The sequence below is a fragment of the Metabacillus arenae genome (genome assembly GCF_014773385.1).
Lineage (GTDB): Bacteria > Bacillota > Bacilli > Bacillales > Bacillaceae > Metabacillus_D > Metabacillus_D arenae.
Genome location: NZ_JACXAI010000023.1, coordinates 1 through 104,783 on the forward strand (window position 1 = coordinate 1; position 104,783 = coordinate 104,783).

94 protein-coding genes, 1 pseudogene and 1 riboswitch are annotated in these 104,783 nt (G+C 35.7%); of the genes and pseudogenes, 75 read left to right on the plus strand and 20 right to left on the minus strand.

The window, feature by feature from the left end:
• Positions 1-526 precede the first annotated feature (526 nt).
• The 16 genes from IC621_RS16710 (at position 527) to IC621_RS16780 (ending at position 27,728) form a co-directional block, all read left to right on the plus strand.
• The gene (locus tag IC621_RS16710; RefSeq protein ID WP_191159510.1) at positions 527-1,525 is read left to right on the plus strand and encodes an ABC transporter permease; all 999 of its coding nucleotides are present in this window, start codon (positions 527-529) and stop codon (positions 1,523-1,525) included.
• Positions 1,526-1,542: 17 nt separating this feature from the next.
• On the plus strand, positions 1,543-2,448 hold the full coding sequence (locus IC621_RS16715; protein ID WP_191159512.1) for a carbohydrate ABC transporter permease: 906 nt from the start codon (positions 1,543-1,545) through the stop codon (positions 2,446-2,448).
• Between the two features lie 97 nt (positions 2,449-2,545).
• Positions 2,546-4,129, plus strand: coding sequence for an extracellular solute-binding protein (locus IC621_RS16720; RefSeq protein ID WP_224752603.1), 1,584 nt, complete (start codon positions 2,546-2,548; stop codon positions 4,127-4,129).
• A 191-nt stretch (positions 4,130-4,320) separates the two neighbouring features.
• On the plus strand, positions 4,321-6,627 hold the full coding sequence (locus IC621_RS16725) for a glycoside hydrolase family 3 N-terminal domain-containing protein (protein WP_191159516.1): 2,307 nt from the start codon (positions 4,321-4,323) through the stop codon (positions 6,625-6,627).
• 38 nt (positions 6,628-6,665) lie between these two features.
• Positions 6,666-9,803: an alpha-mannosidase gene (locus IC621_RS16730; protein ID WP_191159518.1), complete on the plus strand. Its 3,138-nt coding sequence runs from the start codon at positions 6,666-6,668 to the stop codon at positions 9,801-9,803.
• A gap of 669 nt (positions 9,804-10,472) precedes the next feature.
• Positions 10,473-11,606, plus strand: a complete 1,134-nt coding sequence (locus IC621_RS16735; RefSeq protein ID WP_318153069.1) for an alpha-L-fucosidase — start codon at positions 10,473-10,475, stop codon at positions 11,604-11,606.
• A 304-nt stretch (positions 11,607-11,910) separates the two neighbouring features.
• Positions 11,911-13,500, plus strand: coding sequence for an extracellular solute-binding protein (locus IC621_RS16740; RefSeq protein ID WP_191159520.1), 1,590 nt, complete (start codon positions 11,911-11,913; stop codon positions 13,498-13,500).
• 294 nt (positions 13,501-13,794) lie between these two features.
• Positions 13,795-16,929, plus strand: a complete 3,135-nt coding sequence (locus IC621_RS16745; protein WP_191159522.1) for an alpha-mannosidase — start codon at positions 13,795-13,797, stop codon at positions 16,927-16,929.
• A gap of 71 nt (positions 16,930-17,000) precedes the next feature.
• Entirely contained in the window at positions 17,001-19,772 is a 2,772-nt protein-coding gene (locus IC621_RS16750) for an alpha-mannosidase (RefSeq protein WP_191159524.1), read from the plus strand.
• Positions 19,773-19,817: 45 nt separating this feature from the next.
• Positions 19,818-21,119: a glycoside hydrolase family 125 protein gene (locus IC621_RS16755; protein ID WP_191159526.1), complete on the plus strand. Its 1,302-nt coding sequence runs from the start codon at positions 19,818-19,820 to the stop codon at positions 21,117-21,119.
• Positions 21,120-21,241: 122 nt separating this feature from the next.
• The gene (locus IC621_RS16760; protein ID WP_191159528.1) at positions 21,242-22,279 is read left to right on the plus strand and encodes a family 20 glycosylhydrolase; all 1,038 of its coding nucleotides are present in this window, start codon (positions 21,242-21,244) and stop codon (positions 22,277-22,279) included.
• Positions 22,280-22,305: 26 nt separating this feature from the next.
• Positions 22,306-23,178, plus strand: a complete 873-nt coding sequence (locus tag IC621_RS16765; protein WP_191159530.1) for a sugar phosphate isomerase/epimerase family protein — start codon at positions 22,306-22,308, stop codon at positions 23,176-23,178.
• Between the two features lie 68 nt (positions 23,179-23,246).
• Positions 23,247-24,623 (plus strand): alpha-L-fucosidase, encoded by a 1,377-nt coding sequence (locus IC621_RS16770; protein WP_191159532.1) that lies wholly within the window; start codon positions 23,247-23,249, stop codon positions 24,621-24,623.
• A gap of 60 nt (positions 24,624-24,683) precedes the next feature.
• Complete coding sequence (locus IC621_RS26875; RefSeq protein WP_263575993.1) at positions 24,684-24,806, plus strand: hypothetical protein; 123 nt, start codon at positions 24,684-24,686, stop codon at positions 24,804-24,806.
• A 21-nt stretch (positions 24,807-24,827) separates the two neighbouring features.
• A complete protein-coding gene (locus IC621_RS16775; RefSeq protein WP_191159534.1) occupies positions 24,828-25,892 on the plus strand; it encodes a Gfo/Idh/MocA family protein in 1,065 nt (354 codons plus the stop codon).
• 501 nt (positions 25,893-26,393) lie between these two features.
• Positions 26,394-27,728, plus strand: coding sequence for an FAD-dependent oxidoreductase (locus IC621_RS16780; protein WP_191159536.1), 1,335 nt, complete (start codon positions 26,394-26,396; stop codon positions 27,726-27,728).
• Positions 27,729-28,050: 322 nt separating this feature from the next.
• Here IC621_RS16780 and prpE read toward each other — a convergent pair whose 3' ends face one another.
• A complete protein-coding gene (gene prpE / locus IC621_RS16785) occupies positions 28,051-28,782 on the minus strand; it encodes a bis(5'-nucleosyl)-tetraphosphatase PrpE (protein WP_191159538.1) in 732 nt (243 codons plus the stop codon).
• Positions 28,783-29,036: 254 nt separating this feature from the next.
• On the opposite strand from prpE, the gene IC621_RS16790 reads away from it, so the two are divergent.
• The 8 genes from IC621_RS16790 (at position 29,037) to thiD (ending at position 36,602) form a co-directional block, all read left to right on the plus strand.
• Complete coding sequence (locus IC621_RS16790; RefSeq protein ID WP_191159540.1) at positions 29,037-30,884, plus strand: monovalent cation:proton antiporter family protein; 1,848 nt, start codon at positions 29,037-29,039, stop codon at positions 30,882-30,884.
• A 241-nt stretch (positions 30,885-31,125) separates the two neighbouring features.
• Positions 31,126-31,234, plus strand: a riboswitch (TPP riboswitch).
• A gap of 131 nt (positions 31,235-31,365) precedes the next feature.
• Positions 31,366-32,055, plus strand: a complete 690-nt coding sequence (tenA, locus tag IC621_RS16795; RefSeq protein WP_191159542.1) for a thiaminase II — start codon at positions 31,366-31,368, stop codon at positions 32,053-32,055.
• Positions 32,056-32,072: 17 nt separating this feature from the next.
• Positions 32,073-32,684 (plus strand): thiamine phosphate synthase, encoded by a 612-nt coding sequence (locus IC621_RS16800; protein WP_191159544.1) that lies wholly within the window; start codon positions 32,073-32,075, stop codon positions 32,682-32,684.
• The gene (gene thiO / locus IC621_RS16805) at positions 32,668-33,783 is read left to right on the plus strand and encodes a glycine oxidase ThiO (protein WP_191159546.1); all 1,116 of its coding nucleotides are present in this window, start codon (positions 32,668-32,670) and stop codon (positions 33,781-33,783) included. The genes IC621_RS16800 and thiO overlap by 17 nt, the downstream gene beginning before the upstream one ends.
• Positions 33,783-33,986, plus strand: coding sequence for a sulfur carrier protein ThiS (gene thiS, locus IC621_RS16810; RefSeq protein ID WP_191159548.1), 204 nt, complete (start codon positions 33,783-33,785; stop codon positions 33,984-33,986). Before thiO ends, thiS begins: the two co-directional genes overlap by 1 nt.
• Positions 33,986-34,759: a thiazole synthase gene (locus IC621_RS16815; RefSeq protein ID WP_191159682.1), complete on the plus strand. Its 774-nt coding sequence runs from the start codon at positions 33,986-33,988 to the stop codon at positions 34,757-34,759. The genes thiS and IC621_RS16815 overlap by 1 nt, the downstream gene beginning before the upstream one ends.
• The gene (locus IC621_RS16820) at positions 34,759-35,784 is read left to right on the plus strand and encodes a thiazole biosynthesis adenylyltransferase ThiF (RefSeq protein ID WP_191159550.1); all 1,026 of its coding nucleotides are present in this window, start codon (positions 34,759-34,761) and stop codon (positions 35,782-35,784) included. The genes IC621_RS16815 and IC621_RS16820 overlap by 1 nt, the downstream gene beginning before the upstream one ends.
• Before the next feature lie 20 nt (positions 35,785-35,804).
• On the plus strand, positions 35,805-36,602 hold the full coding sequence (gene thiD / locus IC621_RS16825; protein ID WP_191159552.1) for a bifunctional hydroxymethylpyrimidine kinase/phosphomethylpyrimidine kinase: 798 nt from the start codon (positions 35,805-35,807) through the stop codon (positions 36,600-36,602).
• 74 nt (positions 36,603-36,676) lie between these two features.
• On the opposite strand, the gene IC621_RS16830 is transcribed toward thiD, so the two are convergent.
• Positions 36,677-37,195 (minus strand): YfiT family bacillithiol transferase, encoded by a 519-nt coding sequence (locus IC621_RS16830; protein WP_191159554.1) that lies wholly within the window; start codon positions 37,193-37,195, stop codon positions 36,677-36,679.
• A gap of 142 nt (positions 37,196-37,337) precedes the next feature.
• On the opposite strand from IC621_RS16830, the gene IC621_RS16835 reads away from it, so the two are divergent.
• The 9 genes from IC621_RS16835 to IC621_RS16875 all read left to right on the plus strand — a co-directional run bounded on the left by IC621_RS16835 (position 37,338) and on the right by IC621_RS16875 (position 45,882).
• Positions 37,338-38,258 (plus strand): ArsR/SmtB family transcription factor, encoded by a 921-nt coding sequence (locus tag IC621_RS16835; RefSeq protein WP_191159556.1) that lies wholly within the window; start codon positions 37,338-37,340, stop codon positions 38,256-38,258.
• Positions 38,259-38,626: 368 nt separating this feature from the next.
• A complete protein-coding gene (locus IC621_RS16840) occupies positions 38,627-39,880 on the plus strand; it encodes an ABC transporter substrate-binding protein (protein WP_191159558.1) in 1,254 nt (417 codons plus the stop codon).
• A gap of 26 nt (positions 39,881-39,906) precedes the next feature.
• Complete coding sequence (locus IC621_RS16845) at positions 39,907-40,782, plus strand: carbohydrate ABC transporter permease (protein WP_191159560.1); 876 nt, start codon at positions 39,907-39,909, stop codon at positions 40,780-40,782.
• 3 nt (positions 40,783-40,785) lie between these two features.
• Positions 40,786-41,595: a carbohydrate ABC transporter permease gene (locus tag IC621_RS16850; RefSeq protein WP_191159562.1), complete on the plus strand. Its 810-nt coding sequence runs from the start codon at positions 40,786-40,788 to the stop codon at positions 41,593-41,595.
• A gap of 8 nt (positions 41,596-41,603) precedes the next feature.
• Positions 41,604-43,364: a glycoside hydrolase family 2 protein gene (locus IC621_RS16855; RefSeq protein ID WP_224752605.1), complete on the plus strand. Its 1,761-nt coding sequence runs from the start codon at positions 41,604-41,606 to the stop codon at positions 43,362-43,364.
• A gap of 139 nt (positions 43,365-43,503) precedes the next feature.
• Positions 43,504-44,280, plus strand: coding sequence for an enoyl-ACP reductase FabI (gene fabI / locus IC621_RS16860; protein WP_191159565.1), 777 nt, complete (start codon positions 43,504-43,506; stop codon positions 44,278-44,280).
• Positions 44,281-44,588: 308 nt separating this feature from the next.
• A complete protein-coding gene (locus IC621_RS16865; protein WP_191159567.1) occupies positions 44,589-44,801 on the plus strand; it encodes a hypothetical protein in 213 nt (70 codons plus the stop codon).
• 179 nt (positions 44,802-44,980) lie between these two features.
• Positions 44,981-45,079: a YjcZ family sporulation protein gene (locus tag IC621_RS16870; RefSeq protein WP_191159569.1), complete on the plus strand. Its 99-nt coding sequence runs from the start codon at positions 44,981-44,983 to the stop codon at positions 45,077-45,079.
• A gap of 341 nt (positions 45,080-45,420) precedes the next feature.
• Entirely contained in the window at positions 45,421-45,882 is a 462-nt protein-coding gene (locus IC621_RS16875) for a CotO family spore coat protein (protein WP_191159571.1), read from the plus strand.
• A gap of 290 nt (positions 45,883-46,172) precedes the next feature.
• Here IC621_RS16875 and IC621_RS16880 read toward each other — a convergent pair whose 3' ends face one another.
• On the minus strand, positions 46,173-46,523 hold the full coding sequence (locus tag IC621_RS16880; RefSeq protein ID WP_191159573.1) for a DUF1360 domain-containing protein: 351 nt from the start codon (positions 46,521-46,523) through the stop codon (positions 46,173-46,175).
• Between the two features lie 443 nt (positions 46,524-46,966).
• On the opposite strand from IC621_RS16880, the gene IC621_RS16885 reads away from it, so the two are divergent.
• Positions 46,967-47,467 (plus strand): CotO family spore coat protein, encoded by a 501-nt coding sequence (locus IC621_RS16885; protein ID WP_191159574.1) that lies wholly within the window; start codon positions 46,967-46,969, stop codon positions 47,465-47,467.
• Between the two features lie 472 nt (positions 47,468-47,939).
• Here the strand turns inward: IC621_RS16885 and IC621_RS16890 are convergent, their stop codons facing one another.
• The 3 genes from IC621_RS16890 to IC621_RS26570 form a co-directional block, all read right to left on the minus strand.
• Positions 47,940-48,413, minus strand: coding sequence for a CotY/CotZ family spore coat protein (locus tag IC621_RS16890; protein ID WP_191159576.1), 474 nt, complete (start codon positions 48,411-48,413; stop codon positions 47,940-47,942).
• A 571-nt stretch (positions 48,414-48,984) separates the two neighbouring features.
• Positions 48,985-49,959, minus strand: coding sequence for a CgeB family protein (locus IC621_RS16895; RefSeq protein WP_191159578.1), 975 nt, complete (start codon positions 49,957-49,959; stop codon positions 48,985-48,987).
• Entirely contained in the window at positions 49,960-50,301 is a 342-nt protein-coding gene (locus IC621_RS26570) for a hypothetical protein (RefSeq protein ID WP_224752606.1), read from the minus strand. It lies immediately after the preceding gene.
• Positions 50,302-50,549: 248 nt separating this feature from the next.
• On the opposite strand from IC621_RS26570, the gene IC621_RS16905 reads away from it, so the two are divergent.
• The 9 genes from IC621_RS16905 to IC621_RS16945 all read left to right on the plus strand — a co-directional run bounded on the left by IC621_RS16905 (position 50,550) and on the right by IC621_RS16945 (position 59,392).
• Positions 50,550-51,662: a glycosyltransferase family 4 protein gene (locus IC621_RS16905; protein ID WP_191159580.1), complete on the plus strand. Its 1,113-nt coding sequence runs from the start codon at positions 50,550-50,552 to the stop codon at positions 51,660-51,662.
• 171 nt (positions 51,663-51,833) lie between these two features.
• Entirely contained in the window at positions 51,834-52,475 is a 642-nt protein-coding gene (locus IC621_RS16910) for a sulfotransferase family 2 domain-containing protein (RefSeq protein WP_224752607.1), read from the plus strand.
• A 245-nt stretch (positions 52,476-52,720) separates the two neighbouring features.
• Positions 52,721-52,915: a hypothetical protein gene (locus IC621_RS16915; protein WP_191159582.1), complete on the plus strand. Its 195-nt coding sequence runs from the start codon at positions 52,721-52,723 to the stop codon at positions 52,913-52,915.
• Positions 52,916-53,128: 213 nt separating this feature from the next.
• The gene (locus IC621_RS16920) at positions 53,129-53,809 is read left to right on the plus strand and encodes a YheC/YheD family protein (RefSeq protein WP_191159584.1); all 681 of its coding nucleotides are present in this window, start codon (positions 53,129-53,131) and stop codon (positions 53,807-53,809) included.
• A 525-nt stretch (positions 53,810-54,334) separates the two neighbouring features.
• Positions 54,335-55,651 (plus strand): sugar phosphate nucleotidyltransferase, encoded by a 1,317-nt coding sequence (locus tag IC621_RS16925; RefSeq protein WP_224752608.1) that lies wholly within the window; start codon positions 54,335-54,337, stop codon positions 55,649-55,651.
• An 85-nt stretch (positions 55,652-55,736) separates the two neighbouring features.
• A complete protein-coding gene (locus tag IC621_RS16930; RefSeq protein WP_191159587.1) occupies positions 55,737-56,876 on the plus strand; it encodes a glycosyltransferase family 4 protein in 1,140 nt (379 codons plus the stop codon).
• 4 nt (positions 56,877-56,880) lie between these two features.
• Positions 56,881-57,642 (plus strand): sulfotransferase family 2 domain-containing protein, encoded by a 762-nt coding sequence (locus IC621_RS16935; protein WP_191159589.1) that lies wholly within the window; start codon positions 56,881-56,883, stop codon positions 57,640-57,642.
• A 129-nt stretch (positions 57,643-57,771) separates the two neighbouring features.
• Positions 57,772-58,488, plus strand: a complete 717-nt coding sequence (locus IC621_RS16940) for a sulfotransferase family 2 domain-containing protein (RefSeq protein ID WP_191159591.1) — start codon at positions 57,772-57,774, stop codon at positions 58,486-58,488.
• A gap of 196 nt (positions 58,489-58,684) precedes the next feature.
• Positions 58,685-59,392, plus strand: coding sequence for a glycosyltransferase family 2 protein (locus IC621_RS16945; RefSeq protein WP_191159593.1), 708 nt, complete (start codon positions 58,685-58,687; stop codon positions 59,390-59,392).
• 150 nt (positions 59,393-59,542) lie between these two features.
• On the opposite strand, the gene IC621_RS16950 is transcribed toward IC621_RS16945, so the two are convergent.
• Positions 59,543-60,253, minus strand: a complete 711-nt coding sequence (locus IC621_RS16950; protein WP_191159595.1) for a sulfotransferase family 2 domain-containing protein — start codon at positions 60,251-60,253, stop codon at positions 59,543-59,545.
• 328 nt (positions 60,254-60,581) lie between these two features.
• Between IC621_RS16950 and IC621_RS16955 the strand changes: the two genes are divergently transcribed.
• The 21 genes from IC621_RS16955 (at position 60,582) to IC621_RS17055 (ending at position 81,753) form a co-directional block, all read left to right on the plus strand.
• Positions 60,582-61,253: a GNAT family N-acetyltransferase gene (locus IC621_RS16955; protein ID WP_191159597.1), complete on the plus strand. Its 672-nt coding sequence runs from the start codon at positions 60,582-60,584 to the stop codon at positions 61,251-61,253.
• A gap of 425 nt (positions 61,254-61,678) precedes the next feature.
• The gene (locus IC621_RS16960) at positions 61,679-62,920 is read left to right on the plus strand and encodes a surface carbohydrate biosynthesis protein (RefSeq protein ID WP_224752610.1); all 1,242 of its coding nucleotides are present in this window, start codon (positions 61,679-61,681) and stop codon (positions 62,918-62,920) included.
• Positions 62,921-63,067: 147 nt separating this feature from the next.
• Positions 63,068-64,072 (plus strand): SDR family NAD(P)-dependent oxidoreductase, encoded by a 1,005-nt coding sequence (locus tag IC621_RS16965; protein WP_191159599.1) that lies wholly within the window; start codon positions 63,068-63,070, stop codon positions 64,070-64,072.
• A gap of 16 nt (positions 64,073-64,088) precedes the next feature.
• On the plus strand, positions 64,089-65,036 hold the full coding sequence (locus IC621_RS16970; RefSeq protein WP_191159602.1) for a dTDP-glucose 4,6-dehydratase: 948 nt from the start codon (positions 64,089-64,091) through the stop codon (positions 65,034-65,036).
• A gap of 15 nt (positions 65,037-65,051) precedes the next feature.
• A complete protein-coding gene (pseC, locus tag IC621_RS16975; protein WP_191159604.1) occupies positions 65,052-66,260 on the plus strand; it encodes a UDP-4-amino-4,6-dideoxy-N-acetyl-beta-L-altrosamine transaminase in 1,209 nt (402 codons plus the stop codon).
• Positions 66,261-66,319: 59 nt separating this feature from the next.
• Positions 66,320-67,246, plus strand: a complete 927-nt coding sequence (locus IC621_RS16980) for an aldo/keto reductase (RefSeq protein WP_191159606.1) — start codon at positions 66,320-66,322, stop codon at positions 67,244-67,246.
• A 60-nt stretch (positions 67,247-67,306) separates the two neighbouring features.
• Positions 67,307-68,086, plus strand: a complete 780-nt coding sequence (locus IC621_RS16985; RefSeq protein ID WP_191159608.1) for a cytidylyltransferase domain-containing protein — start codon at positions 67,307-67,309, stop codon at positions 68,084-68,086.
• Between the two features lie 2 nt (positions 68,087-68,088).
• Entirely contained in the window at positions 68,089-69,378 is a 1,290-nt protein-coding gene (locus IC621_RS16990) for an aminotransferase class III-fold pyridoxal phosphate-dependent enzyme (protein ID WP_191159610.1), read from the plus strand.
• 32 nt (positions 69,379-69,410) lie between these two features.
• On the plus strand, positions 69,411-70,487 hold the full coding sequence (gene pseG / locus IC621_RS16995; RefSeq protein ID WP_191159612.1) for a UDP-2,4-diacetamido-2,4,6-trideoxy-beta-L-altropyranose hydrolase: 1,077 nt from the start codon (positions 69,411-69,413) through the stop codon (positions 70,485-70,487).
• Complete coding sequence (locus tag IC621_RS17000) at positions 70,487-71,437, plus strand: ATP-grasp domain-containing protein (RefSeq protein ID WP_191159615.1); 951 nt, start codon at positions 70,487-70,489, stop codon at positions 71,435-71,437. The genes pseG and IC621_RS17000 overlap by 1 nt, the downstream gene beginning before the upstream one ends.
• Positions 71,434-72,111, plus strand: coding sequence for an HAD family hydrolase (locus IC621_RS17005; protein ID WP_191159617.1), 678 nt, complete (start codon positions 71,434-71,436; stop codon positions 72,109-72,111). The genes IC621_RS17000 and IC621_RS17005 overlap by 4 nt, the downstream gene beginning before the upstream one ends.
• A gap of 19 nt (positions 72,112-72,130) precedes the next feature.
• Positions 72,131-73,180 (plus strand): pseudaminic acid synthase, encoded by a 1,050-nt coding sequence (gene pseI, locus IC621_RS17010; protein ID WP_191159619.1) that lies wholly within the window; start codon positions 72,131-72,133, stop codon positions 73,178-73,180.
• A gap of 36 nt (positions 73,181-73,216) precedes the next feature.
• Positions 73,217-73,999, plus strand: coding sequence for an AAC(3) family N-acetyltransferase (locus IC621_RS17015; protein WP_191159621.1), 783 nt, complete (start codon positions 73,217-73,219; stop codon positions 73,997-73,999).
• 131 nt (positions 74,000-74,130) lie between these two features.
• Positions 74,131-75,390 (plus strand): DUF4910 domain-containing protein, encoded by a 1,260-nt coding sequence (locus tag IC621_RS17020; RefSeq protein ID WP_224752611.1) that lies wholly within the window; start codon positions 74,131-74,133, stop codon positions 75,388-75,390.
• Positions 75,391-75,419: 29 nt separating this feature from the next.
• The gene (locus IC621_RS17025; protein WP_191159625.1) at positions 75,420-75,665 is read left to right on the plus strand and encodes an acyl carrier protein; all 246 of its coding nucleotides are present in this window, start codon (positions 75,420-75,422) and stop codon (positions 75,663-75,665) included.
• A gap of 27 nt (positions 75,666-75,692) precedes the next feature.
• Positions 75,693-77,129 carry an AMP-binding protein gene (locus IC621_RS17030; protein WP_191159627.1) on the plus strand — a complete coding sequence of 479 codons (1,437 nt, stop codon included), beginning with the start codon at positions 75,693-75,695 and terminating at the stop codon, positions 77,127-77,129.
• Positions 77,130-77,132: 3 nt separating this feature from the next.
• Complete coding sequence (locus tag IC621_RS17035; RefSeq protein WP_191159629.1) at positions 77,133-78,917, plus strand: HAD-IIIC family phosphatase; 1,785 nt, start codon at positions 77,133-77,135, stop codon at positions 78,915-78,917.
• Positions 78,914-79,144 (plus strand): acyl carrier protein, encoded by a 231-nt coding sequence (locus IC621_RS17040; protein WP_191159631.1) that lies wholly within the window; start codon positions 78,914-78,916, stop codon positions 79,142-79,144. The genes IC621_RS17035 and IC621_RS17040 overlap by 4 nt, the downstream gene beginning before the upstream one ends.
• Before the next feature lie 227 nt (positions 79,145-79,371).
• Positions 79,372-80,655 (plus strand): glycosyltransferase family 2 protein, encoded by a 1,284-nt coding sequence (locus IC621_RS17045; protein ID WP_191159633.1) that lies wholly within the window; start codon positions 79,372-79,374, stop codon positions 80,653-80,655.
• Between the two features lie 173 nt (positions 80,656-80,828).
• Positions 80,829-80,981 carry a hypothetical protein gene (locus IC621_RS17050; protein ID WP_191159635.1) on the plus strand — a complete coding sequence of 51 codons (153 nt, stop codon included), beginning with the start codon at positions 80,829-80,831 and terminating at the stop codon, positions 80,979-80,981.
• Positions 80,959-81,753, plus strand: coding sequence for a PHP domain-containing protein (locus tag IC621_RS17055; protein ID WP_191159637.1), 795 nt, complete (start codon positions 80,959-80,961; stop codon positions 81,751-81,753). The genes IC621_RS17050 and IC621_RS17055 overlap by 23 nt, the downstream gene beginning before the upstream one ends.
• A 238-nt stretch (positions 81,754-81,991) precedes the next feature.
• Here IC621_RS17055 and sat read toward each other — a convergent pair whose 3' ends face one another.
• From sat to galU, 3 genes are all read right to left on the minus strand, one after another.
• On the minus strand, positions 81,992-83,131 hold the full coding sequence (gene sat, locus IC621_RS17060; protein WP_191159639.1) for a sulfate adenylyltransferase: 1,140 nt from the start codon (positions 83,129-83,131) through the stop codon (positions 81,992-81,994).
• A 6-nt stretch (positions 83,132-83,137) separates the two neighbouring features.
• Positions 83,138-83,767 (minus strand): adenylyl-sulfate kinase, encoded by a 630-nt coding sequence (gene cysC / locus IC621_RS17065; protein ID WP_191159641.1) that lies wholly within the window; start codon positions 83,765-83,767, stop codon positions 83,138-83,140.
• Positions 83,768-84,111: 344 nt separating this feature from the next.
• Positions 84,112-84,999: a UTP--glucose-1-phosphate uridylyltransferase GalU gene (gene galU, locus IC621_RS17070; RefSeq protein ID WP_191159643.1), complete on the minus strand. Its 888-nt coding sequence runs from the start codon at positions 84,997-84,999 to the stop codon at positions 84,112-84,114.
• 666 nt (positions 85,000-85,665) lie between these two features.
• Here galU and IC621_RS17075 point away from each other — a divergent pair.
• A complete protein-coding gene (locus IC621_RS17075) occupies positions 85,666-86,430 on the plus strand; it encodes a sulfite exporter TauE/SafE family protein (RefSeq protein WP_191159645.1) in 765 nt (254 codons plus the stop codon).
• Positions 86,431-86,713: 283 nt separating this feature from the next.
• Entirely contained in the window at positions 86,714-86,851 is a 138-nt protein-coding gene (locus tag IC621_RS17080) for a hypothetical protein (protein WP_191159647.1), read from the plus strand.
• A 200-nt stretch (positions 86,852-87,051) separates the two neighbouring features.
• Here the strand turns inward: IC621_RS17080 and IC621_RS17085 are convergent, their stop codons facing one another.
• Positions 87,052-87,204, minus strand: coding sequence for a hypothetical protein (locus IC621_RS17085; RefSeq protein WP_191159649.1), 153 nt, complete (start codon positions 87,202-87,204; stop codon positions 87,052-87,054).
• A 1,570-nt stretch (positions 87,205-88,774) separates the two neighbouring features.
• Between IC621_RS17085 and IC621_RS17090 the strand changes: the two genes are divergently transcribed.
• Complete coding sequence (locus IC621_RS17090) at positions 88,775-89,584, plus strand: CsxC family protein (RefSeq protein ID WP_191159651.1); 810 nt, start codon at positions 88,775-88,777, stop codon at positions 89,582-89,584.
• A 79-nt stretch (positions 89,585-89,663) separates the two neighbouring features.
• Here the strand turns inward: IC621_RS17090 and IC621_RS17095 are convergent, their stop codons facing one another.
• From IC621_RS17095 to IC621_RS17105, 3 genes are all read right to left on the minus strand, one after another.
• Positions 89,664-90,710: a hypothetical protein gene (locus tag IC621_RS17095; protein ID WP_191159653.1), complete on the minus strand. Its 1,047-nt coding sequence runs from the start codon at positions 90,708-90,710 to the stop codon at positions 89,664-89,666.
• A 131-nt stretch (positions 90,711-90,841) separates the two neighbouring features.
• Positions 90,842-91,636, minus strand: coding sequence for a CsxC family protein (locus IC621_RS17100; protein ID WP_191159655.1), 795 nt, complete (start codon positions 91,634-91,636; stop codon positions 90,842-90,844).
• Positions 91,637-91,960: 324 nt separating this feature from the next.
• Positions 91,961-92,704 carry a CsxC family protein gene (locus IC621_RS17105; RefSeq protein WP_318153070.1) on the minus strand — a complete coding sequence of 248 codons (744 nt, stop codon included), beginning with the start codon at positions 92,702-92,704 and terminating at the stop codon, positions 91,961-91,963.
• Between the two features lie 229 nt (positions 92,705-92,933).
• Between IC621_RS17105 and IC621_RS17110 the strand changes: the two genes are divergently transcribed.
• The 4 genes from IC621_RS17110 to IC621_RS17120 all read left to right on the plus strand — a co-directional run bounded on the left by IC621_RS17110 (position 92,934) and on the right by IC621_RS17120 (position 96,435).
• Positions 92,934-94,124: a ParM/StbA family protein gene (locus IC621_RS17110; protein WP_191159657.1), complete on the plus strand. Its 1,191-nt coding sequence runs from the start codon at positions 92,934-92,936 to the stop codon at positions 94,122-94,124.
• A 5-nt stretch (positions 94,125-94,129) separates the two neighbouring features.
• Entirely contained in the window at positions 94,130-94,504 is a 375-nt protein-coding gene (locus IC621_RS17115) for a hypothetical protein (protein WP_191159659.1), read from the plus strand.
• A 452-nt stretch (positions 94,505-94,956) separates the two neighbouring features.
• Positions 94,957-95,085: a hypothetical protein gene (locus IC621_RS26880; RefSeq protein ID WP_263575994.1), complete on the plus strand. Its 129-nt coding sequence runs from the start codon at positions 94,957-94,959 to the stop codon at positions 95,083-95,085.
• A gap of 636 nt (positions 95,086-95,721) precedes the next feature.
• Positions 95,722-96,435 (plus strand): DUF421 domain-containing protein, encoded by a 714-nt coding sequence (locus IC621_RS17120; RefSeq protein ID WP_191159661.1) that lies wholly within the window; start codon positions 95,722-95,724, stop codon positions 96,433-96,435.
• Between the two features lie 21 nt (positions 96,436-96,456).
• Here the strand turns inward: IC621_RS17120 and IC621_RS17125 are convergent.
• A pseudogene (locus tag IC621_RS17125) lies at positions 96,457-96,831 on the minus strand (YmaF family protein).
• Between the two features lie 409 nt (positions 96,832-97,240).
• Between IC621_RS17125 and IC621_RS17130 the strand changes: the two are divergent.
• Both IC621_RS17130 and IC621_RS17135 read left to right on the plus strand, forming a co-directional pair.
• Positions 97,241-97,369 carry a YjcZ family sporulation protein gene (locus IC621_RS17130; RefSeq protein WP_191159664.1) on the plus strand — a complete coding sequence of 43 codons (129 nt, stop codon included), beginning with the start codon at positions 97,241-97,243 and terminating at the stop codon, positions 97,367-97,369.
• Between the two features lie 146 nt (positions 97,370-97,515).
• Complete coding sequence (locus IC621_RS17135) at positions 97,516-97,776, plus strand: stage VI sporulation protein F (protein ID WP_191159667.1); 261 nt, start codon at positions 97,516-97,518, stop codon at positions 97,774-97,776.
• Positions 97,777-97,847: 71 nt separating this feature from the next.
• On the opposite strand, the gene IC621_RS17140 is transcribed toward IC621_RS17135, so the two are convergent.
• Positions 97,848-100,121: an ATP-dependent helicase gene (locus IC621_RS17140; protein WP_396653055.1), complete on the minus strand. Its 2,274-nt coding sequence runs from the start codon at positions 100,119-100,121 to the stop codon at positions 97,848-97,850.
• 356 nt (positions 100,122-100,477) lie between these two features.
• Between IC621_RS17140 and IC621_RS17145 the strand changes: the two genes are divergently transcribed.
• Together IC621_RS17145 and IC621_RS17150 are read left to right on the plus strand one after the other, a co-directional pair.
• A complete protein-coding gene (locus tag IC621_RS17145) occupies positions 100,478-100,720 on the plus strand; it encodes a hypothetical protein (RefSeq protein WP_191159670.1) in 243 nt (80 codons plus the stop codon).
• Positions 100,721-100,929: 209 nt separating this feature from the next.
• Complete coding sequence (locus tag IC621_RS17150; protein ID WP_191159672.1) at positions 100,930-101,829, plus strand: MBL fold metallo-hydrolase; 900 nt, start codon at positions 100,930-100,932, stop codon at positions 101,827-101,829.
• A gap of 133 nt (positions 101,830-101,962) precedes the next feature.
• Here the strand turns inward: IC621_RS17150 and IC621_RS17155 are convergent, their stop codons facing one another.
• The 4 genes from IC621_RS17155 to IC621_RS17170 form a co-directional block, all read right to left on the minus strand.
• Positions 101,963-102,637 (minus strand): DUF421 domain-containing protein, encoded by a 675-nt coding sequence (locus tag IC621_RS17155; protein ID WP_191159674.1) that lies wholly within the window; start codon positions 102,635-102,637, stop codon positions 101,963-101,965.
• A 136-nt stretch (positions 102,638-102,773) separates the two neighbouring features.
• Positions 102,774-103,199, minus strand: coding sequence for a GNAT family N-acetyltransferase (locus IC621_RS17160; protein WP_191159676.1), 426 nt, complete (start codon positions 103,197-103,199; stop codon positions 102,774-102,776).
• 2 nt (positions 103,200-103,201) lie between these two features.
• Positions 103,202-103,720, minus strand: a complete 519-nt coding sequence (locus tag IC621_RS17165) for a YjcG family protein (RefSeq protein ID WP_191159678.1) — start codon at positions 103,718-103,720, stop codon at positions 103,202-103,204.
• A gap of 75 nt (positions 103,721-103,795) precedes the next feature.
• Complete coding sequence (locus IC621_RS17170) at positions 103,796-104,518, minus strand: alpha/beta hydrolase (protein ID WP_318153071.1); 723 nt, start codon at positions 104,516-104,518, stop codon at positions 103,796-103,798.
• Between the last annotated feature and the right edge of the window lie 265 nt (positions 104,519-104,783).

The window sequence follows — 104,783 nt, forward strand, 5'->3', positions numbered from 1 at the left end:
CTGTCGATCCACAATATGCTCATCTTATAAAAATTGAAATACTGAGAAAAACCGAGAAAACAAAAGAGAAACCTTACTTTAATGAGGGAGTTTAAGATGTTTAAAATGTTAATGTATTAAAGTTAGCTATCGATGTCCACCGCACACGGCCAGGACGTCCTAGTGCCGGCAGGCATAAGGCCGTGACGTCCTTGCCGGCCAGGCGCCATCGGCCCTTAGGTCTCAGGGCCAATACGCCCGAATGCTTGTTGCCGAAGGACTAGCGCCCCAGAGCTTTTCGTTCTTGAAAATAAGTGGTTTTTTCACCCAAAATGCTGTTGTAAAGGCATTATTGTAACTATGTAAAGTCATACATATTAAAACAAAATTGACATATTACTAGATTTGCAAAGCCTTATTATGTAAGCGGAATCATAGACGGAATTGACGTTCTGACAATGCTAAATAAAATAACATATTGTTCAAATTTTCTGAAAAATATACTATGAAAGCAGTTTCATATCAAAACAGAAGGAGGGGTTATTGAATGAGTTCAAGTGCGGCAACTTCCCCATTACAGGAAGAAAAAATTAATAATAGTTCTGCGAAACCACATAAATTAAAACGAAATAAACCTAAAAAAGTAAAAAAGAACAGAAAAATCCTGCAAAACTGGCAGCTTTACATATTCGTATTGCCAGCATTTTTATACTTTCTTATCTTTCATTATATTCCTATGTATGGGGTGCAAATTGCATTTAAAAATTTCGTTCCAAGTCTAGGAATATGGGGAAGTGAATGGGTTGGATTTGATCATTTTATTAGATTCTTTGAATCGTATTATTTTTGGGATTTAATCAAAAATACGTTAGGCATAAGTGTTTACGAATTAATTATTGGTTTTCCATTACCGATTATTTTAGCGTTAGCATTAAATGAGGCAAAAGATGGTTTATATAAACGAACTGTACAGACGGTAACCTATGCACCTCACTTTATTTCAGTTGTTGTTATGGCAGGGATGATCATAGCTTTCCTATCTCCGGCAACAGGTATCATAAACCATGGAATTCAATTACTAGGATTTGAACCAATCGCTTTTTTGAGTGAGCCTGGTTGGTTTAAAACAGTCTATGTATTCTCAGGTGTATGGCAAAGTACAGGGTGGGGAACAATTATATACCTTGCCGCACTTTCTGGGGTAGACCCACAGCATCATGAAGCTGCAATTGTCGATGGTGCCACGCGTTTTCAGCGTATCTGGCATATAAACATTCCGGCAATTGTTCCAACAATGATTATTTTACTAATTATGAACGTTGGTAACATCATGGCGATGGGATTTGAAAAAATATTACTATTACAAAATCCGCTAAACCTTGAGACTTCGAATGTTATTGCGACATTTGTTTACCAAGCTGGTTTATTAGACGCCCAGTATAGTTTTGCAGCGGCAGTTGGGCTGTTCAACGCCTTTATTAATGCTATTTTACTAATAACTGTAAACATGATCGCAAAGAAAACTAGTGAGACAAGCCTATGGTAAGAGGAGGTATTTAGAACATGGGTACAGCAATACATGAAACGAAAACTGACAAAACATTTAAGGCGATTGTTTTTATTTTTCTTACCGCTGCATTAATGATCGTACTATATCCATTGATTTATATTATAAGTGCTTCCATAAGTAATCCAGCAGCTGTTAACTCAGGCGAAATGTGGCTTCTTCCGAAAGATATTACATTCGAAGGCTATAAGCTAATCTTTGAAAATGGCGATATTTGGAGGGGGTATCTCAATACGATTTTGTATACTGCACTGGGCACTTTTATAAACTTAGCAGTTACGATCCCGGCAGCTTATGCGCTATCACGCAAAGATTTTTTTGGAAGAAATCTCCTAATGGGTATGTTTGTCCTAACAATGTTCTTTAGTGGCGGATTAATTCCAACTTACTTAGTCGTGAAAAGCTTGGGGCTTATTGACACCATTTGGGCAATGGTTTTACCAAACGCAGCAGCAGTTTGGAATATCGTTATTGCACGTGTGTTTTTCCAAACGTCCATCCCAAAAGGATTGGAAGAAGCCGCAATCATTGATGGCGCGTCGAATTTTAAAATGTTTACCAAAATCATTTTGCCACTATCAGCACCAATTATCGCTGTTATGGCGTTATTCTATGGTGTTGGTCACTGGAACGGGTATTTTAATGCATTAATCTACTTATCAGACAAAGAAATGTTTCCACTTCAATTAGTATTAAGAGAAATACTTGTATTACAGGAAATGTCATCACAAAACACAAATCTATCAGGAAGTATGGCTGAGGCGCTGCACAGTAAGCAACAACTTGCCGCGATTGTTAAGTATGGTGTGATGATTGTCTCAACACTACCAATTATTGTTGTCTATCCATTTTTACAACGATATTTTGTTAAGGGGGTTTTGATTGGCTCACTAAAAGGTTAATATTCTGAGTTTTCAAGGGGGTGATCGTGTATTCAAAAATGCAACACTTAAAAAGAAACAAGGGGTATCATTTGAAAAGATGAAAGGGGATGCATGGATGAAAAAATTACTTTTTCTACTTTTCACAGCTGTTTTAGTACTTGCGGCTTGCAGCTCTAAAGATGTAAGTGAAGAAAAACCTACTGCAGATGTTGAAGTAAATAAAGAAGGATTTCCAATTGTGGACGAAGAAATAAAATTAACCTTAATGGCACCTGGTGCTGGCATGGCAGAATGGAAAGACATGCCTACTTTGCAAGATTATGCAGAGAAGACAAATATAAATTTTAAATATATTACTCCACCAATGAGTGATTTCCAGACGAAATTAAATTTAGCGTTTGCCAGTGGTGATATTCCAGATATTATTTATGCAGCTGGGACAAGTAATTTGACTGCTGGTATGGAAGTAGATTATGGAAAACAGGGAGAATTGGTGCCTTTAGAAGATCTAATAGCAGAATATGCCCCAAATATTCAAAAAATATTGGATGAAAACCCTGAAATTAAAAAATCCATTACAACAGTTGATGGACACATCTATTCATTACCTGCAATAAATATACATCCAACATCTGGTTGGTATTTAGGACCAATGTGGTACAACGGTAAATGGCTAGATGCTTTAGGTGTGGAGGAACTACCTAAGACTACGGATGAACTATATGATTTATTAGTACGGTTTAAAACAGAAGATCCTAACGGGAATGGCAAAGCAGATGAAATTCCTCTAGTTGATGTCAAAGAATCATATATCCGTCCGTGGATGTTGGGTGCCTTTGGTTTGAAAGAATGGGGTATTGATGAAGTTGATGGAAAAGTAAGATATACACCAATAACGGATAATTATAAGGAATATCTTACGTTTATGAATAAACTTTATGAGGAAGAGCTGCTGGATCCGGAGAGTTTTTCTCAGTCGGGTGAGCAGGTAGCAGCAAAGGGACAGGCAAACAGACTTGGTTTATTCCAAAGTTACTTCTCATATTTTACAACAGGAGGAACTGAAGAAGAGGCAATGAATAACCCAATGTATTATCCTTTGACTAGCTCTGTTTCTGATAAAACCGTAATACCACGAAGCCCAGGAATTCAAAGGGGTACTTTCTCTATCACAAGTAACAATAAAAATCCAGAAGCTTCGATTCGATGGGTTGATTATTTCTATTCTAAAGAAGGTCGTGAATACTTAAATGATGGTCCTGAAGGATATCTTTGGGAGGAAGGTGAGAAAGGAAAAAGGAAATATCTCGAAGTACCTGAAGGTTTTGATAATAGAGAAGATTATCGAGGAACATTAACACCAGCATATGCAATTGCTGCACCAACTGTAACGGATCGAATTGAAGGTGTGGAACTAACAGAATTTGATAAATTTATTGAGGCTGAAACGAAAGCAAAAATTGATCCTTATGCAGAAGTTCCAATTCCACTTTTGTATTTAACAAGTGAAGAACAAGCTACAGTAAATACCATTGAAGTGGATCTAAAATCCTATGTAGAACAAATGGAAGCAAAATTCATCACTGGAGTTGAACCGTTATCTAACTGGGATAAATACGTAAAAACGATTGAAGATATGAATATTGAACAATATGTTCAAGTTTATCAAGATGCATATGATCGTTGGAAAGACAGTTAATTAGTAAATAGAATATTCTCAACTTCCAGATAGACTGAATAAGTTCATATGATAATAAAATATGAATCGTATACCTAAATAAGATAGGTATACGATTCATTGTTATATAGTGTATTTGAAAAGAGTTAATGTACTGTGAAAGGTATTACTCGGATGTTTTATCTGGAATCTATTATTTTGGGGGAATATATATGGAAATACACAAAGATCATAATTATCCTATACACGAAAGAATTAAAAGTTTAATAAACCAAATGACTTTGAAAGAAAAAGTAGGTCAATTAAATCAAAAAATGTATGGATGGGATGCCTATAGAAAAACAGAATACGGCTATGAATTAACAAGAGCTTTCAAAGAACAAGTGGCCAATTTTGATAGTATGGGTGCTTTATATGGTTTGTTTCGAGCAGATCCTTGGTCAAATGTTAATTTTTCAAATGGTATAAATGTAGAAGATAGTGCAATTGTGACTAATATGATCCAAACGTATTTGAAAGAAAATACAAGATTAGGTATACCTGTGCTATTTTCTGAAGAATGTCCACATGGGCATCAAGCATTGGATAGCACTATATTTCCGACACATATTGGATCTGGAGCCTCTTGGAATCCAGAGCTACAGCAAAAGGTTTCACAACAAGTGGCGGATGAGTTACAAGCTAGGGGTGGGCACTTAGGTTTAGTCTCCACACTAGACATTGTTCGTGATCCTAGGTGGGGAAGAACTGAAGAATGTTTTAGTGAAGATCCCTATTTATCTTCGAAAATGACGGAGGCTGTAGTTCGTGGAATGCAAGGAGAGAAAGAAGATACCCCAAAAGTTCTCGCAGTATTAAAACACTTTGCTGCTCAAGGGGCAGGAGTTGGGGGGCACAATTCAGGACCAGCATTAATTGGTAAAAGAGAATTACGTGAGATTTTTTTACCACCAATGAAAGCGGGGGTACAGTCTGGAGTTCTAGCTTGTATGGCTGCTTATAATGAGATTGATGGCGTTCCTTGTCACGCAAACCATCATCTATTATCTAAGATTCTCCGTCAAGAGTGGAATTATAAAGGAATTGTAATGGCAGATGGTACTGCACTTGATAGGTTGCTATCGCTAACTGGAGATAAGGAATTAGCAGCTGCATATGGCTTAAAAGCGGGAGTTGATTTAAGTCTATGGGATGATGTTTATTTGGGGATCGAAGCTGGTGTGGAAAGTGGGAAAATCGAAGAACAACTTGTTGATCAAGCAGTTTCAAGAGTATTGTATTTAAAATTTAAGTTAAGACTTTTTGATGACATACCAACTAAAAATGAAGAAAAGGCTTTAACTGTTATAAGAAATAATAACGCTATCGAAACGAATTTAGAGATGGCCCGACAGTCTATTGTATTAGTTGAAAACAAGAATAAACTATTACCAATTCGTAATGAGATAAAGAAAATAGCTGTTATTGGCCCTAATGCTGACAATATATACAATTTACTCGGAGATTATACACCACCACAGCGCAGAGAAAATGTTGTAACCATCCTTGATGGTATAAAATCGATCGTTGGCAAGAATACAGATGTATTGTATGCAAAAGGATGTGGAATTAGGGGTAATGATAAATCCGAGTTTGCCGCTGCAAAGAAGATCGCTAAGGAAGCTGATATTGTAGTATTGGCTTTAGGTGGATCGAGTGCTAGAGAGTTTGGAATGGAATTTGAAAATAATGGTGCTGTTAAGGATTTTAATGAAACAGAAATGGATTGTGGAGAAAATGTTGATGTAGCTAATTTAGAACTTGGTGGAGTTCAACAGGAGTTAATGAAAGAAATTAGTTCAACTGGTACGCCGATCATTTCTGTTCTTATTCAAGGACGTCCTTATTCAATTCCAATGATTACCCAATATTGTGATGCTATTTTAATTGGATGGTATCCAGGTCAACAGGGTGGGAGAGCTATAGCTGAAGTTCTATTTGGTGATGTTAATCCGAATGGCAAGCTTCCTGTTTCTGTTCCTCGTTCGTCAATGCAATTACCGGTTTATTATAACTACAAGGATAGTGGTGCTAAAGAAGATTACTTTGATATGAGTGGAAAGGCATTATACCCTTTTGGTCATGGTTTAAGTTATACATCTTTTACATATCGTTTTCTTTCTGAAGAAAATGAAACGATCACCTTTAAGGAACTGCAGAATTCCAAGCAAGTTAAGATATCAGTAGAAGTCGCAAATATTGGCGATAAAGATGGTTATGAAGTAGTCCAACTTTATATAAAAGATGTGGAAGCTACAGTGACACAAAGGAATAAAGAACTGAAAGGATTTCAAAAAGTATGGCTAAATGCAAATGAAACTAAGACTGTCACTTTTACTCTTGGTTTTGAGGAGCTAGCTATATGGGATATTAAGATGAATTTTGAAGTTGAACCTGGATTAGTAAAGCTGATGGTAGGAGGGTCTTCTAATACCGTGATCGAAAAAGACTTAATCATAAAAGATCGTTTACATCATTAGAATGAAATGAAAAAAGCAGGATTAGGAGGGAAAATAAAATGCACCGTATTCAACGTTTAATACGGATATTACATGCAAATCAATATAAGGATTTACTTGAAATCCAAGGTTGGAAATCAAAAAAAGCCCAATATGTAAACCCTGGAGAGTATTCCTACTATAACGAAAATATAGAAGGTTTAATAATAAATATAGGCGATTTGGTTGCGGATTCTGGTACTACAGTTTTTCTTGAAAAAGAGGTAGAGATTCCCAAAAGTTGGCAAAATAATACCGTAGGGATTTTATTTAAAGTAAATGGTAATGGAAAGCAATCTTATTGTGAAAGCCTTATCTCAATACAAGGAATACCAACACAAGGTCTTGATCGAAATCGTAATCTACTCATAATTCCTCCTGATAAACTAGGAAACAAAGTGTTGCATATTCAAATTGAAGTATTCAACCCAGTTGGGATTCCTAAGGATCATCTGCGCGGATTTAACCTAGTTGCAAGTCCAGAAACAGATCCACCACCAGGATATTTAGAACAGAGTAGTTTGGTTCTGATAAATAAAGAAGTTCAAAGTCTTTTATACACATTGGAAGTTTGTTATAAGACCGCTACATCATTAGATAAAAGTGATACTCGCTACCATTTACTTCACAAAGCTATGGAACTGGTAGTTGATCAGCTTGGTATGCCAAGTAAAAAAACACTCCTTGACCAGAATTTACTTAGAAAGTTGGAGGCAGGATTAAAACAAACCGTTAATGATTTATCAGGTTTTAGAGAAGGGACAATTCGAGCGATTGGTCAATCACATATTGATATAGCATGGTTGTGGCCAATGAAAGAAACAATAAGAAAAGGCTCCCGTACATTTTCTAGTATTTGTACTTTATTAGAAGAATATAATGATTTTGAATTTGCTCAAAGTCAACCTCAGCTATTTTCTTTCTTAAAAGAATATCAACCAAAAGTTTATAAAAGAGTGAAGGAAAAAGTTGCAGAAGGTCGGTTTGAAATTATTGGTGGTATGTGGGTAGAACCTGACTTGAATATTCCTTCGGGAGAATCCCTTGTCCGTCAACTGCTTTATGGTAAAAAATTTTTTAAAGATGAATTTGGTTTAGAGCCCAGAGTAGAGTGGTTACCAGACACATTTGGCTATTGTGCATCTTTACCACAAATACTAAAAAAAGCTGGAACAGACTATTTTATGACAACAAAACTAAATTGGAATGATACCAATCGATTCCCGTATGATCTATTTTATTGGGAAGGAATTGATGGTACTAAGATACTATCTTACTTACATAATATTCTTGGCCAGCAAACAGAACCAGCAGATATTAAGAGTACATGGGAGGATTATAACCAAAAGAACGAATACCCTGAGAGGATGTTGGTATATGGTTATGGTGATGGAGGCGGTGGTGTTACAAGGGAAATGATTGAGTATTTAGAACGGTCTAGCAATCTTCCGGGCCTTCCAGATGTAAAATTTGATAAGGTCCATGACTTTTTTGACAGAATAGATTCTGAAAAGCCCCAATTACCTAACTGGTATGGGGATTTATATTTAGAACTCCACCGCGGTACTTATACTTCTCATGCAAAAACAAAAAAGAATAATAGAGAAGCAGAGTCTCTTTATAGAGAACTAGAGATTTGGAATAGCTTAGCTCACATCACTTTAGGTATAACATATCCTATGGAGGAAATTAACAAAGGTTGGCAACTAATTCTGCTTAATCAGTTCCATGATATTGTGCCAGGTACATCGATTTCTCCTGTATATGATTTATCAGAAAAACAATATAATGAGTTATTTGAAAAAGGAACAAGATTAAAAGAGGAAGCAATTAAGTATATTACTCAATCGATTAACACTGAAGGAACTGGCCAACCAATTATTCTACTAAACAGCCTTAGCTGGACTCGTGATGAAATGATAACTATTACTGGAGGAAAAGAGCTATTAACTAAAAAAATGATTGATAAACAAGGGAATAGCTATAAAACAGATTATATCGTAAGTGATGATGAAAATGTAACACTCAATGTTTACATCGATCGTATTCCTGAAATAGGTTATAAAACAGTGTGGTTAGAGGATACTGCTCAACAAGAAGTAGCACTTTCTAAAGAATTCAGTGGTCATTGGGAGACACCTGTTTATAAAGTAGAATTTACTAATAATGGTTGGATTAGTCGATTATATGATAAGAAAGCAGATAAAGAGATTATTAAAGATGGAGAATATGCGAATGAGCTGCAATTATTCGATGACTTACCAACTGATTGGGATGCTTGGGACATAGATCCGAACTTTGAAAAGCAGCTTACAATAAATCCGCATTTAATTGACTCTAAAGTAATTTATAAAGGATCTGTTTCCGATAAATTAGAATTCATTTGGAAAGTGAATCATTCATTGGTGAATCAAGAAATTACCTTTTACCATGATAGTAAAAAAATAGATTTTAAAACAACAGTAGATTGGTTGGAAAAACATAAACTTTTAAAGGTTGCATTCCCTGTAAATATTTATAGCTCTAAAGCGACTTATGAGATTCCGTTTGGTTCGATTGAACGTGCTACTCATAATAATACAAGTTGGGAACAAGCTCAGTATGAAGTATGTGGTCAACGATGGGCTGACCTTTCAGAGGGGAATTATGGTGTAAGTTTATTAAATGATTGTAAATATGGTTATGACATAAAAGGAAATAAAATAAGACTATCACTTTTACGTGCTCCAAAATGGCCAGATACCCAAGCAGATATAATGAAGCATAAATTTACTTATTCCTTATTCCCTCATGAAGGGGACTGGAGAAACGGAAATACAGTTAAAAAAGGCCAAGAGTTAAATTCTCCAATAACTGTTGTTATGACATCTGCACATTCGGGTAAGTTACCAGATTCAATGGCATTTATAAACACAAACAGTGAGAGTGTAATCATTGATTCAATCAAACAAGCTGAAAATAAAAACGGGATTATTTTGAGAATGTATGAATCTAAAGGAAGTGAAACTTCTGCTATATTGCAATTTAGACAGATGATCACTACTATAAATGAAACGAATTTACTTGAGCAGCCAGTTACTAAATTGTTAATGAAAGACGGACAAATCAGTCGGAAATTTCATCCATATGAGATTAGTACATATCACGTAATAAAGTAGTTTTGGAGGTTAAAATTAGAAGATAAAAAGGTTATCCACATTATTTCACATACCCATTGAGATAAGGGAATGGTACATGCTATATGAGAAACGCCATGTCCTTTAACTAAGCTGATGGATAAGCTGGTTGAAACATTAGAAAATAAGCCTGATAATAAAAGCTTTCTCCTTGATAGAAAAACAATTATTTTAGAATTATTTACATACCCTGAAATGAAGGAAAAACTTCAAAATTTTTAAGACTACCTCACATATAGAAAATAATGGAATTACAACAGTTTCTATTTTTAATTTTTTTGACTATTGGAATGAATACGCGCTTGCTCTAGCCCTTGTAACAAGTGACGAGAAGAAAACGATTCCGATTGGACTTGCTAACTTAATAGAGGTTCATCGGTATGCAACAGATTGGCGTGCCCTGTTTGCTGGGCTAGTTATTGTATTCCTGCCATTGTTCTCATTTATATTTTGGTTCATAAAAAATTGACTGAAGGTATGGTGGTTAGCGGGACTATGGGCTAATTATTAGTATTTTCCATTGATATGGAAAGGAGAAAGTGAAATGAAGATGGAGGAGCTTGCACTTCCAAGCAAAAATCAATTAGCATGGCAAAACCTAGAGTTAGGTTTTTTTGTTCACTTTGGGATCAATACATTTTGTGACCAAGAATGGGGGATGGTACTGATTCCCCAGAGAAGTTTAATCCTACTTCCTTTGATGCTAAACAATGGATAAAGATTGCAAAAAATGCTGGTTTTAAGTACTTTGTATTAACTGCAAAGCACCATGATGGTTTTTGCTTATGGCCGACTGAGACAACGGATTATTCAGTTAAATCTAGTCCTTGGAAAAATGGAGAAGGTGATGTTGTTTTGGAATGTGCTAAAGCATGTCAAGAGGAAGATATGCCTTTTGGTGTCTACATATCACCATGGGACCGTCATGAAAAGTGCCACCCTGATAAGGAGAAATATGATGATTTTTACTGTAGGCAGCTAACTGAAATATTAACACAATATTGTCAACTTGTAGAAGTTTGGTTTGATGGAGCGGGCTCTGAAGGACGAGAATATGATTGGAAAAGAATTATAGGTTTAGTGAAAAAGTATCAGCCAGATGCAATGATTTTTAATATGGGGCAACCAACGATTCGCTGGGTTGGAAATGAAGACGGAGTAGCACCTTATCCTTGGTGGAACACACGTAGTAACGCAAAAATAAGTATGTTTTCAGATGATAGTGTGAAGTGGCTGCCAGGCACACCAAATTGGCTGCCAGCAGAATGTGATGTTTCAATAAGAGGAAATCATTGGTTTTGGCAAGAGAATGATGAAAGTAGTTTACGGTCATTAGACGATTTACTATCGATTTACTATTGTTCTGTAGGACATGGAACGAATTTATTACTAAATGTTGCACCAGATAATAGAGGGCTGATACCTGAAGAAGAAAAAAAGCGAGTACTCGAATTTGGAGATGAAATTCGGAGACGATTTTCTATTCCAATCACTGTTACAGAAGGAACTGGTAGTGAAATCATACTGGAATTGCCATTCGAGGCGTTCGTTAATACCATTGTGTTGCAGGAGGATATTTCTGGTGGAGAGCGCGTACGAAAATACGAGATTGATAGCTTGCGAGAAGGCCAGTGGTCAACTATAGCCGAAGGTACTGCTATTGGTCATAAACGGGTTCAGTGCTTTCCGCTTGAGAAGACGAAAAATCTAAGATTTAGAGCAATAGAGACAGTTGGAGAACCGTTAATTTTGTCATTTTCATGTTTTAATACAACTAAAAAGTAATGAATTGAGCTGATTTCCACAAGAAGATTTTTTTAGAGGTTTGTAATGCCAACATTTGAAATGAGAAACAATAATTAGTTTTCCTTTCTAAATAGCTGCAAAGGCATTTCAGTAAAGAATGTAAAGGCATACATATTGAAACAAGATTGACATATTATTAGAGTTGCAAAGCCTTGAAATGTAAGTGGAATGATAATTGTTATTATCTCTTGACAATGCTTAATGAAAATAACATATTGATAACATTTCCTAAAAAACGCTAACATGAAAGCAGTTTCAAATAAAAATGAAAGGGGATTCAAGGATGAAAAAATTAATTTTTCTGCTTTTAACAGCTGTTTTAGTAGTTGCGGCATGCAGTTCAAAAGATGTCAGTAAAGAAAAACCTTCTTCAAATGTTGAAGTAAATAAAGAAGGGTTTCCAATTGTGGACAAAGAAATAGAATTATCCTTAATGGCACCAGGTACTGGTTTAGCGGAATGGAAAGACATGTCGACATTACAAGAATATTCAAAGATGACTAATATTAATTTTAAATATGAAACACCTCCAATGAGTGACTTTAAAACGAAATTAAATTTAGCATTTGCTAGTGGAGATGTCGCAGATATTATTTATGGAGCAGGGACAAGTGATTTCACACCAGCTATGGAAGTTGACTATGGAAAGCAAGGGGTATTATTACCTTTAGAAGAGCTCATCGAAGAATATGCTCCAAATATTAAAAAAATGCTAGAAGAAAACCCCGATGTTAAAAAATCGATTACTACAGTTGATGGTCATATCTACTCATTACCAAGGGTATCTATCGGTCCAACATCTAGCTGGTACAGAGGGCCTTTATGGTATAACGGTCAATGGCTTGATGCATTAGGGATCAAAGAGTTACCTAAGACTACGGATGAACTTTTTGAATTATTAAAACGATTTAAGATAGAAGATCCTAACGGTAATGGAAAGGCTGATGAAATTCCTTTAATAGACGTTAAAATGGATAGCACTCGTCCATGGTTGCTAGGTGCTTTTGGCATAAAAGAATGGGGGATTGAAGAAGTTAACGGTAAGGTGAGGTATGCACCAATGACAGAGAACTATAAAGAATATTTAACATACATGAATAAACTCTATGAGGAAAAATTGTTAGATCCAGAGACTTTCTCCCAATCAGATGAGCAGAAAAAAGCAAAAGGACAGGAAAACAGAGTTGGGTTATTCCCTGACTACTATTCATTTTTTACAACAGGAGAAACAGAAGAAAAAGCAATGAATAACCCAATGTTTTATCCTTTGACTAGCTCTATTTCAGAGGAAGCCGTAATTCCACGCAGCACGGCAATTCAAAGGGGTACTTTTTCTATCACGAGTAATAATCCAAATCCGGAAGCATCTATCCGATGGGTTGATTACTTCTATTCAAAAGAAGGTTATGAATTTCTAAATATGGGACCAGAAGGACACCTTTGGGAATGGGCTGATAAAGAAGGTGGAAAAAGAGTAAAACTGGATATACCAGAAGGTTTTAAATCAGCAGAAGATTATCGTGGGACATTAACTCCAGATTACGGGATTTCTCCACCTTCTTTAAGTGGTCCAATTGAAGGAAATGAACCAACAGATTTTGATAATTTTATTGAATCAGAAACAAATGACAAAATTGAGCCATTTGCAAAAGTTCCTTATCCACTCGTTTATTTAACGCAAGAGGAACAGCAACAAGCTAACACGATTGAAGTTGACCTGCAATCGTATGTCGAGCAAATGGAGGCAAAATTCATCACTGGAGTTGAGCCGCTGTCAAATTGGGACAAATATGTCAAAACGATTGAAAATATGAATATTGAACAATATGTTCAAATCTATCAAGATGCGTACGATCGTTGGGCTGAAAGTTAAAAGGCAACCACCTGAAAAATGAAATGTAAACAATAGGCTCTTTTCTAAATGATGTTGCTTCCCTGAGATAGAATGGGACGTTTAAATAAAGGCAATCAGTATCGCTGATTGCTTCTAATCCCTCCTCTGACCTCACGAGGTACACTATCTCTCGAAATCATCACTTTGTGAAATTGCAAAAAAGCTTACGAAAACAGCAAAATAATAGATGGCTCGTATGGTCCTAACAAGGGATATATACATACGAGCCTTCATCAATATATCACAAGGCAAAGTTAGAGGTGGCTATTTTATATGTTGCTCACAGAAGAGAAACTGAAAGCAAGAATTACTGAATTGTCAAAGTTTAGATATCGGGATACGACTAAATTGTCGGAATGGAAATATGTCATAGATGAAACGGGCGAGGTTGGTACGTATCCACCTGAACATGATAAGTATTCGCCTACCATAAAAATAGGTGAACGGTGGGAAGGACGCGATTTATATGCATGGTTGTCTACTATAGTCACTATTCCAAATACTTGGACTAATAAGAAGATTGTCGGACTGTTTGATTTTGGAAGAACTGGTGGAGGGAATAATTCAGGCTTCGAATCTTTATTATTTTTTAATGGTCAACCTTATCAAGGTGTAGATTCCAATCATAAAGAAGTTTTTATTTCTGAAGAGTATGCTGGGGAAACTGTAACATTTGATTTCAGATTATGGACTGGCCTTGAAGGTGGAGGGTACCCTGTTGAACAAGAATATAAATTTCAGTGCGCTGAAATTGCTTGGCTTGATGAACAGGTTGATACATTTTATTTTGATGCAAAAGCTGTCATTGAAACAATCCTCGTTTTGAGTGAAAATCAGCCAGAACGACATAAATTGCTAAATGCACTTAATCAATCTTTTAATCATATTAACTGGTTGAATCCAGGTTCTAATGAGTTTTATGAATCAGTGTATCATGCGCAAAGCTATTTGGAAGAACAACTGAATAAAAAGGAGAAAAACCATGCTGTTACTTTTCATTGTATAGGTCATACACATATCGATGTCGCTTGGTTATGGCGTTTAAAGCATACCCGGGAAAAATCAGCACGTTCGTTTTCAACCGTATTGCGTCTAATGGAGCAATATCCGGACTATGTTTTCTTACAAAGTCAGCCGCAATTATATGAATATATGAAACATGATTATCCGGAAATCTATGAAAAAATAAAAGAACGAATTGCTGATGGACGTTGGGAAGCTGATGGCGGAATGTGGCTGGAAGCTGATTGCAATATTCCTTCTGGGGAGTCGCTCGTTCGTCAATTATTAATCGGAAATAATTTCCTTCGTGAAGAATTCAATAAGGAAAGTGAATTTTTATGGCTTCCAGACGTTTTTGGCTATAGTTGGGCTCTACCGCAAATCCTGAAAAAGTCAGGAATTAAAACGTTTATGACAACGAAAATAAGCTGGAGTCAATTCAACCGTATGCCGCATGATACATTTAAGTGGCGCGGGATAGATGGCAGTGAAATATTGACTCATTTTATTACGACAACTGAGCCTTGGCCGGAATCGAGATACTATACGTACAATGGTTTTATGACCCCACAGGTCGTTCAAGAATCATGGGAAGCGTATAAGGATAAAAATATAAACCAGGAACTCTTGCTTTCCTATGGTTATGGAGACGGAGGAGGCGGTGTCAATCGTGAAATGCTTGAAATGCGCCTGAGGATTGACAAAATTCCTGGATTGCCCCATGCAAAGCCTTCTAGTGCTAGTGATTATTTTAAAAGACTGCATAAGACAATCAAAGAAACAAATGAGTATGTCCACACATGGGATGGCGAGCTTTACCTTGAATTTCACCGGGGAACATATACTTCTCAGGCATTTATGAAACGGATGAACCGAAAGCTCGAATTGCTTTATCGTGAAAGTGAATGGTTAAGTGTTTTAAGCAGTATTCAAGGAAAAGCATTTTCGGATTATCCACACTATAAATTAACTGAAGGCTGGAAAACGATATTACGTAACCAGTTCCATGATATTATTCCTGGTTCATCCATTAAAGAAGTATATGATGACGCTAAACAAGAATATGAAGCGGCAGAGAAACTTGGTAATGACATATGGGAAAATGCTTCCACATCACTTGTTCAGAAGGAAGACTCATATACGTGGACTGTATTCAATTCGGCTCCCTGGAAACGTAACGATGTCATTTTTATCTCTAATCAGAAAGAAATAGATGAAGGAAAGTGGATTGATCATGAGGGGAATGAGCTTACTGCTCAACATACAGGAGACGGCTGGTATGTTCAAATAGAGAACCTTCCTGCGATGGGTTATATGAAATTGGAGTTCCGACCAGAAAGGATGGACAAGCAGCAAAACGAACCATTTACATTTACAAAAAGCAGTGTTCAGTCACCATTCTATGATATTAAATGGAATGGTAAGGGACAGCTAACAAGCATTTATGATAAAGAAAATAAACGCGAAGTACTAGCCGAAAATGCACATGGTAACGTTTTGCAAGTATTTGAAGATAAACCACTGATGTTTGATGCATGGGATATCGATATTTTTTACCAACAAAAAATGGAAGAAATTATTTCCTTACAATCCGTTAAATTAATTGAAAAAGGCAATCTCCAAGCTAACATACTTTTTGTTTGGAAATATGGAGCAGCATCTGTCATTGAGCAAGAGTTAATTGTTTATAAAAATAACCGTCGAATAGATTTTAAAACACATATAGACTGGCATGAACAACAACGATTACTGAAAGTAGCCTTTCCAGTTGACATTCGTTCAACTGAAGCAACTTATGATATTCAATTTGGGAATGTGAAACGCCCAACCCATTGGAATACAAGCTGGGATTTTGCTCGTTTTGAAAGTGTTGGTCACCAATGGGCTGATTTATCAGAAGGAGGCTATGGGGTTAGTCTTCTTAATGACTGTAAGTATGGATACGATATTAAGGATAATGTGATGAGACTTTCGTTGTTAAAATCGCCAATTCATCCAGATCCTTGGGCTGATCAAGGACATCATGATTTTACGTATTCCTTGCTTCCACATCAAGGAAGCTGGAAGGAAGGCAGAACAGTAAAGGAAGCATGGCTTTTAAATAATCCACTTACCTATAGGAAAGGGAGTAATCTTCAAGAAAAAAAATCGATGCTATATTGTTCTGAAAGTAATATCATGATTGACGCTGTTAAAAAGGCTGAGTTCAGTGACAAGGTTGTCCTAAGAATCCATGAATTCGAGGGCAGAAGTACCAAGGCGGAAATCGGCAGTGACTTTACTATTGTGTCATGGGAGGAATGCGATTTAATGGAAAGGCCCTTAGATGAAAAAATAAATGAAGATCTCATCGCTTTTCAAATAAAACCATATGAAATTAAAACATTTCTGGTTGAATTCTCCTAATGAGCAGATGAAAAAGATCATATAAAAATCACTAACTATATTAGACATAAACAGGTTATGGAGGTTTAAAATTGGAAGCTAAAAAGTATATCCATATTATTTCCCATACCCATTGGGATAGAGAATGGTACTTGCCATTTGAGAAGCACCACGTCCTCTTAACGAAGCTGATGGATAAGCTTTTGGAGACAATGGAAAGCAACCCTGATTTTAAAAGCTTTCATCTTGATGGACAAACAATTATTTTAGATGATTATTTGCAAATTCGCCCTGAAATGAGGGAAAAGCTTCAAAAGTTCGTCAGAGAGGGAAGGCTCCATATCGGTCCTTGGTACATTTTGCAGGATGAATTTTTGACAAGCAGTGAAGCCAATATTCGCAATCTTCAATACGGAATGAACGATGCATCTCGATGGGGTGGCGTTTCAGAGGTCGGCTATTTCCCAGATTCATTTGGAAATATTGGCCAGGCACCCCAAATCTTAAGCCAGGCTGGAATTAACAATGCTGTCTTTGGAAGAGGTGTAAGGCCGACAGGGTTTAATAATACAGTCAGTGATGCAGATCATTATGAATCTCCTTATTCAGAAATGCTTTGGCGCTCACCAGATGGATCCTCTGTTCTCGGTATTTTATTTGCAAATTGGTACTGTAATGGAAATGAAGTACCAACAGATGAAAAAGAAGCACAAAAATATTGGAAGCAGCATATTCCATCCTTAGAAAAGTATGCGGCAACACCACATATGCTCATGATGAATGGCTGTGATCATCAACCTATACAATCAGATTTACCGAAAGCAATACAAGTTGCTGAAATATTATATCCGAATATCGAATTTGTTCATTCTAATTTTAATGATTATGTGGGCCAACTTGCTGAATCATTGCCGAAAAATTTAAAGATAATTGATGGAGAGTTGCGAAGCCAGCAAACAGACGGATGGGGTACACTTGTTAATACAGCATCAGCACGCGTTTATATTAAACAAATGAATCAACATAGCCAGACACTCCTAGAGAAGGTGGCAGAACCTTTGTCTGCATTTGCATATTTGCATGGAGGCAATTACCACCATCATTTAATGGAATACGCATGGAAGACATTAATGCAAAATCACCCGCATGACAGTATTTGTGGCTGCAGTGTGGATGAGGTTCACCGTGAAATGGTTACACGATTCGAGAAGAGTAATCATGTTGCTGAGATGATCATTGATGAAAGCCTCGAGTCCATTTCTAAAAATATTAATACAACGAGTTTTAACAAATGGGGAGAAAATGCGCTGCCATTTACGGTATATAACACGACTGGGTGGGATCGTACAGGCGTAGTTTCTATTACGCTAGATGTGAGAAGAAATTATTTCTCATCAGGAGTAAACAAACAAGAGCTTAAAGAATTTCCATTAGAAGAAAGAACATTAGTTGATGAAACTGGTACTGAATATAACTGTAAATTAGTAGACTTAGGAATCGCTTTTGATTATGATCTGCCAGAAGAAAAATTCCGCCAGCCGTATATGGCCAGGCGGGTTCACCTTACGTTTGAAGCGGAAAACGTTCCAGCTTTAGGGTTTAAGACATATGCATTGGTTTCTTCTTCAAAACATACGGATAATAGCTCCTTGATTGTGAATAAAAATGAAATGGGAAATAACTATGTAAACGTAAAAATTAATGAAAATGGTTCCTTAACTGTAACCGATAAAGCAAATGGACGTACATTTAAAGAACTATGTATATATGAAGATACAGGAGATATTGGAAATGAATACATGTATAGGCAGCCGAATGGTGAACAAGCACTAACAACAAAAGACTTAATTGCAAACGTTAACATCATCGAAGATACTCCATTCCAGGCAGCATATGAGATTGTGCATAAGTGGGAAATCCCGATAAGCGCATCAAAGTTATTAGATAAAGAGCAAAGAGAACTGGTCTGGTTTACTGGCAGAAAGTCTACACGCGCGAAGGAAAAGGTTCCATTTACAATCAAAACTGTTGTCACATTAACAAAGAACAGTAAGGGAATAAGCGTGAAAACATCTTTCAACAACCAAGCGAGAGATCATCGTCTTAGAGCATTGTTTCCAACAGATATTAAAACAGATGAACATCATGCCGATTCAATCTTTGAAATAGCAAAACGAACCAACGAACCGCCACAAGAATGGACGAACCCAGATCATTCACAGCACCAGCAAGCATTTGTTGATGTAAGGAATGATGTAGAAGGCCTAACTGTTGCAAATCTTGGATTAAATGAGTACGAAATTATTCGTGATGGCCGAAATACGATCGCGGTAACATTACTGCGGTCTGTAGGCGAACTTGGTGATTGGGGCTACTTCCCAACACCTGAAGCTCAGTGTTTGGGAGAACATTCAGTTTCATTTCGCATTTATCCACATAAGGGAAAAGCCGGTGCAACGAAGGCATATCAAGATGCGTATCAATATCAGGTACCTTGGTCATTGAAACAGACAGGTCTTCATGATGGGGAGTTGGCACCTCTGTACTCTTTTGTCCAGTGGGAATCTGCAAATCTAGCACTCTCTTCTATGAAAGTATCTGAACAGACTGGTGATGTCATGGTGCGCTGGTTCAATATGGCTGATGAAAACGATACTCTTATAGTCAAGTCTTCAGAAACTTTTAATCATGCATATAAAAGTAATGTGATTGAAGGAAAAGAGAAATCATTACATTTAGATGGCAATAATGCTGTTCAAGTCCCAGTTCGTAAGCATGAAATCGTTACAATTGGATTTGAAAAAATGAATCCGAAAAAAATTGTGCAAAAAGTGTACAGCTTGAAACAGGGCACAGCTTTTTAAATCGCCCATTATTATAAAACGACTAAAAAAGGAAGTAGGTACTTTATGCAAGGACAATTACCACGATCAATGAAAGCATTAATAGACGAGGTAAAAACATCATTCACTCATGATCCAAAAGTACAAGCGATGTTTGAAAACTGTTTTTCCAATACGTATGAAACAACAATTCGACCTCAAGATGATGGAACGACCTTTGTGATTACGGGTGACATACCTGCAATGTGGTTGAGAGATTCCGCTGCACAGGTTCGCCCGTATTTAATCCTTGCTGAATATGATGAAAAAATGGCTGACATGATTGAAGGTGTTATAAAAAAACAATTATCCTTCATTATCCATGATCCATATGCAAATGCGTTTAACGAAGAAGCAAATGGAAAACGATATCATGATGACAAGACAGAGATGACCCCCCTTCTATGGGAACGAAAATATGAAATTGATTCACTCTGTTATCCCATTCAGTTGTCCTATTTATTTTGGAAGTCAACCGGAAGAATATCTCAGTTTAATGAAATGTTTCAGGAAGCTGCTGAAAAAATAATTGAAATCTGGAAGACGGAGCAAAATCATGGAGAAAAATCCAACTATTTTTTTGAAAGGGATAACTGTCCCCCACAGGATACTTTATCCCATGAGGGGAAAGGGGCCCCTGTGGGCTACACAGGAATGACCTGGAGTGGTTTTCGTCCAAGTGATGACGCTTGTCAGTATGGGTACTTAATCCCTTCCAATATGTTTGCTGTAGTGGTCCTAAAACAATTGAAAGAAATAGCAGAAGAAGTTCTTGATGATAAAATTCTTGCAAAAAAAGCTTTTGATTTGGCGAATGAAGTTGATCAGGGTATTCAAAAATTCGGTAAAGTAGAACATCCCACTTATGGAACAATTTACGCCTACGAGACAGACGGACGTGGAAAATACAACCTAATGGATGATGCTAATGTGCCCAGTCTTCTTGCGCTTCCTTATTTAGGTTATTGCGATGCGGAAGATCCAGTTTATCAAAATACCAGAAATTTTATTTTAAGCTCTGATAACCCTTATTACTATCAGGGTAAGAGAGCTAAGGGGATTGGCAGTCCACATACACCTAAAGATTACATCTGGCACATTGCTCTTGCTATTCAGGGGATGACGGCATTAACAAATGAGGAGAAAGAAGAAATTCTTGAACTGTTTAAAAGCACTGATGCAAACACGAATCTTATGCACGAAGGATTTCATGTCGATGAACCAGAAAAGTTTACAAGACCTTGGTTTTCATGGGCCAATTCGATGTTCAGTGAATTTTTGTTAGGTAAATGTAATCTGTTTGTGAAAGGTAGTCCTTTAGCAAAGTAGCAAAAATGTCATAATGATAAACAAACATTTGTAAAAAGAAGTATATAACGACAACAATAAACTTGTGGGAAATAAGAAGCTTCATTTAAATTAATAGAAGTTTAATGGGGAGTGGACAAAAAATGAATGGAACAGAACCTGTACGCGCATTTCATTTAAGATTCGGGTCACATAACTTGGTTGATCCATTCAAGGAATTTATTGAAAAGGTATTGGCCCTAAAAGGAATAAACCATTTACTTTTGGAATGTAATACGTCTTTTGTATTTGAATCATACCCAGAAGTCACTGGTGGCACATTAACAAAGCAAGATGCAAGAGAAATTGCAGCAGTTTGCAAAAATAACGGGATACGACTTATCCCATTATTCCAATGTCTTGGTCACCAAGGGTGGGGCGGAGCACGTAATTCAATACTTAAAGCGTATCCTGAATTTGATGAAACACCGCATGTACCACTTGATGCAAAATGGCCTGAAATTTTTTGCAGAAGCTGGTGTCCGGAACATCCAGACGTTAATCAACTTGTATTTGAGCTAATGGATGAACTAATCGATGCTTTTCGTGCTGATGCATTTCATGTTGGTATGGATGAAGTTTATGAAATGGCGGATGATAACTGCCCTCGCTGCAAAGGGAAAGATAGAGCCGATCTATTTGCAAAGGCAGTTAATGATATGTACAGGCATTTAGTGAAAGATCGAGGTGTTGAAATGTTTATATGGGGAGATCGTTTAAATGATAGTGAAAAGATGGGCTATAACCAATGGGAAGGGGATACGTTTGGTACACATAAAGCAATTGATCTTATCCCTAAAGATATTGTAATTATGGATTGGCATTATGAAAAATTAGATGCCTATCCTTCCATTGGGAATTTTATTGAAAAAGGCTTCACTGTTATTCCTACCTGTTGGTTCAAAACAGATGCTGGATTGGATTTGTTAAAGGAAAGTAAACGGCAGGCTAAAGAACATGGGGCAGAAGGTAAACTGCCCGGTATGCTGGTGACATCATGGAACAACTGGGATAAAGAGTCTATCGAAAGATTTATTAATATGAATTCTAATTGTTTTGAATGTGATGAAAAATTAAACGAGCTCGATGAATTATATCGAACAATGGATGTAATAACGGAACAGTTAATGGAAAGAATGTAAATCTACTAAATTAGAGGTGGAGAAAAGTGAAAGTAGGATTAAGTACGTATAGTTTACTAGAAGCAGTAAAATCAGGAGAAATGGATGTATTAGATGTTGTCGAGTGGATTGCCGACAATGGTGGGGAACATATGGAAATTGTTCCTTATGGATTTACTTTAGTAGATAATTTGGAACTAGCAGATAAAGTGCGAGAAAAAGCAAAACAGGTTGGTATCGAACTATCAAACTATTCAATGCCAGCAAATTTTGTCCAAGCTACAAAGGAAGAATTTGAAGCAGAGGTTGCACGATTAAAGGAACATGTAAATCTTTTAGACCGGATGGGCATCAAACATATGCGCCATGATGTCACTGCATTTACATTACCACATGAGAAAATGACGATTCAATATTTTGAAAATAGCCTGCCGCAAATCATCGAAGGAAGCCGCCGTATCGCTGACTATGCAGCAAAATTCGGGATTACCTCGACCATTGAAAATCATGGAGTGGCTGTACAGCATAGTGATCGGGTCCAGCGCGTCCTGCAAGAAGTGGATAGACCGAACTTTAAAACGACATTGGATATAGGGAATTTCATGTGTGTAGACGAAAACCCTATTGTAGGTGTAAAGAAGAACCTTCCGTATGCATCTCTTGTTCATTTTAAGGATTTTTATTTCCGTCCTTATTATGAAGATCCAGGTGCAGGAAAATGGTTTAAAACGTCTAATGGTAATTTTTTAAGAGGTGCAATTGTTGGACAAGGTGATATTGAAATAAGAGAAATTGTTAAACTTATTAAAGATTCCGGTTATGACGGTTATATAACATTGGAATTTGAAGGAATGGAAGAATGCAGAGAAGCTTGTAAAATTGGCATGGATAATCTAAGACGTTTCTGGGATAAAGCATAATTCCTATAAAGTAATTTTTTAAGATTGAAATTATCATAGAGAAGTTAAAGTTGAAAAGGGATGAAAATATGACGATAGAATCGAAAGACCAAGAAGTAAATCATGGTGTCCATAATTATAGTGCTGAAGAAAAATGGTTCAAACCGAAAGACCCAGTGATTTTGGAACGACTCGAATGGTTTAAGGACCAAAAACTAGCCTTGATGATGCACTGGGGGCCTTATTCTCAACTTGGAGTTGTGGAATCATGGGCTCTAAGTGATAAGGATAGCGATTGGTCACGTACGGACATTGACTGGGAAGAAGATGGTGAGGAATTTAAGCGACAATATTTCGATCTAAATAAAACATTTAACCCGGTTCGATTTCAACCTGAAGTTTGGGCTGACCTAGCCGCAGAGGGTGGTTTTAAATATTTCATTTTCACGACGAAACATCATGATGGCTTTAGTATGTGGGACACGAAAGAGACCGATTACCGTATTACTTCATCAGAATGTCCTTTTCACAATCATAAGTATGCTGATATATGCAAGCATGTTTTTGATGCTTTTCGTGAAAAGGGCTTGGGGATTGCAGCATATTTTTCTAAGGCAGATTGGAATACACCATACTATTGGGCTCCCGGCATGGATCGCGGCAAGGAGATGTGGCGCGGTCCTTCATATGATCCTGATGAATACCCATGGTTATGGGAAAAGTTTGTGACCTTTACCCATAATCAAATTATGGAATTAATGTCCAAATATGGCCGTATTGATGTGTTGTGGTTAGATGCAGGTTGGGTCGGTAAAGGGAAACAGGACATTCGCCTCGGAGAAGTGGTGGAAAAAGCCCGTGAAATACAGCCTTGGTTGCTTACAGCTGACCGTACCATAGGCGGGGAGTTTGAAAACTATATTACTCCTGAACAGACGATTCCAGAAAGTCCGATGAGTGTACCATGGGAAAGTTGTATAACGATGGGGACTTCTTTTTCCTTTAAATATGAGGATAATTATAAGTCTACACGTGAAATTATACACACGTTGATTGAAATCATATCTAAAGGTGGAAATCTTGCATTAAATGTAGCACCTCAACCTGACGGACGTTTACCTGAGGGAGCAATTAAAAGGATAAAAGAGCTGGGCGTTTGGTTGAAAGTTTATGGTGAAGCCGTTTATGGCACACGTATTTGTGCACCATATTTCAAAGATGGCTTCGCTTTTACAAAAAAAGGTGAAACAGCTTACTGTTTCCGATTATATCAAGGCGAGGATGTTCGTTATAAGGATGAATATGTTTACATCCCTTATACTGAAAAGGTTCGTCGTATAGACATGCTAGGCTGGGAAGGAAATCTTGAATTTAGCCAAACCGAGGAAGGAATATCTGTAAGAATGCCAACATTGGAGGAAAAGCAAGAAAAGACTCCAATCGCTCATGTATTTAGGTTAAGATAACCAATCATGGTTTATTAGTATAAAGAACGGAAAGCATTACCATAAAATGGGGGAATTATAGTGAAAAGAGGTGTAGGAATTGTTAAAAGTAGCAGGGGTAGGAAGTTTGAGGGCTTAGAGGAATGTAAGCAAGAATCTAAAATCGGCATGGACAATGTTAAAAGAATTTGGGAAGAACTTTAAAAGGGAAAGGAGTTAACAAAAATGGGGAAAATAAAAATTGGTGTAATTGGAGCCGGATCAATTTCTGAAATGCACTTTGAATCCTATAAAAATAATAACGATGTTGAAATCTATGCTGTTTGTGATATTAATGAACAAAGAGCACAGGAAAAAGCAGAGAAATATGGAGCCCTGAAATATTATAAAAACTATCAGGATTTGCTAGGAGATTCAGAAGTTGATGCTGTCAGTATTTGTACATGGAATAACTCACATGCGGAAATTTCAATTGCTGCATTACATGCGGGGAAGCATGTTTTAGTTGAAAAACCATTATGTAAAACAATTGAAGAAGCTTATGGAATAGAAAAAGCTGTAAAGGAAAATAGCGAAAAAGTATTTCAAATAGGTTTCGTTCGCCGATTTGGCACAAATACTCAAGTATTAAAGAATTTCATTGACTCGGGTGATCTTGGCGAAATTTATTATGCAAAGGCATCCTGCATTAGAGCCCTAGGTAATCCTGGGGGATGGTTTGCTGATAAGGAAAGATCAGGCGGCGGACCTTTAATCGACATAGGTATTCACGTTATTGACCTGTGCTGGTATTTAATGGGGAAGCCGAAAGTCAAATCAATCAGCGGCAACACCTACAATAAATTAGGAAACCGCTCAAATATTGAAAACAAATCATTCTACAAAGCAGCAGATTATGATCCTGACAAGAATACGGTTGAAGACTTAGCAAATGCCATTATCCGATTTGATAATGGAGCCTCTTTAATGGTCGATGTCAGTTTCACTCTCCATGCAAAGGAAGAATCAATTGCTGTAAACCTATATGGTGACAAAGGTGGTGCAGAAATCGAACCGCGACTTCAAATTGTAACAGAAAAAAATAATACGATATTAAATTCTACACCACAAATTGATGCACTATCATTTGATTTTAATAAAGGATTCCAAAATGAAATTGATCATTTTGTAACATGTATCAAAGGTGAAGCCGAAACAATTAGTACTGTTCAAGACGGTGTAGAAATGATGAAAATATTGGTCGGGGTTTATGAATCTAGTGAAAAAGGAGCAGAGATTTCCTTTGATTAGCAAGTGAAGGGAGGCCCATTGTTCATGCTGTCGAAAAAGGGAAATTATGCTTTGCTTTCTAGATCTTATTATGGGTTGCATTTTAATAGGTAAACAACAGCTGTTTTGATTAAAAGAGAATGCCGATCTTTTCTATAGAAAGACCGCATTCTTTTTTGTTATTTGTGAAAGTTTTTGGTGAATAATCAATATTGCAATTTTTGAAGATATAATTGAAATTTCGAAGATAAATATGGGAAATCGAAGATGGGTTTGAAAAGTGATGGTTGCGTATGAACTAAAGAAAAGAAAAACAAGGGAAACATCCTGAAACCTATTCAAAAAAGGTATCAATAAGTATTTTATAATTATTTATTTCATTTCCTAATGAAATATGTGAAAAACTTCACAAAATCTATTGCATTCTAAACAGAAAAGATTATAATAAAGATAAGGAATGTGAAATACTTCACATATAATTGTGAAGTATTTCACAAACAAATTACAGGAGGCCATTTAACTATGAAAATCATTGTTATCGGCTGCACTCATGCTGGTACAGCAGCAGTTTCAAATATGAAAAGCTTATATCCTGACGCTGAAATTACAGTATTCGAAAAAAATGATAATGTTTCATTTTTGTCATGTGGAATTGCCTTGTATGTTGGCGGAGTAGTCGAAAAAGCAGAAAGTTTATTTTATTCTTCTCCAGAACAATTAGCCGAACTCGGAATCACTATGAAAATGAATCATGAGGTTATCCAGATTGATCGCACTAATAAGACAATAGGTGCTCGAAATTTAATGACAGATGAAGTGATAGAGGCTTCTTATGATAAATTAGTCATGTCAACAGGTTCATGGCCAGTCATCCCTCCGATTGAAGGCATCCGATTAAACAACATATTGCTCTCTAAAAATTATCAGCATGCAAACACCATTATTGAAAAAGCTAAGCATGCAAACAAAATAACAGTTGTTGGAGCAGGCTATATCGGGATCGAGCTAGTCGAAGCATTTCAGCATTATGGGAAAGACGTCACCTTAATCGACGGTGAAGAAAGAATCCTAAATAAATACCTTGACCCAGAATTTACAGATGTGATTGAAAGCAACTTATCTTCTAAGGGGATTTCGCTGGCATTAGGACAAACGGTTACGAAGTTCGAAGGTCAAGACGGACATGTATCAAAAGTTATTACAACTAAAGACGAGTATGAAACTGACCTTGTCATTCTTTGTATCGGCTTTAAACCGAACACAGAGCTTTTAAAAGGGCAAGTAGATATGCTTGAAAACGGAGCAATAGTCGTAGATGAATATATGAGGACAAGTGACAAAGATATTTTTGCTGCAGGAGACAGCTGTGCGATTACCTATAATCCCACTAAAAAGCCCGCCTACATCCCGCTGGCAACAAACGCGGTTAGAATGGGCACATTAGTTGCAAAAAACATTATGGAACCAACCATTCGCTACATGGGTACACAAGGTACTTCCGGTATTAAACTATACAATTTAAACATCGCATCTACTGGTGTAACAGAGACATCAGCTTCCTTTTTAAATATGAATGTGAAATCTATCACAATCAAAGAAAATGACCGCCCAGAATTTATGCCAGACTTCCATGAAGTTACATTGAAAGTCGTATTTGAAGAAAATACGCACCGAATCGTCGGCGCACAGGTCATGTCAGAAGTCGATGTTACACAAGCTGTCAACACATTGTCAGTCTGTATTCAAAACGAAATGACCATTGACGAACTAGGTTTTGTCGACTTCTTCTTCCAGCCGCATTACAACAAACCATGGAACTTCTTAAACCAAGCTGGTTTGCAGGCGATTGGTTCTTAATGATTGAAAAAGGCAAGGGAAGACCCTGCCTTTTTTCTTTTGATAGATCCAACTTGCTTGTACCTTTATCAGTTAAGATACGAGGGACAGTAACAAATTCGGAGATCCGGTATTTAATGGTGTTATATCGCTCATAATTCGAACTCTAATGGTAGTGTTGACTCGAAAAGCCGGGAATTCTCCTCATAAAAGGAGTTAATGTGAGAGAAATCTGACAGTTAGCTCATAAATCCAAAGGTTACACAAATACCACCCCATCAATACAGTCATTTGCAGCACCTGTCTTTTCACACTAATCACTACATGAACGCCAAATAAATCATCATTCCCGAAACCGAGATTCATCAAACGGCAATGAAGAAGGAACAGAAACGACTTCTTTTTCGGGATACCTTAAAGCAGACAATTTATTTCCGAATACGGAGCCTGTATCAATGTTTACCGTATTACCAACAAACCGAGCTTCTTTAACCGGTGTATGTCCATAAACGATCAACGGCTCCCCCTTGTATTCCAATGCCCAATCCCTTCTTTCCGGCCTGCCATTCTCAAGGGTTTTTCCGGTAATATCTCCATAAAGCACGAATGTTTTTATCTTTTTTCCCTGCTTTCCTATGTAATCCTGACGGATCCCCGCATGGGCAATGACTAGCCTTCCCTCGTCCAACACATGATATAAAGGAGAACTTTCATATAAATGGATAAAATCTGCGGAGATTTTCTTCCTGTTAGCTTGAGATAAAGCATTGAATTCAGCTACAGTTGTCTCTAAACCATGCTTGTGCTGAACCTTGTTTCCTAAAAAGAAACGGTACAGCTTATTGCAATGATTTCCTGGAACATAGTAGCCATGCTCTGACTTAATAATTTTTACAACAGCTTCAACAACTTTTAACGACTCAGGTCCGCGGTCAGTCAGGTCACCAACAAAAGCAAGCCTTCTGTTCATTGAATGAACCGGTACACCGCTGTCCCAATTGTAACCAAGCTTATTTGTAAGCTGATAAAATTCATGAAAGCAGCCATGAATATCACCGATTATATCTAGTTTCACTACAGTAACTCCTTCCGTCCATTTAATCTATTGATAAAACTTAACATATATTTAAAGAAAAAATTCAGCCTTTGGTGGTACCCTATATAAAGTTCCCCATTTCTAAAAAATCAAAAAGGTGTTTTTCTTCATTTTAAATTAAAAAGATGCTAAAATCCTAAATATGTTTTCAAAAGTAATGAAAATCACGAGCCAATATTAATAATGGGCGATATACCAAAAAGCTTCTAGTGAGAAGTGAGGAGGTTTATAAAATGGAACATTCAGCTTCAGTCACTTCGTTAGTAATTGTGATTATTGTCGCTTTTCTTACCCCCATTTTAATGCACCGATTCAGGATGAACTTTATGCCTGTTGTCGTTGCTGAAATTATTATGGGCTTAGTAATTGGAAAAAGCGGTTTGAATATTGTTGAACAGGATATGTGGCTTGAGACCTTATCTATGCTTGGATTTATTTTTCTCATGTTTTTAAGTGGTCTTGAGATTGATTTTACGGCGTTTGCAGGAGGGAAAAAGAAGGAAAAGCTCGAAAGCGGGAAAGACGCACCGAATACATTTATAGTATCTAGCATTATTTTTCTGGGAATATTTGCGCTCTCATTAGGATTATCTTATTTATTTGTATTAACCGGCTTCATTGAGAATGCCTTTTTAATGACATTGATTATTTCGACAATTTCACTTGGCGTGGTTGTGCCTACCTTAAAAGAAGCGAACATTATGAAGTCGAACATCGGCCAAATCATTTTGTTGGTTGCGGTGATTGCAGATTTAGTTACAATGGTTTTACTTGCTGTATTTGCGTCTATTTATGGCGGGGGAGACAGCAATATGTGGCTTCTTCTCATCTTATTTGGAGCTGGAGTAGGTCTTTATTTCCTCGGAAAAGCATTTAAAAACCGTTCGTTTATTGAAACAATGTCAAGGGGAACCGTTCAAATTGGTACGCGGGCAGTGTTTACCCTTATCATTGTACTTGTAGCGATTTCTGAAACAATCGGAGCGGAAAATATTTTAGGAGCTTTCCTAGCCGGAGTTCTCGTTTCATTGCTATCGCCGAACAAAGAAATGGTGCAAAAGCTTGATTCCTTTGGATACGGCTTTCTTATTCCGATTTTCTTTGTAATGGTTGGCGTCGATCTTAATATATGGTCGTTATTCAAAGATCCGATGATTCTACTGATGATTCCATTGCTTATTATTGGCCTGCTCATCTCTAAAATGCTTCCTATTTACTATTTGTCTAAATGGTATGATCAAAAAACGACGCTTGCATCAGGCTTCTTATTAACATCGACTTTGTCTCTTGTTATTGCGGCTGCAACGATTGGAGAACGTTTAGAAGTTATTGATAATCAAATGTCAGGTGTGTTGATTTTAGTAGCTGTTATCACAAGTATCGTTACACCGATTGGGTTCAAAAAGCTCTTCCCAGAGCGGCGTGTAGCATCAAAAAAACTTCGCATTTCCTTTATTGGTGCAAATCAAATGACGCTGCCAGTAACACGCGAGCTTGATCCAGGTTTATATGAGACAACTGTTTACCATACTCAGCAAGATAAAATTGATAAACAGATTGCAGAATCTCTATTTCAAATAAAAGAATTAACAGACTACTCTCTTGATACGCTTCAAGAGCAAGCTGTTTTTGATGCCGATATTGTTGTAGTTGCAACAGGTGATGAAGAAAAAAATGCAGACATTGCATCGTTTGCTAGAGAGGCAGAGGTAGAGCGGGTCATTGCAAGCATCGCTTCTCCAGACTTAGCTGATTCATTGAAGGAAAAGAACATTGATGTGTTTTCCGTCCTTTTATCAACAAAAACCTTACTTAGGGCACTTATTGAAGCACCTAGTGTCATGAAGATATTGACAAACCAAGAAACAACACTTTACCAAATCAACATGAACAATTCTAAATATGATGGGGTTATGCTGCGAAACTTCCCGTTCACAGGTGATGTCATATTTGTTCGTATTTTCAGAGGAAAGGATTCTATCGTCCCTCATGGAGATACAGAATTAAAAATGGATGACCGTTTAATTGTAACGGGCTCCAGCGAATATGTGACCGAGCTGAAGCGTGAGCTTCAATTTTAGTGTTGCAAGATTTCATCTGCATGGTAAACTTAAGAAGAGATTGATATTATAAATATTATTGCGATTAAAAAAATAATCATCACAGGTGTTACCTGAATCATATGAAGTTGGAGACACGAATGAGTGGCTATTGGCAACCTGCCAATTTTCATTAGTAAAAAGACTTTTATTAGCAAAAGGCTGCAATCTTTTAAAAAAGGCTTATATAAACGATGTGAATCTTACCTAAAACTAAATTAAATTTACCCACTAGGGGAGTCCTTGTTAAGGGCTGAGATGGAGGCGAAACCTCTAGACCCTCAAAACCTGATCTGGTTCAAACCAGCGTAGGGAAGTGGCTGCGGATCAACTTTATTTTTGATTAACGTAACCACTTTCCTATGGGAGAGTGGTTTTTTTAGTTTCCGAATGTTTAATTTGATTAAAGTATTACCACGTTAAAGTTTTCGTTCAAATTCTTTAATTGAAAGGGGAATTAATGATGGCAACATTTGCTGAAAAGTGTCGTATTCATTCTAATAAGTGGTGGCAGGAGAGCTTCAATCATCCTTTTGTAAAAGGGATTGGCGATGGGACTTTGTCATTGGAAGCATTTAAGTACTATGTTTTGCAGGATTCTTATTATCTCTCAAATTTTGCAAAAGTCCAATCATATGCAGGAGCAATGGCAGACGATTTGCACACGACAAACCGGATGGCTGCACATGCTCAAGGGACCTATGAAGCAGAGCTTTCCTTGCACCGGGAATTTTCAGAGCTGTTAGGTATTTCTAAAGAAGAGGTGGAGCAGTTTGAACCTTCTCCAACTGCATATGCATACACAAGCCATATGTACAGATCTGTACTTAGCGGAAAGATAGGAGAAGTCATAGCGGCTCTTCTCCCTTGCTACTGGCTCTATTTAGAGGTAGGAGAGCATTTGAAGACTTGCACTCCAAGCGAGCCTATTTTTCAGCAATGGATCGCTGCATACAATGGCGACTGGTTCAGGGAGCTTGTGGAAGAACAGATCCAGCGCCTGAATGAATTGGCTGAAGCAGCGTCAGAAAAAGAAAGAAGAAGAATGATGGATAATTTTTATAAAAGCAGCTATTATGAGTATCAGTTTTGGCAAATGGCTTACACTCAAGAAACATGGAAGCTCCATGGTAAATCTCCAGTAGAGAAATAGGCAAAGGGGGTGCTGGCTTGGAAATCCATCTCATTACAGACAGCAGCAAATCGAATTCAGAGTTAACCTCGATTTTGAAGTCTGTTCAAGAACATATTGACTATATTCATATTCGAGAAAAAACAAAAACAATTTCTAAGCAGCAGGATTTGATTCAGCAATTGTTAAACGAGGGTATACCTAAACAAAGGCTAATCGTGAATGATCGGGTAGATTTAGCGCTTATGAATGGAATCCATCGGGTTCACCTTCCATCACACAGCTTCAAATCAAGCGTGGTGCGGGAGCGATTTCCACATTTGAAAATTGGTACATCGATACATTCGGCAGACGAAGCAGAGCAAATAGAATGTACCGATTATGTTCTTTATGGGCATATATTTCCTTCGCAATCAAAACCTGGATTAAAGGCAAGGGGTACGAAAGAGCTGCAGGAAGTGACCGCAAAAAGTAATGTACCAGTCATTGCAATTGGCGGCATCGATTGTACAACCATTCAGCAGCTTCTTCCTATCCCGTTAAAGGGTATCGCCGTGATGTCGTCCATACTTTCTGCAAAAGATCCTCTTAAAGCTGTTCTTCAACTAAAAGACGAGATAAGGAGAGGTTTTCATGAAAAGTTCCTGTGATGTCGCTGTCATTGGCGGCGGGGTAATCGGTCACTCTGTAGCTTATCAATTAGCAAAGAGAAAGATTGATGTTGCCGTTTTTGAAAGCGAGAAGATCGGTCAAAAAGCAACAAGGGCAGCAGCTGGGATGCTGGGAGCACATAGTGAAGTGGAGGAAGAAGATCTCTTCTTTAAATTTTCGGTTGATAGCCAAAAGATGTTTCTACCTCTTCAGCAAGAATTGCTTTCTATAAGCGGAATTGACATTCAATATAACCGAGAGGGAATGTTAAAGCTAGTTTTTTCAGAAAAAAAGAAAGCCGATTTAATAGGGAAAACAAATGGACGGCAAGGCCAAACATGGTTGTCACCTGATGAGGTGAAAGCTTGTGAGCCTGAAGTCACTAGTAAGGCTTTAGGAGCGTTGTTTTTTCCTGATGACGGGCATGTTTCGCCAATCGCTTTGAATCAAGCATTTTCAAAAGGTGCTGCCAAGCTTGGGGCTGCTATTCATGAGCATTCACCGGTGATGAATATTGCGAAGGATGGAGAGAATTTTTTGCTCCATACACCAAATGGCAAGGTGTCTTGTGCAAAGGTGGTAGTCGCTAATGGTCCATGGAGCCATTATTTTTTTCAACAGCTTGGCTTGCCAAATCAAGTTTTTCCCGTAAAAGGGGAGTGCTTGTCCTTAAAGACTAGTGAAAAATGGCTGACAAAAACGATTTTCTTTGACCACTGCTATCTTGTTCCGAAGAATGATGGACGGATAATTGTTGGTGCGACAATGATTCATGATGAATGGAGCCATTCTCCAACAGCCAGTGGAATTCAATGGCTGCTTGAGAAGGCAAAGGAGATTTTACCAAAGATTTCGAAAGCTGAATTTGATACAGCTTGGGCAGGTCTTAGGCCGCAAACCAGTGACGGAAAACCGTATATTGGTTATCATCCTGAGGATGAGAACTTGGTTTTTGCAACAGGACATTACCGGAATGGGATTCTTTTATCACCTGTAACAGGAACGATGGTTAGAGATCTTGTTGAAAAAAGGTCATTCACTAGCGAATACACAGAAGAATTTAGTATTGACCGTTGCAGGAAACTGGAGGTGAGTTAATGAATATCCAGTTAAATGGACAAGTGACGGAGTTGCCTGAGAAGGTCAAAACCGTTTATGATGTTCTCATAAATTATGAATTAGAAGAGAGAATCGTGATTGTAGAGCTTAATGGTCATATTTTATCAAAAGAAACCTATGAGCAGACGAAGCTTTCAGAGAATGATGAAATAGAATTGGTACACTTTGTTGGAGGAGGATGATTCACATGTTAAAAATTGCAGATAAACAGTTTCAGTCACGTTTATTACTTGGAACGGGAAAATACCCCACTTTTGAAATCCAAAAGGAAGCGGTCGCTCAATCAGAATCAGAAATATTAACGTTTGCTGTGCGCCGTATGAATATTTTTGAACAATCACAGCCCAATTTTCTGGAACAGCTTGATTTAAAAAAGTATACTTTGCTTCCAAATACTGCAGGAGCCAAAACGGCAGAGGAAGCGGTTCGAATTGCAAGGCTTGCTAAAGCATCAGGTCTTTGCGATATGATTAAAGTAGAAGTAATTGGGTGTGATAAAACCTTGCTGCCAGACCCTGTTGAAACATTAAAGGCTTCTGAGATGTTACTTGAAGAGGGCTTTATTGTTCTTCCTTACACGTCCGATGATGTCGTATTAGCAAGAAAGCTGGAAGAGCTTGGTGTTCATGCGATCATGCCAGGAGCCTCACCGATAGGAGCGGGCCAGGGGATCATCAACCCATTGAACCTATCGTTTATTATTGAGCAATCAAATGTACCTGTTATTGTCGATGCCGGCATCGGTTCTCCAAGTGATGCCGCTATAGCGATGGAGCTCGGAGCTGACGGAGTTCTACTGAATACAGCTGTTGCAGGTGCAAAAGATCCTGTAAAAATGGCAATTGCTATGAAAATGGCAATTGAAGCAGGAAGGTTGGGATATGAAGCTGGCCGTGTTCCAAAGAAGCGCTATGCCGCAGCAAGCAGCCCAAATGAAGGCTTGGTTACTCAGTAATGGATCGATACTCAAGGCAAATTCTTTTTTCATCAATTGGAGAAATTGGACAAAAGAAAATAAGAAATTCCCACATTCTTATTATCGGTGCTGGGGCGCTTGGATCTGCCAGTGCGGAAATGCTGACAAGAGCAGGTATTGGAAAAATAACGATGGCAGACAGGGATTATGTAGAATGGAGCAACCTGCAAAGACAGCAGCTATATACAGAAGAAGATGCTGAAAACCGTCTGCCAAAGGCAATTGCCGCAAAGCAGCGATTAAAAGCGGTAAACAGTGAGGTTGAAATCGAATCAGTTGTTGAAGATATTACCGCACAATCGATCGAACTTCTTTTGAAAGATCATTGTGATTTAATCATTGATGCAACAGACAATTTTGAAACAAGACTGTTAATCAATGATGCTGCGCAAAAGTACAAAATACCTTGGATTTACGGAGGCTGTGTTGGCAGCTATGGATTGACGTTTACAATTTTGCCCGGAGAAACTCCTTGTCTAGCCTGTATGCTTAATCACTTGCCTGCTGATGGTATGACATGTGATACTGTGGGCATTATCAGTCCGGCCGTGCAAATGGTCGCATCCTACCAAACGGCAGAAGCGCTAAAATGGATTACAGGTAATCATGAACAAATGAGAAGAAAGCTTCTCTCCTTTGATGTTTGGACAAATCAATTCACTCAGATTTCAATTGACAGCATGAAAAAAAAGGATTGTCCAAGCTGTGGAGAATCGCCAACTTATCCGAATTTATCCTTTGAAAACATGACAAAGACTGCAGTATTGTGCGGACGAGATACCGTTCAAATTAGACCTGGCCAAAAGAGAGAAATTTCTTTTGAGCTGTTGGAAAAGCAATTGAATGGAAATGGCAGTGTACGGGAAATCCAAGCAAATCCTTATCTCATTTCTTTTAAAGTAGATGAATATAGGTTCGTTGTTTTCCGTGATGGCCGCATCCTGCTGCATGGGATAAAAGATGTTGTAAAAGCAAAAACCTTATATCATCAATATTTAGGCTAGGAAAAGAGGTGCTTTAATAGATGAAATATGCTCGGGCATTAACAATTGCAGGCTCTGATTCAGGTGGAGGAGCCGGAATTCAGGCTGATCTCAAGACATTTCAAGAGCTTGGAGTATTTGGAATGTCTGCCCTAACAGCAGTAACTGCACAAAATACATTAGGTGTTCACGGAGTTTACCCGATGTCACTTGAAGCTCTGGAAAATCAAATCGATGCGGTGGCAGCTGATTTGCCGCCTGCTGCTATTAAAACTGGAATGCTTTTTAATAGTGACATGATCGAGCTTGTGGCTAGGAAGGTGAAAGAATACGACTGGAACCAGGTCGTTATTGATCCTGTCATGGTCGCTAAAGGCGGGCAATCTCTTTTGCAAGAAGAGGCAGTAGAGGCACTAATCGAACAATTACTTCCACTTTCTTATGTGATTACACCTAATTTGCCTGAGGCAGAAGCTCTTGTTGGAATGTCTGTTCAAACCATTGAGGACCGAAAACTTGCGGCCAAAAAGCTCCATCAAAAGGGGGCAAGACATGTAGTAATAAAAGGCGGTCATGGGAAAGAAGGAGATCAAGTGATCGACCTTCTGTTTGACGGAGAAAACTTCACAGAGTTTGAAAGTCAAAGGATTCAAACAAAACACACCCACGGAACAGGCTGTACCTATGCCGCAGCCATCACTGCAGAAATTGCAAAAGGAAAATCCGTCAAAGACGCAGTAAACACAGCCAAACAATTCATTCAAGCAGCAATCGAACACACATTAGAATTTGGAGAAGGACACGGCCCAACCAATCATTGGGCATACAACGAAAAGTAAAAAGGTGCCAGGCACCTTTTTTTCATTTGGGTGCCAGGCACCAAATTTTCAATGAGGTGCCTGGCACCGTCTACTTATGTATTCTGAAGAGCAATTTTGATGTGCTGTAAATGGTGGTTTCCATGCCATGTGTAGTTGCAAAGCCAAGTGAATAGAGTCATTGTTTTGTCTCTGTCAGGGTGGTAAAAGGTTTTTTCAAAGTCTTCAAGAGTCAGTGAGCGGAGGAGATATACCCATTTCGCGTGCAAGCCTGACAGCAGCATAAGGCTTCCTTCAATGGGGCTTCCCTGAGCTTCATAGGTGTCGGCCCATTTATTAATATCAAATGTTTTGACTGCCGGGCTTTCTTCCGTTAACGCCCATTTAAAACGGACAAACCCATTCATGTGAGCATCTGCTAAATGATGAACCAGCTGGCGGACAGTCCATCCTCCCTCTCGATAGGTTGCCTCTAAAGATTTTTCTGGTAAATTTTCTAGGGCTTCATTCAATTTAGCGGGAAACATTTCGAGTTCTTTAACAAATGAGTCAATTGCTTCTTTTGTCATTTCTTCAGGAATTACTGGCTTGCCAATCGGAAATCTTACATCCATTTTCGTTCCTCCTCATGTTGGATACACAATACCCAGTATCATTACGTCTAATCTTTCAAAGGCAATGTAAACGGTAGTATAATATGATTATTACATAAATTGAAGAAGTGATAGAAGTAAAAAGTATTGGAGGTGCTTTCTTATGTTAGAGCTTAGTATGGATGAACCAGATAAACTACAAAAAGTTGCCCATGCTCTTTCTTCCCAATTAAGAATAGAAATATTGGATTTGTTGAAAGGGAGAAGAATGAGTGTCGTTGATATTGCAGAAGAATTAAAACTTCCACCCTCTACTATCTCACTCAATGTTCGTGTACTTGAAGAAGTAGGGCTCATTATAACAGAAGTAAAAAAAGCAACTAGAGGGACAATGAAAATATGTTTAAGGTCTTTTGATGATGTACATATGAGTTTAAACAAGCAAGAAGATTATAATAATCCAAAAGAATACTTTGAACTTGAAATGCCAATTGGACAATATATGAATTGTGAAGTATATCCAACATGTGGAATTATTAATTCCAACGGTATCTTAGACGTAGAAGACAAGCCTTATGTTTTTTATCATCCAGATAGAATGACAGCCCAACTTATTTGGTTTAGAAAGGGATTTGTGGAATATAAATTTCCTCTTCCTCAAAAAAACTTTAAGGAGATTGCATCCATCGACTTTTCAGTTGAGCTGTGCTCTGAAACCCCAAATTATAATCATGAATGGCCTTCAGATATAACGGTATGGATCAATAACATAGAAATTGGTACTTGGACAAGCCCCGGCGACTTTGGAGATCGCCGCGGAAGACTTAATCCAATGTGGTTACCTGATAACAATACGCAATATGGCCTGTTGAAGAAATGGAAGGTGACCAATAAAGGTAGTTTTATTGACGATGAAAAAGTAAGTACGATTCAGTTAAGTCAGTTAAACATGAAAGGATCAGATTTTGTTACAATTAAAATAGGTGTAAAAGAATCGGCCAAACATTGTGGAGGCATTAATTTATTTGGAAAAGGGATGGGGGATTATGAGCAAGACATTTTAATGAGAGTAATCTATGAATAATTATGAGCAAGACATTTTAATGAGAGTAATCTATGAATAATTATGAGCTAGAAGGATTTCTTAATTTACGGTGAAGGTTTCGTGAAAAGTGATCTATTAATCATAATAAGTTAGAAGCTTGAAGAGATTCGATTCTTTTCAAGCTTTTTTAATTAGATAAAAATTAAGAGTAAGAAGATTTTGTGCTTTTGATCATAATTGGTATCACCAGAATTAATGAATTTTCAATCCTATTATTATTTGAAAAACCATTTTATTGATTAAATTTTCTGATAACTATTGACAAAAGTTATTTGGAAGCGCTATCATTGTTTTAAACATAAAATATGTTTAAAACAAAAATATTGCAATAAAGGAGGTAGCTGTTTTTGAAAGTCAAATTTCTGTCTCTCCTAATTATCTGCATAGTAATGGTGTCATCTGCTGCATGCGGTAGAATGGCCAGTACTGAAGCTGATGGTAAGATTCATCTCACTTACTGGACATTGTTTGGCGGCGGTGATGCAGAGTTTATGAATGAAATTGTTAATAAGTTCAATCAAGAAAACCCTAATATTTATGTAAACAATGTGGAAGTTGAAAATGCACGGTATTACACAAAGCTGCAAACGGCCATTTCGGCAGGAAGCGGACCTGATATAAGTGTTGTTCATACTGAAAAGCTTCCAGAGTTTGCAAAGTTAGGTGCTCTTCAAAGCTTAGAGAAGGAGTCTGTGAACTGGGAGGAATTTAATCAAAACATACTTGAATCTACGATCATTGATGACAAACATTATGCTATCCCGATCGATACCCATCCTTTTGTCTTTTATTACAATAAAAAGCTGCTAAAGGAGGCTGGGTTACTAAGTGATGATGGAACACCAATAGTAGAGGAATCACCTGAAGGATTAGTGTCTTTTTTCATAACGTTAAAAGAAAAACTGCCGGAAGGTATAATACCCTATTCATTATCCTCGGAAGGTTCTGATCCGTATTTCCTTTGGTGGGCATTATATCATCAATTAGGAGGAAGGGGGGTTATAAGCGAGGATCAATTTGTGTTAGACAAAGAAAAGGGGGTTCAAGCAGCGAATTATCTTAAGGCGTTATTTCATAAACATCAAGTGATTCCTAAAAACCTTCCTGATTTTTACCGTACCTTTCAGTCCCAAAAAGCGGCTGTAATCACAACAGGTGTTTGGGCAACAGGAATTTGGGAATCAACTGAAGGTCTTGAATTTGGAGTAATGGCTTTTCCTAAACTATACGAAAAGCAAGCAACATGGGGCGATTCTCATACTCTGGCACTTCCGATTTCTGAAACAATGGATGAAGAAAAAAAGGAAGCTGCTATAAAGTTCATGAAATATGCGTCTGAGCAAGGAGCCATTTGGGCAAAGGCTGGCCACATCCCCGTAAATGATAAAGTAGTTGAATCCACTGAATTTAATGAACTGCCATACCGAAGCTCTTATGTAGAAGTGGCAGATACTGTAGCCTTTCCTGCTTCTTCGATACACAATGCAGGAGTGAAGGACATTGTCATAAAACAGTTAAATTTAATTTGGGCAGGAAAAGCCAGCTCGAAGAAAGCAATAAATGACATGGAAAAAGAAATAAACGAGCTATTAAAATATTAAACTACAGCCTGAAAGCAGGTGAATAAATGTATAAAGAATCTGGTATTAAAAAAGTGAAACCATATATTTTGCTGGCACCTTTTTTACTGTTATATATGTTGTTTACAATTTTTCCTGTTTTAAAAGGGATACAAATGAGCTTTTATGATTGGAATCTATTTAGAAAAATGGAATTTGTGGGATTGAAAAATTACGAAAGAATGATCAATGATCATTTTTTCTGGGACTCAATTTGGAACACGACATTTTTTGTTATGATTTCGACCCCGGTAATGATTGTGATTGCTCTGGCCCTGGCTCTCTTGGCTAACGTAAATTCTAAATTAAAGACGCTGTACAGAAGTGCTTTCTTTTTGCCAAGTATATTATCAGTTTCTGTCATATCTTATGTTGCTGTTTTTGTCGTACAACCATATACAGGATTACTATCAACGGGGCTCAACGTATTTGGAATAGAAAGGGAATTTTTCTTTCAACAAGATCCGGTTCTGGTATGGGTGTTTATAACCGGAACGACATTGTGGTGGACAGTTGGATTTAATATGATTTTGTATTTATCAGCTCTTCAAGATATTCCGAAACATTTGTATGAGGCTGCGGATATCGATGGTGCTGCAAGGTGGACAAAATTTCGGTATATTACTCTGCCATTATTAAAACCTATTACGTTTGTGATTTTATTGCTTCAGATTCTAGCTTCTTACAAAGTATTTGCCCAGATTTTTCTAATGACAGGCGGGGGTCCAGGTACAGAGACACGTCCTATTATTCAATACATTTATGAAACGGGATTTGTGAAAAATAATCTCGGTTATTCTGCTGCTATGTCTTACGGATTATTTATTATTTTAGTGCTCGTTACGGTCATTCAATTTAAAGTAACTCGTAAAAGAGGAGGGTAAAGGATGAACATTGTTAGACGGAATCTTTTGCCGGTTTCAGTCTCATTCCTGTTTTTAATTCCGATATTCTGGATGCTTTTTGTTTCAATCAAAATAGAGGGTACAGCAATTGACAGTGTGAAAGATTGGGTACTGCCTCCATATTCTATGGATGCATATAAAAGTATTTTGACTGGGTCCCCAATCTTAACTTGGATGTTTAACAGTTTCTTTGTAGCAGCTGTCACAACCTTACTAACTCTTATTGTGACGTCTCTAGCCGCATTTGTGTTTGCTAGAATGTCGTTTCCATATAAAAATTCCATCTATTACATGATTCTGGCAGGTTTGATGATACCTGGAGAGGCTACAATCATTCCTCTCTATCAGGTAGCAAAGGATATCGGAATACTTGATTCCTATCTAGGATTGATTCTTCCATCCATAGCGGGTCCCCTTGGAGTCATAATATTAAGAAGCTTCTTTGAACAAGTTCCTGATGAGATTATTGAAAGCGCTAAAATGGATGGCTGCGGGACTTTGAGAATCTATTGGAATATTATTCTTCCTTTGGCTAAACCCGCTTTAGCCGCAATAGGGATCTTTACCTTTATTGGTTCATGGAATAACTTTTTATGGCCTTTCTTAGCTGTGACATCTGAATATCTTTACACTCTGCCAATCGGAATCCCGACATTAATATCTAACTATTCAGTCGATTATGTAAGACCGATGGTGATTAATTCTATTTCGTCTATTCCAGCTATTATTGCATTTTTAATTTTTCAAAAACAAATTATACGAGGCATTAGCTTCACAGGTATGAAAGGATGAGTCAAATAATGAAAAATAATAAAAATTATCCAAGACCTCAATTTTTTCGAAAAGAGTGGCAAAATCTAAATGGAGAATGGGAGTTTGTATTTGATGATCAAAATGTCGGAAAAAAATCAAAGTGGTTTGATTCCTTTCCTGGCAATCAAAAAATCACTGTCCCCTTTACTTATGAAACGAAGGCAAGTGGAGTTGGTGAAGAAGCTTTCCATCCATGTGTTTGGTATAAGAGTTCAATTTCCATTGATAAAAGGTATAAAGACCAAAAGAAGAAGATATTGCATTTTGAAGGAGCAGATTATCTAACAGAAGTATGGGTAAATGGTCAATTCGTAGGAAGGCATGAAGGCGGGTATTCCAGGTTTTCTTTTGATGTTACAAATTTCTTATTAACTGATAGCGAGAATAGTTTGGTAGTTAGAGTGGAGGATTCAATAAGTACATTCCAGCCGAGAGGTAAACAGCGCTGGTTGGATGAAAACTTTGGCTGCTGGTATGTACAAACGACTGGTATCTGGAAAACAGTATGGCTTGAATACCTTGAAGATGAAACTCATTTGGGCTGTATAAAGCTGACTCCTGAAATTGATAATCACTCCCTTCTCATGGGGTACGAAATGGAAGGTGTAAATGTAGGTGAGGACTTAACATTAGTTGCAAAAGTTTCTTTTAAAGATCAGCCAATCAGGGAAGTTTCTCTAAAAGTAAACCGATCACATGATCAGGTGAAAATCAAAATTGATCATGAGTTTGAAGCGTGGAAGGTGAAATTTTGGAGTCCCGAAAACCCTAATCTCTACGATTTAGAATTGTTGCTTTATAAAGGAGAACGTAAGATTGACCATGTGTATTCTTATTTTGGTATGAGAAAAATTTCGATTGAAAACGGAAAGGTTCTCTTGAATAATACCCCTATTTATCAAAAGCTTATCTTAGATCAAGGCTATTGGGATGAAACACATTTAACTCCGCCATCAGAAGAGGCATTAATAAAAGATATTGATAGCATAATCGCTATGGGGTATAACGGGGTAAGAAAGCACCAAAAAATTGAAGATGAAAGGTTTTTATATTGGTGCGATGTGAAGGGCTTGTTTGTTTGGTCGGAAATGGCCTCTGCTTATGAATTTGGAGATAAAGCTATTGAAAAATTTACCAATGAATGGATAGAGGTTGTAAAGCAAAATTACAATCATCCTTCAATTGTTACATGGGTTCCGTTTAATGAATCATGGGGGATCTCCGCTATTTTTGTTAATGCCCAGCAGCAATTCTTTACAGAATCAGTCTATAATCTAACAAAAGCAATTGATCCTATGCGGCCTGTGATTGTTAATGATGGGTGGGAGCATACAGTCTCTGATATTATCACATTGCATGATTATGAGGCTGATGGGGACAACCTATTAGACAGATATGAAGTAAAAGAATCAATTTTACAAAATAAAATTCCTTTTAATCAGCATAAATACGCATTTGCAAAAGGATACTCTTATAAAGGTCAGCCAGTCATTATCAGTGAATATGGAGGAATTGCTTTTAAAAGTGAACAAGGATGGGGATACGGAGCACAAGTTTCAAGTATAGAGGATTTTTTAAGTCGTTTTCAAAAAGTCACTGATTCTATAAAAAAATTAGATTGGGTAAGCGGATATTGTTATACACAAATCACTGATGTGCAACAAGAAATTAACGGATTTTTGAAAGAAAATCGTGAACCTAAGATGGAACTAAACAAAATTAAAGAAATAAATGATAAAAGGATATAATTCCGGTCAACGTACCACACTATTCGGTACCAGGTACCTTTGGTACCTGGTACCGTTTTTAAATTAGCATGGCGGGGAAAAATATGCTATAATTATAACCAGGTACTAATAACATGTATTAATCTTAGGAGGATTTGTAATGAATTTCTCACTTGAAGGTCGTAATATCGTTGTAATGGGTGTTGCGAATAAACGAAGCATTGCTTGGGGAATCGCTCGTTCATTGCAGGATGCCGGTGCTCGGTTAATTTTCACATACGTTGGTGAAAGACTTGAAAAATCTGTAAGAGAATTAGTAGAAACTTTTGATCGTAAGGATTCCATTATTTTACCTTGTGATGTGACAAAGGACGAAGAAATTGAACAATGCTTTGCAAGAATTAAAGAAGAAGTAGGGGTTATCCACGGGATTGCCCATTGTGTAGCTTTTGCGAACAAAGATGAATTAAATGGCGAATATTTAAATACGACTCGTGATGGCTTTTTGCTTGCTCACAACATTAGTTCTTATTCATTAACAGCTGTTGCGAAAGCGGCAAGAGGCTTAATGACAGAAGGTGGAAGCATTGTGACACTTACATACTTGGGCGGCGAAAGGGTAGTTTCTAACTATAATGTTATGGGTGTTGCGAAAGCGTCCCTTGACGCAAGCGTGAAATACTTAGCAAGCGACCTTGGTAAGGAAGGAATTAGGGTAAACTCCATTTCTGCAGGTCCAATTCGTACATTGTCAGCAAAAGGTGTAAGTGATTTCAACTCTATTCTCAAAGAAATAGAAGAGCGTGCTCCGCTTCGCCGAACAACAACCCAAGAAGAAGTCGGTGATTCAGCACTCTTCTTATTTAGTGAATTATCAAGAGGCATCACAGGAGAAAACATTCACGTAGACTCCGGCTACCATATTATGTCCAGATAAAAACAGGGGTGACTCTCAATAGGAGAGCATCCTTTTTTTATCCCATATTAAAAGGGTATAACCTAGTATGATATTTATTTTGTTAATATTCACTATTAACACAAATGCTCAGCTGGATATACCTATTCTTTAATCAAATTGATTTAAAAAAGATCATATTACTGTTATCCTTCAGTTAAAAATGAGAATACATTATTTGGTAAAATTATAATATGAAAAATAGATGAATTTTTTGTATTAATTTTCCTTTTATTGAATATATTTAGATTTGTGAAAAAAATGATTATCATGAAAGGGGTTTTAAAAAAGTGAGAAATGAAAAAAGGCTAATTACAAATGGAAAAATAAATAAAAATCTTGTACTATTTGGGGAATTGAAAAAAGATATAAAACATACACCTTGTTATAAGGTAATTCTAAGTAATATGAAGGATTCAAATGATAACTTATATGCTGTTGTTACACCAGTTAAAAATATGAATTCATATTATTTATTAAAGGAGCAACAATATTTAATATAAATGGAAGGCCTTTACTACTCGAATTTTGAGTGAACTTTTCGTTGAAGCTGAATCATTTCATCAGTTTTTCTTTTATTCTCCATTTCTGCATCATTTATATTTTTTATAGTTTTTTGTCCAAACCTCTGAAGACCATCCTTCATAAAATATAGTATTCTTCTATGTGGAGGTGGAACTCTATGAGCGGCGGACGTAAAGATAACAATTTTGCGTTAATTGTTGTGCTTTTCATTCTTCTCATCATTGTTGGTGCATCATTTCTTAACAACAGCTACTAAAATTAGTTTACTACGAACATGGTCAGGAGAAGTCCTGACCTTTTTTGGTGTTTTGGAAAGTATTCTATAAAAATAGGAAAGACTCAGACAAAAAAGTTTTGACATGTCGTAATATCATCCTTACAAATCACATTAGGGTCTTAGTGATTGAATGTAAATAACTTCAGCAACCTTTTCTGGATTTTCATAGTCCAGCGCTCTAGCCGGGTATAATGCTCTTCACGCTTAGCTATTTGATAGATAGCGAGGGATATATTACGTGTATTTAAAAAAACAGGAAATTTACAAGACTTGTTACATAAAATGGTGAAGAACAGATTATTTTAGGCGGAGGTAGAGCGATGACGAACAAACAAAAGGAGAAGAATCAAATTCAACCTCTCATGTATATTGTTCAGCCGGATTACAATGAAGTTCAGGCTCAAATGCAGACACTTGTTGTGAAAAAAAATAAAATAGATACAATAGAAAACAAACAACCAGTAGCTGTTAAAGAAAAAAACGAAAAGATGCAGGAATCACAAAGTAATTCCTATGAGGAAGATCAAGTTGTAAAGAAGCCTGAAAAAAAACGAAGGAAGCCGATATCTCAAATGTCCATTGCGGAAAAAGTTGATTTTTTTACCAACTTGCCGAGAAACATTCCGAAAACGCTATGTCAAATTGAGACGGAAACGGATACTTACAGAGGCATAATTATAACGGAAGAAAACGGATTGGTCCACATTCGTACTTTAGGCGAACCAAATGAAATAAAATTACAAATAGAAGAAATAAAATCGATTACTTTATTAGGTTTTTAAGAAGGTTGGTTAGATACATAGGTATCTAACTTTTTTTCTTATTGGATAAAAAAGTTAAAAACGATTAAGTTTTAATTTGTTAAGGCGAGCTTGGAAAAGATCATCTACATTAACACTTTAATAAATTAAACTATCTAATTTTATAAAAAGGACTACTGAAACACAAGTAGTCCCTTTAATCATTAGCTTTGCATCCAGTATGGCTGAGGTCCTGTTCTTAATCTTCACTCATGTGTGTGAGGGTCTGATCCTAACATCCCGCTCTAATGATAAGCTGCAAATCTATGTGCTTAATCTAGCAGCTTACTAATACTAGTTTCGATGATTCCTGCCAATCCCGCAATCGCTAATATAACAAGTAAGGGTTCTGTAGGACCAGGCCATATTAACCAAATTCCATATAAAACAGCTGAACACCAAATACCTGTACACCAATAGCAACTTAATAGTTCACCGATCCATGCTCTTAAGCCTTTTCCTTTTATTTCAATATAGGTAACTGTATCCCCGTTTTCATCTTTTTCTTCCACTTCTCTATGAAAACGATGGCGGATAAATTCTGTGATCTTATCAAAGACAATTAATCTAGTTAAACGGAAAGAGGCGAGAGCAAAAATAACTAACTGCAACCAAGTTGACATTTTATGTCACACCTTCACAACGTTCTCTGTATACATTATGAAATGTTTAAAATAAATATGAGCAGCTTCCTGACAAAATTCCACCCGCCTTAATTTTAACTGAACGTCCCTAAAAAACTATAGCTATTTTCAAGTACAGTAAGATGTTTGCCAGATGAACAAAAAATGCATGGATGAAATTCTTAAGGATTAGGAAAAATATTCATCGGAATTTAAAGCTTGAACGTTAATGATCTGGAACAAAAGCAAAGTCATGAAAAGCATTTCTTACTGTAATTTAAAAACCAATATTTTTAGATTAATCCCACAATGCCGAAGCAGGTTTTCTCCACTTAAAATGCAGCTGCTTAACTATTTTGTATTTTTCTAATATGAAATAGGCACATCACCTATTGATGGAACATAGATTGTAAGTGCAGACTCTTCATGATGGAGGTAATTCAATGAGTAATAAGCAGAAAACAACTCCCCTTATGTATATTGTACAGCCGGAATATAATGATGTTAGAGCGCAAATGCAAGCATTTGTAGTTAAGAAGCCAGGGAAGGAAGAAAAAAGCATACAGGTTGAGAATAAAACACAGGTGGAAAACACAGTAGAAGAGCTTTCCATAAGAGAAGCAAAAGAGGCTGAGAATGATTTAGAAATTGCAAAGCAAAATGAAGAACCTGAAAGAAAAATAGAAGAAAAACCATCTAGGCGGCAAAGAAAAAAAAGAAAACCTCTCTCCAAGATGAGTATTGCTGAAAAGGTTGAGTTTTTTACGACAATGCCAAAAAATATGGCGAAATCATTATGTTTTATTAAAACAATTGAAGGTTCTTATCGAGGAGTCATTATGGCTGAACAAAATGGAATAGTTACAATACGTTCATTAAATGAGCCAAAACCATTAAACATCCCACTTGAAAATATTAAAGGGATAGATGTATTAGGTTTTTAAAACTAGCCTGACCCATTACAAAGGCTAATTACTTTTAGCTCCAGTAATAAAATATTCTGATACAACTCTTACCTGAATCAGCTTTATATTGCAGAGGCACCTTGTATACCTGTCGGCAGGCAGCTATCTTAATGTGCTGCAGAGAAGAATTGATCTTTACGTAAGAATTCAGTTAAAAACAGTCTGTCATCATGGCCGCAATCTTTAAACACTAAATAAAAGAACCAGTATAGTGCACCCTGAACTTAGGGCGTTTAATATGTACCTCAACAACTTTATTAAGCGTTTGGCCTATAAGCTGGTTTATAAACGCAACCTGAATTTCTGGAAACTTAAGATTTCCCTTGCCTATATAGGCAGATAATTAGGAAGGAAAGGTTTTAGTCAAAATCTGCTAAAAATATTTAAGGGCACGTCGATTATAATCCAATTTCAAAAAAAAAGACTGCTGAACCCAGCAGTCAACTATCACTTATTTGCAATGATGTTTTTTGTCAACAGTGCGTCCTACTAAATCAGGTGATAAGCATTGAATTGCACAGAAGCAATCAAGATCTACTTCGATACAGAAATCTGATTTTTCAAGACCGAAGAAGTCTGGATCACACGGATCACATACATCTTCTGTGTCTCCATTAAAATCAACAGGACGTAACAATGACAATGTTGCACAGCAGTCATCTAAACTTTCAACGCGGAAGAAAATGGTTTTAAAGCATGTCATGTCTCCAGTAAAGCCACCTACATTACCAAAAGCTTTGAAAAGCTCTCCTTTTTTATTGTATAGAATGAATGGAATTGTGTCCCTTCCTGGACTTGCAACTGGGTTCAATAAATTGCTGAAACAACTTGTAGGACAACTAATTTCTTCAACTGCTTCTTGTTCAGCCAAAATTTGTTCAAGTGCTTGACATACACAATTGTTATCTTTGCCTTTGCAACCCATTAATTTTCAGCTCCTTAAAAAAATAGTTATTGTGACTAAGTCCTTAACAGAGTATGTGTTTTATCCCCATATGGTGTGGGTATCCGTCTATAATTGTCTAATGAGGGGCTGATTATTTTTAATGAACTGCTGAAAAAATATCTTTATAAACAAAACAAGAAAGCATAATTGTCCATGATAGAAGGATATTTACTTCATAATGAAAAGCCGGGATTAACCGAGGATACTAAAGCCTTTTTCATTATGAAAGGCTTATTCGCAAACTTTGTTGCTATTTAAGCATAGTCTATTACTCCGAGATTTAGAGGATCTCCCTAAGGTGAGACTTGAAGCAATCGGCGAATCATTAATTGCCATTATTCAAATGCTTCTTATAAGTTAACAGCAACAAACATTTAGAAAAGAGCCTTATGAAAAAACGATGTTGTTCATGGCAGCTTATTTATTTGCAAATTAATCCATTTTTCTGAACTTGTATCAAACGGATTGATTAAATTAATGTCGAATCATTTGAGTATAATTGATTTAAAAAAACGCCATTATTGGCGCTTTATTAAAGTAACTGCCTTTTTCAGTTTTTAGATAGGAAAGTGTTCAAAATAACCATGGCCCGTTGTTTCATCGTATGATCGGTAATGGCCCTTTTCCTCGCAAGAGAAGCGATATTCTTTCTTTTAGTCTCATTTTGCATAAAGTGATGAATTTTATTAATACAATCATTAAGATCAATGTAGGCAATCATTTCTTCTTCCTTAAATTGTGTATAAACATCTTTTTTATATTCAACGAGTTGAAAAGCTCCACAAGCGGCTATATCAAATGTTCTATTATTCATGCTCTGATTTTTAATGCCAAGAGAATTCTTGTTTTTTTTAAAATTACTTTCGCGATGAGGGTTAAGAACGATTTTAGCACCATTATAATATTCAGAAACTAAACTGGGGGAAACCCATTTATTTATTATTGTTAACTTATTAAGTTTACGGTTATTCTTTTTGATTCTGTTATACCAGCCTTTTCCTACAACTGTAATTTTATAATCTGTTTCCTCAAGCAGGGTTTCTACCAACTTTATTCGAGAAGGATAAGGAAATCCTAGCACAAGCAAATCGCTTGTAAATGGATTTTTAGAAATATTTGGTTTAAATGTCTCTGAGTCTGTTCCTAACGGCAAATAATAAACATGCTGGATCCCATTTTTTTTATAAAAGTTATATGCACCAAAATCAATTGTGAAAAGCATATCGGCAAGTTTTGATTTCTCAATAGAGCTATCTATATAAAAGGGGTCTTCTGTCAACCATATCAACAATGGAATTTGTCGATTTTTAAGGAAAGTAAGGGTAGATTCCTCTAATTTATTTCCAACCATTGTTAAAGCAAATAACGGCTTCTCATCATCAAATTTTCTTTCAATGATACTTTGTGGAAGTGTAGAGGGAAAAGTTTCGATATCCAGGCCGATTGCTTTGAAACCCTCTTCAAACCATTTCTCTAAATATGCGTATATTTGCTGGTATCCCGATTGTATATAAATTACTTTCATCTAAGGCTTTGAAGTGAAGGAAACACTTTCGATTTTTTCACAATCGATTTTAATAATAGAATTCTCTGGTGGAGAAACATCTTCATCTATTACTGTTACAGCACAGGTTTTGCAATCAAAGCTTTTGAATACGACCATATCATACATAGTTCCTGAATCACCTATAATCGTCACTGTTGTGCCTTTAGGTAATGTTGCAAAAAAGGAACAAGCAAAGCCATTACATTTATAATTACAATCACATGTATAATCGTCATCACATTTATGGTCACTCTGATCATCATTCTTACGCCGTTTAGGTTTGTGAATTTGTCCTATCCACGTATAAGGTGTAGTTTTCATTTATTAAACCTCCTTTAAATTTTATGTAGCACCTGGCTCACTGTATACTATGCATTTAATAAAGAAAAGGAATAGATAAATATAATGAAATAAATGGTAAATTTGTAGAAATGAATAAAAAGCCTATTGATGTTTAAAGGATTTTCAACTTTCTATCTATTAATAGCAAATAGTTTTGCTTAACGGTAATCTCATAGGAATATCAGAAATATATTATGAACAAGTAAAATGCCCGAGGAGGGGGATAATTGGAAAAAGGAGTGAACTTAATTGGCAGTATACGAACTGAAACGGGAATTGGTGAATCTGGCAGGATAGCTGCAAATACTTTTCATGCTGCAAAAATCCCTTTTGTGATTATAAATTTTGAAATGAATAAAATAACTAAAAATAAAGATAAAACATGGATTACAAAGGAAGTAACAAATCCTGTTTATCATTGTAATATTTTTCATGTGAATGCCAGTCATATGCCTCTTGCTTTTGAACATTATGGGAATACTTTATTTCATGGCCGTTATAATATTGGGTATTGGGCTTGGGAGCTTCAGGAATTTCCAGATAAATGGTCCAAAAGCTTTGAATTAGTTGATGAAGTTTGGGTCCCATCAACCTTTGTCCAAGAGGCCATTTCTAAAAAATCTCCCGTTCCAGTTATTAAAATCCCTCATTCTGTTGAACTCATTCTTTCAAATAAGATGAATCGACATTATTTTAAGCTTCCAACCAAACGATTTTTATTTCTTTCTATGTATGATGTTTTAAGTTTGCAAGAACGAAAAAATCCGAAAGCAGTAATAGCTGCATTTAAAAAAGCCTTTAAGAAAAATGATCCATATGTTGGCCTGATTTTAAAAATTAATAATAGTCGTAAAAGGCCTCAGGAAATAGAAAAACTCAAAAAAGAAATAAAGGGTTATAAAAATATTTTTTTGATTAATGAAGTACTAAATCGAAATGAAATAAATGGTCTTTTACATTCCATCGATTGTTTTGTTTCCCTGCATCGATCCGAAGGTTTTGGTCTTGGTTTAGCTGAAGCAATGTACTTAGGTAAACCTGTTATTGCAACCAACTGGTCTGGAAACAAAGATTTTATGACAAGCCATAACTCCCTTCTCGTTAATTATAAATTAATTAAGATTGGCAAAGATTATGGTCCGTACAGTTTTGACCAAATATGGGCTGATCCAGACGTTGAACATGCAGCTCATTATATGGCTGAAATTTGCGCTAATCGAAAATTAGCTGAGGATGTTGGGCTGGAAGGCCAAAAAACAATACGAAAACATTTTTCACCAAACGAAGTTGGGAAGCAGGCTAAACAGCGATTGAAAAAACTTGGGTTGATAATCGATTAATTATACTAAATCTGTGTGAAAGATTTTAACTTTGGTGAATGTTAGAAAAAAAGATTAGAAGAACCTTTCCTGTTAAAAAGGGAAGATTACGAACGTTTTTTAGGTATTATGTCGTTCCTTTTAAAAAAATTCTACATAAGTTATATTTAAGAAATTTTTATGTAACGGAGAATGATAAAAGGAATGATCATTTCACATAAATATAGGTTTATTTTTTTAAAAACTACAAAAACAGCGGGTACTAGTATTGAAATTTCATTATCAAGGTATTGTGGTGAAAGTGATATTATTACTCCTATATCACAAAGAGATGAAAAGATTAGACAGACTTTAGGTAAATCCCCTCAGAATTATCAACTGGGGACAAAGAATTTTTATAATCACATTTCTGCAAAAGAAATAAAGGCACTAATAGGCGATGAGATATGGGGATCTTATTATAAGTTTTGTTTTGATAGAAATCCTTGGGACAAGGTAATTTCTCTTTATTATTTTGCAGTAAAAAACCATAAAAAAGAAAGTTTTAATCAATTTTTAGAACGAGGAAAATATAAAGGAGCTTTTAATTTCCCAGTTTACACCATTAATGATATTCCAGTCGTGGACTATATTGGTAAATATGAAAGTTTACAAAGTGATTTAAAAGCCGTTTGTGATAAAGTTGCAATTCCTTTTGATGGTTGGCTCCCAAAGGCAAAAGGTAACTTTAGAAAAAATCGACAACCTTATACAACCCAATATAATGAATCTCAAAAAGAAATGATTCAACATTATTTTAAAAAGGAAATTGATTTACTCAATTACAAATATTAATTCTTTTTTTATAAGTAATCTCTCAATCTTGGAGAGACTTGTAGTATTCTGTGTGATCGGGAGGGGAGCTTTCTTAGACGGGGAAAACTGGACTTCGTTTAAACCGAGGAAGTAATTGTGCAGGTGAAATAAAACCAAATAAAAATAGGGTAAAAATGTGCTTGTATCCTAAAATAAATGCCGTTTCTATTTATCTCCAGTCTGCATTTACTATGGGTAGATTAATAGAATGGAGGTGATTTGTATTGGGACTTAGACCGTTTAAGTGTTGTGTTTATTGTGCAGGTGGAGTTGTGGTTCAAACCATCTGTGTACCTGCTGATGATCCTTGCCCCGAACCACCATCAGGTACAGAATTTGCAGGATCGGTACCTGTTACGAGTTGTGATGAGTGTTTTAGTGATATTCTCCCAACTTGTCCAAACGGATCAGGATGTTAAATAAATTAACATTATGAACTTATGACAGGCAAACAAATGGTTGGGTACAGTGAAAGGTATCCAACCTCTTGGTTGTTATAAGATCAATAGAATAGCCTGTCATAAATCCACATTCGTCTCATTCAACTGTTTTACTTCTTGAATAAACTTAATTAAAAGGCAGGTTATTACATTTTTAGGCAGCCTTTTTAATAAGCAAAGGAAGTGCATGTAATGGGTAAAAATCAACGAAAGTGGAAACATTATGAATTTTTAAAAGAAGAAAGGGCCCTCCTAAAACACTTACCAGAAACTAAGCGATTAAAAAAACAATCTTTCTGGGAACTTATGGATAAGTATCATCAAGTCATAGTGAAACCATGTGCCGGCCGTTTAGGGGTTGGTGTAACCCAAGTATCTGTAATAGATAAAAACTTATATGAAATACATTCAGAAAATAAAAAAACGATTATAACCAGCAAGGCGGAGGTTTACAACCACTTTAAAGACATAAAGAAGTGCTGCATAGTGCAGCAAAAGATTCCACTGGCTACCATTAAGGGTTGTCCTTTTGATGTTCGAGTGGTGATTCGGCGCGGCAGAAATTCTTCTAAATGGGGGATCACGAAAAGATTTGCAAAATTAGCAGCAAATGGTTTCATCATTACGAATGCTGCTCAGAAGATATTACCTGTTGAAGAAGCGATTCGAAAATCCTCTTTGAATCATCCTCTTTTATCAGCCAAAGATTTAGTCTCCAAAATTGACGAGGTTGTCCATCTGGCAACAAAGCAATTAGAACCATTTTATCCTGAGCGTCGTTCTATAGGTTTTGATATAGGGTTAGATCAAAAAGGGGGAGCATGGTTTATTGAAGCAAATATTAAATCAAAGGATAGAAATGCTGGTTACTGAAATAGGCAATTTCTATTTTACGATTAAAAAACTTGCTAGATTCTTATATTGTTAGAAGTATAATCGTTTTCTCCTTTCTTTCACCTATCATTATATCTCTCATCTTTTAGAATTCAAGTAATCATTGATTATCATTCTAATATAGCGAGTCTGTGGATAAATATCAGGTTCCACGGGCTTTTTTTGTTTAAGAAAATGATTTTAGTTTTAAATATCCTTCAAATTCAGCATATCAAGTGATTAGACAAGAATACTTTTCGTTATTTACTTAAACTAATCTTACCAAATGGTAGGCACTGAGCGGTTTATTAAAGCAAGTGCTCATATGTTGTACAGTTTTTAAAACCGGAGATTTGTGACTATCTTGGACTTATAACAATATCTAGTTTAAAGGTTTTCCATCGCAGTATATTTTATTATTTCAAGCCTAATTTACCAGTTATTTAGACGGTTTCACTAGTTCATTTTTTAAATTTTACATAGGTTATATGTATATCGATAATTTGTACGTGGAAGGAGAAACATATGAAGCTTGTTTTGCTTTCAGGAGGCTCTGGAAAAAGATTATGGCCTTTATCGAGTAATTTCCGTCCCAAACAATTCCTTGAAATATTAAAAAATGAAAACAATCAATTAGAATCTATGATTAAACGAGTCTGGAGACAGTTAGATTCGCTTCAATTAACTGACCAAACTTATTTTATAACGAGTGAGTCCCATGGAGAAATTATTAAAAGCCAATTAGGAAAAGAAGTTCCGCTTATTTTGGAACCTCTTCAAAGAGATACCTTTCCCGCTATCACATTAGCTGTAAGTTATTTATATTCTAACCAGCAGGTGGATGTAAATGAGGTTGTATGTATTCTTCCAGTTGATCAATATGTTGATGGACATTTTTTTGAAACCGTCATGAAGATGGAGAATATTTTAGAAAATTCTCATTCGAATATCGCATTAATTGGTGTATCTCCTACCCAACCCTCAGAAAAATACGGATATATAGTTCCTGCAGCAAAGATGGATGCAGAAAACGGCAGTCATTATTATTCTGTTGAACGGTTTACTGAAAAGCCGGGAGTGGAAGAAGCAGAAGAATTGATAAAACAAGGAGCGCTTTGGAATTGCGGAGTTTTTTCGTTTACAATAGGGTATTTTCTTTCATTGATGAAAGAAAAAGGGCTGCCAGCCAGCTTCAAGGAGCTGGTTAAGATTTATGATCAAATACCAAAAATCAGCTTTGACTATGAGGTGGTGGAAAAGGCTGAAAAGATCGTAGTTGTCCCCTATAAGGGGGGATGGAAGGATCTCGGTACCTGGAATTCTTTGACAGAGGAACTTGACAATTTTTTAATTGGGAAAGGGTTTATTAGTGGAGATTCAGAAAATACCCATCTTATAAATGAACTTCCTATTCCTGTAAATGTTCTCGGTATATCTGATGCTGTTATCGCTGCCAGTAGTGATGGCATATTAGTTACTGATAAGAAAGCAAGTATCCGCCTCAAAGATTTCCTTCACCATATAGAAAAAGGTTCATTGGAAGAAACAGAATGGGGGTTGTGCCGTATATTAGAATATTGCAAAAATCCTGAAGGACTTGAAGTAATAACCAAAAGAATAAAAATTTTTGCCGGGAAAACAACCGGCTATCAAAAGAATCATAATCTCAAAAAAATATGGACGATTATTTCTGGAAAAGGTGAATGTTCGATAGATGGAGTTAAATCAATTATTAAGGAAGGAGATATTCTAAAAATACCAGGTAATTCCGGACATGAAATCAAAGGCACTACAAATCTTGAAATAATTGAAATTCAAATTGGAAACCCGGCGGATGAATGAAGATATCACAAAGATCGTTATATCAAGAGATTTAGAGATGATATAAAATTTCAAGAAAACTTGGCAGAAGGGCGATGAATTTTTTATGAAACTAAGAAATCATGCATCCCCCTCTATTGCAATTGATGGACGGGAGATAACCAATAAAGGAACAGGAATTGGAAGGTACACGAAAAACCTGATCATAAACCTTCTTGAACTAGATAAAAGTACGAAATATTACGTCTTAACAAATGGGGAAAAAATTAATTTTGAAAAATACAAGAATCTAACCGTACTATCATCTAAAGCAATGAAGAGAGGGAAGTGGGAAAAGAACTTTGTACCTCAAATGATGAGAAAATACAAAGTTGACCTGTTTCATAACACACGATCAGGCAATACATTTTTTCAAAAAATAGATCACCCCTACATTACAACTGTTCATGATTTAATTCCACTCATATTTCAAGAAGATTTCCCGCAAAAAGTAGTTGACAGATGGAAAAATTCCTTATCCCCTTATCTTCATGGTGCCAAGCATATTATTACGATAAGCCAACAAACAACAAAAGACCTTACAAGATTAACTGGAATCGATAAAGAAAAAATTTCTGTTATTCATCAAGGGATAGACCCACTGAATAAAAGAAAATCCAATGTTCATGCAAAGTTAGTAGTAAAAGAAAATTATGATATTAAACACCCCTATTTTCTTGTGATTGGAAGAAAACAACATTATAAAAATATTTCAGCCTTGCTAAAGGCATACAGCCTATTGCCAGATCCCATAAAAAAACAATACAAACTGGTGATTACAGGGAAGGATGTTGAAAATTACCGAAATCTAATAAAAGAACTTTCACTTCTGGAATATGTAAGGACATTAGGGTATGTTCCTGATAAGTTATTACCGGATTTATATTGTGGCAGTAAACTTTTTGTTTTCCCTTCCCTATATGAGGGATTTGGACTTCCGCCATTGGAAGCAATGGCTTACGGAGTCCCGGTTCTCAGTTCCAATATGAACACAATGAAAGAAATTTTAGGGGATGCGGCCATTTATTTTGACCCCAAAAATCCGCATGATATAGCCGAAAAAATGATCCTAATGCTTAAAAATGATCCTCTTTGTAAAGCGATGAGTGAAAAAGGCTTGAAACAAGCGGAGAAATACTCTTGGAAAAAAACAGCCCGCCAAACGCTGCAAGTGTATGATTCAGTATTACAGATAAAAAGGAGGTAAGGATATGCTGGAAGAGAAAGTTGCAATTTTTGTTCATATCCCAAAAACGGCTGGTTCTACCTTACGAAGAATTCTAAAAAAACAGTATGATCCAAGTGAAATATGTTTTGCAAATAAAGAGGAGATGAAAGAAAAATTAACTAATTTTTCGAAAGAAGAATTAGAAAAATTAAAATGCATAAATGGTCATATCTGCTTTGGAATCCATGAGTATTTATCAAATCGGCCATATGTTTACTACACAATGCTCCGTGATCCAGTAGAACAGGTAATTTCAGAATATTATTATATTCTTCGTAAACCGAATAATATGGCTCATAATAAGGTGAAAAACATGAGTTTTGAAGAATTTATTTATTCAGATGAATTCAAGGGTCACACTTCCAATAGACAAACTTGTTTTATATCGGGCGAACCCAAAAAAGATTTGAGCAAAGCGAAGGAAAATCTAATGAAGCATTTTTCCATAGTTGGGATAACAGAAATGTTTGAAGAGTCTGTATTTTTGATTAATCAGGAATTAGGTTGGAAAAATTTTTCGCTTAAAAAAAATATTAATGTTACAAAAAATCGTCCTACAAGAGACGATATTCCTGAACATGTAATTGAAACTCTCAAGAAAAATAATGAGTTAGATATCGAATTGTATCATTTCGGAAAAGAGCTGTTGGAAAAGAAAATTCAGAACTTAAGCTCTAAATCAAGAAAAGAGATGAATCATTTTGTTAAACAGCAAAGGATAAAAAACAGGAAATTTAAAAACTGATTTCATAATGCAGGAGGTTCTTCTTTATAAAAAATTTATTACGGGACATAATTGTTTTCTTTTACTTTTTTTGTAATTAATCTTTTATTTAATAAGATAAATTTAAATGACATGTAAGGAGAATCAAAAATGTCGGAAAATGATAAGACGCTGATTTACCTCCATATTCCAAAAACAGGAGGGCAAACATTAAAAGCAACTATAAAAAGAAATTATCCAAAAGATAAGACTTGGAGATTTCATAAAGACGGAAAAACGGCGGAATTGATAAGAAAGGCAGACCAGTATATTTGCCTAATCGGGCACAGAAATTTTGGAATACACCGTTATCTCAACAAACCATATACGTATATTACAATGCTTCGAGACCCTATTGATCGTGTCATATCCATCTATTATTATTTGCTCCGAAGTCCAGGCCATAATCTATACGATAAAGTAAAAGATATAAGTTTTGAGGATTTTGTATTAGACGATAAATTTAGAAGGCAGACAGAAAATCTGCAAACGTTGTTCATTTCAGGGAAAAGTTCAAAAGAACTATCAATAGCAAAACATAATCTAAAAAACTATTTTTCTGTCGTAGGGATCATGGAAAGATTTGATGAATCTTTATTCCTTATGAGTCAAGAATTTGGATGGAAAAACATTAACTACAAAAAGAAAAATGTAACGAAAAACCGTCCGGCAAAAGAGGATTTTTCAGAAAAAATTATTGACAAATTAAAGGAAAAAAATGAATTAGATATTGAACTATATGAATATGGAAAAGAACTCTTCGAAGAAAAATTAAAAACTTTACCTGAATCAACTAAGCAAAAGATGAATGATTATTTGCAAAGATAATAAAAAAATAAGTGTTGTGGAAATAATTATAAATAGAGCGATTGTTTAGATTATGATTCACCTTATCTAGTAAGGCTAGGAGAAAACTCATGGGAATGCTAAATCCATGCAGAAGATTAATAGCTGTTTTATTATTCTCAAATACCTAATGGGAATTCGGGAGATTTTTTATTTTAAAAAGGAAGGGGTTAAGAAAATGGTTTCTGTAGTCTGTAGTACAATACGACAAGAAATGTTAGAGAATGTATTTCAAAACTATGAAAGACAAGTTCAGAAAGAAAAAGAGCTTATCATTATTTTAAACAGAAACAGTATGGATATTAGAAAATGGAGAAAAAGAGCGAAAAAGTCAAAAGGAGTAACAGTGTATCAATTACCGGAAAAAACGACTTTGGGTGAATGTTTAAATTACGGGATTGAAAAAGCAAAGTATGATTATATTGCAAAATTTGATGATGATGATTATTATGCGCCTAATTACCTTTTACATGCGTTGGATGCCTTAAAGCAAACGAATGCAGATGTAGTTGGAAAAAAGACTTTATACGTGTACGTGAAAAATTTGAAAACATTGGCAGTTTATAATCCGGGGAGAGAAAATAGGTTCTTAAAAAGCGGGATCATGCTGGGAGGTACATTGTTGTTTAAAAAGCAAATCACTGAAAAGGTAAAGTTCCCTCATAGAAATAGAGGAGAAGATAAAGTTTTTTTAAAACGGTGTAAAAATCTGGGGTTGAAACTATATTCAACCGATAAATGTAATTATGCATACTTGAAAACAGCAACACCAGGGCATCATACATGGCGTATTACGACTGACAGGCTTCTTAAAAAATCTTCAATTGTTTGCAAAACAGACGACTATAAACCTCTCATTGAATGTACGAAATCAGATAGTAAGTGATGGATTACCTCGATTAGATCGATAAGTACTTTTTTCTACTCAAGGGTGTCAGGCACAAGATTAAATCTAATAATCATTAAAAAGAGCTGATTCTAAGGAATATGTTCACCTTTCGGAAAGCTCTTTTTATTATATTCTACAAATTAGATTTCATTTTAGAGAATTAATTTTTTGTTCAAAGAGTTCTTTTGCAAATTGATAAAGTTCCATATCATACAAATTGTTTTTTTCAATTTGTACGATAATATCTTTAGAAATTTCCTTTTTTGTCAATCTGTTTTTTGTAACATTTACTTTTGTATAGTTAATATTGTCCCACCCCAATTCTTCTTTCATTAATACAATAGATTCTTCAAATCTCTCCGTTAAACCGGCGACAAGAAAATGATTTTTTAGGTTATTTTTTGCCTTTTTAAGATCTTCCTCTGAAAGGGACTTCCCGAATTTTTCACCTAAAATATAGTGTGTCTGTAAATTTGTAGTCGAGGGATTATTTTGATATTCTTCTAAACTCATTTTTACAACTTCAGCATGTAATTTATGAGTAGGTATACTTTGAATAAAATAATATTCAGATAATACTCGGTCAACCGGGTCCCTTAACATCGTTACATACCTGGCCTGCCGATCAAAAAATTGATGAACCCCAAATGGCATATGCCCTTGTATACAATCAATTCTCTTTTTTGATAAATTTCTTAGTACATGTTTTAGTACCCTTCTCTCAACATACACATTTACTGATTTTCTTTTCCCATAATTCTTCGTGATAATATTTTTTAATGTTGTTCCACCCGTTTTTGGCATGTGAAGATGGATTAACAGTGGTTCCTCCTTAAAAGGTCGAATTTTAATTACCACTATTTTCAGCTCCAATATGAAAGTCTGCTTCATAACTATTTTATTATGGGAGGGATTGTATCAGTCCTGTTCCTTAATTTCCATATTCATGTTCCACGATAAAACAGTCGAGCTTCAAAAGTCAGTCATACAGGTAAAATGAAAAATTTCTAAATAGGTGAAAATGGCTACGTTTTTTCTTGGTAACCATAAATGATTTTCTTGTGCATAAAATGAAGCAATCAGGTGGTATTTTGCGTACCGTTTAGAAGGAGGCGAGAAGTTGATCGAAGGGATTGGAGGTAAAACAACTATTTAAGAATCATATTGAAATATGGAGGTGTTAAAAATGGCAGTATTTTTACAAGGAAGTAAGGTAGATTTGAGAGTACCAAATGTGGAAGATGATGTGATAAATGGTGACTGGTATGCATGGTTCAATGATGATGAAGTGACGAAATATCTCCATCAAGGCGTATATCCTAATACTCGCCAGAATCAAATAAATTATGTAACAAGTGCATTAGACAGAAAAGATTGGATTATGTTAGCTATCATTGATAAAAAAACAGGTGAAATGTGTGGAGTTGTTACATTAAAAGAGATTGATTTAGTTAACAGAGTAGCGTTTATTTCGATCGTAATGGCAAATAAAATTTATACTCCGGGGGCCCCTTTTGAGGCAATGGCTTTGATGACTGAATACGGTTTCCAAAAATTAAATCTAAATAGAATAGAAGCTGGACAAAACGAAGGATTGTGGCAATGGATCAATCAGTTAACATTGCTTGGGTACAAGATCGAAGGGTTTATGAGACAGCCATTTATTAGATACGGAAAAAAACAGGATGCAATTAGAATGGCGATCTTATCAGAGGAATTTTACACCATTTTAGAAGCAAGAAAAGGAAAATATGTAACAGACGATCTTATAAAGCTACTAAAGCAAAGGAAGACTACGAATCTAATAGAAGAGTTTAAAAGTTTAATTGGAAAATTTTACGATGAACATTATAATTGATCCTTTTACTACTTTCAAACGTGAATTAAGGCTCACAGATTTTTCCCCTAATAAATTAAGTTTAAAACAGCTTTATTGGCAAATATTTCAGGTTTCTACTATGCTTTTTTAATGCGTCTTCGCGGCTTCTGTTCCCGAAAGTCGCATTTTTTCATTTTATCAGCTAAGAAATTTTAAGTAAATTAAAGTATTAACGTGGTAAAGAATGTTATCGTTGTTCAGCTCCAGCGCCTTAACCCGCCTGAGGTCACAAGGCGAGCCTTAGGTTGGACAAGGCTCTCTGAGCTTTTCTTATTCCCCTGAAAACTGTCTTCCGATTGGGAATTTTCCACTAATGCCTGTGTTCCAACTTCTTTATGAAATAAATATAATGAGTTATTAAGATATGATATTTTCGAATATTAGAATAAGAAAGGGTGTCTTTTTTGTCTGAAAAATGGCTTTACTTACCTATGCAAGTCATTACAAGGGAGTTGGATGCGAAATTACTCTTAACCTATTATGCAATTAAACAAAACTACAGTGTAGTTATTGGAAAGCAAAAAAAGTTATATGAAAATGCAGAATCCCTGCCTAAAGGCATCTTTTTATTTAAGGGAAACTCAGGCGGCGGAAATGCCAAAAAATATAAGCCAATTGTAAAAGAATTAGGTCATGCAGCTGTTGAATTGGATGAAGAAGCCTTGTTCTTAGAGGAAGATCGATATTTAAGTAAAAGAACGGATGAAGTGTGTAATAAAGTGCTAGATCAAGTATATTGTTGGGGAAAATCACAAAGGGATTCTCTTATAAAAGCCTATCCTCATTATAAAGACAAATTTCATTTAACTGGACATCCCCGATTTGATTTACTAAAGAAAAAGTTTCGCAGCCTGCACAGTAATGAAGTCGAAAAGATAAAAAAACAATATGGAGATTATATTTTAGTTAATACTAGGTTCGCAAGTTATAATCGAAAGGGTGGTTTTGGGGTCGGTAAGGATGATATGAAGAAGCTTTATGAACACTTTATTAAAATGGTTAAAGAATTAAGCAGGAAATATCCAAAGCTCAATATTGTAGTCCGCCCGCATCCAGCTGAAAATGGCGATAGTTATCGAAAAGAACTAACAAATTGTCATAATGTATTTGTTACTCATGAAGGGGGCGTCGTAAAGTGGATTTTGGCTTCAAAATTAGTCATACACAATGGTTGTACGACAGGGATTGAAGCCATGTTACTAGACAAACCAGTTTTATCCTATATTCCATTTACCTCTGAAGAAGTTGATGAATATTTACCAAATGAAGTAAGTTATAAGGCTTTTACAGTAAAAGAAATATTTTCATACATCGATTCCTTATCTAAAGAAGATTCAGAAGAAAAGCAAAGTATTAAGGGACGAAAAGAAATTCTATCTTATTACTACTCAGCGATGGACGAAAACTATGCCTATAAAAACATTCTCCGTTTATTAAATAAGATTAGTTTTAAGAGTGAAAGCTCCTCAGAAAATGAATTTTTACAAAATAAACCTTTAAGACAAAAAGGTCCAAAACATCTAGAGATGAAAGAAAATGAAATTATCGCTTTTTTAAATAAAATGAGAAAGCTAGATAAAATGGAAAGTGAAATAATGGTGAATAAATTAGCTTTTAATCTATATGAAATTAAGTCTGCCCGATAATTAAACTGAAGTAATCTTCATAACAAAATAGAAGGAAAAAGTAATAATTCATCTATTATTTAAACCTCAATCAATAAATATTCCAACAAAGAGTCTCCCTACTAAATGAATCTAAATGCAAACTTTCTACAGAAAGAAGGATATATGGTGTTCTTTAAAGATAAAAAAATTTTGATCATCGGAGGAACGGGGACAATTGGTCAAAGCTTGCTTAACCATATTCTATTGGACCAGCCACAGGTTGTAAGGATATTTAGCCGGGATGAGTATAAACAATATCAACTGCAAAATAACCTTGGAAATAGAAAGGATCTTCGTTTTTTAATCGGTGATGTTCGTGATTATGATCGTGTATTTAGCGCTATGCAGGATATTGATTACGTTTTTCATGTTGCTGCGATGAAGCATGTTCCAGCTTGTGAATATAACCCTTATGAAGCTGTGCAAACAAATATTAATGGGACTTATAATGTCATCAAAGCTGCGATAGCTCAAGGGGTATCAAAAGTAGTATTTACAAGTTCTGATAAAGCGATATCACCAACAAATACGTATGGTGCAACGAAGCTTACCGCTGAAAGGTTGATTTCAGCTGGTCAATATAGTAAAGGCCGTGAAAAAACAACATTTGCTAGTGTGCGCTTCGGAAATGTAATGGGTTCAAGAGGATCTGTTATCCCATTATTTATTAAACAGATTCAAGACAATAAAAGAATTACAGTAACTGACCTAAAGATGACTCGGTTTATGATGACATTAAGACAGGCGACAACACTTACTATTAAGGCTCTTCAACAATCAAAAGGCGGAGAAGTCTTTGTGTTAAAGATGCCAGTCATTCGGTTGGACGATTTAGTCGCAGTTGTCATAGAAGAAGCCTGTAAAAAATATAAATTAATTGGTGATGAAATTACAATTGAAGAAATCGGCTTAAGACAGGGAGAAAAAATGTATGAGGAATTAATGACTTATGATGAATCAATGTTGGCATGGGAGTTGTCTGATATGTATATTATACCAGGAGTTCATGGAAGGCAAGAAACATATTCAAACGCAACCAAGCCAAAGTACGGAACCTATAGTTCAGAAAGTCAATCTCCTATTTCCATCGAAATGCTTCGTGAGTTAATCTTAGGTGAACACCTTATATAGGATAGGGGGAGTCTAATTGAAAGTCCTTGTCACAGGTGGTGCTGGGTTTATAGGCAGATGGGTTGTTAAACAATTGCTAAAAGATGGTCATCATGTTTGGGTACTGGATGATCTTTCAAACGGAAGTAAAGAAAACTTGGACGAATTTCTAAACCATAAAAGCTTGATGGAGTTCGTTAAAGGAGACATTAAAGACGTCAACCTGCTCGAATCGTTATTTTTAAATGAATTTGACCTCTGTTACCACTTAGGCGCAAGTATCAATGTGCAAGATAGTATCGATAATCCTAAAACGACTTTTGACAATGATACGATTGGTACCTTTCATGTTTTGGAAAAGAGTAAAAAGCACAATGTAAAATTGGTGTTTATGAGTACCTGTATGGTATATGATCGTGCAGCGAGTCCTAGTGGAATTAAGGAAACAGACCCAGTAAAGCCAGCTTCTCCATATGCAGGTGCAAAAATTGCCGCTGAAAATATGGTCTTGTCCTATTATTATGCATATGATCTTCCTACCGTTATTATTCGGCCATTTAATACGTACGGTCCCTATCAAAAAACGGGAGGGGAAGGTGGAGTTGTTGCCATCTTTATAAAAAATATGCTCGATGGTAAACCTCTTCAAATATATGGTGATGGAACGCAAACTCGTGACCTTCTTTATGTCGAGGATTGTGCACGATTTGTTGTGCAAACAGGATATTCCGATCAAGCAAATGGCGAAATAATAAATGCAGGTTTAGGAAGGGATATCTCAATCAATGAATTAGCGAAACTGATTGTTCAAGATGATTCAAGGATTGTTCATGTGGAACATATTCACCCTCAAAGCGAAATACCAAAATTATTATGTAACTATGAAAAAGCGAAAAAATTATTGAATTGGGAACCTCAAGTGAGTTTAGAAGAAGGAATGAAAAGAACGGAAGAATGGATAAAAACATCGAATTACTTTAAGTAAGAGTAAGGGGTATATATGAACAATCAAATGAAATTAGCGATTCACGGCGGAAAACCGGTGAGAGATTCGTTTCTTTCTTATGGAAAACAGTGGATTGATGAACAGGACATCCAAGCAGTTACGGAAGTGTTAAGAGGAGATTACATTACTACAGGACCGCAAGTTGGTAAATTTGAAGAGGCAATAGCGGAATATGTTGGTTCAAAGTATGCTGTTTCATTTGCAAATGGTACGGCCGCATTACACGGAGCCTGCTATGCTGCTGGAATTTCCACTAATGATCAAGTGATAACAACTCCCATGACCTTCGTGGCTAGTGCAAACTGTGTTCTTTATATGGGAGGAATTCCTGTATTTGCAGATATTGACGCAAAAACTTATAATATCAACCCGCAAAAAATTGAAGAATTGATTACAGCTAACACAAAAGCCATCATTCCTGTTGATTTTACAGGTCAACCTGCACAGCTGGATAGGATTATAAAAATTGCTAAAGAAAATAATTTAATTGTTATTGAGGATGCAGCTCATTCATTAGGCGCTAAATATAAAGGGAATAAAATTGGTTCAATCAGTGATATGACAATGTTCAGCTTCCACCCGGTTAAACATTTAACGACTGGAGAAGGTGGAATCATTACGACAAACAATGAAGGTTTCTACAAAAAATTGCTTCAATTTCGTACACATGGGATTACCCGTGATCCAAGGCAATTAATGAAACAAGATGGACCATGGTACTATGAAATGCAGTTTTTAGGATTTAACTATCGGATTACTGATTTTCAAGCAGCTCTAGGTATTAGTCAATTAAATAAACTAGACTTTTTTTTAGAAACACGAAAAAAATATGTAGAAATTTACAATAGCGCTTTTCGAGATCTTCAAGAAATAAATGTTCCATTTCAGGAAGTTCATTCTGATTCGAGCTGGCATTTATATATCATTCGCTTAAACCTGGAAATGTTAAATGGGAACCGAAAACAAATTTACGAAGCTCTTTTAAAAGAAAATATAGGGGTAAATGTACACTATATACCAGTGCATCTGCAGCCATATTATAAACAACTAGGCTATAAAAAGGGGATTTGCCCAGAGGCTGAAAAATTATACGAAGAAATCATCACTCTTCCTTTATTCCCAGCAATGGAGGAAGCGGATGTTCATGATGTGATAAGGGCAGTAAGGAAGGTTATCCATCATTATTCAAAGAAAAAGACTTAGTTTATCACTTCCTTCAATCATCCACCCATAACCTAATTAAAAGGGAGATGGATAATCATTTGAAAAATAACATTTCTAAATTAATCATGGGAACAGCTCAATTAGGACAGAAATATGGAATTGCAAATAAAACGGGTAAGCCTAATAAAAAAGATGCGTTAGACATGATTCATTATGCTGTCTCAAAAGGAATCGCTTCATTTGATACAGCGCCAGAATACGGAGAAAGTGAAAGCTTACTAGGTGAATTTATAAGTAGTCAAGAAGCTTTAAAGAGAAAAATACCAAGGATCATAACAAAAATCCCCTCAGTTCATTTCAATAACAACCCTGCACCTAACGATATTCTTACCTATGTAAAACATATGGTGACAACTTCATTAAATAAATTAAATATCCACGCTATTGATGTCTGTTTATTACACAATCCGGGTGATATGACTTCTTATAATGGAAAAGCAGTTGAGAGTTTAGTCAATTTAAAAAATGAAGGATTGATTAAGAAAATCGGTGTATCTATTTATCACCCAGATGAAGTAAAACAAGTCATTTCCCTTGATTCCTTTGATGTAGTGCAAATACCAATGAATATATTAGATCATCGTTTGATTAATTCCGGGTTATTAATGGAATTAGCAAATCATGAGATGGACATATATGCAAGAAGCGTTTATCTCCAAGGATTACTTTTTTTAGATCCTGAAGATGTACCACAGAATCTAATAAAAACAGCAAAAGAACCTTTAGAGAAGCTTAAAAAATTATCTGTAGAAACACGATTAAGTCCTTCAGAATTATCTATGCTTTTTGTAAGGGATATGCCTGAAGTTAACAACATATTGATTGGCTGTGAAACAAAAAAACAAGTAGAAAGCAATCTCAAATTAATGGCCATTCCAAAGTTAAGCGACGATATTGTAAAACAAATCCGCTTTCTGTTTAAAGATGTATCAGAGGAATTAGTTAATCCAAAAATGTGGATTTAGGCGAAATGCTTAAGGAAGCAGCATAAAAATATTTAGACATAGTAAAGGAGATTTATATAAATGATATTGGCTATCCTTCAAGCCAGGGTTTCTTCCACTCGTTTACCAGGAAAAGTTCTAAAACCCATTTTGGGTTCTCCTATGCTCCTGAAACAAATCGAACGTATAAAACGATCAAAAAAAATCGATAAGTTCATCGTTGCAACGAGTAAAGAGGCTTTAGATAACGACATTGAACAATTATGTAAGGAAAATAATATTACATGTTTTAGAGGAAATCTAATGAATGTACTAGACCGTTTCTATAAAGCAGCTGTAAATTATATTCCAGCAAATATCGTAAGATTAACTGGTGATTGTCCTCTTATTGATCCGGAATTAATTGACAAAGTTATCGCCTTTCATAATAAAGGCAATTATGACTATACAAGTAATACAATTGAACCCACTTATCCTGACGGCTTAGATGTAGAAATCTTTCGTTTTTATTGCTTAGAACATGCATGGAGAGAGGCTGTTCTTCCATCTCACCGCGAACATGTTACACCATTTATCTATGAACAGCCTAATCGTTTTAGAATTGGCAGTTATAAAAATCATAAAGATTTGTCACAGCTCCGCTGGACGGTCGACGAGGAAAGAGATTTTGAACTAGTAACAAAGATTTATGAAGCGCTATATCCATCAAATCCGAACTTTACATCAGAAGAAATACTGACTTTTTTAGATGAAAATCCAAACCTAAAGAATTTGAATAAGGATATAAAACGAAATGAGGGGTTTCAGAAATCAAAGGAAGCTGATTTATTGTTAGGCAAAAAAAATAAAAAGAGGGAATAAGTATGTCAGAACGTTATCAGTGTTCAGAGCAGATGCTGGAGAGGGCGCTAAAAACAATTCCGCTTGGGAGTCAAACATTTAGTAAAAGTAAAACACACTATCCTTATGGGGTCTCTCCGTATTTTTTACAAAAAGGAGCAGGGAGCCATGTTTGGGACGCAGATAATAATGAATACATTGATTTAATTAACAGCCTGGCTGCTGTTACTTTAGGATATAATGATCCAGATGTGACACGGGCTGTTCAAGATCAATTAAAAGAAGGGGTTATTTTCTCCCTCCCACATTCAATTGAGTTCCAGGTTTCTGAAAAGATAGTCAGCATGGTTCCGTGTGCGGAAATGGTACGTTTTGGAAAAAATGGTTCAGATGCAACTTCTGGAGCAATCCGGCTTGCAAGAGCATATACAGGCCGTGATCGCATCGCTGTCTGCGGGTATCATGGATGGCAGGATTGGTACATCGGAAGTACATCCCGAAATAAGGGAGTACCAAAAGTAGTAAGAGATTTGACAGATACATTTATTTATAATGACATCGATTCACTAATGAAAATATTCCAAGACTGGCCTGATCAAGTAGCGGCGGTCATTTTAGAGCCCATGAATGCCACTCAGCCAAAAAATGGCTTTCTGGAAGAAGTGAAAGAACTGACTCATAAAAATGGTGCAATTCTTATCTTTGATGAGACAGTGACTGGGTTTCGATATGCGAATGGGGGTGCTCAAGAGTATTTTGGTGTTACTCCAGACTTGACGTCATTAGGAAAAGGAATGGCTAACGGTTACCCATTGTCAGCGATAGTCGGTTCGGAAAAGATTATGAAGCTTATGGAAGAGATCTTTTTTTCTTTTACTTTTGGAGGAGAAACTCTCTCATTGGCAGCCTCATTAGCGGCTCTGACGAAATATCAAGACCGGCCTGTCATTAATACGCTGAATACACAAGGACAAAAAGTATTGCAAGGGACCCGGAGTTTAATTGAAAAACATAATATTAGGCACATATTATCCATTTCAGGCCATCCTTCCTGGTCCTTTTTGTTATTTAACAACGTAAATCGGTATAGTCAATGGGATATTAAAACATTGTTCTTACAAGAAGTATTTGCTCGGGGGATATTAATGATTGGTACACATAATATGAGCTACTCACATAGTGATGCTGATATCCATAGATTATTAACAGTTTATGATGAAGTTTTTTCTATAATAAAAGCTGCTGTTGATCATGAAAAGCTGGAAAAAATCCTTAAATGTACCCCATTAAAGCCACTTTTTACAATTCGTTAAGCAATACAAATATAAAAAATAGAGTGATTTTCATGAACATTTGTATTAGAGTTGATGCTTCTTTGAAAATTGGAACTGGCCATGTTATGCGGTGTCTAACACTTGCAGATCAATTGAAGCAGACTGATAGCAGCATTTCTTTTATTTGCAGGGAGCATGAAGGCAATTTGAATGACATGATTGAGAGCAAGGGATATAAGGTCTACAGATTACCAAACGATCAAAAGTTAAATGATAACAGCTGGCTTGGGATACCGTGGGAGGTAGATGCAGACCAAACAATGTCGATCATTTCTAAGCAAATCGGTTTCGTTGATTGGCTGATTGTTGACCATTATAAAATCGACATAAAGTGGGAGACAAAATTATATGCAGCAGCAAAAAAGATAATGATTATCGATGATTTAGCTGACAGACAGCATGTATGTGATATTATTTTAGATCAAAACTTTTATCATGACATGGCAGCCCGTTATCAATCATTAATACCAAATGAAACGAAAAGGCTGTTCGGTCCTAAATATGCGTTGCTCAGGCAAGAATTTATCGAAGAAAGAAAAAAGATAAGGTACAGAAAAGGGGAATTACGGCGGATTCTAGTGTTCTTTGGCGGGACAGATCCGACAAATGAAACGGAAAAAGTCCTTGAATGTATAAAAATGTTTAAACGGAAAGACCTACTCTTTGATGTAATTGTTGGCAATACCAATCCCAGAAAAGATCATCTAAAGGTGTTATCAGACAAATTACCAAATAGTAAATTTCATTGCCAAATCAATAACATGGCTGCATTAATGAACAAAGCCGACTTCTCCTTTGGTGCTGGTGGAAGCACTACATGGGAAAGATGTTATCTTGGTCTGCCATCATGTGTAACGATAATTGCGGATAATCAAATTGAAGTGACAAAAGCAATGGAATTACAAGGGTGCATTATTAATCTAGGTAGATCTCAAAATGTAACAACCTATCATTATATGGAACTAATAAATAAGATGACTTCAAAAGACCTTGTTCAAATGAGCGATAATTGTCTGTCATTGATGGAAGGCTGCGGCTCATTCATAATAAGCAATATTATATCATCATATTCAAGTAGGGGGATATAATGGAAGGCTATAACATATTAATTACAAGTATCTCAAAAAAAGTGCCCTTAATTAAAGCAGTAAGAAAAGCAAGTCAAAAACTTGGAAATAAAGGTAAAATTATCGGCGCAGATATCAATCCAAATTGTATAGGGAAATTTTTTGTTGATTCATTTTGGGAAATGCCGTCAATTCATGAAATTAGTATAAATGAATTAACCAACTATTGTGCAAATAACAATATTAAAGCGATTGTTCCTACACGGGATGGTGATCTGCCTTTTTTCGCGAATTATAAAGAAGAACTATTAAACCAAAAGATAAATGTTCATATTTCAGATAAAGAAACGATTGAAGTTTGCTTGGATAAGTTATCCTTTTATTCGAAATTACTTCAATTGAATTATCCTGCCATACCCACTGTAAAAAATATAAATCTGTTAAATAGTTACTACTTTGTTGTAAAGGAACAGTTTGGTGCAGGTTCAAAAAATATTGGGATAAAATTAACAAAAGAGGAAGCTGTAAAAAAATCATTAGAAATGGAAAAACCGATATTCCAGCCTTATATAGAAGGCGAGGAATATAGTATTGATGTATATGTTACCGAAAGGAAACAAACGAAGGGATTAATAGTTCGCAGAAGAGTATTAGTTGAAAACGGTGAGTCACAAATTACTTCAACAGAAAAAAATAACAATGTAGAACAATTATTTTCAAAAATTGCAGAAGACTTAGGATTATATGGTCATGTTGTTTTTCAGGCAATTATAGATCAATATGGCAGGGTACACATCATTGAATGTAACAGTCGATTTGGCGGTGCTTCGACGTTAAGCATCGCTGCAGGACTTGACAGTTTTTATTGGTTTTTCATTGAATCCTCTGGCTTAAATATCGATCATTATAAATTTGAGCGTTGCAGCAATGAAAAAACACAAATTCGCTATGCTGAGGATATGCTATTATGACAGTTTTAGTTTTTGATTTAGATGATACATTGTATGATGAAAAAACGTTTGTTTTTAGCGGTTTCCGTGCAGTATGTGATTATTTAGAAAAAAATTTTGATATTCCAAAGAAAGAAAGTTATCCCTTAATGGTTGAAGATTTAAATGAAAACGGCAGAGGACATATTTTTGATAACACTTTAAAAAAATTTAATATCTATTCTAAATCTATAGTTGAAAAATGTGTAACCATTTATAGAACACATCAACCAACTATTACGATAGATCCTGAAGCAGACAAATGTTTAACAAGGTTCAGTAAGTTTCCAAAATATATCGTGACAGATGGTAATAAAATGGTTCAATATAACAAATTAAAAGCATTAGAATTGTTTAACCGTGTTAAGTTCTGCTTTATTACTCACAGATATGGAATAAAACACGCTAAGCCTTCCCCATATTGCTTTAATAAAATTTGTCATATCGAAAATGTAAAACCTGATCAGGTTGTTTATGTTGGTGATAATCCAAATAAAGATTTTATCGGTATTAAACCACTAGGATTTAAAACTATCCGTTTAAAAAAGGGAAATTATGCTGATATCAATTTATCACCAGCACATGAAGCAAATTATGCGATCCATTCTCTAAATGAATTAACAGAAGCCCTTATAAAAAAGTTGGGTTGTATGTAAGAAGAGGAGGTTCATAACCTTGAAATCTTTTGCAGTCGAAAATGCGGTTATCGGTAAGAATAATAGACCGTTTATTATAGCAGAAATGTCTGGTAATCATAATCACTCACTGGAAAGAGCTTTAGCGATTGTTGAAGCTGCTGCCAATGCTGGCGTAAGTGCGCTTAAGCTGCAAACATATACTGCGGATACGATGACGTTAGATATGGATACAAAAGAATTTTTTATAGACGACCCCGAGAATTTATGGAAAGGAAATTCACTTTACAAGCTGTATAAACAAGCTTATACGCCATGGGAATGGCATGAACCAATTTTTAAGCGCTGCAGAGAATTAAATATCATCCCATTTAGTACACCATTTGATGAAACAGCTGTAGACTTTCTTGAGAAATTAAATGTCCCCCTTTATAAAATAGCCTCTTTTGAAAACAACGATCTTCCACTAATCCAAAAAGTTGCATCAACCGGAAAACCGCTGATTATTTCCACAGGAATGGCACATGCAGCTGAAATCGATGAGACTGTTCGAGCGGCTCGAGAAGCAGGTTGTAAGAATTTAGTCTTATTAAAATGCACAAGTACTTATCCTGCAACCGCAGAAAACACCAATATCATCACAATTCCACATATGAGAGAATTATATAACTGTCAAGTTGGACTATCAGATCATACGATGGGCAATGGCGTAGCAGTTGCAAGTGTCGCTTTAGGTGCCACAGTCATTGAGAAACATTTTACCCTGTCACGTGCTGATGGCGGAGTTGATTCAGCTTTCTCAATGGAACCATCTGAGATGAAGTCTCTTGTAATAGAAGTTGAAAGGGCGTGGCAATCAATAGGTCAGGTGTCATATGGTCCAACAGCTAAGGAAAGGGCTTCTTTAAAACATCGCCGTTCGCTGTATGTAGCAGAGGATATGAAAGCTGGTGAAATTTTTACAAAAGAAAACCTGAGGGCAATCCGGCCAGGAAATGGTTTACCTCCAAAATATTTTGATGTCCTATTAGGAAAACAAGTAAAACACAACGTAAAAAAAGGTACTCCTGTTAGCTGGGATTTACTATGATACAAAAACTTGCATGTGGGGAAGAGGAAACTTTTTATGTCTGAATATGTTAGCTACCTTAAGATCGTAGACCATTTAGATATACAAGAGGGAGATACTGTTTTAATTGGCTCTGATATAACCCTTTTAGCTTTTTATGCTATGAGGAATGGAGAAAAATTAGATTTAAATTTGTTCATTAACAGTATGATAAAAAAAATCGGACAAAGCGGAACATTATTATTTCCTACGTTCAATTGGGATTTTTGTTCGGGTAAAGTATTTGATTATAACAAAACACCTTCTGAAACAGGTGCACTTACAAATGTTGCTTTAAAAAGGAACGATTTTACTCGCACAAAACATCCTATCTATTCTTTTGCAGTTTGGGGAAATGATCAGAACATGCTGTTTGAGATGGATAATAAGAGTTCGTTTGGACCAGATTCACCTTTCGCTTACCTGCACCATAACAAGGCAAAAATGTTAACAATCGGCCAAGGACCTCAATATTCATTTACTTTTGGGCATTATGTAGAAGAAAGTGAGAAAGTTAGTTATAGGTATATGAAAGACTTCACAGGTGACTATATTGATCATAAAGGAAATATAGATCAAAGAACTTATTCAATGTATGTGAGGGATATTAAAAAAGGAGTAGTTACAAATCTAAATCCTATCAGAGAAGAAATGGGAAAAAAAGGAGTGTCGACTTTAAAACAGATAAACAATGTGAATTTTTATTTAATAGATTTATATAATGCTTACAGTGTAATACAAGATGACATTCAAAATAATCAAGCGAAAAAATTATATATCATTGAAAAAAAGCAAGCTTAATATTTGCTTCGTTTGTTTTGATTATTAGCATTTTCGAATCCAGCAATTTATTACAGCAACAAACCTTGCAATAAAGGCCAAATTTTTAATGCATGGGGGTGCAATATAACATGCTGCAAGAAGGAGAGAAAATGCACCAATTAATGAAGAAGTTATACCCAATTTGCCGAAGCATAACTGGAGATGGGGTTAGGGAAACATTAAGAATCATTCAAGAAGTGATCCCATTGAAAATAAACGAAGTCCCTTCAGGCACAAAGGTATTTGATTGGGAGATCCCTAAGGAATGGAATATTAGAGATGCTTATATACTTGATGAAGATGGGAATAGAGTCGTTGATTTTAAGAAAAATAACTTACATGTGATAAGTTATTCTATTCCGGTGGATAAAGTGGTAACACTTGAAGAGTTACAAAATCATTTATATTCACTTGAAGATCAGCCAGATGCCATTCCATATATTACTTCATATTATAAAGAGCGCTGGGGATTTTGTATTAGCCATAATCAAAGGAAGAAGCTAAAAGAAGGTAAATATCGGGTGTATATAGATAGCGAACTAAAAGAAGGCAGCCTAACCTATGGTGAGCTTATCATTCCAGGAGAATGTGAAGAAGAAATTTTCTTATCTACTTATGTCTGCCATCCTTCAATGGCTAATAATGAATTATCAGGACCAGTTCTGACAACGTATTTAGCGAAATGGATAATAAGCCGTCCTAGAAAATATACATTACGGATTATTTTTATTCCAGAAACAATCGGATCCATCACTTATCTCAGTAGAAATCTTGCAGAAATGAAGAAGAATATTATCGCGGGCTATAATATCTCATGCGTTGGCGATGAACGTGGGTATTCTTATCTTTCTTCCAGAGACGGAAATACACTAGCCGATCGGGTAGCAATAAATATCCTTACATTTAATAAGTTAGATTTTATAACTTATTCATTTTTAGAACGCGGCAGTGATGAAAGGCAATATTGCAGTCCAGGTATTGATTTACCAGTTGCAAGTATTATGAGGTCAAAGTTCGGTGAATATCCGGAGTACCACACCTCACTAGATAATTTGGAGCTAGTAACAGCAGCGGGTTTGCAAGGGAGTTTAGACATTTATAAACAATGTATTGAATTAATTGAGAGAAATGAAACTTATAAAGTTAATTGTTTTGGAGAACCCCAATTGGGAAAGAGAGGCTTATATCCGACACTAAGTACAAAAGAATCAGGCAGAATAGTAAGGGATATGATGAACTTTTTAGCATATGCAGATGGAGAGAAGGATTTAGTTGAAATTAGTCAATTAATTCATGTACCTGTTTGGGAGCTTTTCCCAATAATTGATAAACTTTATCAGAATGACTTAATCTCGAAAATGAATACCTAAAGAGGAATTAAGGTTTGGAGGTTACCTGAATGGAAGGAAAGCTTAAACTTATATTTTCAGAGACATTAGGAATCGATGAAAGCAATATTAAGGATGACTTAAGGTTTAACAGTATACCTGAGTGGGATTCCTTAGCACATATTTCATTAGTAGCTGAGATTGAAGAGAAATTTAAAATTACCTTTGAAGCAGAAGATATTATGGAGATGACTAGTTTTGCGGAAGCAAAAGCAATATTGAAAAAGCTCGGGGTGAATAATCCTCCTATGAACTAGCAAAGTAGGAGAGAGGAGGAAGATAATTTGAATCTTTGGAAAATTTCATCAAAAATAAAAAGTCAAGTTGCTGTGATTGAAGATAAAAGGAATAGCAAGACTGAATACACTTACTCACAGCTTGCCCAATTTATTAGCAAATTTGGCCAAATAAATTTTGATGAGATGCCAAGAAGGTTAGGGTTTATCTATTGTAAAAATAACATGGCAACCCTTATATCTTATTTAGCCGCATTAAATAAGAAACAAGTGATTTGTTTATTAGATTCTACTATTAATGAGGTGCTGAACGAAAAGCTAATAAAATTATATGAACCAGACTGGATATGGGCGCCAGATGATTTAATCATAAACAACTTTCAAAATTCTTATAATGAGTTAGGATACTGCTTTCGTTTAAACATGAAAAAGAAAAGATTAGCAAGGAGCTTTTCTCCAGAATTAGCTGTGTTGCTTCCAACTTCAGGAACAACTGGCAGCCCTAAAATGGTCCGCTTGTCTTACCAAAATTTACAGGCGAATGCTGAATCAATATCAACTTATTTAAATATACTCTCATCACACCGAGCCATCACCACCTTACCCCTGCAATATTCGTACGGTTTATCTATTATTAACAGCCATTTAATAAAGGGTGCTTCGTTAGTACTGACAGAAAAAAGTGTCGTAAAAAAGCAATTTTGGGATTTGTTTAATCGATATAAAGTAACTTCATTTGCTGGTGTTCCATTTACTTATGAAATATTAAATAAAATTGGTTTTCTAGAAAAGGATTATTCTTCATTGCAAATGATGACACAGGCTGGGGGCAGATTAGATACTAATTTAAAAAAGAAATTTCAAAAAGCTTTGAGTGCAAAGAATATCGATTTTTTTGTCATGTATGGACAAACGGAAGCTACAGCGCGTATTAGTTACGTACCCCCAAATCAATTAAGTGAAAAAATTGATTCTATCGGAATTCCTATTCCAAACGGAAAATTAGACATTGACTCAGAAACAAGTGAATTAATCTATACGGGTCCGAATGTAATGCTTGGTTATGCAGAGTCTTGGCAGGATTTAATAAAAGAAGACGAATTAAAAGGGAACTTGAAAACTGGAGACCTAGCCATATGTGACGAAGACGGGTTTTATTATATAGTTGGCAGAAAAAAAAGATTTATTAAGCTATTTGGTTTAAGGATTAACCTAGATGATATCGAAAGGTTTATCGAATCGAATTTCAAGATAACCGTCTATAGTGTGGGAAATGATGAGAAAGTTGCGATCGTTGGCAATGCAATAAAAGATGCGGATGCAATAAAAAATTTAATCTCAAAAACATACAAAATCCCAATAAAAGTAGTTCAAGTATTGAATATAGATGGTGAAATACCACGACTTTCAAACGGGAAAGTTGATTACAATCAGTTATGGGAGAAGGTTCAGGCAAATCAATCGAATTTAGAAGGGAGCAGTTAAAGCTTGAATGAACATTTTGACTATCCTTTGGATACTGCCTACTTACTTCGAAAAAAAAGGTCTTTGAAGAAAGAACTATTAAAAAAAGATCATTTTATTCATAAAAAAATAGCGGTACTTGGAGGTTCGACAACAGCAGAAATTAAGGAGATGTTGGAGCTTTTTCTGTTAAATGAAGAGATTAAGCCTCAATTTTATGAATCAGACTACAATAAATATTTTGAAGAAATTATGTTTAGTGATGAACTAAAAGCATTTAATCCAGATATCATCTTTATTCACACTTCCTTTAAAAACATTTTAAATTCCCCTGAAATTCATGATGATAACAAGCAAATTCAAGACAAATTAGAAAAGGAATTTGACCACTACAAATCTTTATGGGAAAAAGCAATCTCCGATCATAACTGCATCGTGATTCAAAATAATTTTGAATATCCTAGAAACAGAAGCTTGGGAAATTTAGATACTGTCAATTATAACGGGTTAACCTATTTTATTAATAAATTAAATCTCATGTTTTCCGAGTATATTCAGGACAATCCACAAGTTTTAATAAACGATATTAATTATTTATCGTCCTGGATTGGACTTGATAAATGGCATGATATGTCATTTTGGTATCATTTTAAATATTCGTTATCACATCATGCGATACCCTATTTAGCAAAAAATTTGTCAATTATTATTAGATCCGTTTTTGGAAAATCAAAGAAATGCTTAGTTTTGGATCTAGATAATACACTATGGGGCGGAATTATTGGTGATGATGGGGTTGATCAGATAAAAATCGGCAAAGAAACAGCTTTAGCTGAGGGTTATACAGGTTTTCAGAAGTATATAAAAGAATTAACTCACAGAGGGATTACTCTTGCAATTGCTTCCAAAAATGAATACGAAAATGCAATCGAAGGGTTAAATCATCCAGAGATGACTTTAAATAAAGAGAATTTTTCATGTATAAAGGCGAATTGGGAGCCTAAGTTTATTAATATAGATAAAATCGCTCAAGAAATCAACATTGGAATAGACAGTTTGGTTTTTATTGATGATAATCCTGCTGAACGCGATATTGTAAAATCTCAATTACCATTAGTGGCTGTTCCAAATATTGGCGAAGATGCTGCGAAGTTTATTGATTATATTGATCGAAACGGTTATTTTGAACCAATAAAAATTTCTAAGGAAGATATGTACAGAAACAAATACTATGAAGCTAATAAAAAGAGAGAAACCGAAAAAGCGAAATTTAACAATTATAATGAATTTTTACAATCCTTAAACATGATTGCTGAGATTAATTCTTTTCAATCAATTTACCTTGAAAGAATTGCACAGCTAACGAATAAAACAAATCAATTTAATCTGACTACAAGAAGGTATTCTCCTTCTGAGATTGAGCAGATAAGTAACTCCAAAAGTAAAGTAACTCTTTATGGAAGACTGAAAGATAAGTATGGGGATAACGGCCTCATTTCAGTAGTAATAGGGGATATAAGAGGAAAAGACCTGCATATTGATTTATGGCTTATGAGCTGCAGAGTATTGAAAAGAGATATGGAAAAAGCGATGTTTGATGCGATCGTTGAAGAAAGTAAGAAACGAGAAATCAAAAAAATTTATGGGTATTATTATAAAACAGCAAAAAATAACATGGTAATAGATCACTATCAAAAATTAGGTTTTGAAGCTGTTGAAGAAGCTGAAGATCGAAGTAAATGGGTGATTGAGGTTAGTAACGTAAAAGAAAAGAAAAATAAATTCATAGCAAGGGGGAAGTATGAATGATTCTTGAGAAGTTACAGGAAATATTTAGGGATATTCTAGATGATGAGAAATTAGTTATTACCGAGCATACAACACGTGACGATCTAGAAGGGTGGGATTCTTTAGGAACAGTAAGTATTATAGCCGCTGTTAGTGAAGAATTTAATATAAAGATAGGAATTAATGAAATCGACATGTTTAAAGATGTCAATTCTATTGTTAGTTTAATTAAGAAAAAGATGGAATAAAAGGATGAAAATAAAGTGACGTCCTCGGCAAAAGAAAAAAAAGCAAAGGTCGACACTTTTTTATTATTTAAATCATCATATTTATAAGAGTTTGGATAAGACAAGTACAAGGGGCAGAAATCAACAAGTAAATGATGTAATACTATGTAATTTCAATTTTTCATTTCCCATGTTGCTGGCGAAGTAAGTTAAAAGTGTGAAAGACAATCAAAAGGTGGTTACCCGATATGCCAAAGGTGACGGTTATTTTAACGAGCTACAATAAACCCAAAACCATAGGCGATTCGATAAAAAGTGTCATTTCCCAAACATTTAAGGATTGGGAGCTTTTTATTATGGATGATGCTTCAAATAGAGACACACTAAAGGTCATAGAGTCCTATCTAAACGACCAAAGAATTCATTACTATAATAGCCAGATAAATGACAATGAACGTTATAAAACAACAAGATATGCAGCTTTAATCAATCAAGCAATTTCTCTTTCTACAGGTGAGTATATTTCTTATTTAACAGATGATACGACTTATTTGCCTAACCGGCTGGAAGTAATGGTTCAATTTTTAGACTCGAATCCAAATGTTGATATTGTTTATTCAAAGCAAAAGGTAAAAATGGTTGATAACCAGCTTAATACAGTGTCAGAAAGTATTCGTCATACAAAAGGAGTTTTAAAGCAGCCTCAAAATATTGTGGATCATTGCTCAGTCATGCATAGAAGGAGTATTGCGAAAAAGGTCTATGATAAATATGGGGGTTATTGGGATGAACACCCAGTAAATTGGCACAATGGCGATGCAGCTTTTTGGAAAAGGCTCGTTCATTTCAAATCATTTTATCCGATTGAAGAGGTTTTGGATATTAGTTTAAAAGGGCCGAATTCTTTTCAAAAAATGAATGCCTATTTGCCTGAGAAAATTCCAAATGGAACTTTGGTTAAGGGACTTTTAAACAAAGTTTATTTAATAGAAGGGCAAATTCGTAGAGAAATTACTGAGGAAATGTTGAAAATATTAAAATATCACAAACAATCAATTGTTACGATACCTGATCCTATTTTATATAAACATACTGAAGGTGTAAAAATTGATGAATCGGTATTTATGGATCCGGAAAAATTTCCAAATCAAAAATTAGTTCAAATAGGTGAAGATGACTCAATCTATTATCTTCAAAACAAACAAAGACGAGTCATTATGAATAAAAAAGCTTTAAAAAGATATTACTTTTCTGAGAAGGAAATTATTCAAGTTCCCCAATCTTTTTTTAATAATTTACCTGAAGGTCCTCCGATTTACCCTAATTTAGTCGAAACCGCTATCTTACCTGATCGTCTTGTATGTAAGATAGGGAATAAATATTATTTAAGTAACGATAACACGTTCCATGCGATTCATCTAAAAGTAATGAAAAAACTAAAACTGCCCACTAATAAAGTAATCCAAATTAACAAGCGGGAATTCACTAAGTTTACAATTGGAAAACCATTTGAATGGATATATAAATCTTAAACCTTTGAAGAACTTACTAGTTTAAAATATAATAATAAAGTTGAATTTACAAATCGTAATCAAAGTAAATACTATAATTTTGACTTGGCTGATACAATAAAAAATGAAATGATTTGCCATGCCATTAAAACTTAATTCTATGGATAATGAATCTTGAATAAGAGATTAAATAGATGGAAAAGGTTATCCCAAAAATATTAATATCCTTTGGAAGAGAGAGCATTGAAAGATTTATTTTGAAAACTATTAGTGGGAAAACCGGTTTTTATTCATCTTCTAGACACATTAAAGGGGAGAAGCTGATTGGAAATAAAAAAAATCATTGAGAACGGCAGATTTGATCTGCATCTACACACAACCTCTTCTGACGGTAGTTTTTCGCCGAGAGAAGTTGTAAGTATGGCTGCACAAAAAGGAATAACTACGATTGCCATTACGGATCATGATACAACCGATGGAATTCAAGAGGCTATACAAGCAGGAAAAGAATTAGATGTAACCGTTATACCAGGTATTGAATTAAGTACTAAATATAAAGGAATTAGCGTCGATATTTTAGGTTACTATATTCACCAATCAAAGGAGTTATCTGATGTTATCAGGAAAATGAGAGAACATCGTTTTAACCGGTCGGAATTGATTGTAAACAAATTTTGTGAATTGGGGATGACTATTACTCCAGCTGATGTTCAAAAATATAGTAAAGGAGAAGTAATTGCCAGGCCCCATATTGCTAAAGCAGTGGTAGATAAAGGTTATGCCAGTACTACTCAAGAAGTATTTGATCTTTATTTAGGTGATGGCAAACCTTGTGCAGTGGATAAAATGGTTCTCTCACCTCAAGATGGAATAAACTTGATTCACAACGCGGGCGGGGCAGCCGTTCTAGCACATCCTTTACTTATTCAAGATGATACAATTGTGGAAGAGTTAATGCAGCTTTCTTTTGATGGCATTGAAATATGGCATCGAAAACATCGGCCAGAAGACATTGTCAGATATAAAAGACTAGCAAATAAGTATAATAAACTGATGACAGGCGGCTCAGACTTCCATAATGAAGAGCATACAATAGGGGAGTTTGGATTCGAACGATAACTATGAAAGAGCTGTTTTCTATTGAAACAGCTCTTTTGCCTAGTTTCACAAAAAATATTAAAAATGAATGTGTCAAAGAGGCTTATTATGGTTAAGCTCTAGACGCTATCGGCTACAGGTCATTAGTCAATCCTTCCAAAAGGTTAAATAACAATCTTTTTACCGTCTCGACCAAATGGATGTCGCCAAAGGACTAGCGTTATCCGAAAAATTGCACCGTCATCTTGCGCTTTTTTTATTAAGAATTTTTTAACCCATTAATTAAGATTTCAATTACTTCGGGTCGACTAAACTCTGGAGGTGGGGTAATCCCATTACGCAGCATTTCTCGGACTTTTGTTCCTGATAGATGTAAATGGTCTTTCTTGTCATGGGGACATGTTTTACTAGAAGCCATACTATTGCATTTTGTGCAATAAAAGCTATGTTCAAAAGAAAGAATGGTGATGCCAATCTCTTCAAAACTGAATTGTTTAAAAATTTTTTGTGAATCATAGGTACCATAATAATTGCCTACTCCAGCATGATCTCTTCCAACGATAAAATGAGTGCAGCCATAGTTTTTTCTGACAAGGGCATGAAAAATAGCTTCTTTTGGCCCGGCGTACCTCATGGCCGCGAGAAATATACCTAGATAGACTCGGTCACCCGGATAATAGTTTTTTAATAACGCTTCATAACTATTCATGCGAATATTAGCGGGAATATCATCCGATTTTGTTTCACCAACTAAAGGGTTTAAAAACAAGCCATCAACCATTTCTAGTGCTGTCTTTTGGATATATTCATGCGCTCTGTGCACTGGATTTCTTGTTTGGAAACCTACAATTGTATGCCAATTCTTCTTTGCGAATTCTTTTCTAGTTTCCATTGGCGTCTTATAGTATTGGCCAAATTCGGGATTTTTTGGTGGAATCCTCGTTAAGATAATTGATCCAGCTGCATATACATTTGGACGTTCTAAGAGTTTTTTGACTCCAGGATGATTTGGGTCAGTTGTTTGAAACACTTTTTTTGCTTCCTCTTTTTTATTAGGTGAATACAGTTCTTGCAGCTCCAATACCCCATAAGTTTCTTTTTCATATGTTAGCTTCACCTTTTCCCCTATTTTTAGTTTCTTAGCAGTTTCTTCTGGAACAGGAAGAGTAATGGGGATGCTCCAAATAATTCCATTTGCTAATCTCATATTCTCGAGTACAGATTCATAGTCTTCTTTTCTTAGAAAGCCGGCAAGTGGGCTGTATGCTCCATTCGCAATTAATTCTAGGTCAGATAGTGCCATTGCATCTAGTTCAATTTCATAAGTAATGACAGATACGTTGTACTCTAAATCAATTAAATTGACTAACTTACCTCCATGAGGAATACTTAATGTCAAAATTAATCACTCCCTTGTGTTTGGAATAATATGAACTTTATTGAAAAGGTAATCTGCAATAGTTTTAACAGAATCTTCAATAGACAATTTAGTTGTATCAATGATAATTTCTGGGTTTTGCGGTTCTTCATAAGGCTGATCAATTCCAGTAAACTGTTTTATTTCCCCTTTTCTAACCTTTTTATAAAGTCCTTTCGGATCCCTCATTTCACACTCTTTGATTGAACACTTTACATAAACTTCAATAAATTCATTTGGTTCATATAGTGCTCTGGCGTTTAAACGCTCTTTTTCAAAAGGAGAAATAAGCGCAGCAAGTACAACGATTCCAGCATCAACAAACAGCTTGCCTATTTCAGCCGTTCTCCTTATATTTTCTTGCCTGTCCTTTGCAGTGAAAGTAAGATTTCTATTAATACCATGGCGAAGGTTATCCCCATCTAATAAATAAACATTGATTTTTTTTTTGAATAGCTCATGCTGCAGGGCATTGGAAATTGTGGACTTTCCTGATCCTGATAGCCCCGTAAACCAAATCATGACACTTTTATGGCCATTTTGTTTTTGCCGATCTTCTTTTCTTATCGATGAACGATGCCAAATAATATTTGTATCGGGCCCATCATTATTATTCAAGATCCCATTCTCCTTTCAATATTCTTAAACCTATTAAAATCGTCACAATTAGTCTATGAATCGGTCAATTTAATGGAAACGGCATATACAGAAAACAAGTATAAAGCCTATCTCATACGTTGATTAGTCTAGAAAATCGAGATTTTAAGAGGTTCATTTTTCATTATTAAATTTGGTTTAGATTTTTAAGGGTGTAAAGGAATTATCTAATAGTAAGAAAACCGCCTTCAAGAGAGAAGCACGGTTAAACATATGGCTATGAAATTTCTTATCCCGCTCTTAACGGGCAGAAAAACGCCAGCTTCAATCTTCAGGATAACTGCCCATAACGGCCGGAAAATACTTTATCCCCCTAACCTCTCTTTTTTAATCACTGCTTTTAAATATTTTAAAACATCGTCCCTAAGGTCGGGTCTTTGTAAAGCAATGTCCAATGTCGCGCGAATAAAGCCTATCTTATTTCCAACGTCATAACGTATGCCATCAAATTGGTACGCTAATACTTTTTGAGATTGATTCATGATGTTAATAGCGTCTGTTAGTTGAATTTCTCCCCCTGAACCCGGAGGCAAATCTTTTAAAATATCGAAAATGTCTGGGCTTAGAATATAACGTCCCATTATAGCTAAGTTAGAGGGTGCTGCTTTTTTTTCTGGCTTTTCAACCAGTGTTTCAATATGGATCACTTTCCCTCCTATTTCACTACTTTTCGGTTTAACTATTCCATATTTTGATACATCTTCCTGATCAACTGTTTGTACTCCTACTATGGGTGAATGATAACTGTTAAAAACGTCAATCAGTTGCTTCAAACACGGTTTTGGTGACATGATAATGTCATCTCCTAGTAAAACAGCAAAAGGTTCATTACCAATAAAATTTCTGGCACAATAAATGGCATTTCCTAATCCTCTAGCTTCTTTCTGGCGAATATAATGGATATTTGTTAGATTTGATATTTTTTGAACCCAATTAAGCATTTCGGTTTTGTTTTTCTTTAAAAGGGTTTCTTCTAATTCATAGGATTTATCAAAGTGATCCTCTATTATATGCTTGCCGCGGCTGCTAATAATAATAATATCTTCTATCCCAGATTCGATAGCTTCTTCTACAATATATTGAATGGCTGGTTTATCTACGATAGGGATCATTTCTTTCGACAATGCCTTGGTTGCGGGAAGCAATCTAGTTCCAAGTCCCCCAGCAGGAATAACAGCTTTGCGAATTTCCATTCTATCCCTCCTTTACAATAAAACTTTTTTTATTATTTGTATTTAACATATGTAATAAAACTAATAACTGTATAAAAGGTTTGCCTATTATCAAATCAAAATTTATATCAATAGAAGAATTTAGGTATGCTTTAGCTAGTTTTCATTCGTTTTTTCAAAGTTCAAACCCTCCTATTTAAAGGAAGTTGGCTGAAAACTTTTGCTCAGAGGAACACTGGAGAAATTGGATGAGACTGTTAAACAAAACAAAGTCCTATTACTAGGTTCATTAGCAAAATATTGGCCTTATTTGAGAAATGCTTATGATTTCTTATCGTACATTAGGATAAAAACCTACTATCATCCGGTGTTTAACGCATCTTTTTTTTCACTATTTTCTTAATTTCCTCAATGAAAAGTGGAACTCTGCATGAAGTGAATATGTATATAATCAATTTTCTTTATATAAGTCCAAACACTTTGAGGTGAGCGGAATATAAATACATTAGTTTTCTGATTAGGGAAGTTTCCCAATTAATCACGCTAAGGAGGATCAAAAATCATTTAGGTCATTATACATGTGAATGATTTAACTCTTTTTCAATCCATTAAACAATTTAAGATCAAACTATTTAACGAACGATGGCCCTTATTTTAAAACGGAAGTTATTTGAGGTGTGTAAAGGAATGAGTCTTGAAATTATATTGATGGGTTTTTTAGTTGGGGGATTAGTAGGAATGACCGGAGTTGGGGGAGCTTCTATACTTACACCCATATTAGTATTTTTGGGAATTAATCCTGCAGTAGCTATTGGTACAGACTTCGCATACAATTCTATAACTAAATTATTTGGGGCGGTCCAGCACATTAGACAAAAAACTGTTGATTTTCAACTGGTTAAATTTTTAGCTATCGGAAGTATCCCAGTAGCTATTCTAGCAAATCTCCTTTTTTATTATTTTTTTTCTAGTCATTATCATGAAGATTTAATCGTCCTATTGCTCGGCTATGTTCTAATTTTGGTTTCCGTCATTACACTTGTTCAATTTTTTATTAGACCGAATTCAATTAATTATTGGAAAATGAAGTCGTTAAAGGATAAACGTCATATCACGATCATTGCAGGGATGATCATAGGGGCGATTGTAGGGATCACTTCAGTTGGATCTGGGAGTTTATTTGCTTTGTTTATCCTATATTTTTATAATTTAAAATCTTCGGAGGTAGTAGGTACAGACATTACCCACGCTTTCTTACTTGTTACACTTGTAGGCCTTCTTATGGCTGGATTAGGGCACATTGATTATTTTTTAGTAGGTAATCTTTTATGTGGGTCGATTCCAGGAGCGATTATTGGAAGTAAGCTAACGGAAAAAGTCCCTTCAAATGTCCTGAGGTTCATTATTGTTACAGTTATATTAATTAGTGGAATGACACTAATTTTAAAGTGACAGGAAATGATTCTTCAATTTTTACCCGAAATCAAAAAAGCTTAAGAAACATTGATATCAATGATTTTCGATAGAATAAAAAAATATTATCATTTTTAACTCTTTGCCTTTGCTGGAATTGCTCCGAATCACTGAGTTAATTATAAATAGGTTGCTAGATTAGGCTTAACGACTAGAACAACAAGTAATGTTACACATACAATAATACGAGCAGATTTTAAGTTCTCTTTTTTTATATTTTAGGAAAATCTGTAAAAAGAAAACATGAAAAGGTGGGGAATTTATGAAAAAAAGCAGCTTGAATCCTTCCCTTAAATCAACTGATTCCAATAAATCAAAGAATGCTACTGCAAAGTCAAAAAAAGTAAAGAAAAGAGGCTGTGGCTGCGGAAAGAAAAAAAGTCGCTCAAAGGATTACTAAAAAACTGACCATAGTCAGTTTTTTTAATGGGAGAAAACGATCTACCTTTAAATGTCAGAATACTAAATTTTGAAATGAGGGTGTTTTATGCTGGATCATACTGGATAAAAAGGGACAGATCTTTGTAAAAAACGGGCTCTGTTACTTTTTTGAAGTGGGGAGGTTCATTATACAGAAGAAAAATGGCTACATACAATAAATTAACGAATAGAAAGGAGGTTTTGGGTATGGGCTGTAGCTGTAAAAAATGTGATTGTTGGGACGACTGCTTCGACAAAGAATGTTCCTCTAAAAAAGACCATCATGACAAACACGATCATTGCTGCTGTAAGAAAGAAAAGTGTCACATGCATAAACAATGCTGCTGTAAGAAAGTAGAATGTTATAAAAAAGAATCTTGCTGCTGTAAAAAAGAAAATTGGTATAAATATGAATATGAATATTGCTACAAAAAAGTAAAACGTTACAAAAAATGCTAATTGTTATAAAAATGCCACTTATAAACATGATCAAGCTTGTAAAAAAGCTGATTATTTCAAAGGCTGTCCATTATAAGGATTGATTATGTAAGATCTTCATATTAGGAAAAGTGTCAGTGATACAGAGTGCTGAAATGGAAAACAATTCCCTTTAAACTTATTGCATTATAAAAGCAATTTGCTAATGAAGAAGCTTGTGACATCAGTTTCAAAGAATTTAAAGTCTAACGGTTTTTGACGCTCTCTATGTGGCCGCGAAGAGTGTTAAGGGACCAAAACTCGAAAGTTAACATTTTATGAAAGCAAGCATTGGAGGTATTAGGCAACTGTTACAGTGGATACTGTGATTGTTGGGCAACTTCTATGTTGCTTAACGATAATAACGGTGTGTCTGGAACCATGCCTTCCGAAGCACTTGAAGTAACGATTAAAATCGCTTGGTTCATACTCCACATCATTCTAAGGTGATAGGGATGACGAAGGTGGATACTACGCCATCCGGCATTTGGAAAATGGATGCAGCGTTCTAAGCTTAACGGAAGGCAGTAAACACGAATATGGTATAAATCAAATAAAAGTAATTGTAGGACTTTATTTGAATAAGAAGGACAATCTGCAGTATATCAAATTAGAAGTTATTTCGGATGTAAACGCGCTCCTCTTATCGAAATTGCTAGCAGACTATTGAACCTGGTTGTGTAATTTGCAGTGAGGGTTACAAATTTAATAATTTAAAACAGCTCCGTCCAAAGAAATTTTTCTGAACGAGGTTAATAAGTTTAATTCTGAATAGTAGCCGGATCACTTGGAATGGCTTCTTACAGTAATTTAAAATGCAAAAGGTACTGTCACTGGTACGTTTCATTGGTTTGGCGCCAAGCATCTTCTATCGTACCTATAAGAATTTCTGTTTTCAATTTAACCTCCGTAAATTTAAGGAAGAAAGTGTTCAATAAGTTGTTGACATTCTTTGCCTATACACCTGCCATCACTTTTTCTAAGCAAGTGGATAGTCGTTAATAATATAAATGTTAAGATTTAGATTTGCATTTGCTTGTCCTGTCACAACCTTAGGGGGGAATGAAGTATATTACTCAATTAACCTATCGAGGTTATCCCTAACTATAAGAATCTTATAATCCTAGCATTAATCATTCTAATTCTATGAATAGCCTAATTCAATAGCTAAACCAGAAGATCAACAAGACTTAACACTTAAGTCAAATCAGAAAAAAAGAAGTAAAAAGTGTTACACACTTGTAGGTTATATTAAACAAAATATAGCCGAAATATCCAAAATATGTGTGAATGTCTATCGACACTAGTCCATGCCGATATAACTTTAGAGCATATAAAATAGTAAGGCAAAAGCAAGGAGTAATGCACTATAAAGGATTATACTTCTAATTGCTTTTGATTCAAAAATATAAAGGAGTGAAATTTAATGAAAAAGAATACAGGCTGTGGTTGTAACGACCACCATAACAGTTGCCCTCCGGCAATGCAGTGTGATAAAGCTGATACAAAAACTGTTGAATGTGATAATAAGTCCTTTAAACCAGAACGATTTCCTAAACAAAAGGTGCCTGTTATTGACGTTCCAGTTGTCCTTGCAGAAGTAGAATTGCTAGCAGATGTTGAAGCGAATATTAAACTTCCTTCGCCGGCAAGGGAAATTAAATGGATTCGTAAGAACATTTCTTTAAAACAGTGTAAAGCATTTGTGCGTGAGTTTGATCGCTTTAAAGCTAAGGTATTTATCACTGGTGTCGTGCACAAAAATATTCAATATGTCGAAGATTGCAGCGGTTTTGTAAGAGATTATAGCGTAGATGTTCCTTTTAGCTGTAACCAAACTGTAAAACTTTTCAATCCTGCCGTTCAATTTTTTAGTAGAAAAAGTTCGATTGATGAATATAGATTTCTAGATAAAGATGGTCATGGAGCAGACCGTTGCACATTTGGATCATTTACAGACGAGGATTATAATGAACCGATTGAATGTAAATTGATTTTCTCTGAAATTACAGAGTTGGATTTATTAAAAGACTTTGATCATTTCGGTCGTTTCAAAAAGATCACTGAAAAAATGGAAGTTCTCCTATTTTTCAAATTATTACAAACTCAACAATTTGATCCTAGAAAGTTTGATCACGATCATTGCGATGATGATCATGGTGATGGCGATGATGCAGCTCATACAGATTTATGCTTACGCGATAGAATTAAAATGCGTAGAGATAGAAATCGTTAATTAGTGATGTGTTCAAATAAGACTAGGTGTCTCATATTTTTTGAGGCACCTATCATTAACGGTCACTTAATCGGTATTTTCAGATTAAATTAAGTTCGACATACTGCGGCTGCATTAAATCCATATCTATGTTTGCTCTCCCTAGAATACAAAGCTTTGAATTTCCAGATTGAGATTCTAATTCCTTATGCCATACAAAGTTAATAGAGTGAAGATGATATTCAATTTGATCAGCAAACTGTTCGTAATATTCACGATGAAGGCTAACCTCATTTTGAGTCTTAGATTGAAACATATACTCTTTTTGATTCCTGCTTGGTGTAATAGGAGGATAAATCCATTCAACACCTATTATTTTTTCCCATGGAATTGGAACATTTACCGTATGAAGAGATTGTGAATCATTCTCACTAGCAAATTCGACTTTGGCAATGAATATTCCTTTTAGGAAAACGGTTGTTTCAGGCAGAAGTACTTGAACTTTTACATTCTGAACTGTCCAATCAACTTTTGTTATATTGGTTAATGGACATGATAAGTCAAATGAATCAAAAATATCAATATCTATTTCTTCCTTTGCGAGTAATACAGGAAGTTTTACAATAGTATGGTGATTTTCTTCTTTGTTTCTTTTTCGACTGTCTAAAACATAATGACTATCATTTTCATCCTCTAAATCCGAAGTAATAAGTTCTTTTTTCCAAGAATCATGATAGGACTTTTTCTTTTTCGGAGCGTTTATTTTTAGAAGTTCTTTCTTCATTGATTTATTTAAATTATTTTCCTCACATAGCTCTTTATCATTTTGATGATTTTCATCATTCTTTCGTTCATCTACAAGTGAGATTTCATCCTCTAAGGACTCATCCTTTTCTTCTTCCCTTGAATCTTCTTCATATTTTCCCGCTGCATAAGTATCAGAATCTATATGACTTTCAAATTGATCTTCATGGGCATTTAAAGCCGATGATTTTTCTTTTTTTTGTTTTTTAGCACTAGCTATTGTTTGGTCCTTCTTTTCTTTTTTCATGTGAAGACTATTAACTTTAGGAGGAGAAAAAATTAACGGCGTAGAGAATTTTTTTGCAGGTCCTTTGACGTCTGAACTTATTTTCTTGGTTATCATATTTCTAGTTCCCTCCTCTCATTTTTTGTTTTAATAGGACAATATCCAATAAATTCGTTTTATTAAAACAGGAAAAGGGATAATACCAAATTGAATTAGTATATCCCATCCCCTCTAATGTTTATGACAAATCATTCGCAATCGTCATAGCAATCATGATCATCGAAACAATCGCAATCACAGTCGTGATCATCATTTGTTGTAGAAGAAACTCGTAATTGTTGATTTTGAAGGACCTTCAGTTTAAAATCTACAACCATTTTTTCTTCAATTTTTGAAAAATAGCCCTCTCCAATTGGAGAATCGTTTGGAAGAGTTACTCGATCTATCGCCTCATCCCATTCAATAATTTTGCTGGAAACTAGTTCACAGAAAGGAAGTTCATTATAAAATTGGGTACTCTCTTGATGAAATTGGGAAAGATCACTAGTAAGTAATTCGTCTTTTTCCGGAAAACCAGATGATAATGGTTTGGAAACAAAGAAATCGAACTCCTTACGATCGTTTACTTCTGGCATGATTGGCTTTGTTAAAAATTTTTTGATTTCTGTTATACATTGAAAAGGAACATCAACTGTATAAGAATGCAAATCAGAAGCTATAGACTTCTTAGTGTTCCCTTCGATTTCTTTACAAGGACTTGCATATTGAATATTTTTTCGGACAAATCCTTTCACAAACAATTTATTCGTTGGCAACAACAGACGGCACTGTGTTAATTTAATTCTTTTCTTAACATCTTTAATTTCCAATACTGGCTCAGGAAATTTTATGATCGTATCCAAATTAACTTGAATAGAGAGTTCAGCTAATACTACAGGTACCTTTGTAATAATTTTTCCAATACTTACATGCGGATGATGCGGTACATTTTCACAATCTTTACAATCTTGGTTAACTTTATTATTTTTATATGAGTCTGACATTCATAATCCTCCTCGTAAAATCAAAGATAATTCATCCTATGCGGTACAAATGACTATGTATGGGCTAGTGCCCAGGGACATTCTCAGAATTTTTTTACGAGTATGTCTGTTCATCTTTAAATTCAATAATTTCAGATAAGTAGAATGAATGAATGACATTGTCAAATTAACAGGAATGTAATAATAATAAGTGAGGGGGAAAATAAAATCGAATAAGCAGAAAAAATGCATTATCACCGACATACCTCATAAAGAAATCTGTCATGATAATACACTAAGCAAACTCTTTTGATCATCTTTGGTTTTAGTTCGTTTTTTCTTTAATTAACCATTGTTCCCATTATCGCCAACTGCAACAGGCTGATTTTGTAAGATTCTAATATCAAACCGTAAGAACATCTTTTCGACTAAATTATGGAAAATACCTTCCTCAAATGGGCCATGATCCGGTAAAGGCTCACGGTCTGTTGATTCATCCCATTCAACAATACGACTTCTTAATAATTCGCAAAAAGGAAGTTGATTGTAGAACTGAGTACTTATTTGATGGAATTGGGAAAGGTCACTTGAAAGAAGTTGATCTTTTTCAGGGAAGCCATCTCCTAAGTCTTGAGCTCTAAAGAAATCAAATTCTTCACTAGTATTAGTTCTCGGATCAATTGGCGGAGTGTCAAAATCATCCGGATCAATAGATGTTACACATTCCCATGGTACATCTACTGTTAATGAGCGCAGGTTTGATGACACGCAGCTATCTGATGCTCCGGGACAAGGAGTTGCATATTGAATATTTTTCCGGACAAATCCTTTTAAAAACAGCTGATTCGTTGGCAATAATAGACGACATTGGACAATCTTAAGCCTCTTTTTGATATCTTTGATTTCTAAAACAGGGTCTGGAAAATGAATATTTGCAACCAAGTTAGTTGAAACTCTTAACGTCGCCAAGATAACTGGAGCATTTATAACCGCATTACTGATGCCAGTTGTGGGTCTTGGAGTAGAATCACATTGCTCGATAGATGCGGATTTATTAAAACTAATACATTTTTTGTTCTTTTTCATCATTTAATTCCTCCTTTTTATTTTGGGTACAGTTTATCCTATGCGATAGAAAATTTTTGGGATAGGTGATTGAAGCAGTGTAAACGCGGAATTTCATTAAAAAATAGACATTTCAATTTGTGAATTCACACTAGAGATCGTCACTATTAAAAATTATCCTTCTTCAAAAAAAATAGGTACTTGCACCATCCAATTACCATCATGCATAGGATTCAACAGGAGGAGGATAATCATGGAGAGACATAATTTTATTGCCGCTGACATTGGAAATAGCTGGTATAAAGTGTTGGCATCAGACAATGAATTCATAAGTGAATATCAAATGCCAAATGCTGTTGCATTGTTTGATGATGAATTCTATGAAATGCCATACGATGAAGAAGATGTAGTGTTTGAAGAAAACCTCATAGTTGAGGTGAAGAGTCAGGCAATTGTAGATAAAAGAGAAATTTATTATATAGGAAAAGCGGCTGCTAGACAAAAAAATGTAAGTTTAACATCTTTTAATAATCAAAAAGTGCTGGAGGATCGAACTTATATCCTTCTTTTTGGAATTGCAGCCTATCATGCCCATTTATCAAACCCTCAAGATACAGAAATACATTATGAATTAGACCAACTAGCGGTTTCGCTCCCAACTACACAATATAAAGAGAAAAAAGATCTCCTGAAACAACGCCTGCTTGGTACACATACCGTTATTTTCCATAAAGTACCGGGCCTTCCAGAGCCTAAGGAAGTGGTCGTCAAACTAATTATTAATGATGTGGTTGTTGGTGCAGAAGGAGCATGTGCCTATTTAGGACTAACACGTGACCAAACTACTTTAGGAATTAAAGATGATTATCTTGTAAAAGAATCACAAAAAGGGATCATCATCGGTGACCTGGGAGGAGACTCAGTTGACTTTGTAGGAATAAAAAATAATAAACCGGTTGCCTCAGTCGAAGGTGAAACATTTGGTATTAACCAGTTTCTTGACAATATTATTCAAAAAGTCAGTAAGAATGAATTGTATAAATTTGACTCGCGCTCAGAACTTGAAGAAAAATTGGCTGAGGGTCAATCAGAATGGTACGTGGAACCATTTGCAGGTGTAAAAAAAGATATTAGCAAGTATATCCATCCCCAATTAAAATCAATGGCGATTAAATATCTAGAACACTTCGACCGTGTTCGGAGCAGCTCAAATGAAGTGAAGGGAGCAGTCAGGTATATTGCTGTTGGGGGAGCGGCTAAACTTGCCCAAAAACACATTCAAGAAGCTGCGGTGAAATGGGCAGAAAGAGGACGTCCGATAGAATTAGTTTTCCCAGAGGACGCAGAAAAACTGAATGTAATGGGTCTTTTAATTCTAGCTAAAATGAATCATCTAAAAAAGCAGCTTAACAAACCGGTCGAATTAGTTTCAATTGAGGGTTGATGGAAATGTCGAAAACCTACACTGATTATGACAATAAAATCGTTTTAACGATTCCCGACGAATTTATAGATGTCAAAACAGGTGAGTCCCATTTGGTATCGAAAAAAATAGAGGAGCAAATAGAATATCATTCAGAAAACAGTACACTTGGACATTTACTTCTTTCTGCCTTACATTACTACCTTAATCCAGGATCATCCAATCGAGCAAAGACCGATCAAATTTTGCATGAGCTTTCGGTCATTAAAATGATAATGGAACAAGGAAATTTCCAATTAAATCACTCACCTAAGTTGAATCGTCAAAAAGAGAATAAATCAACAAAAAATGCGGTGGATATAAAAGAGGTAGAAGATGTTTTAGAATCTTTTGGAGGTTAGGGATAGTGAATGGGAGTCAATAGAATATAAAGCAGAGGATATAACTCTGCTTATTTATTTTTGATTTAAGCCCTTCTTTCACCAACTCTAACCTTTTCTTTTTAATTGTTGTACATATACCATATGGTCAAAGGTGCTCTGTAATAACTCAGTCAAAAAGATTGCCTACTATTGAGAGCAAGGATGGAATAGCTATATCTGCTATGAAGAAGATAGTACCGGGATTTTCAAGGACAATATCACTTATGAACGAATTGATTAAGTGTTGAAGTGAAAAGTGAAAAAATCAAAATAATTTAACTGTTATTGTAGATGAACTCTCATTAAATTACTGGACCCGCTAAGGAAAGTATATAAAGCCATTTAGAATAGGGGATTGACTTAGAAACTTCTTTTCTTTGAAATCATATGATAGTTCATAAATATTGTTGAAATGGAAGGAAGGAGAATGCATGAAAAAACCTATGAGTGGTCCTTCCCTCAATGGTAATAAACCAAAACAGGCAAGTGACGGCTTAACAAAACAGAAAAAAATAAAAAAATCTGGCTGTGGATGTAAGAAAAAAAGAAGACGGTCATAATTCGATGAATAGAAGCAAAGATTGTTCGACATTCCCTAAGAAGTATTGAAAGTTCAGGGATCGCTGTCAGAACCAGATTCCTTTTGGTCCAGTCCATTTAGTTACAATAAAGAAAACGACTTAGGGGCTCTCCCCTATTTTAAAAAATGAATGAGCTGCGCATTTTTTAATATTGGCTTTTTTCTTGAATTATAGAAGTTTACTTGCTGGTAGCTGGATAGGGAAATATTGAAAACGGGTATGAAGATGAGCTTATTAGTTCTTTATAATAGCAATCTTATTAGTGTATTTATTAGACTTTACTAGATAAAGAAAACCAAAATCCAACAATAATTAAACAGAATGAAAAAGGCTATTTAACTAGTAGAAAAAAATTTTAAAAATATGAAAGGACGCGTTTATTTAGGAACGCGTCTTTTCGTGTATCTGGGCAATTAATAAAACAAGAGGTTGTCTAAAACCTTATGTTTTCATGCAACTGAACCAAGTTTATAGAGAAGTCAATAAAGAGTCATTGTGTTAACTGAAAATGCATGTCAATTACAAACTAGAGATGATGTTGGAGTTGTTTAAGGAATATTTCCATCTTATAGGAGGTACTCTATTTCATATGAATGATTAAAGGGGACATCAAATATGCCAGAGTGGATAGAGATAGCAATTCGATCAACAGGAATGATATTCAGCCTTTTTTTTATAACAAAGATTCTCGGCAAAAAGCAATTATCAAAGCTGTCTTTTTTTGAATACATTGTTGGTATTATAGTTGGTGATATTGCTGGTACGATTTCCATGGATGTAGATTTGCATCTGATTAATGGGATTACCTCTATCCTAATTTGGTTTTTTGTATTGATAGTGATTGAGTTTTTGGTGATAAGAAGTAAAACCTTTCGAAAAGTAGTAGAAGGCACCTCGACTCCCTTTATTAAAAATGGTGAGATTCTCGAAGGGAATTTAAAAAAAGAACGGTATACTGCCTATGAATTACTTGAACAGCTTAGAAAAAAGGATGTCTTGCAAGTAGAAGATGTTGAATTTGCAACATTGGAAACAAATGGAGACTTAAGTGTTTTTTTAAAGAAGGAAAAGCAGCCAGTTACACGGGAAGATCTGTTTGGTCTATATCCCCCTGTAAAAATACCGCAAACGATCATTCTAGAAGGGAAATGGTTAAAGGAAACACTTGTAGGCAATGGATGGACGGAGGAATGGTTAATGTCTAAATTACAACGACGAAATGTAAAACTAAAAGACATATTCTTAGCACAATTAGATTCAGAAGGTGAACTATATATCGATTTTTATGGGGATGGCGGTGATGTCGGTGCCAGGCACCAGAATGAATAAATGGTGCCTGGCACCGACAAATTATAGACTTGTTTTTCCACTATATCTATGTCTATGCGGAGTAGCTCCATCTGCGGTGGTAACACCGCTAAATTCGTGATAATGGCCACCTCTAGGAAGAGGAATAGCAGGACCGGTCACACCCCTGATCTGATGTTTGTGACCATCATTGAAAGAAGTGAATGTAAAGTACTTATGGGTATGCGGAACTCCATTTGGGGCTGGTTCAGTAGTTCCAGCATATTGATGTCTATGTCCAACATCACTAGAGGTGACTCCTTTAAATTCGTGGACATGAACTGGTCTTCCATTCCATGAAGTAATTTAAAGATGGTGGGAATGCATAGGATCTGAACCATCTGCATGATACATGAATCCAGAAACAGGTATTTCCATGAATAAACTCCTTTTTGCTTTTTTTAGGTAATGTATGAAATAAAAGTCAAAAAAATGACTCTGATCAGTCTATTTTTTAGAGATAGTACTGCTTGAAATGGTTGGGTAATTAAAAGCATCCAACCCTTTTTTGTTAATCGAAAACCACTTGCTAGTGGTTCTGAAAAGCTTATTGTAGAGCTGAAATTTAAGTTAATTAAAGCATTAACGAATGAAAGCTAGTTAGCGAAATCCAGTTCCAGGCGCAATCGGCACGAGGTCATAAGCCAATAGCTGGGCACTTTCCACCTTTCTTATACGCTTGTTTATTTTTTAAGGAAATTCCACTAATGCCCTATGCACGGGTCTATTCCAAGTTCTACTTATCCGCATATTGTATAAGTGACGAAGAATAGAGGAGGTGCTGTTAATGGGTTACGGTTACTATGGTGGCGGAGGCTACGGTGGTGGAGGCTACTACGGTTCAACATTCGTATTGATTGTAGTATTATTCATCTTGTTGATCATCGTAGGCGCAAGCTTCAATAACGACTACTAATTTGTAAACTATAACAACCTCAGAAAGTACGGGAACCATTTCTCGTGCTTTCTATTTGATTAATGGTATAGATCAATTCATCAAGGTAGGCACACAATGAAGCATGCTTCATAGAATATAGCATACATGTAAGGAGGCCGAGATAAATGGATAATCATTTCTTCAAAAACATTGAAAAGAAAACCGGTGTAAACATGAAAGATGTTTTATCATTGGCAAACTCTCTTCAAAATGCCAATTTTAAAGATGAGAATACGGTACGAAGTGTTATTAAACGCGTTGCCCAAATTGCTAATAAACGGGTTCCGAAAGACCTTGAAGATAAAATTGTTAACTCAATCGTAAGCGGGAATGAAAGCTTGGACTTCAACACGATTTCAAAAATGATCAACAACCCGAAAAAATAAAAATAGGGTGCCAGGCACCATTTATTCATTTTGGTGCCTGGCACCAAAAATGAAATAAGGTGCCAGGCACCCTAAATGATAGGCCGTAAAAACCTGGATGGGTTAGCTTTTCTTCCTCTTCGCATCGTTGGCATGGAGACATAGAGACCATGTTTAGCTCTTGTCATGGCGACGTATAGAAGACGGCGTTCTTCTTCCAATGGGGCGTTCTCGCCTTTTCGCAAGGATTCTAATGCAAAGTCGTGCGGCAGAGAGCCGTCTACAGCACCTACTATATAAACATTCTTGAATTCTAATCCTTTTGCCCTGTGTATGGTCATCAGCTGTACAGCTTTTTTAGGTTTTTCTAAATTTCTTCTTTCTTGAACGGCAGCCCGCATATGATCAATGTGTTCCAGAAACGAAGCAAGGTCGTCAAATTTTTTCGCTACGACTTTAAGGTCCTTTATTTCATCAGATCCCTTTTCAATTGCATTTCCTTCATTTCCCCGTTTTTTTACATAATCATCAAAGCCCATATCCTTTTCAATAATCTCAATTGCTGTTGCAGGCGGATATCGCTGAAGCTTAGAAAAATGAGGGATAATCTGGTTGAGTTTTTTTTGCTGAAAAGGAAGAAGGTTAGAAAGCTTTCCTAATGCTTCTACAAGTGTGCAATCGTGAAAAATAGAAAGAGCTTTTAAGTCGTTCAAAGCTGACTGTTTAATAAACAAGGCAGACAGTAGGTGGCTCGCTGCTTCCGAATGATCGGGGTTCAATGAAAGCCGCATGAATGCAAGCAAATTCTTCACAATTCTTCTGTCATAAAAAGAGGAATGATCCTGCTCCATGACGAAAGGAATACTTGACTGGTGTAAACGTTCAAAAACCGCTCGGCCGTTTGCATGAGTTCGATAAAGAATCGCAAAGTCTTCCGGGGATGCGCCGTTTTCCATTTTTTCTTTCATATCATTTACGATCATCGTCGCTTCAACTTCCTCATCATACGGTGAAAAAACAACCGGCCCTTCCTTCCGTTCATAATGTGCAGTAATCTCCTTTTGATAACGGTGCTTATTAAGTGAAATGATCTGCTTGGCTGTTGAAACAATTGGATGACTTGAACGGTAATTTTTTTTCAAATGAACAATCTCTGCGTTTGGAAAGTCTTTTTTAAAATTTAAAATAATCGAAGGATCGCTTCCTCTAAAAGCATAAATGGATTGATCGTCATCTCCGACTGCACATAAATTACCGCTTTTTGCAGAGAGCATTTTAATCATTTCGTATTGAATAGGATTGATATCTTGAAATTCATCAACGAGAAAATAATGGAATCGCTCTTGATATTTTTTCAAAATATGGGGCTCTTGTTTAAAAAGCTCATAGCATTTTAGAAGCATATCATCAAAATCAAACTGATCTCGCTCGTGCTTCAACTTCTCATAATGTCTATATAAAAAATGGACTTTTTCTTCCCAATCACCTTTTGGTACAAATTTTTCTTCAGGGAGTAATGTGTTTTTCCAAAAGCTTATTTGCTGGAGTGCCTGATCATAAGGAAACTCCTTTTCATCAAGTCCAAGCTCCTTTCCTGCTTGTTTCACGTATTGCTCTTTCTGCCAGTCCCATTTAATCAAATTCGGACCCTGCCATTTTCCGGGCTGATGGAACGACAAAATTTTATAAAAAATACTGTGAAAGGTTCCAGTTAGCAATCGTTTCGTTTTGTTTGAAGACAATCCATTTATCATGATAATCCTGTCTTTCATTTCGCGAGCAGCTTTTGATGTGAACGTAACAAGCATCATTGACTCAGGCTCAATTTGATGAGTTTGTATCATGTGGGCGGCCCGTGCTGTCAGTACTCTCGTTTTCCCGCTGCCTGCTCCTGCTAATACAAGCAATGAACCATGTACAGCAGTTACTGCCCGTTCCTGATCGGTATTCAAGGAAATTTCTCCAATCAATTTATGAGAAAGAAGCTCGTTACTAGGATGATAGCTTTCGATAATACGAATTGGCTTCGGTTCATCCCAAACCTTTTCTTTTTCAATGGTAGAGACACCAGTAATAGCCCGCCCCTTAGGTATTCGAAACCCGTTTCGCTCAGCATATGCATGATGACCAGCGGCAGCCGAAGGTTTCTCAACTGTCAGGCAGGCTATTTCACAATCGGTAAAGTCCCCATTTTCAAAATGTGAAAAAGCCGGAGGAGTATTCATACTAAAGTAAAGCTTTACAGGATTATCACAATGAGCACATCTTACATAGCCTCTCAGGCTATTCTCGTATAATTTTTGCAAGCTATCAGGCGTAATTGTTGAAAGCCTGACCGTTTCCTTTTTAAATTTTGCACAATCCAAAAAGAGGTCCCCTCCCATAATTTCACAAAGCTGTTTTCGTAAGCTTTGCCACTATTAAAACATTGTAAGGTTAGAGGCAGGGATGCAGCCTGACAACCTGCCAATTTATCTTAGTAAAGGATTTTTACAATAAAAAATAATCATTTAGAAAAAAATGATCACAAATATTCATGAATTTATCTGAAATGACAACCTCTATCTTATCAAAACTCAGCGTCTTTGAAAAAGGGATTTTGCATAGGTTTCTAAAAAATGAAAAAGAGAGATTCTTTATTAGAAGCTTTGATTTGTAGATTTACCAGATCGGTTTACTGCACGTTATGAGTGGGGTCATAACATGGAAGAGGAGGGATTGGATGGGATATGTTGCACCGGTAACAAACTATCAGTATATTCAATATGCTAATCGGATGGAGAAAACACTTCCTAACTATACACAATTTATGAAAATATCAAGTATCAACCTAACCAGACAATATATAGAACAGCAACGGAAACATGATCAGTATAGCTTAGCTGACATTATTATCAGCAAAAAGAAAAAGAACAAATACCAATTTCAAGAAGGGAAAGGAATCACCTTCAACGAATATGTTTGAAAAGGCTGTTTTCATTGTTGCACATGAAGTTAAGCTGCCTCCAGAGGTCAGAGGTGTATAGTGAGTCTTTAAAGCAATCGGCGACTAAGGTCACTTATAAAAGAGATAAGACCGAAAAACGCAAGGCGCTAATCCTTCGAAGATAAGGCAAAACGAGTCGGCAGGCAGGAAGGATATGAACTGATAAAAAAGAAAATGAGGTTTGTCCCATGGAATTTCAACAAATTAATGAAAATTGTTATTACTTTCAAGGAGCAGTGAATATTGGCTATATTCATGATGGAAAGACTGGCTTGCTCATTGATGCAGGATTAGAAAAACATGCGATGAAAAAGGTATTAAAAAAGCTGGAGAGTGAAGGTTTGCCAATAACACACCTGTTTATTACGCACGCTCATGCAGATCATTATGGCGGAGCTGCCTATTTGCAGTCAACGAAAAAAATCTTAACTTTTGCTCCTAAAATAGAGGAGGCTATTTTAGAAAACCCTTTATTTGAACCGCTCTATCTATTTCAAGGAAATGAGCCAATAACTGAATTAAGAAATAAATTTTTAGAGGGAACTAGAGTTAAAGTTGATCAAGTGGTTGAGGAAGGGGATCTCCTGCTAGGGAATTTAAAGATCAACATCTATTCATTACCCGGACACAGCATCAATCAATTGGGGCTAATAGGATACAATATTTTTTATTGTGCAGATGCTTATTTTGGTCCTGAACAACTAATAAAGCATAAAATTCCATTTATCATTGATGGAGAAAAAACTCTTCAAACTTTACATAAAATCAAGTCGATCCCATGTGACGGAGCAGTTCCTGGCCATGGGAGATTTGAAGAGGCGTATGCAAAAACAGTTGACGAAAACATACGCTGCCACGAAGAAATCCTTGAAGATGTGTATCATACGATAGCCTATACTGCGGGCGGAATTCCCCAGGAAGAGCTTGTCAGGCGAATGTGTCAAAAATATCATGTTGAATTAAAAAACCTCTCATCCTGGTTATTGTATAGAACAGCTGTAATGGCCTATGTTACAAAGCTATTTAAAGATGAAAAAATTGAATGGTCATTTGAAAACTCTATTTTTAAAATAAAGCTCGTATCCTAACAATTGTTGTTTGTATCAACAGAGCAATCGGTTTTACATGGATTGCTTTAAGTCATATCTCGCACTTCTCACATCAATTGATACAACCAATCTTTTGAACAAGGTTTGTAAAAGAAGATTAAAAAAGAGAGCTTTAAAGTTGTTGAACGAACAACCCGGCTCCCTCTTGCCATTCTGCATAAAACACATCTTTAACACGTTCGATTTTTTGCTGCTTTAGTTGTCCAATAAGCCAATCCTTTGAAAGGCGAGCCTCTTTTAAATTATCCCAAACAATTTCACCGTCAATAATTAACGTGATAGGAAGGTTCACATTGTTTGCGGAAAGATTAAGGTCACTTAATGTCGGTGTATCAAATGGCGCCTTCTTTAGAACACTGACGGTACCATCTGTTTCGAGGATTGCATACTCTATTTCTCTTAAAGAAAATACCCCTTTACTACGGATAAGATGCTGCAGTTGGTTGATATCCAATTTTGCCTTCTTTAATACTTGCTTTAAGATTTGTCCTTTGTGAATAATGATGGCTGGACTTCCTTCAAAAAACTTCCGAGTCCCTTTGAACTTTTGGGTGATCACTTCAATCATGTAAATTAATATCCCCCATAGTGCAGTAGCAAACAATATTTTTACCAAACCAATATTTTCATCAAATACGGCATTCCCAACTAGCTCACCAAGGACGAGAGCTGAAATGAAATCGAAAGGAGTAATCTGAGTAATTTGTGTTTTTCCAAGGATAGTCGTAATCACAAACAAACCAAAAAAACCAATTATCAATTCTACAGAAATCTTTGCAAATTCCATGGCAGCCCTCCGAGCGAAATGTCTTACTGTTAGAATGCTCGGTTGTTTACAGGTTTATCATCATTTTTTAAAACTTGTTCATGCAAAATTCACAATCCATACAAAAGGCAGCTGATAACAGCTGCCTTTAAATAGCTTAGAGATGATCTTTCACCATTGTCACATGCGGAATTCCCGCATCTAAATATTCTTCAGAAATTACTTTATATCCAAGCTTTTCGTAGAATGAAACCGCATGGGTTTGGGCGCTTAGCTTAAATTTGCTGGCTCCTTTTTCTTTTGCAACATCCTCAAGCTTTTCCATAATTATGTTGCCTGCCCCGCGGCCGCGATATTCGGGAAGAATACATATACGCTCCATCTTTCCGTAACCGTCAACTATACGCAGCCGCCCTGCTCCTGCAGGAAGAGTCTCATCATATAGAATGACATGGGTGGCTTCCTCTTCAAGGTCATCAATTTCTTCTTCCTCAGGGACTTGTTGTTCTTCTACGAACACTTTTTTTCTAACATAAAAGGCATCTTCTAGTGCTTCATTTGTTTCAACGACCTTAACTTCCATTTCTATTCTAAATCCTTTCCAAGACGGAATGTTTCATAAACTGTCCATGATCCGTTTTCAAGCTGATAAAGAAGATGGAAGCGGTCAATGGTTTCTGATTGCTCAATATTCATCATTTTTAATGAACCTAAAACATCTGAGTGTTCATCATCAGATAATTTTTGACCGATTGTAATGTGGGGAACGAAAGAATACTCAGGATTACTTTCAAGTTTTCCGCTGTGAAGAGCCTTGTGCAAGCTCAAAATTTCCTCCGTTGGTTCCACTTTTAAATAAATGACATTGTTTACAGGTGAAAACGAGCTGAATTTTTTAATCGTTAATTCGATTGGATCGGTTGACTTTGCTACCTCTCGAATCGCATTAGCAATCACGTTTATTTCTTCGTCTGTTGCTTCAAACGGAGACTTTAATGTGAGATGCGGAGTAATCAGCGCATAATGAGGGTCATAGCGTTTACGGTATGAGTTCGCAAGATCCTGTACTTTTTTCGATGGAAATATCACAATTCCGTATTTCATAAGATTCCCTCCTAATTAAGTGCTTTCAATTTGTATACCTATTATATCAAATGTTTGGTTGATTCGGACAATGGTTTAGAACATGACTATTAGCGCATTTTTTAATAAAGGCTGCCAGTATGTCCATTTATGATCACCATCAAACTCTTCATAGGTATAAGAAAAACCTTTTTCTTTAAAAAGTAAAGACAGCTCCCTGTTTGGTGTAATAAAATCCTTTACTTCTCCATCTGTTGTTTTCACTTCATCCTCTTTTGTACCAATTTGATGATAAATAGTCAAAAGTTCCTTTGAAGTAAATTTTTCAACCTCTGATAGAACATATGAATTGACAAATGGTGATTGCAAAGCGACTTTTCCAAATATATTTGGATAGTCGAGGCTTGCCATCAACGAAACAGTTGCAGCCAATGAATCCCCGATTAAGGCCCGTCCATATCCCATCTGATAGGTTGGATATTCACGGTCTATGTATGGAACTAGCTCATGTGCTAAAAAGCGTTTATATGACTCAAATTTGGCTCCATTTGTATGGTACTTTTCTTTTCTATCCTCTACACTCTTATAAGGAATTCCGACAACAATGGTGTTTTCTATCTCCTTGTTAGCTAATAATTGCTCTAGCTGTCTTGCAACTCTCCCCAATTGAAAGTAATCCCGGCCATCTTGGGCAATTAAAACATTATACTTATAAAGAGGAGAAAACGATTTTGGCAAATAAACTAAAAGAGTGACCTCTTCTTGAAGCTCTTTAGATTCAAAAGCGATTTCTTTGACGATACCTGCCTGCTTTACCACGATCATTCCCCCAAGCAATCCTTAAAATATTTCAGTTTTTAGCTTCGTTTTTTTCATGAAGCATGAAGCGTTTCCATCTATTTTAGCATGATTAGGATAAAAATTCTCATATATCGATTCGAGAGATCGAGTCAAGTACTTGTGGGAGTTTTTTTCTGAAGCTTGGTAACTCCTCTTTTGTGTATTGTTCTGACCTTTTTATGGTAACGCTTCCCCTTTTTGTTTGGGGTCTCTCGTAATCTTATGTCTCGTTTTTTAAATGCCT

What these genes read in the sequence shown, in the direction of transcription:
- IC621_RS16710 (WP_191159510.1), top strand. Translation starts at nt 527, where the DNA reads ATGAGTTCAAGTGCGGCAACTTCCCCATTACAGGAAGAAAAAATTAAT.
- IC621_RS16715 (WP_191159512.1), top strand. Translation starts at nt 1,543, where the DNA reads ATGGGTACAGCAATACATGAAACGAAAACTGACAAAACATTTAAGGCG.
- IC621_RS16720 (WP_224752603.1), top strand. Translation starts at nt 2,546, where the DNA reads ATGAAAAAATTACTTTTTCTACTTTTCACAGCTGTTTTAGTACTTGCG.
- IC621_RS16725 (WP_191159516.1), top strand. Translation starts at nt 4,321, where the DNA reads ATGGAAATACACAAAGATCATAATTATCCTATACACGAAAGAATTAAA.
- IC621_RS16730 (WP_191159518.1), top strand. Translation starts at nt 6,666, where the DNA reads ATGCACCGTATTCAACGTTTAATACGGATATTACATGCAAATCAATAT.
- IC621_RS16735 (WP_318153069.1), top strand. Translation starts at nt 10,473, where the DNA reads ATGGGGGATGGTACTGATTCCCCAGAGAAGTTTAATCCTACTTCCTTT.
- IC621_RS16740 (WP_191159520.1), top strand. Translation starts at nt 11,911, where the DNA reads ATGAAAAAATTAATTTTTCTGCTTTTAACAGCTGTTTTAGTAGTTGCG.
- IC621_RS16745 (WP_191159522.1), top strand. Translation starts at nt 13,795, where the DNA reads ATGTTGCTCACAGAAGAGAAACTGAAAGCAAGAATTACTGAATTGTCA.
- IC621_RS16755 (WP_191159526.1), top strand. Translation starts at nt 19,818, where the DNA reads ATGCAAGGACAATTACCACGATCAATGAAAGCATTAATAGACGAGGTA.
- IC621_RS16760 (WP_191159528.1), top strand. Translation starts at nt 21,242, where the DNA reads ATGAATGGAACAGAACCTGTACGCGCATTTCATTTAAGATTCGGGTCA.
- IC621_RS16770 (WP_191159532.1), top strand. Translation starts at nt 23,247, where the DNA reads ATGACGATAGAATCGAAAGACCAAGAAGTAAATCATGGTGTCCATAAT.
- IC621_RS16775 (WP_191159534.1), top strand. Translation starts at nt 24,828, where the DNA reads ATGGGGAAAATAAAAATTGGTGTAATTGGAGCCGGATCAATTTCTGAA.
- IC621_RS16780 (WP_191159536.1), top strand. Translation starts at nt 26,394, where the DNA reads ATGAAAATCATTGTTATCGGCTGCACTCATGCTGGTACAGCAGCAGTT.
- IC621_RS16790 (WP_191159540.1), top strand. Translation starts at nt 29,037, where the DNA reads ATGGAACATTCAGCTTCAGTCACTTCGTTAGTAATTGTGATTATTGTC.
- tenA (WP_191159542.1), top strand. Translation starts at nt 31,366, where the DNA reads ATGGCAACATTTGCTGAAAAGTGTCGTATTCATTCTAATAAGTGGTGG.
- thiO (WP_191159546.1), top strand. Translation starts at nt 32,668, where the DNA reads ATGAAAAGTTCCTGTGATGTCGCTGTCATTGGCGGCGGGGTAATCGGT.
- thiS (WP_191159548.1), top strand. Translation starts at nt 33,783, where the DNA reads ATGAATATCCAGTTAAATGGACAAGTGACGGAGTTGCCTGAGAAGGTC.
- IC621_RS16820 (WP_191159550.1), top strand. Translation starts at nt 34,759, where the DNA reads ATGGATCGATACTCAAGGCAAATTCTTTTTTCATCAATTGGAGAAATT.
- thiD (WP_191159552.1), top strand. Translation starts at nt 35,805, where the DNA reads ATGAAATATGCTCGGGCATTAACAATTGCAGGCTCTGATTCAGGTGGA.
- IC621_RS16830 (WP_191159554.1), bottom strand. Translation starts at nt 37,195, where the DNA reads ATGGATGTAAGATTTCCGATTGGCAAGCCAGTAATTCCTGAAGAAATG.
- IC621_RS16835 (WP_191159556.1), top strand. Translation starts at nt 37,338, where the DNA reads ATGTTAGAGCTTAGTATGGATGAACCAGATAAACTACAAAAAGTTGCC.
- IC621_RS16845 (WP_191159560.1), top strand. Translation starts at nt 39,907, where the DNA reads ATGTATAAAGAATCTGGTATTAAAAAAGTGAAACCATATATTTTGCTG.
- IC621_RS16850 (WP_191159562.1), top strand. Translation starts at nt 40,786, where the DNA reads ATGAACATTGTTAGACGGAATCTTTTGCCGGTTTCAGTCTCATTCCTG.
- IC621_RS16855 (WP_224752605.1), top strand. Translation starts at nt 41,604, where the DNA reads ATGAAAAATAATAAAAATTATCCAAGACCTCAATTTTTTCGAAAAGAG.
- fabI (WP_191159565.1), top strand. Translation starts at nt 43,504, where the DNA reads ATGAATTTCTCACTTGAAGGTCGTAATATCGTTGTAATGGGTGTTGCG.
- IC621_RS16870 (WP_191159569.1), top strand. Translation starts at nt 44,981, where the DNA reads ATGAGCGGCGGACGTAAAGATAACAATTTTGCGTTAATTGTTGTGCTT.
- IC621_RS16875 (WP_191159571.1), top strand. Translation starts at nt 45,421, where the DNA reads ATGACGAACAAACAAAAGGAGAAGAATCAAATTCAACCTCTCATGTAT.
- IC621_RS16880 (WP_191159573.1), bottom strand. Translation starts at nt 46,523, where the DNA reads ATGTCAACTTGGTTGCAGTTAGTTATTTTTGCTCTCGCCTCTTTCCGT.
- IC621_RS16885 (WP_191159574.1), top strand. Translation starts at nt 46,967, where the DNA reads ATGAGTAATAAGCAGAAAACAACTCCCCTTATGTATATTGTACAGCCG.
- IC621_RS16890 (WP_191159576.1), bottom strand. Translation starts at nt 48,413, where the DNA reads ATGGGTTGCAAAGGCAAAGATAACAATTGTGTATGTCAAGCACTTGAA.
- IC621_RS16895 (WP_191159578.1), bottom strand. Translation starts at nt 49,959, where the DNA reads ATGAAAGTAATTTATATACAATCGGGATACCAGCAAATATACGCATAT.
- IC621_RS26570 (WP_224752606.1), bottom strand. Translation starts at nt 50,301, where the DNA reads ATGAAAACTACACCTTATACGTGGATAGGACAAATTCACAAACCTAAA.
- IC621_RS16910 (WP_224752607.1), top strand. Translation starts at nt 51,834, where the DNA reads ATGATAAAAGGAATGATCATTTCACATAAATATAGGTTTATTTTTTTA.
- IC621_RS16920 (WP_191159584.1), top strand. Translation starts at nt 53,129, where the DNA reads ATGGGTAAAAATCAACGAAAGTGGAAACATTATGAATTTTTAAAAGAA.
- IC621_RS16925 (WP_224752608.1), top strand. Translation starts at nt 54,335, where the DNA reads ATGAAGCTTGTTTTGCTTTCAGGAGGCTCTGGAAAAAGATTATGGCCT.
- IC621_RS16930 (WP_191159587.1), top strand. Translation starts at nt 55,737, where the DNA reads ATGAAACTAAGAAATCATGCATCCCCCTCTATTGCAATTGATGGACGG.
- IC621_RS16935 (WP_191159589.1), top strand. Translation starts at nt 56,881, where the DNA reads ATGCTGGAAGAGAAAGTTGCAATTTTTGTTCATATCCCAAAAACGGCT.
- IC621_RS16940 (WP_191159591.1), top strand. Translation starts at nt 57,772, where the DNA reads ATGTCGGAAAATGATAAGACGCTGATTTACCTCCATATTCCAAAAACA.
- IC621_RS16945 (WP_191159593.1), top strand. Translation starts at nt 58,685, where the DNA reads ATGGTTTCTGTAGTCTGTAGTACAATACGACAAGAAATGTTAGAGAAT.
- IC621_RS16955 (WP_191159597.1), top strand. Translation starts at nt 60,582, where the DNA reads ATGGCAGTATTTTTACAAGGAAGTAAGGTAGATTTGAGAGTACCAAAT.
- pseC (WP_191159604.1), top strand. Translation starts at nt 65,052, where the DNA reads ATGAACAATCAAATGAAATTAGCGATTCACGGCGGAAAACCGGTGAGA.
- IC621_RS16985 (WP_191159608.1), top strand. Translation starts at nt 67,307, where the DNA reads ATGATATTGGCTATCCTTCAAGCCAGGGTTTCTTCCACTCGTTTACCA.
- IC621_RS16990 (WP_191159610.1), top strand. Translation starts at nt 68,089, where the DNA reads ATGTCAGAACGTTATCAGTGTTCAGAGCAGATGCTGGAGAGGGCGCTA.
- pseG (WP_191159612.1), top strand. Translation starts at nt 69,411, where the DNA reads ATGAACATTTGTATTAGAGTTGATGCTTCTTTGAAAATTGGAACTGGC.
- IC621_RS17000 (WP_191159615.1), top strand. Translation starts at nt 70,487, where the DNA reads ATGGAAGGCTATAACATATTAATTACAAGTATCTCAAAAAAAGTGCCC.
- IC621_RS17005 (WP_191159617.1), top strand. Translation starts at nt 71,434, where the DNA reads ATGACAGTTTTAGTTTTTGATTTAGATGATACATTGTATGATGAAAAA.
- IC621_RS17015 (WP_191159621.1), top strand. Translation starts at nt 73,217, where the DNA reads ATGTCTGAATATGTTAGCTACCTTAAGATCGTAGACCATTTAGATATA.
- IC621_RS17020 (WP_224752611.1), top strand. Translation starts at nt 74,131, where the DNA reads ATGCACCAATTAATGAAGAAGTTATACCCAATTTGCCGAAGCATAACT.
- IC621_RS17025 (WP_191159625.1), top strand. Translation starts at nt 75,420, where the DNA reads ATGGAAGGAAAGCTTAAACTTATATTTTCAGAGACATTAGGAATCGAT.
- IC621_RS17040 (WP_191159631.1), top strand. Translation starts at nt 78,914, where the DNA reads ATGATTCTTGAGAAGTTACAGGAAATATTTAGGGATATTCTAGATGAT.
- IC621_RS17045 (WP_191159633.1), top strand. Translation starts at nt 79,372, where the DNA reads ATGCCAAAGGTGACGGTTATTTTAACGAGCTACAATAAACCCAAAACC.
- IC621_RS17050 (WP_191159635.1), top strand. Translation starts at nt 80,829, where the DNA reads ATGGAAAAGGTTATCCCAAAAATATTAATATCCTTTGGAAGAGAGAGC.
- galU (WP_191159643.1), bottom strand. Translation starts at nt 84,999, where the DNA reads ATGGAAATTCGCAAAGCTGTTATTCCTGCTGGGGGACTTGGAACTAGA.
- IC621_RS17075 (WP_191159645.1), top strand. Translation starts at nt 85,666, where the DNA reads ATGAGTCTTGAAATTATATTGATGGGTTTTTTAGTTGGGGGATTAGTA.
- IC621_RS17080 (WP_191159647.1), top strand. Translation starts at nt 86,714, where the DNA reads ATGAAAAAAAGCAGCTTGAATCCTTCCCTTAAATCAACTGATTCCAAT.
- IC621_RS17085 (WP_191159649.1), bottom strand. Translation starts at nt 87,204, where the DNA reads ATGCATGTGACACTTTTCTTTCTTACAGCAGCAATGATCGTGTTTGTC.
- IC621_RS17090 (WP_191159651.1), top strand. Translation starts at nt 88,775, where the DNA reads ATGAAAAAGAATACAGGCTGTGGTTGTAACGACCACCATAACAGTTGC.
- IC621_RS17095 (WP_191159653.1), bottom strand. Translation starts at nt 90,710, where the DNA reads ATGATAACCAAGAAAATAAGTTCAGACGTCAAAGGACCTGCAAAAAAA.
- IC621_RS17100 (WP_191159655.1), bottom strand. Translation starts at nt 91,636, where the DNA reads ATGTCAGACTCATATAAAAATAATAAAGTTAACCAAGATTGTAAAGAT.
- IC621_RS17105 (WP_318153070.1), bottom strand. Translation starts at nt 92,704, where the DNA reads ATGATGAAAAAGAACAAAAAATGTATTAGTTTTAATAAATCCGCATCT.
- IC621_RS17110 (WP_191159657.1), top strand. Translation starts at nt 92,934, where the DNA reads ATGGAGAGACATAATTTTATTGCCGCTGACATTGGAAATAGCTGGTAT.
- IC621_RS17115 (WP_191159659.1), top strand. Translation starts at nt 94,130, where the DNA reads ATGTCGAAAACCTACACTGATTATGACAATAAAATCGTTTTAACGATT.
- IC621_RS26880 (WP_263575994.1), top strand. Translation starts at nt 94,957, where the DNA reads ATGAAAAAACCTATGAGTGGTCCTTCCCTCAATGGTAATAAACCAAAA.
- IC621_RS17120 (WP_191159661.1), top strand. Translation starts at nt 95,722, where the DNA reads ATGCCAGAGTGGATAGAGATAGCAATTCGATCAACAGGAATGATATTC.
- IC621_RS17130 (WP_191159664.1), top strand. Translation starts at nt 97,241, where the DNA reads ATGGGTTACGGTTACTATGGTGGCGGAGGCTACGGTGGTGGAGGCTAC.
- IC621_RS17135 (WP_191159667.1), top strand. Translation starts at nt 97,516, where the DNA reads ATGGATAATCATTTCTTCAAAAACATTGAAAAGAAAACCGGTGTAAAC.
- IC621_RS17145 (WP_191159670.1), top strand. Translation starts at nt 100,478, where the DNA reads ATGGGATATGTTGCACCGGTAACAAACTATCAGTATATTCAATATGCT.
- IC621_RS17150 (WP_191159672.1), top strand. Translation starts at nt 100,930, where the DNA reads ATGGAATTTCAACAAATTAATGAAAATTGTTATTACTTTCAAGGAGCA.
- IC621_RS17155 (WP_191159674.1), bottom strand. Translation starts at nt 102,637, where the DNA reads ATGGAATTTGCAAAGATTTCTGTAGAATTGATAATTGGTTTTTTTGGT.
- IC621_RS17160 (WP_191159676.1), bottom strand. Translation starts at nt 103,199, where the DNA reads ATGGAAGTTAAGGTCGTTGAAACAAATGAAGCACTAGAAGATGCCTTT.
- IC621_RS17165 (WP_191159678.1), bottom strand. Translation starts at nt 103,720, where the DNA reads ATGAAATACGGAATTGTGATATTTCCATCGAAAAAAGTACAGGATCTT.